Consider the following 115,343-nt stretch of genomic DNA (forward strand, 5'->3'; position numbering starts at 1 on the left):
CGATTTGAGGATTGGCTGAGTTCAAGGATGCGCATGGGAGACGCACGTCCCATCAGAAGATCGGACAAAGCCAGAAAATTGCCGTTCAGCCGGCCACGACGGTCGACTGCGCTATCATTGAGCAGGGCGCCGCGCGTGTTCGCCAGGATATTGCGGCCGATCTGCGCCATTGCACGGGGCCAAGACATGGTGCCCTTGCGCATCAGATGCACCGGATTTGCGACCTGCGAATAGCCGAGCCTTTTGCCGGGCTGGCGCCCGGACTTCACGCCGAGATGCACGCCGCAGGCGCCCGAAATACGCACCGACCGTCCGTAGCGGGCGATGGACCGGCTGAAATCGATGTCTTCCAGCCAGCCATAGAGCGGCAGTTCCTCGTCGAAGGCGAGTCCGTGGCCGACGATTGGCGCCAGTCGAACCGCCATGTTGCATCCATAGGCGTTGTAGACTTCAGTCACCTGCTCGCCTCTTTCGTCCGCGGTCTCGATCACATGTATGGCTTCGGACTGGGTCAGCCCCTTGCCGAGAATGCCGTCGGCAAGAACGTCGCCAGTCGCGATGACCACATCCGGATATTCGGCGAAAACGGCTGCCATGCGCGGAATGAAGCCAGGCGCGGGAATGAAGTCGTCGTCGAGGAAGATCAGCACATCCATGTCTTCGCTTGCGGCCTCGATGATCCGGTTGCGCTGGCAGGTCAGGCCGCGGGGGCCGACCATCAATTCCACGCTCTCGCGGTTAGCAAGTCCCAAAGCGTCATCCATCCCGGGGACGCAGACGATGATGCGCTCCGGATGGGGCTGAAGGTTCTCGATATAGGTTACCGTCTCCAGAAGCGTCGCCGGTCGGCCTGCCGAGGCAATGCCGACGGCGATCTTCAGTTTCGATGAATTGGGGGCCGGGGTCGTCATGTCCGCACACTCGATGGCGTGTTGTTGACGATTGCACCGAGGATTTCTGCACCGACGTTGCGCATGCTGTCGACGACGCGAACGGTCTCGTCAATCGAAGTGCGGCCGTAGGAGGTTACGACGAGAACGCCGTCCAGTTCCGGCGCAATCGCATTGGCGTCTGGGGATGAGGTAAAGGCGGAGATATCGACGAATATGGCGTCGAATTCCTTCTTCAGGTCGGCGAAATTGAGTTGGGTGCGGCGTGAGCTCAGGCGGACGGCGGGCGTGACGGCGCGGACCTTCCCAAGCGGCAGGAACTTCAGCGTTGGCGTCAGCGACAAGGTGGCGGTGCGGATCGCTTCGATATTGTCGAGCACATCGATGAGGCCGGCTGAACTGTTCGGCGCAATGGACTTGCTCAGGGAAGACTTTGTTGCTGCGGCATCGATCAGCAGGGTTCGCGAGCCTGATATCGCCGAGAGCACCGCCAGTTCACAGGCAATAGTGGATGCCCCGTTCCCCGGGTTGACGGCGACGATGCCGATCACGACGCGGCGTCTACGGCGGAAGCCGGTGACAGTCGCGCCAAGTTCGGCCATTCCGGGGATCAGCGGATAGGCGACACTGCCGCCCTCGTCGGCAGCAGGTAGCGCCGCTGCACGGCCAGTCCTCTTTGCGCGTCCCAGAGGCGTGACGAAAGACAGGCCCGCGGCCTGTGACAACTGTTGCGTGCGCATGATGCGCCTGTCGCTGACGTGGCGGATCATGGCAAGGCCAAGGCCGGAGCCGGCGCCGACGACCAGCGCGAAGGCGAGAATCAGCGAATTGTTGGGCTGCGCTTTGGCAAGCGGCGAGGTGGCCTGCGAGACGATGGTGGCATCGGAGACAGGATAGGAAATTCGCTGCTTGGCCTCAGTGTATTGCGTAAGGGTGTTTTCGAAGAGGGTGCGGCGGGCGTCCGTCGCACTCTGAAGTTCAGCGAGTTTGAACTGGTCGCGCGGATTTGCCTTGAAGGTGGCAAGTGCGTTTGCGGCGTCGGCGAGTCCGCGCTGCTGCTCGTTGACGAACTGTTCCAGCCATTGGCTGTACTGCTGGGCCGCCGCAGCCTTCATCTGGACATTCTTACGGATGTACTGCTGGGCAACCGCATCGGCGATCTCGACCGCTCTCTGCGGGTTGGAGGCGGATGCGGATATTTCGAGGATCGTCGACTGACCAATGCGACGCATTGCGACGATATTGCGCAGCCGGGCGATCGCCCGGTCGGTTCGCGCTGTTTCCTGGATTGCTGCAGCGGTCTGGGTATTATCCGAGGTCGCATCGCCTGATCCCGTCTCCGACTGCACCGTGCCAGTGCGGTTGCCCGTCAACCAGTCTTTGACCTTGTCCTGCAGGGAAAGGGCCTGATCGGCGAAGCCCGGATCGCTGGCGAGGTTCAGCGCGCCGACGGCGCCGCCAAGAACATCGCTCGACTTTGCTATTTCAAGCTGTGCATCGATGAAGGCGTCTTCGGCGAACGCTCTTTGGGCGTCCGAACCGTTTACCTGCGGGAAGACCATCAGCTGCGTACTGGCCACATAGGTCGGCTTGGCAATGAAGAGATAGGCGGCAGCGAAAGCCAGGAAGACCAGAGTGGTAAATACAATCCACGGCCAACGCATCCTGACGAAAAAGGACATATCCCGCAGTGTCAACGATGAACTACCGCTGTCGGTAGCCGGCAAGGATATCGGGGCGACGCTACTGAAGACGTGATTTGAGTTCATAGTGTCCTGATCCAAAGGGCAAGAGTATCTTCTTCATTGGCACCCAGCAGCTGCGCGCGGCCCTGTCGGGCCATACGGCTCCTGGACTAGTAGCAGCCGCGCTGCGAGAACAGGGCGGGAACGGTCTTCGCGATGATGATGAAATCGCGCGTGAGCGACCAATGACGGACATATTGGACGTCGAGCGCGACGCGATGTTCATAGCTCACGTCGTTGCGGCCGCTGGTCTGCCATTGTCCTGTCAGACCGGGCCTCGCGGCCATATAGCTCGCGACATGCTCGCCATAGCGAGCGAGTTCCTCCGCCGTCACCGGACGCGGGCCTACAATGCTCATTTCGCCGCGTAGGATATTGATGAGCTGCGGCAACTCATCGATGCTGGACTTCCTCAGGATTTCGCCGACGGTGGTGATACGCGGATCGTTCTTGAGCTTCCGTGTCGTTTCCCACTCGGCTCGCGCTGACGCATTGGTGCGCAGCAGTTCGGCGAGCCTGTCGGCGGCATCGGTCTTCATAGTGCGGAACTTGAGGCAGCCGAAAGCGGCACCTCCATAACCAATGCGTGTATGCGAATAGAAGACCGGCCCGCGGTCGCTCAACTTTACGATGAGTGCTGCGATCAGCATTAGAGGCGACAGCAAAACCAGAGCAGAGGTCGCCAGTACGATATCAACCGCTCGCTTGGATGCCCTGCCGAGCACATGAGGCTGCGATATTCTGCGAGGATTGTTATTCGGCCCGGACTGGTCAACGTTCGGCCAGGATTCACGAACTTCAATACTCTGTGCTTCCCAAGTCATCGACCGACTCCAAAAGTTTAGAACCTCGTGAAGTTTGGTGCAGCGCAATGTGCTTGTCTGTGACCGCGGTCATAATGATTAGCAAATTCTTTATGCTAATACTGCAATGCTACGGAGTTTTATACGAATTCGGCAGCTGGGGGGTTCTGCACCCTAATTTATTCGCATATTTAACTTACATGGCGTGTTCCACGTACGGATTGGATAGATGAAGCCGTACGCTGCAGATATTATTTGAACAATTTTGATCCTAATAGCCCCAAAAATGGGCAGTTTTCCGTAGAACTCCCCCGAATTCGAGGAATGCTAGAAAAAATATAATCTACATAACTGGTGGTGTCGTCACTATTATTTGAGATGCTCTTGTCATCTTCGATTGTTATTTGACTCTCAAGTTGGGACAATATAAATGATGCAGTGCAGCATCAGCTACGACCAATCTGTTTTGTTGGGGAGTTATGCGCATGGACGGAGCTACACAAACGAGAGACTATAGGGTCGCAATGGGTAAAGCGGCTATTAGCGTTGTTTCGGATACTTCTTTGAACAACCGTGTCTCAAGTGACGACGACTTTCCGTTCTGCCGCGCGACTGTACGCAACTTCCGTCGCGGCGAGCTTATTGCAGGCGCTGGAGTCTTTGTGGACATGTTCGCTCGCGTGCAGCGCGGGCTGGTTAGCGCCAGCACGATGTTGCCGGACGGCAGGGAGTTCATTGTCGAGATCATTCCGAGGGGCGGTTTGATCGGCGAACTCGAAGTATTACGTAAGCAGATGCTGAATTTGGAGTATAGAGCTAGTTCGGACTGCGAGCTATACTTCTTCGAAGGCCGTCTGCTGCGGGAAAGATACGCGACCGATCCGCAGTTTCAGGAGAAGGTCTTTTCGAGAACGCTAGCGCGCGTATCCGAGTTGGAACGCCGCATCATTTCGAACGCCGGATCGAACCTGCAATCGCGCTTGGCGGCAATGCTTCTGCGGCTATCTTCGGTCTACGGAAAGGACACGTCGGACAACCGGGACGTGCTGATCATCTCCCAGAACGATTTGGCGGCGACGCTTCCGGCTTCTCGTGAGAAGGTCAACCAGTGCTTGCGTCGCCTGCGCGAATGCAAGGTGATCGACGGAGCTCAAGGTAGGATCCGTATTCTCAACCGCAAGGCGTTGGAAGCCTATGCCGACGGTGCAGCGTCCGCAAGATAATGCGCTTCGTCACGATCCAGCCGCCATCTGCAGCCTGGTCGTGATCACTCTACCTGTCATAGACGGTGTTGGGGCCTAACCGTCAAAAAGCATCCATTGTGTCTGTCGTCGGAGAGCTTCTATGAACGACATCGGCCAACTGCGTCCTGATGAGACCGGATCTGCCGTTTCGGCCCTAAGATGGCCGGCTTCGGGACGCTATGCAAAACTATGGAGGGACGGTATCGCCGTACGCCCGGTTCTCGACCGCGTGGTCGTTATTGACGACTATTCCACGGCGAGGGGTGGGGCGACCGCGCTTGCGATCCTGTCGGCGAAGCTCTTTATCGGACTCGGCATTGCCGTGACTTATATCTGTGGCGACGATGGAACGAACGAGGAGCTTGCGTCTCTCGGTGTTTCAATCGTTAAGCTGAACAGTCGTGATCTCCTGAATTCCAGCCGGGCCAAGGCCTTCGCGACCGGGATCCACAATCCTGCAGCCGGCAGCATGATTTCTTCCTGGATGCGCGCCAACGATACGCCTCAGACGATCTATCATGTCCACGGCTGGCATCAGATCCTGTCGCCTGCCGTCTTTGACGCGCTTGCGCCTGTTGCCGATCGGTGCGTCGTCCATGCACATGACTTTTTCATCGGGTGCCCCAATGGGGCGTTTTTTGATTATCAGGCGCAAGAGATCTGCCAACGACATCCGCTCGGGGCGAGCTGTATTGCCACTTCCTGCGACAAGCGCAGCTATGCGCAGAAACTATGGCGGACGGCCCGTGGTGCCAATCTCTTTCGTGCGCTCAGAAACCGTCCCGCCTACGGCACGATCGTTCTGCTGCACGAGAAGATGGCTGATTTCCTCGTGGGCTCCGGCTACCAGCCGGGACGGCTCATCACCATCCGCAATCCGATCGCGCCGCTGACGGCCGAGCGTGTCGCAGCCGAGGAAAATGACGAGTTCGTCTTCATCGGCCGGCTGGATGAGGAAAAAGGCATCGAGGATGCGCTGGCCGCCGCACACAGGGCCGGAGCAAACCTTTGCGTGATCGGCGATGGGCCGCTGATGCCGAAGGTCGTGGCGGCTGGCGGTCATGTCCGGGCCATGGGCTGGCAGTCACATGCGGAGATCGGGCGGATCATCCGCAGCGCAAGCGCTCTCGTCATGCCGTCGCGCTATCCGGAGCCGTTCGGCCTCGTGGCGATCGAGGCGGCACGCAGCGGCCTTCCCGTCATCATGACCAAGGGCGCCTTCCTTGCCGAGGAGATGGAGAGGGCCGGAATGGCGATCTCCTGCAACACGATGGACGGGGAAGCCTTCGCCGCAACGCTGACGGCTTTCCGCAACATGCCGAAAGAGGATGTACGCCTGATGAGCGAGCGTGCCTTTCGGCTGTCGCCCACTCTGGCGACGACACACGAAGAATGGCGCGATGCCCTTCTCGCGCAATACCGCAATCTGACTTCGACACATGTGGTGCCCGAGCCGAGGGGTGGGGCGATCGTACAAGGAGCGTTCAAGTGACTGTCAAAGCAGCAAGCTCTCTCCCCGAAGCAGTGGCATTCCGGAGTGACGCGCCCGTCGTGACGAAAAACCGCGCCATCGGCGCCGGCAGCAGGGCCGATACGAAGCAGCCGCGCGTCGCTATCGTCCATTATTGGCTGGTATCGATGCGTGGCGGCGAAAAGGTGGTGGAGGAACTCTGCCGCATGTTCCCACAGGCAGACATTTTCACGCTGGTCTACGATCCCGATCGCATCAGTGATTTTCTGAATAGCCGCAATATCCATACGTCTTTTCTGCAGAAGATTCCGCGTTCGAAGCGTTATTATACGAAGATGCTGCCACTGATGCCCTTTGCGCTGGAGCATTTCGACCTGCAGGATTATGACCTTGTCATTTCGAGTGAATCCGGTCCGGCCAAGGGCATCATCACGCGGGCGGATGCACTTCATATCTGCTACTGCCATTCGCCCATGCGCTACATCTGGGATCAATTCCATGTGTATCGGCGCGGCGTTTCGCGGATCGGCAAAGCGCTGATGTCGCTGACCGCTCCGATGCTGCGTGCCTGGGATGTGACGACCGCTTCGCGTGTCGACACTTTCGTGGCGAATTCCAGCTATGTCGCGGGTCGTATCCGCCGCTTCTATGACCGCGATGCCGTCGTCATCTATCCGCCGGTTGCGACCGACGATTTCGCTATCGGGCAGGGCAAGGGCGAGTTCTATCTGTATGCGGGCCAGCTCACTGCCTACAAGCGGCCGGACATCGCCGTTAAGGCCTGCACCGAAATGGGCCGCAATCTGATCGTGATCGGCGAGGGCGAGCAGGAAGCCTATTTGAGATCAATCGCCGGACCGACGGTGCAGTTTCTCGGTCATCAGCCATTCCCCGTTCTTCGTGATCACCTGTCGCGCTGCCGCGCGCTGCTGTTTCCGGGCATCGAAGATTTCGGCATTCTGCCGGTAGAGGCGATGGCGTCCGGCCGGCCGGTTCTGGCCTTCGATGCGGGTGGCGCACGCGAGACCGTCTGCGCGCCGCATGTCGGCTTCCGTTTTGCGGAGCAAACCGCGGAAGCACTGATTGAAACGATGGCGGCCTTCGAAGCGGTCGAGGATACGCTCGATCCGACCGCGATCCGCAACCACGCCCTAAGATTCTCCGCAGCGGTTTTCCGCGACCGCCTCGGCTCTCTCATCGATGAACAGCTCGCCGAGCACGGATTTCAGGTTGCAGGCCCTATCCGAAAGAAAGCAAGCTGACACGCACAACCGGCCGAGAGGCCGGCAAAACCCGGACCAGACGAGGTTCGTTGCACGCGGCCAAGGAATAGATCGTGTCAAGTGTATCGCATAGAACGGCGACGGCAAGTATCTGGACAATCAGCGGAAAATTTCTGGCACGATTGCTCGATTTCGTGAGCCTGCTCATCCTCGCGAGGCTTCTGAGCCCGGCCGATTTCGGGGTCGTCGCCATTGCCACGTCGGTTCTCGTCATCGTAGAGGCGATCCTCGATCTGCCGCTCACCCAGGCGCTGGTGCGTGTTGCTTCGCCATCCGAGCAGATGTTTGCCACAGCCTTCACATTAAGTCTCATCAGAGGGACAGCGATCAGCCTGCTGATGATGATCATCGCCTGGCCTATGGCTCTCATCTACAACGATCCGCGGCTTTTTCCGCTGGTCGCGGTAATTTCGATCGCGCCCGCGATGCGGAGCGTGATCAGCCCGCGCATGATCATTTTCATGCAGCGGTTCGATTTCCGGCGCGAATTTGTGTTGGATCTCATCACCAAGGGGTCGACGTTGATCTTCGGCGTGGGCGTAGCGTTCGCGACCGGTAGCTATTGGGGGCTGGCGATAGGGGCTATCGCTGGTCCGATGGCGGCGACCATCGTCTCCTACATCTTCGCGCCGATACATCCGAAACTCAGCCTTTCGGAGTGGAAGCACTTCCAGGACATGATCGGCTGGAATACGGTTTCGCAAGTACTCAATTCGCTTAACTGGCAGATGGACCGGCTGCTGCTGCCACGTTTTATAAGTCTTTCCATCTATGGCGCCTTCAGTGTCGCGGATAATCTCGCCGGTATTCCGTATCAGACATTCGTCGGCCCACTGATGCGCCCTTTGATGGCCGCCTTCTCAAATGTCAGCGACCGGGGCAAGCAGATCACCGCCTATCTGAAGGCGACCAATGCAATCATGGTGGTGGCCGCGCCGATCCTGCTCGTCATCATCTTCCTTGCCGAGCCGATCCTGCGCATCGTCGTCGGCGAGAAATGGGCCTTTGCGGCGCCGATTATGCAATGGTTCTGTATCGTCAGCCTGATCGGTCTACCGACCACCATCATGCCGCCGCTCGTCATGGTTCTCGACAATACACGCTATGTAGCTCTGAGGATGTTCGCGGAATTTGTCGTGAGGGCGCCGGTTACCGTGCTCGGCGTGGTGATGTTCGGACTTGACGGTGCGCTGGCAGCACGTGTCATCGCCGCCGTCGTCGCCTATGTCGTCTGCCTCCTCATCACGCAGCGGCTGATTGGCGCTTCGATCGCTGCGCAGCTCTATGCATTTGTTCGGCCGCTTGCAGCCAGCCTGCCGATGATTGGCTTCCTGCTCTGGGTTCAGCCCGTTCTGATTGCCATGCCGCTCGGTGTCGAGCTTTTCGCCGGCGTCGGGCTCTGCGGCGGTACTGCACTTGTGGTCTTCTGGGTTTCCTCGCTTCTCATCTGGCAGGTAGTCGGGCGGCCGGACGGGCTGGAAGCCATCGTCATCAGGAAATTCGTGCCCTGGCGAAACGGGGTCGTTATTTCATGATCGGCTTGGAAAACGCTGCTTATGGAGGAAGAAGGATGCGTCACGCGAAATTTGCCGGAAGATTTGCGCTTCTGCTTGTCATCGGCCTTTTCGGCCCGCCAGGCCCCCGGCCCAGCGAGGCTGAGGAGCCGCTCAATCTCGACGATTTCCAGATGACCTTTGCCGAAGACTTCAACACGCTTGATGTTTCGGCTTGGGGCGAAAACGGATCTCGCTGGATCGCGCATACGCCGTGGAATGGCGATTTCGGCGATGCGCAGTTTACCGACCCGATGGACGGATTCCCTTTTACAGTCAGTGATGGCATCTTGCGGATCGAGGCCCGGAAGGATGCGGAAGGCAAATGGCGTTCCGGCCTACTCGCCTCGACCAATCCGAAGGGCGAAGGCTTCTCGCAGAAGTTCGGCTATTTCGAAGCACGCATGAAGCTGCCGCCGGGCAAGGGCGTCTGGCCGGCCTTCTGGCTGATCGGCCTCGATCGGTCCAAATTCACCTCGGAAATCGACGTGATTGAATATTACGGCCGCGCGCCCGGCGAGTTCAGCATGGGCTATCATGTCTGGCGCCCAAGTAACCAGCATACGACGGACGGCCATCTCACAAATGTGCCCGGAGGTTCGCTCAGCAGCGACTTTCATACGTTTGGTGTGGATATCGGCCCGCGGAAATCGACCTTCTATCTGGATCGCAAGCCGCTCTGGAGTTTCGACACGCCTCCGGAATTCCAGATGCCCTTCTACCCGCTGGTCAATCTGGCTCTTGGATCTGGCTGGCCAATCGATGAAACGCCGAACCCGTCCTATTTGCTGGTCGACTATATCCATGTCTATCAGCGAAAGAGCCTGGCTTCCGGCGAATAATGGGTAGGGCCGGATACCGGTCTGTGCGCGTTTGAGCGCAGCGAGCACGATGCCGGTCAGCCGGCGCGACGGGGAACTGCGTGGCCAGAGTAAACCGACCTCGCGCGGCGCTGGCTGCAGCCGATCGCCTGCGGTAGTGTTGCGGTTTTCCCTGGCGATGTCGTGGTCGCCGACAAGGATGGTGCAGTGCTGATCCCTGTGGCACTGCTTGATGCCGTGCTTGCCGAAGCGCCAGAACAGGAGCGCATGGAAGGCTGGATCATGAGCGAAATTGATCGAGGCGTACCGCTTCCCGGTCTCTATCCCATGAGTGCCGAAACGAAGGCACGCTATCAAGCGTGGAAGGAAGGCACGCTATCAAGCGTGGAAGGATGCACAATGAGCTTCGGAACTGACTCGAAGGGCGTCTATGCAATAGCAACCACGCCGTTCCTGCCCGATGGCGCCTTGGACACGCCATCGATCGACCGGCTGACCGATTTCTATCAGGATAGCGGCGTTACCGGAATGACGATCCTCGGCATCATGGGCGAAGCGCCGAAGCTGGAGCCTGTTGAATCGCGGGCGATCATCCGCCAGGTCGTCGGTCGCTCAAGGGTGCCTGTTGTCGTCGGCGTCTCGGCGCCTGGTTTTGCGGCGATGCGCTCGCTTGCCCGTGATGCGATGGACATGGGGGCTGCTGGCGTCATGATCGCGCCGACACCAGCGCTCCGCACTGACGAGCAAATCATCCAGTACTTTGCGCAGGCGGCCGAAGCCGTCGGCGCTGATGTTCCCTGGGTGCTGCAGGATTATCCGTTGACGCTGACGGTCGTGATGTCGGCGAGCGTGGTTGCCAGGATTATTTCCGATCACCCCTCCTGCGTGATGCTCAAGCACGAGGACTGGCCGGGACTGGAGAAGATCTCGAAGCTGCGCGCCATGCAGAAGGTGGGCGATCTTCGCCCCTTCTCGATCCTTTGTGGCAATGGCGGTATGTTCCTCGATTTCGAACCGGAGCGCGGTGCAGACGGCGCCATGACCGGGTACGGTTTCTCCGATATGCTGGTCGAATTGGTTGGGCTCTTTGCTGCCGGCAAACGCGACGAGGCGCATGATCTTTTCGACGCGCATCTGCCGCTGATCCGTTATGAGCAACAGTTGGGCGTCGGTCTTGCCGTCCGCAAGCATGTTCTCATGCGCCGGGGTGTCATCAGCTCGGATGCGCAGCGCAAGCCGGGAAGCGTGCTCAGCGCCAGGGCGCGCGCCGAGGTTGATTATCTGTTACGTCGCCTGGCGCGGCACGATCCGCGCGCTCCTGTCTGACGGATATGGCTCCTCCCGGCAAGGCGGAAGCATTGCTGTCCATAATGCCGGCTCGGCTTCTATCCCGCGTGGCGGCGGCTCCGGAGGACTGCAGTCTTTTGGATTCTTCCTTCCATCTTGTCCCTGGCGTTCCCGCATAGCAGCATTAAAAGGCATCCCAAGTCGCAAAGAGTGATCACTTCGATGTCACAATGACACTGCAGATATGCTTCGTGAAAAGACGAATCGAACAAGGATGAGAGCAGTGGCACAAGCCCAGCCGCATGAGCGAATTCAATATATCGTGGAAGGCGGCCATCGCCTTGCTGGCGAAATCCAGCCGAGCGGCAACAAGAATGCCGCACTGCCGATCATTGCTGCCTCGCTTCTGACCGACAAGCTCGTGCATCTGACCAATGTGCCGCGTATCCGCGATGTCGAAGCACTGGTCGAACTGATACAATCCGTTGGCGCCCAAGCGCGCTGGCTCGGCCGCAACGAACTCGAAATCGAAGCAAGCAATCTGAAACCCGCTGACCTCGATCCCGACCTCTGCGCCCGTATCCGCGCGTCCATCCTGCTCGCTGGCCCAATGCTGGCACGTTGCGGCGAGATCACGCTGCCACCGCCGGGCGGCGATATCATCGGCCGCCGCCGCGTCGATACGCATTTCCTCGCTCTGGAGCAGCTTGGCGCCGAGATTAATGTCAACGGTTCCTATAATTTTCGCGCCAAACAGCTTCGCGGTGCAGACGTTTTCCTCGACGAACCCTCGGTCACTGCGACCGAGAATGCACTTTGTGCGGCTGTCGCCGCGGAAGGTAAGACGATCCTGCGCAACTGCGCTTCCGAGCCTCATGTTCAGGATCTCGCGCGTTTCCTGATAGCATTGGGTGCGAAAATCGAAGGTATCGGCACCAACACGATGATAATCTACGGCGGCCAGCCACTAGCCGGCACGTCGCATCGTGTCGGACCTGACCACAACGAGGTCGGTTCACTGATCGGTCTTGCGGCCGTTACCGGTTCCGAGATCACGATCCGCCGTGCGGGCGTGGAGCACTTGCGTTCGACGCTGATGACATTCGAGCGCCTCGGCATCCGCTGCCGTATAGAAGGCGACGATCTTCTGGTGCCCGCAGGACAGGAGATGAAGATCCAGCCGGACTTCGGCGGGCACATTCCGAAGATCGAAGATCAGCCCTGGCCCGCATTTCCGGCAGATACGATGTCGATTGCCATCGTCACCGCCTCGCAATGCGATGGCGTCGTGCTGATGTTCGAGAAGATGTTCGAAAGCCGGATGTTTTTCGTCGACAAGCTCATCGCTATGGGCGCGCGCATCGTGCTTTGCGATCCGCATCGTGCGATCGTCGCCGGCCCCTCAAAGCTGCGTGCGGCCCAGGTGGAGAGTCCGGATATTCGTGCCGGCATGGCGATGCTAATCGCCGCCATGTGTGCGGAGGGCACCAGCGTCATCAACAATGCCCAGCAGATCGAACGAGGCTATGAGCGGATTGAAGAGCGTCTGAATGCGCTCGGTGCGCGCATTACCCGTGTGCCGCCCCGCCAAGCGTGAACGGTCTCGTCACCTTCAGACTTTGTTGTCTTGCGGCCTGCCAAGGCAAATTTTCGATCATTGGAACTCTGTCATATAGCTATGGCGAGAACGTGCTTTATCGAGCAGATTGAATAGGGAGCGTGCCATGATCGAAAACACTCAGCTCGACCGTATCAAGAATGAAATTGCCGACAGCTTCGATGAGGAGCTGGAAATGCAGATGGAGGAGGACCGGCTCGACGAGCTGGTTGCCGAAGGCATGTCCGGCGAAGCGGAGCAGACGCTCGACCGCAAGCTCTATTTCCGCGAACTCTTCCGCCTGCAGCATGAGCTCGTCCGTCTTCAGGACTGGGTTCAGTACAAGAAGCTCAAGGTCGTCGTCCTTTTCGAAGGCCGCGACTCCGCAGGCAAGGGCGGCGCGATCAAGCGCGTGACACAGCGTCTCAATCCGCGCGTCTGCCGCGTCGTGGCGCTTCCGGCACCAACCGAACGCGAGCGGAATCAGTGGTATTTCCAGCGCTATACGCCGCACCTGCCGTCGGCAGGAGAGATGGTTCTCTTCGACCGCAGCTGGTACAATCGCGCAGGGGTCGAGCGCGTCATGGGCTTCTGCACAAAGGACGAACTGGAAGAGTTCTTTCGCTCCGTACCGGAATTCGAGCGCATGCTGGTTCGTTCCGGCATCATCCTTATCAAGTACTGGTTCTCGATCACCGACGAGGAACAGGAATTCCGCTTCAACATGCGCATCCACGATCCACTGAAGCAATGGAAGCTCTCGCCGATGGACCTGCAGAGCCGTGTCCACTGGGAAGAGTATACCAAGGCCAAGGAAGAGATGCTGGACCGGACTCATATTCCGGAAGCGCCGTGGTGGGTCGTTCAGGCCGTGGACAAGAAACGTGCGCGCCTCAACTGCATCGCACATCTCCTGACCCAGGTTCCCTATGAGGACGTTCCGAAGGAAGCGATCGTGCTGCCCGAGCGCGTGCGTCACGACGATTATCATCGCGTCCCGGTTCCACCGGAAATGTATGTTCCTGAAGTTTATTGATTAAAGAGGGTGCTACCGGCTTCCGGCAGCAGCATCCCCGAGGAGCCCTCCCCGGTTCGGGGGCTCCTCAATGCGCCGATTGCTGTTTGGCGCGAGCGACGATCTGCGTCGGATTGACGAATTGCAGCGCGATGACGAGCCAGAAAAGTGTCGTCACCATGTAGACCACCGCCATCGCATCGATCGACTGGCCGGCGCGCACCCCTGATGCAAAGACCGCATAATAGAGCGAAACGACGAGTGTTTGCGTCTGCGGCCCGGATATCAGGAACGTAAGCTCGAACATCGCAAGTGTGCGCACCAGGACCAGCAGTAGGGCGGCCAGCATGCCGGGCAGCAGGAGCGGCAGCAGGATGCGGATGAAGAGGCTCGTCGTGCCGGCGCCGAAGACGCGGGCGGCGGCTTCGATGCGCGGATCGATTTGCTCGATGAAGGGGATCATGACGAGTACGACGAAGGGGAAGGACGGTACGAGATTGATCAGAACTACGCCCCAAAATGTGCCGCCAAGGCCGAGCTGATAGAGCACAGTCGCCAGCGGAATGCCGTAGGTGAGTGGCGGGATCAGCAGGGGCAGCAGGAAGAGCAGGATGATGGCGCGCTTGCCGGGAAAGTCACGCCGGGCGAGCGCGTAAGCGGTCATCACGCCGAGAATGCCTGAGATGATGACGACGACGAAGACCATTTCGAAGGTCACGATCAGCACATTGGAAAGCTGGAACTCGCTCCAAGCGCTGAAATACCATCGGTCGGTCCAGCCGCGCGGCAGCCATGTCCCGAGCCAGCGCGTTGCAAAGGAATTGAGGATAACGACCGCGATGACGGCGAGCAGATTGAGGACGAAAAGGCTGGCGAGCGCCCAGACAGCGAAGCGCCAGATCTTTGAGGTAAGGCCTTGGTCACGGATCATGGCTCAACCTTTCGTGCCGCCGGCAGGGCCGCGGTAGAAGAGTGAACGTGCGCCAAGAACGGCTACGACAACGATGAGTTCGACTCCGCCCATGACAAGGGCGATGGCCGTGCCGTAGGAATGGTCATATTGCTCGAAAGCGGCTTGATAGGCGGCGATCGAGATGACGCGCGTCGGGCCTGCAGGAGCGCCGAGCAGAACTGCCGAGGGGAAGACGGCGAAGGCCTGCACGAAGGACAAGCAGAACGTCACGGCAAGGCCTGGCACCAGGAGCGGCAGGAAAACGCGTGTGAAGCGCTGCCGTGCATTAGCGCCGAGTGTTGCTGCGGCCTGCTCGATCGCCGGATCGATGCCTGTGATGTAGGATAGCGTCAGCAGGAAGGCGAAGGGGAAGCCGGTGATCAGCAGTGAGGCGAAAACGCCCCAGTAGTTGTTGGTGAGCTTGAGCGGCGAATCCAGGATGCCGAAGAGGATGAGCGTCTGATTGAACCAGCCGCGCGGGCCGAGATAGGTCAAAAGGCCATCGGCGACGAAGACCGTGCCCAGCGTGATCGGCAGCACGAGGATCGTCGTCAGCAGCCGCTGCCGGCGCATCAGGCGGACGCGGAAGGCGACGGGGATTGCGAAGGCGAGGTTGACGATCGTCACCGGCAGAGCGAGCCACATTGTATTGGCGATCGTGCCATATTGGAACTGATCGGAGAAGAACTTCGCATAGTTCTCATACCAGAGCCCGCCATCCTTCGGCATCAGCGAATCCGCCACGCCATAGACGAAGGGATAGATGAACAGGGCGAGCATGAAGAACAGGCCCGGCAGGACGAGGAGCGTCGTTCCGTCGAGGCCTTGGGCGGCAAGCCGGGTTTTCAGCGACGGGCCGCTCATGAGGAAGCCCCTTTGAAGACCAGTGAACGGCCCGTGACCGGCTGCAGGCTGGCAGAGGAGCCGCGCGACAAGGCGTCATCGGCGCGGAAATAGAGCTCCGATCCATCCTTCGAGCGCGCCATGCCAAAGAAGGCGCGGCCGCGATATTCGGTGCTGGCGACGGTCACCGGGACCCCGGTGCCGTCCATGGTGGCGACAAGATCTTCCGGACGGACCGAGAGAACGGCGGCGTCGCCGACGGCAAGCTTATCGCGCATGGTACCGCTCAGCCGCGCACCGGCGGCTTCGATTTCGGCTTCGTTGCCGGAAACGGAAATGACGCGGCCGGGGATGCGGGTGCGGAAGCCCATGAAATCCGCCACCTCCAGATTGACCGGACGCTGGTAGAGATCCTGCGGTGTGCCAATCTGTTGAATGTGACCCTGGCTCATGACGACGATGCGGTCGGCAAGCGACAGGGCTTCATCCTGGTCGTGGGTGACATAAATGGTCGTCGAGCCGATCTGATCGTGGATGCCGCGGATTTCCGCGCGCATCTCCAGGCGCAGCTTGGCGTCCAGATTCGAGAGCGGTTCGTCCATCAGCACGATCGGCGGGCGGATGACGATAGCGCGGGCAATGGCGACGCGCTGCTGCTGGCCGCCGGAGAGCTGGCCGGGCAATTTGTCTGCTTGGCTTTCAAGCCGCACGAGCGCCAGTGCATCGATGATGCGCTTGTCGGCTTCTGCGCCGCGAATGCCCTGCATGGCAAGGCCGAAGCCGACATTCTTGCGTACGCTCATATGCGGAAAGAGGGCGTAGCTCTGAAAGACCATGCCGAAGCCGCGCTTTTCTGGCTCCAATTGGTCGATGCGATTGCCCCCGAGGCGGATTTCGCCGCCGGACAGACCGAGCAAGCCGGCAATGCAGTTCAGCGCCGTAGACTTGCCACAACCCGAAGGGCCGAGAAGCGCGATGAATTCGCCGGGTTCGATCGCGAGGTCGATGCCGTCGAGGGCATTATAGGCGCCGAAGGACCGCCTGATGCCATCGAGCTCAAGGCGCGCATTCTTCCGCGACGATGCTGCTGCGTTTTGAACCGGCAAAGTCAATGCAATCTCCATTTATCGGCGGTTATGGCCGCTAGAACTCCGGCGCTGGTAAGCCAGCGCCGGATTATTATGATCAATGGGGATCAGCCCTTCTTCGCGCCGATCTTTTCGTCCCAGATGCGGAAGGCCTGAACCAGCTGCTTCGGCTCAAGCGGCACTTCAAGCGGGCTGCCGGCGATCCAGTCGGCATATTCCGGCCGGCCAAATTCCTTGATGGTTTCCTGGCTCTCTGCGGGCGCCATTTCGAGGGTGACATCCTTCACTGCCGGGCCGGGATAGAAGTAACCGGCGTCATAGGCGATCGCCTGCTGCTGCGGCTGGTAGATGAAGTTCAGCACATCAAGCAGAACGCCGATCTTCTCGTCAGAGACACCCTTCGGGATGGCCGCATAATGTGCGTCAGTGACCCAATGGAAGCCCTCGAGCTTACCGACCTTGGCCTCCTCGGGGACGATGCCGAGCGCGCGCGGGTTAATATCCCAGCCCGTCGTTGTGGCGACGATGTCGCGAGTACCTTCGCCGAGTTCCTTGAAGACCACGGCGGTGCCGGTCGGGTAGTATTCGATGTTTTCGCCGAGGGCAGCCAGATATTCCCAGGTCTTGGCCCAGCCATTGACTGGATCGCGCGGGTTGCTGTCGCCGAGCAGATAGGGCAGCCCCATCAGTAGCGTGCGACCGGGGCCTGAGTTGGCGGGGCGGGCATAGAGGAACTTGTTTTTGTTCTGCTTCGTCCAGTCGAGCAGCTCCTGCGCGGTTTTCGGCGGGGTCGCTACTCTGTCCGGCATATATTCGATCAGCGGGCCGGACGGATAGTAGGTGATGACGACACCCTGGTCCTTGGCGAGCGCCTGCATCTTGAAGGCTTGCGGCTGCAAAATGCTCTCAAGGTTGGGAAGGATCGACTTCTTGCTGGACAGGTCGATCCAGAGACCCTGGTCGACGCCGGCAGAAAGTGCGTCCGTACCGGTCAGAACGAGGTCGATATCGACCTTGCCGGCAGCCTGCTGGGCCTGGATCTTTGCCGGCAGTTCTGGAGCAGGAGCCTTGGTGAAGGAGAAGCTGGCGACGAATTCCGGCTTCGCCTTGGCATAGTTTTCGAACATGCGCTGCGTCAGCGCCAGGTCACCGGCAACATCGACGATGGTTATCGTCACAGGGCTTGAAGGCGCCTTCGCCTGCGCGAAAGCGCGGAGCGGAAGCACTCCTGCCGCTGCGACGCCGGCAGCGCCGCCGACGAATGTTCTACGTGTGATTTTCATTCTATCCTCCTCTTTTGCGGCGGTACCGGCCTTTGCCTCGAGCCGCCCGTTTGGATCGCAATGCACGTCCCATACCTCGATGCGCCGGTTTTCCCAGCGGCATCAAATGCTCGCAGCTCGAAGCTTTTCCTCCGGGTGCAATGCCATGCCGGCGTTCTCCTCCGCGGCATGTCTTGGCAACAGACTTCAATTGATATACTAGTATGCACGAAAGTGTCAACGTCCCGAGACCACGCATGCGGCAGGCTTCTGACTCCGAAATCCTGGCCTTCCCGGCGCCGCGCGACACCGGCGGAAAAATCCGCCGCGTGACGACGGCGGCGGCTATTCATGAGCGTCTGCATGCCGATATCGTCTCGCTGAAGATCCCGCCGGGAACGGTGCTGCAGGAAAAGCGGATCGCTGAGGATTTTGGCGTTAGCCGCACACCCGTGCGCGAGGCGTTGCTGAGGCTTTCCGAAGGTGGTCTCGTCGATATCTATCCGCAATCGGGAACGGTGGTGTCGCGGGTGCCGGTCTCGGCCATTCCGGAAGCCGTCGTCGTGCGCAAAGCGCTCGAAGGCACGACGGTGGAAACGGCGGCAAATATCGCGACCGAGGCCGATATTGCGCGGCTCGACGCGATCATCGCCCGGCAGGAAACACATGCCGCACTTGGTAATGCTTCGAGCTTTCATGAAGAAGACGAAGCTTTTCACGAGGCGATCGCGCAGATTGCCGGCTATCCCGGCATCTGGACGATTCTGAAGACGGTCAAGGTGCAGATCGATCGGGCGCGGCGTCTGACGCTGCCAGTGCTCGGCCGCATGGACAACGTCGTGCGCGAGCATATGGAAATCCGCGACGCCATCGCAGCGCATGACATCGCATCGGCGCGAGAAGCCATGGTCCGTCACCTAAGCGCCGTCATACCCGACGTGGCGGAACTGCGCTCGCAGTTTCCTGACTATTTCTGCTGAGAAAACGAGAGACCAAGGGAGAGAGACGAAATGCGGCAAGGTTGGAGATGGTTCGGGCCGGAGGCGCCGGTGACCCTGGACGAGGTGCGCCAGACCGGTGCGACGAATATCGTTTCGTCGCTGCATCAGGTGCCGATCGGGCGCGCCTGGACCGAGGCGGAAGTGCGCGAGCGTCAGTCGCTGATCGAAACCACGCCAGCCGGCCGCTCGCAACTGACTTGGAGTGTCGTTGAGAGCATTCCGATCCCCGATGCCGTCAAGCGCAAGGGCGGACAGGCGAAGGCCGAGATCGAGGCCTGGATCGCCAGCCTTGAGGCTGTTGCCGCCTGCGGCATTCCGATCGTCTGCTACAACTTCATGCCTGTGGTGGACTGGACCCGCACTGATCTCGATTATGTGACGCCGACCGGCGCGACAGCCATGCGCTTCGACCACGAGCGTTTTGCAGCCTTCGAGCTGTTCGTTCTGCAACGTCCCGGTGCGGCCGAGGAATATTCCGAGGAAGACAAGTCACGAGCCAAGGCCGTTTATGAAAGCATGACGGAAGCGGAGGTTGCCGAGATCACCCGCATCATCACCTCGGCTCTGCCGGGCTCGACGACAGAACCGCTGACCATCCCCGCCTTCCGCGAAAAGCTCGTCGCCTATCAGGGCATCGATGCGAGGAAGCTTCGCCAGCACCTCATCGAATTCCTGGAAGCCGTCGTGCCGGTTGCGGAAGCGCGGGGCGTAAAACTGACGCTGCACCCAGATGATCCGCCGCGCTCGCTTTTCGGCCTGCCGCGCATCGCTTCGACTGCTGAGGATTATGCAGCGCTTTTCGATGCCGTGCCGGCAGCCGCCAACGGCATGTGCTATTGCACCGGCAGCCTCGGCGTGCGCGCAGACAACGACCTGCCCGCCATTGCGCGGCGCTTTGCCTCGCGCATCTATTTCGCCCATCTGCGCGCGACGACCCGCGAAGGCGATGGCCGTACTTTCCATGAAAGCGCGCATCTGGAAGGTGATGTGAACATGGTTGCAGTGCTGAAGGAGCTGGTTGCCGAGGATCGCCGCCGCAGCGCCGATCAGTCGATCGTCTTTCGCTCGGACCATGGCCACCGCATGCTCGACGACCTGCAGAAGAATGTCACGCCCGGCTATCCGGCGATTGGCCGTCTTCGCGGCCTCGCCGAACTGCGCGGTATCCTGCATGCGCTTGAAGCAGTGCCGACCTGATTTCTCTGTTTCCATGCAATTCCGGCAAAAACCGCGACATAGTTTTGCTGGAATTGCTTTGGCTTTTGTGGCCCGAAGCTTGGAGAGTCTTAGAGCCGGCCGCGCCGGTCATCGGCAGATGAAGAAGGATCAGGAATGCGCCCGGCTGATTTCGTGCGGGCGGTGTGCTGCAATGCGGACCGGCTCATATTCGTAGATCGGATTTTCCGATTTCAGGTGCAGAAGCGCGCAATAGAACTTGTAATTCGCACCGGTCACAATGTTGGAGAAGATCACATCCATTAAAATGTTTTTCCCGACGCTGATAAATATCGGGTGCTTGAGCTTTATCATGGCCTTCACCTCGTTTTTCTATCCATTGTATGGGATATTACGAGGTTCATTTTAGTCCTGGGTGCTTTCGTGCTAAATTATACATAGGTGTATAGTTCGAATTGATCTGTGGGCGAAGGCAATACCAATAATACGGGGCAACGGAGCTTTACGGCTTCAAAGCGATTTCCAGATAATTAATGAGGGAATCGAACTCTACCGGCTTTCCCAGAAAGGCCAGCGCGCCGCCTTCCATAGCGGCTGTGCGGGTTCGTTCGTCGCGATAGGAGGTCATGAAGATCATCGGCGGCTTTTCAGGTTCGCCGTTGAGGATTTCCTGCAGTTCGATGCCGCTGAGGCCAGGCATCTTGACGTCGACCAGCATGCAGTCGATCGCCGCTCTGTCGTCAAAGGCCAGAAACTCTTCAGCAGAGGCAAAAAGCTTGCTCTGGTAGCCGCAGGAGTGGATCAGATCGTCGAGCGCCTCCCGGATGGCCTGGTCGTCGTCGACGACCGCGATTGTGGATGTATGTGACACGAGATTAGTAGCCTTGCTTATTCTTGTATTACCTGAATATCATTATGAGGCTCGGTATTGTCTCGCGGTATCATACAAGGGTCTAGGTTCCGCTATCTGCCTTCCAGCATCTCGGACTTGCGCACCAGATCGGCAACCGAGCGGACCTGCATCTTGCGCATCACATTGCCGCGATGCAGCTTTACGGTGATCTCGCTGATGCCGAGATCGTAAGCGATCTGCTTGTTCATCAAGCCCTTGACGACGGCGGCCATCACTTCCCGCTCGCGAGGGGTCAGCGTATCGACCAGCGACGCGACGGCGTCGCTCGCGGCCATCTCTCTTCGGCGAGCCATGTCCTTTTCGATCGCGACACCAACGGCATCGAGAATGTCCTGATCGCGGAAGGGTTTCGTCAGGAAGTCGACGGCGCCGGCCTTCATGGCGCGCACGCTCATCGGAATATCGCCGAAGCCGGTCATGAAGACGATCGGCATCCTGCTGCCGATCCGTTCGAGATGAAGCTGGAAATCCAGCCCGCTGAGACCGGGCAGGCGCACATCGAGAAGGATACAGCCGGGCCGGTGCAGATCGGCCTTGTCGAGAAAAGCGGTCGTCGTGGCGAAGGAGGCGGCTTCCATCTGGATCGACCGAAAGAGATCGACCAGCGACTCCCTAATAGATTCGTCATCATCGACAACATAGACGATCGGCAATGCGGACTGAGCGTCTGCCTTCGATGCGGCACTAGTGTCGGTCATAGTCGTCCTCAATCGGTATGATCATTTCGAAGATGGCGCCGCCCTCTGGGTGGTTGCCGGCGGTGAGCTGGCCGCCGCGCGCCTCGAGCGTGCTGCGACAAATGGAAAGCCCCATCCCCATTCCGGCGGGCTTGGTCGTGAAGAAGGGCGTGAAGAGCTTCGTCATGGCCTCCTCGCTGATGCCGGGACCAAAATCCCTGACGGAAAGCGTCACGAACATATCATCCTTCCTGGCGAGCGAGATCAGAATCTTGCGCTGGTCGATTGCGGTTTCGCGCATGGCCTGTATGGCATTGGTGACAAGGTTGATGAGGACCTGCTGCAGTTCGATGCGGATCGCCTTCACCGCGGGTTGCATTTCGGCGGAAGCGACCTCGAAGGTCACCATGTCGCGCTGGAAATCGTGCTCCATCAACGTGCGCGTTTCTTCGATCAATGCTTCGAGATCGACATATTCGGGCGTGCGATCGGTCTGCGTCAGCATAGAGCGGGTATTGTGGATAATTTCGCTCGCCCGCTGGCTGTCGCGGATGATGCGTTCGGCAGAGCGGCGCACGGCATCGAGATCCGGCGGCTCGCGGTTCAGCCATCTAAGCAGCGTCTGGGCATTGACAACGATTGCGCCGAGCGGCTGGTTGAGCTCGTGGGCGAGCGAAGCGGAAAGCGTGCCGACGGTCGCTGCACGCGAAGCACGGGCAAGTTCGTCCTGAGCCTCGCGAATGGCCTTCTGCATCATTTCCCGCTGGGTGATATCGACCATGCCGACGACAACGCGGTTGAAGGCGGCAGGGTCTTCTGGAAAGCTCATGCTCATGATGACCAGCCGGGTCTCGCCGTTTTCGGCAATCAGATTGCCCTTGCCCTCGAAATGTCGTTCGCCGCGGAAGATGGCGTTCATCAGGTCCAGGAACGTGTCATCGTCGGGCGCGATGTAGCGGCGCATGTTGCGCGACGATGGCCCGTCGGCGACATGGCCGAGCAGCTCGAGGGCGGCATCATTGGAGGCAATGGTGCGGATGAGGCCTGTGCAGGTGGCGATGATGCCGGGATTGGTGCGGTAATATTCCCTGAGATCGGTCACGCCTTCTGATTTGAGGGACATCAGAAAGGTGCGGACCGCGGAGTAATCACGTTCCCATAGGGCGATACGACTATGCTCGAAGATGTAGCGGTAGCGGGTTTCGCTGTCGCGCAGATGCAGGTTGGCTTCGATCAGCCCGACCCGAGCGGTTTCGTTCCGGAGAATGAGGGCGCAGGTGATGGTGATGGCGGCAAGCGAAACGGCAAAACGCAGCTGCGCCGGAACATCCTCCCCCAGACCGTGAGAGTAGAAATAGGCAAAAAGTGTTAGAGCGGCGCAGATTATCGCAAGCAGCGTTGTACCGATCCTCGTCAACACTTCGGCAGCCAGCAGCAGCACGATGACATAGAGGACCGCGATGGCGCTTTGGATCTCGGTGAAGGCGTCGACGTAGAACACAGCGGCGCCGAGCACCAGTGCGATCAGGCCAAGCGTGATTTCGTGCGAGAGCGTTCCTCGTCGGCTGACCAACTTCAACAATACCGATGATCGCATGCCCCTCGCTATGGCTCCAGTGTCTATTACGCCGATGAATTGCAGCGTAGATTAATGCGGTGTCTGGCGGCGCAAAGCTATACAAAAGTGTTGGAAGTGAAGGGCAAATAAATTCGGCGATCCAAAAGGAAAGACCGTCCCGGGCGGCGGGACGGTCTCTGGCGGATGGGAGGATCCGCGGGCTTCGGCGGAGGGGAGCGCCTGCCCTTGAGGTGGCAAGGGGCGGTGCCACCAGCTTGAAACCTTGAATGGTCAGGTCGGTTCCGAGCTACGAACAGAAGGTAGATCGAAGAGCTCTGAGACATAACTATACTTAGGTTTCGGTCCGGCCATACGCTGCGACAGGTCAGTTTCCCCAGCGGACGGCTTCGAAACCTCTCCCGATGACTTCCGCGCCGCAATAATGACGCTGCGGCTGGAATGTAAACCGGTTAAAGCCCGGTGGATATGGTCACGACTTTTATGGTGTGCCAAGGTGTCGCGGGGATGATGAAGGCAGCGGGAATGGTTCGGGGAGGCGTGGGGATTATAGCCCTTGTCGTTCTTGGTGTTCTCAACGGCATCGTGGAGGTCTCGCAACTCGGCGTTTCGCTTCAAGCTCTTCGAGAACCGTTCTTGACGTTATCGATACTCGCCGCAGTTTACGGGCTTCTCGCAGTACTGCTGGACATCAGGTCCGCAGGGGAAAAGCGCCCGGCACAGGCTTCCGTAGGCGGTTGACTGCGCCATATCTCATTTGAGATGGGCGCAATAAACCTGTTCGTCACAATAGGTTCGCGAAACGGCGTGAGCGGGCTGCGCATCGTCGATGCCTTAATCTGCGGAACATCACGGCGGTAAATATTAATGCCCCAACGGTGATGGTGGCGGAAAAGGCAGCGGCGATGATCCTCGCCGCTGCCTGGGAGCTAGTGGCGGTGGATCGGATCGATCCACGGCACGTTTTCCGGCTTTTCGACCGGCTCAATATCGAGATTGACGACGACGGGTTCTTGGCCTGAACGCACCACTACACATTCGAGCGTCTCGTCGCGGCTGGCATTGATTTCCTGATGCGGCACGAAGGGCGGCACGTAGATAAAATCGCCCGGGCCGGCTTCCGCGGTGAATTCGAGCTTCTCGCCCCAGCGCATGCGGGCCTTGCCTTTCACCACATAGATGATGCTCTCAAGATCGCCGTGGTGATGGGCGCCGGTCTTGGCATTGGCGTGAATCGTCACCGTGCCCGCCCAGATTTTTTCCGCACCCGCACGCGCATTGTTGATGGCGGTCGCGCGATTCATGCCCGGCGTCTGGACGGTATTCGGATCGAGCGCATTGCCGGGGATGACCTTCACGCCATGGTCGCGCCAGTCGATGTGGTCGTGGTTATGATCGTCGCTCATGCCGCTCCTCCTGCTTTTGATGCCAATCTAGTTAAGGGGAGGCGAGCGGCCAAGAGCTGCTGGCTGGCTGCGATGAAAAAGGCCGGTGGTACCGGCTTCAGTGCCGTGGAAGTGGAAGCTTGCAAGTTTCCGATAGCGAAGATGTACGACTGTGCGCTATCACGCCATGACAGCTTGGAAAGCGCTCGAATATGACACAGAACAATGGCCGCGATGCCGCTCCGACGATTGCCGACGTTGCAAAGCTGGCCGGGGTGTCGCGGGCGGTCGCGAGCCGGGCGCTCTCCAACGAGCCGCGGCCGGTTTCGGCCGACAAGCGCGAACGGGTGGTCGAGGCCGCTGCCCGGCTCGGGTATAAGCCGAACCTTCTGGCGCAGAGCCTGACGACCAAGACGGTCAATCTTGTCGCCGTTGTCGTCAACCACATTCACGATCTCTCCGACCTCGATCTCTTCGACCGGCTGCTCGATCAGATCCAGTCGATCGGCAAGCAGGTCATCATGATCCGCATCGGTTCGGTCGCCCGCGTCGAGGAATTCCTGCGCAATGGCGTCGCCTATCATGTCGACGCGGCGCTCGTCTTTTCGGATTTCGCGGATGCAGCCACGGTGCGGCGCATGTTCCGTTCCGATCTCGTCGTCATGCTGAACGGGCTGCATGACGATCTCTCGCCTGTCGTCATGCCGGACGAGGGAAGCGGCATTGCCGAAGCTGTTGCTGATGCGGCGGCGAAGGGTGTGAAGCGCGTGGGGCTCGTCACCGGCCGTTCGTCCTCGCCGATGGAGCAGGCGCGCATCGAATTCTATCGACGGGCCTTCACCAAGAACGGCATAGAGTTGGTGCGCACGGTGCAAGGCGACTATTCCTATGCGAGTGGGCATGCGGCGGCCAAGGAACTAACCGACGCCGGTTGCCCCGATGCGATCTTCTGCACCTCTGATGCGATGGCCATGGGCATTCTCGATGTTTGCCGCCCCGATTTTCCCGGCAACCGGCCGACGCGTTTCCGGCTCTATGGTTTCGACAATCTCTCGCTCACCGATTTCGACGCCTATCCGATTTCCTCGATCGGTTACGACAAGGGCGTCTATGTCGAGCACATCGTGGATTTCATCGCAAACCCCGGTGATTTTCACCCCGGCCAGCCGCCGGTCATCGTGCCGACGACCTATTTTGCGCGCCTGACCTCTTGACTAGCGCTGGTCGTACAAGCCCGAAACCTGACCTGCGTCATCCTTCCTTTGTCTGATCGAAACCGGTTTCATCGAGTCGTTAGGACCTCCTAATTTCAAGAACATCTGATGTGAAACGCTGATATATCTGTGACGAAAAGTTCGTTTTTGCCGCCAGCGTTCAGGGGAATAATTTTCGTCAAAAGGCTGAAAAGCTGGATAAATATGGGCTGCACAATATCTCGCCACCTCGTTAGCCTTGTCGCACAAAGAAAGAGCAATCCGCATGAGCCAGCTTCCTCACATCGATTACGACGCCGCTTCCGAAGAGATTCGCGCAGCGCACGACGAGGAAGTGCGGGTTCGCGGCAACATGACCAACATGAAGCGGACGCTGCTGCATTCGCCTGAAGCGCATCGTATCTATGCCGAATGGTTCACGCTCAGGGCCGAACTGAACCCAGCTATCAGCGATCGCGAGATCTGGATTTTCTCGCATTCGATCTCCAAGGCGTTGAAGTCCGATATCGCCATCACCTTCTTTCGCCGGGCGCTGATCAAGAACGGGTTCAACCCCGATGCTCTCCAACTCACCGAGAGGGAATTGCTGCTTAAACGTTTTGGCACGGCAATCGTCGCCGATTCCAAGGCCGTTCCTGCCGATATCTGGGCCGAATTGAAGGCGCGCTACGACACGAAGGTGCTCGTCGATCTCGTCGCCTTTGCCGGCATCATGATTGCCACTGCCGTCTACATCAACGTTGTCGAGGTCGATTTCGACCCCGAGCTTGAAGCTTTTGCCGAAGGCGCCAACTGACATTTTCATTATCCGAGGGGAGTTTTCCATGTCCATCATTTCCCGCCGCGCCAAGCTGCTCGGCACCGTCTTCAGCCTGGCGCTCGCTTTCAGTGCGCCGGCCGTTCACGCCGAGACGCCGCCGAATGTGCTCGTCGTCGCCCAGTCGATCGACGATGCCGTCAGCTTCGACCCGGCCGAAGGCTTCGAGCTCACGACCGTCCAGTCCTTCAACAACATCTATCAGCGTCTCGTGCAGTCTAACCGCGATGACGGCACGAAGATCGAGGCAGCACTTGCCGCTTCCTGGGAAGCCGGCAGCGATGGCAAGAGCCTGACCTTTGCGCTTGCCGACGCGAAGTTTGCCTCCGGCGACCCGGTTCGCCCGGAGGACGTGATCTTTTCGCTGACGCGCGCTGTGAAGCTCAACAAGTCGCCGGCTTTCATCCTCAACGAACTCGGCTGGAAGGCCGACAATGTCGATTCTGCGATCACCAAGGTAGATGACAAGCACGTTAGGCTCACCTGGACGGCCGATGTCGGCTCCGGCTTTGCGCTTTCGATTCTGACGGCGCCGATCGCCTCCATCGTCGATGAACAGACGGTTTCGCCGCAGGCCAAGGACAATGATTTCGGCAACGCCTGGCTGAAGACCAATTCGGCCGGCAGCGGTGCCTATACAATCGCCACCTACACGCCGCATGAGGCGCTGGTGCTGCAGGCCAATGCCAATTCTTCCGACAAACCGACGCTCGAAAGCATCATCATCCGCAACGTGCCAGATGTCGGCGCCCGCCGCCTGCTCGTCGAGCAGGGCGATGCCGATATCGCTCGCGGCCTGTCTGCCGACCAGATCGAAGCGCTGAAGGACAAGAGCGGCATCAAGGTGCTCTCCGTTCCCTCCGCGCGTCAGGACTATATCCTGCTGAACAGCAAGGCGAACCCGACGCTCGGCAATCCGGCTTTCTGGGAAGCGGCGCGCTACCTCGTCGATTATGACGGCATCACCAAGAACTTGCTGCGCGGCCAGAGCAGCGTCCACCAGGCCTTCCTGCCGAACGGCTTTCCCGGCGCACTCAGCGACACCCCCTTCAAGCTCGATGTCGAGAAGGCAAAGAAGATCCTTGCTGATGCCGCTATCAAGACGCCGTTCAAGGTCGAATTCATCGTCTTCAACGACCAGCCGTTCCTGTCGATTGCCCAGTCGCTGCAGTCGACTTTCGCGCAGGCCGGCATCACGCTTGATATCCAGCCGGGTGTCGCGAGCGATATCTATGCCCGCGGCCGCGCCGGCAAATTCGAGATGACGCTGCGCTACTGGATCCCGGATTATTTCGACGCCCACTCCAACGCCAGCGCCTTTGCGATCAACAAAGACAACTCGGCCAATACCGTTGCCAAGCAGGCCGGCTGGGTCATCCCGGAACTGACCGACGAGACGCTCGCAGCCGTCAAGGAGCAGGATACCGCCAAACGCGCTGCGCTCTATCAGGACCTGCAGAAGAAGATCCAGGCAAGCTCGCCCTTCGTTTTCATGCTTCAAGGCAATGACCAGGTCGTGCTAAGCGACAAGGTGAAGAACTATGCCCAAGGTCTAAATGCAGACCAGGTCTATTATGACAAGGTAGCGAAATAAGTGCCGCAAACGGCAACAACTGATAATGCCGACATGACCAACTCCCGCCAGCGCAACAGCTGGCGGGAGTTGTCGTTCGTCTGGCCGCTTTCGAAGTGGCTGTGGTCCTTTGCGCTGACGCTCTTCGGGCTGGCGCTGGTGACCTTCGCGATGACGCGGCTGTCGCCGATCGATCCGGCGCTGCAACTCGTCGGCGATCATGCGAGCCAGTCGACTTATGCACAGACGCGCGTTGAGCTTGGTCTCGACCAGCCGCTGCCGGTGCAATTCTTCCGCTACATCGAGACGGCGCTTTCGGGCAACTTCGGCCAATCGATCTCGACCGGCCAGCCGGTGGCGAAGGATATTGCCCGCACTTTCCCGGCAACGATCGAGCTTGCAACGGCGGCAATCATCCTTGGGGCCGGCATCGGACTAGCGCTCGGCATCGCCGCTGCCATGCGGCAGGGCGCCTGGGTCGATGGCCTCGCTCGTTTCGTTTCCCTTTTCGGCTATTCCGTGCCGATCTTCTGGCTTGGCCTGTTGATGCTGCTGCTGTTTTATGCGCGCCTGCATTGGGCGCCAGGACCGGGCAGGGCCGATGTCGTCTTTCAATATACGGTCAAATCCGTCACCGGCTTTGCGCTGATTGATACCTGGGTATCGGGAAAAGCAGGCGCCTTTCGTGACGCATTGGCGCATCTGGCGCTGCCGGCGATCGTGCTTGCCTTCCACGCGCTTGCTGCGATTTCGCGGCTGACGCGCGCTGCGATCCTCACCGAGCTTGGCCAGGAATATGTGACGACGGCGCGGGCCAAGGGCGCAAGTCTCCGCCGCATCGTCTTCGTCCATATCCTGCCGAATGTCTCCGGAACGCTGCTGACGGTGATTGCCCTTTCCTATGCCAGCTTGCTGGAAGGTGCGGTGCTGACGGAGACCGTCTTTGCCTGGCCGGGCATCGGCCGTTACCTGACGACGGCGATGTTTGCCGGTGACATGCCGGCGATCCTTGGCGCGACGCTTGTGGTCGGCGCCTCCTTCGTGCTTCTCAACGCGCTGACCGATCTCGGCGTGGCGCGACTGGGATCGGGGAAGAAGCGATGAGCGCGATTGTTCAGGCGCCGCTCGGCGGTCCCTCCCTCCTGCGGCGCATGCTGCGCTCGCCTTCGGCAGCGACAGGCAGCGCGGTCGTGCTCTTCATTCTAGGGCTAGCGTTGCTGGCGCCGCTGATTGCGCCCTATGATCCCAACCTGCAGGAGACGGCCAATCGCCTGATGCACCCTGATACGGCGCACTGGCTCGGCACGGATGGTTTCGGCCGGGATATCCTGTCGCGCATCATTTACGGTGCGCGGCCGACACTGTTGTTGGTGCTCGTCGTTGTGCTGCTGATGGCGCCGCTCGGCATTCTCATCGGTATCCTCTCCGGTTTCTTCGGCGGCATCACCGAGCGGGTACTGATGCGGATCACCGATATCGTCATGTCCTTCCCACGGCTGCTGCTCGCCTTCGCCTTCGTTGCCATCATGGGGCCGGGGTTGATCAATGGCGCTTTGGCGCTGGCGCTGACGAGTTGGCCGGCCTATGCGCGCCAGGCCCGGGTCGAGACGGCGGCATTACGGCGCAGCGATTATCTCGCCGCCGCCGAAATGGTCGGTATCTGCGGGGTAAGATTGCTCTGGGGGCATATTTTGCCGCTGGTTCTGCCTTCGGCGATCATTCGACTGGCGCTTGATCTCTCGGGCATCATTCTTGCCGCGGCCGGCCTCGGCTTCCTCGGCCTCGGTGTTCGTCCGCCGACGGCGGAATGGGGTTCGATGGTCTCGGAGGGCACACAGGTGATCTTCGATCAATGGTGGGTGGCGGCCGTGCCGGGCTTTGCCATCCTGATCACCTCCTTCGCCTTCAACCTGCTGGCCGATGGCCTGCGTGATATCATGGATCCGCGCCATGACTGAGCCGCTGCTTTCCCTCGAGGATCTGTCGATCGCCTTTCCATCGGAGGCGGGGCCTGTGCGCGTCGTCGATGGTATGTCTTTCTCGGTCGGTCGTGAGGTCGTGGCGCTGGTAGGCGAATCCGGCTCCGGCAAATCGATGACGGGCCGGGCGATCATGGGCTTATTGCCGCGCCGGGCCGAGGTGCGAGCAAAGCGTCTTGCCTTCGATGGCCAGGAACTGACGAAGCTCTCTCCATCCGGCTGGAACAGGCTGCGCGGCAGCGGGCTCGGGCTGATCCTGCAGGATCCGAAATATTCGCTGAATCCGGCCCACAAGGTTGGCCGGCAAGTGGAAGAAGCACTGCTTCTGCACACGAAATTATCGGCTGGCGAGCGGCGCGAGCGGGCGCTCGACATGTTGGACAAGGTCGGTCTGCCCGATCCGCAGCGCGTCTATTCGAGCTATCCGGCTGCTCTCTCGGGCGGCATGGGACAGCGGGTGATGATCGCGGCCATGCTGATCAATCGGCCGAAACTCTTAATCGCCGACGAGCCGACTTCGGCGCTCGATCGCGGTCTGCAGGACCAGATCCTGACCTTGCTGCGGTCGCTGACCGAAGAGCTCGGCATGGGGCTGCTGCTCATCAGCCACGACCTGCAGCAGGTTTCGCGTTATGCTGATCGCGTCATGGTCATGCGCCACGGCAAGATCGAGGAGCAGATGGCGTCTGCCAATCTTGCCAATGCCAAATCAGATTATACGCGGGCGCTCTGGGCGGCGCGGCCTTCGGCTGCGACCTACGGGACACGGCTGCCGGTCTACGGGGGCGGGGCATGAGCGCTCTTTCCGTTTCCGATCTTTCCGTCACGTTCCAGGGTAGAGGCAAGGGTTTTACCGCCGTGCGCGGCGTGAGCTTCGAGGTCGCGCCGGGTGAGACATTCGGGCTGATCGGCCCGTCGGGCTGCGGCAAGACGACGGCGCTGCGTGCCGTTGCCGGGCTGAACACTCATTGGCAAGGCTCCATCACGGTCTTCGACGAGGCGCTACAACCGGGGCGAAAAATCACTGGGGCATTGCGGTCCAACATCCAGATGGTGTTTCAGGATCCCTATTCCTCGCTGCATCCGCGCCATCGCATCTCCCGCATTCTCGGTGAGCCACTGGCCTTGCGCGGCGTCCGTAATGTCGAGGATGAGGTGCGTATCGCGCTCGATCAGGTCGGCCTGCCGGCTGCTGCGGTCGGGCGTTATCCGCATCAGCTTTCCGGCGGGCAGCGGCAGCGCGTGGCGATTGCCCGCGCGTTGCTCCTGAAACCGAAGCTGCTGTTGCTCGACGAGCCTACCTCGGCGCTCGATGTCTCGGTGCAGGCAGAAATCCTGAATCTGTTGAACGACCTGAAGGCTTCGTATGGCATGACATTCGTGCTCGTCAGCCACGATCCCGGGGTCGTCGTGCATATGTGCGACCGGGCCGTGCTGATGCAGGCCGGCCGCATCGAAAGCGAACTCGACCGCGCCGCGCTTTCGCAAGGCGGCTGGGTCGAGCAGCTTGCCGCACGCTAGTACTCAAGCGGCAAGATCAGGACATCGCGAGCCGGCACTTCGATACGCTCGGCATCATAGGCGTGGTTTAGAGGCCATGCAGGCTTACCGCCTGAGAGTTTTCCGTCTGCGAGCGTCACCGTCGTCGTCTGAGCCTTGCGTGTCGGATTGACCAGCCAGAGGAAGCTGCCCTTCTCACCCTTGTGGATGCGGGCGAAGAGCGCGTCGTTGGACAGGCTCGCATGACGCGTCCTGCCGCTCCAATTCACCAGTTCGGCGAAGAAGGCGGCATTGGCCTTGCCGTCGGTGCGGTAGAAGGCGACGGAGGGATTGGTGCCGATCAGCAGGGTGCGACCCTTGCCGAAGCGGTTTTCGACGACGGCAAGACGGCCGCCATCGAAAGCGCCGCGCCCAGTGCCGTCGGTCAGGCGGTAGGACTGCAGGAGACCGCCGCCATCAACGGCCATATCATCGAACTTGAAGTGGATGCGATCGCCGATATCGGGCATGAATTCCACTTCTTCCTCGCGCGCACCGAAGACTTCGTCGAGCCCCATATTCGGCTGCACCTGGCCGACATGGCCGCGGTCGCCGAAATAGCCGGGGCAGGCTTCTGATATCAGCGTGCCGCCCTTCTCCACCCAGGCTTTCAGGCGGGCTGCCTGTTCGGCTGTAAACATGATCGGGTAGGGGAAATAGAGGAAATCGTAGGCGTCGATGTCATCGATATGCACCCAATCCGGTTGCAGGCCCTGGCCGAGGAAGGCGCGGTAGGCGCCCCACATGGCCTCGGGATAGGGCTTTTCCTTGCGGTCGTAATTCAGCAGGTAGTCCCATTCCTGCGTTTCGGGGACAACGAGAATGCCGACTTCACCACGGACGGGCTTTGCATCCCAGAGTGTCTTCTGTGCCGGATCGTTTGCCCATTTCGCCATGGCGCTCTGCATGTCGGAGCGCGGTGTGCGGCTGCCGTCCATGCCATAAGCGCCGAAGGCACCGAAGAGTGGGCCGTCGAGCAGCGGGCGCCAGCGCAGGTTCAGGACGCCGCGCGCTCCGCCGGCAAAGGAGGTCATGCTCCAGATGCGGATATCCTCGGGCTCGGCCACACGACCGTCTTCCTTGTCGCGGCCGATCACCTGCGGCTGCAGCCAGAGCGGGCCGCCCTGGCGTTCGGCATGCCAGAACGGCTTGCCGCGCGCAGCGGCGCGGTTGATATCGACACCGTACCAGGTTTTCCAGGGTTCGGTGCCTTTGCGGGCCTGGATCCAGGTGAAGCCGTAGATTTCCACCTTGGAGGCGGCGAGCCAGTCGTCGCAACCGTTGGCGGCCATGTTCGGGATTGCGCCGGAGATACCGTGTGCGGCAATGACGTTCTTCTGGTCGACGGCGCGGATCGTGTCGATGCGCCACTGCATTTGGTCATAGAAATTGTCGCGCTTGAACTGCAGCCAGTCGATGCATTCCGGATAGGGCGCCATGTGAACCGGTGGCTCGACATCGTCCCATTCGGCATAGCTGTAGCGGTGCCAGGCTTTGGCGAGCACTTTCAGACTGCCGTATTTCTTCTCCAGCCATTTGCGGAAGGCGGCCTTAGCATAGCTGCTGTAATCGACATCGGCGGAATAGTTCACCTCGTTCCAAACATCGTAGCCATAAATCGCCGGATGATCTTTGTAGCGGGTGGCAAGTGCGGTCAGGAACTTGCCGGCGGCTTCCTTCACCTCCGGGCAGTTGAGCGTCAGCGCGCCGGCGCCGCCGCCATTGTTGGAAAAGCCACCGGTCGCGGCAGAGACGCCCATGTAGGAGCCGAGCTTGGTGCCGTCGGCATTGACCTGCAGCGCATCGGCATATTTGCGGACCGCCCAGTCCGGTACGGCATGGATGAGTTCGGCGATGACGGTCTTGATGCCGTTCTTCGCGGCGAGATCGAGCTGGCGGTCATATTCTTCCCAGTCGTAGATGCCGGGCGCCACTTCGATGGCGCTCCACATGAACCAGTGGCGGAAGATGTTGAGACCGTCTTCGCCGGCGGTCGTGTAGTCACGCTCCCAATCGTCGCGCGGCGGATTGGACTTGCGGAAATAGACGGCGCCGAAAGGGAATTGGATATCGTTTCTAAGCATTGTCCTGTCCTTCTCTGTCGATGTCCGGACATGGCTTCGCCGTCCGGAGAAAAGGCTCCGGCAGGAGGCAATCGAAGATATCGTCCGGTGTTCTAGGTGATCCTGATCTAGCGCGGCCCTCCGGCGAGGAGCTCGAGCGTGCGAATAAGGGCGGAATGGTCGCGTTCACCGTCGCCATTGGCGATAGCGGCGTTCATGAGCTGCTGGGTGGCTGCCGTGTTCGGCAGCGACAGATCGAGCGCACGGGCGGCGTCGACGGCAAGCGTCATATCCTTGCGGTGCAGGCGGATGCGGAAGCCCGGATCGAAAGTTTCCTTGACCATGCGCTCGCCGTGCACTTCGAGAATGCGCGAGGCGGCAAAGCCTCCCATCAGGGCTGCGCGCACCTTGGCCGGATCGGCACCGGCGCGTTTGGCAAAAAGCAGCGCCTCGGAGACGGCCTCGATCGTCAGCCCAACGATGATCTGGTTGGCGACCTTGGCCGTCTGGCCGTCGCCGACGCCGCCGACCAGCGTGATGTTCTTGCCCATCTTCTCGAAGAGCGGGCGGGCCCGTTCGAAGGCTTGCTCCTTGCCGCCGACCATGATCGTCAGCGAGGCGGCCTTGGCGCCGACCTCGCCGCCGGAGACGGGTGCATCGAGATAATCGCAGTCAAACGCTTCGATGCGTTTGGCAAAGCTCTTGGTGGCGACAGGCGAGATCGAGCTCATGTCGATCACGAGCTTGCCGGCAGACAAGCCGGAGGCAACACCGTTTTCGCCGAAGAGTACGGCTTCGACATCAGGCGTATCCGGCAGCATCAGGATGATGATGTCGGAGGCTTCTGCGACGGCCCCGGCGCTATGGGCGGCCTTGCCGCCCTTGGTGACGAGGTGCTGCGAGGCTTCCTTCACGCGGCTTAAATGCAGCGTGTGGCCGGCATCGATCAGGTGTTCCGCCATCGGGCGGCCCATGACGCCCAGTCCGATAAAACCGATATTCATGTCACGCTCACTTCCGATAGGGTTTCATCCAGCCAAGGCCCTCGCTGGTGCCGGCCTTTGGCTTGTATTCGCAGCCGACCCAGCCTTCGTAGCCGAGGCGGTCGAGTTCGGAGAGGATGAAGCCGTAATTGATCTCGCCCGTGCCGGGTTCGTTGCGGCCGGGATTGTCGGCGATCTGCACATGGGCGATCCTGTCCTTCAGCCGGGTGAAGGTCGGGATCAGGTCGCCCTGCATGATCTGCATGTGGTAGAAATCGTATTGGATGTAGAGATTGTCGGAGGCGACCTTTTCAAGGATGCGCTCGGCATGATTGGTGCTCGATAGGAAGAAGCCGGGAATATCGCGCAGATTGATCGGCTCGATCAGCAGCTTCACGCCGGCGTCGGCCGCGCGCTCGGCGGCATATTTCAGGTTTTCGACCAGTATCTTTTCGAGGGTTTCGAGATCGGCGCCCTTTGGCACGAGACCAGAGATGACGTTGACCTGCGGGCAGGCGAGCGCTTTGGCATAGTCAAGCGCCAGCGTGATGCCATTGCGAAACTCCTCGATACGATCCGGCAGGCACGCGATGCCGCGCTCGCCGCCGGCCCAGTCACCCGAGGGGACGTTGAAGAGTGCCTGTTTCAGGCCGTTTGCCTGGAGGGCATCGGCGACCTTTTCCTTCGGTTCGGCATAGGGGCCGAGATATTCGAGCGCGCCGAAACCGTCCTTCGCGGCGGCGGCGAAACGATCGAGGAATGAAAGATCCTGATAGAGGAAGGAAAGATTGGCGGAAAATCTCGGCACTGGAACATCCTCAGGTATTTGCGGGAGCGACGAACCGATGCCGGTGGAGCATGCGTTTGTCGCGTGGGTCGGGATTGGGAACGGCTGAAATGAGGCTCTTCGTATAGGCTTCCTGCGGCGCGGTGCAGATCTGCTCGGCCTCGCCGAGTTCGACGATCTTGCCGCGACGCATGACTGCCACACGGTCGCAGAAGTAGCGTACCACGGAAATGTCGTGGGAGATGAAGATGAAGCTCAGGTTCAGCCGCTGGCGGATATCGAGCAGCAGGTCGAGGATTTGGCTGCGGATGGAAACGTCGAGCGCCGAGGTCGCTTCATCGGCGATGATGATGCGCGGATCGAGCGCAAGGGCGCGGGCAATACCGATGCGCTGGCGCTGGCCGCCGGAGAAGGCATGCGGGTAACGCTCCATGCCCATCGGATCGAGGCCGACGAGACGCATCAGTTCGGCGACGCGATCTTCCACCGCCTTGCCCTTGGCAAGGCCGTTGACGATGAGAGGATCAGCGATCACTTCCTTGACCGTCATGCGCGGGTTCAATGAGGCGAAAGGATCTTGGAAGACGAGGCGAACTTCGCGGTGGAAATTCCGGAGCTCCTTCTTGCCGAGCCTGGTGACATCGGTCTCGCTGCCATCCTTGCCGCGGTAGAGGACGGTGCCGCTCGTCGGCTCGACGGTGCGCAGGATCAGGCGTCCGAGTGTCGTCTTGCCGGAGCCGCTCTCGCCGACGATGCCAAGATTTTCGCCGGGATAGAGGTCGAAATTGGCGTCATCGACGGCACGCAGCGTGTTGGTATTGCCGTGCCAGCCGAAGGTCTTGCTGAGATTGCGCACCGACAGGATCGGCTTTGGCGCCTCGGACGAAAGGGCGATGGGCGGCCGTCTGCCTTCCACGTGATGGGTGAGCTTCACCGTCGAGGCCAGCAGCTGACGCGTATAGGGGTGGGTGGCGGCATGGTAGATCGCATCGACCGGGCCGCGCTCGACGATATGGCCGAAGCGCATGACGGCAACGTCATCGGCCACTTCGGCCACCACGCCCATATCATGAGTGATGAGCAGCATCGCCATGCCGCGATCGACCTGCAGACGCTTGATGAGGTCGAGGATTTCGGCCTGTGTCGTCACGTCGAGGGCGGTGGTGGGCTCGTCGGCGATCAGGATATCCGGATTGCCGGCAAGCGCCATGGCGATCATGGCGCGCTGGCGCATGCCGCCGGAAAATTCGAACGTGTAGCGGTCGGCCATCTTGTCCGGATTGGGGATCTCGACCTGGCGCAGCAAGTCGACCATCCGGGCACGTGCAGCCTTCTTGTCAAGATTGCTGTGCAGGCGGATCGCCTCGATGATCTGCGAGCCGATCGTGTGGACCGGAGACAGCGAGCTCATCGGCTCCTGGAATATGAGGCCGATGCGCCGCCCGCGGATTTCGCGCATGGCGCGGCTGCCGGGCTGAAGAGTGGCAATGTCGGTGACTTCGTTGCCATTGCGCAGCAGGATGCGTCCGCCGACGATGCTGCCGGGCTTGTCGACGATCTGCAGCAGCGAGCGGGCCGTGACACTCTTGCCTGAGCCGCTTTCGCCGACGAGGCAGAGCGTCTGGCCGCGCTTCAGTTGAAAGCTCACATCCTCGACAGCATGCAGGATATGCGTGCGCAGGCGGAAATCGATCGAGAGGTTTTCAACTGAGAGGACGACGTCATCGGGAAGATCGGTCATGGCAACCTCCTCAATTGTCATAGGGATCGGCTGCATCGCGCAGGCCGTCGCCGAAGAAGTTGAAGGACAGGACGGCAATAACGACCGCCAGAGACGGCCAGATCAGTAGCCAGGGCGCGCTCGCGACCGTGCGGATATTCTGGGCATCCTGCAGCAGCACGCCCCAGCTGACAACAGGCGGCTTGAGGCCGATGCCGAGGAAGGAGAGCGAGGTTTCGGCAACGATCATCGTCGGCACGGCGAGGGTGACGACGGCGAGGATGTGGCTCGTCAGCGATGGCAGGATATGGCGGAAGATCAGCCGTGCCTCGCTCGAGCCGTCGAGCTTCGCAGCGGTGACGAAATCCTCGCTGCGCAAGGCCAGGAAGCGTCCTCGTACCTCGCGAGCAAGGCTTGTCCATCCGAGCAGCGAGACGATGATGGTGATGACGAAATAGACGTTGACCGGTGACCAGGTGAGCGGGATCGCGGCCGCGAGGCCGAGCCAGAGCGGAATAGTCGGCATGGCGCTGACGACCTCGATGACGCGCTGGATCAGTGTATCCACCCAGCCGCCGTAGAAGCCGGAGATTGAGCCGAGTACCACGCCGAGCACCAGCGACATGGCGACGCCAACGAGGCCGATCGACATGGAAATGCGGGTGCCGTAGATCAGCCGGGTGAGAACGTCTCGACCGAGGCGATCGGCGCCGAGCAGATACATCGGGTCGTTGGGATTGATCGGGCCGAAGAAATGCGTGGTCATCGGGATCAGGCCCCAGAGATAATAGCCAGAACCTTTGACGAAGAAGCCGACGGGCACGACCTTGGTGTCGTCGACCACGAAAGTGCGTCTCAGCGCCACCTTGTCGATCTCGACCTTGTAGCCCTTCACATGGAAATTGAACTCGGAGCTGCCGTCCGGCTTGGTGACGAAGAAGCTGAGACCCTGCGGTGGCGCATAGGTATATTGCGGCTTCGAGGTCGCGGGCAAAGAGGGCGCCAGGAATTCGGCAAAGAGACCGATGAGATAGAGGAGGAGGATGATAACGCCAGCGACCATCGCCACCTTCTGGCGGATCAGCTTGCCGGCAATCAGCCGCCATGGGCCGATCGCTGCAGTCGACACGGTCTTGCCCTGTTTCAGCGGGCTGATCGAGGGGCCGTCGGCGACGACGTTCAGGGGGCCAGTATGGGTTCCGAATGTTTCGTGTGTCATCGGCGCCTCCTCAATTGAACCGGATGCGCGGATCGAGCAGCGCAAGCAGCAGGTCCGACAGGAGCATGCCGACGAGGGTCAGCGCCGACAGCAATAGGATGAAGCTGCCGGCGAGATACATGTCCTGCGAGACCAGCGCACGGAAGAGCAGCGGGCCGGCTGTCGGCAGGTTCAGGACGATGGCGGTGATTGTTACACCGGAGACGAGATGCGGCAGCACCCAGCCGATCGCCGAGACGAAGGGGTTTAGAGCGATGCGCACTGGATATTTCATGATCACCTTGTATTCCGGCAGCCCCTTGGCGCGAGCGGTGATGACATAGGGCTTATGCAACTCGTCCGTCAGGTTGGCACGCAGGATGCGGATGAGGGCGGCCGTGCCCGAAGCGCCGATGATGATGATGGGTATCCAGAGATGGGCGAGGAAATCGCCTGCTTTGGCGAGGCTCCAGGGCGCTTCGGCATATTCCGGCGAATTGAGGCCGCCGACGCTTTGGCCGAGATAGCGGTAGGCGATGTACATGAGCGTCAGGGCCAGGATGAAGTTCGGCACGGCAAGGCCGATGAAGCCGAAGAACGTGAAGACATGGTCGCTGATCGAATGGCGACGGACGGCCGAATAGATGCCGATCGGCAGCGCGACGATCCAGACGAAGAGAAGGCTCAAGAGCGAGATCACCAGCGTCGATCCCATACGCGCCCAGATGAGGCCGGAGACGGGCTGGTTCCATTCGAAGGACCAGCCGAAATCGCCGCGGCTGACGATGCCCCACATCCATTTGAGATACTGGATGTAGAAGGGATCGTCGAAGCCGTAGATCTCCTTCAGTCGCTCGATCTGCGCGGGATCGACAGCCTGGCCGCTGTCGCTCATCGTCGCGATCATCGAGGTCAGGTAGTCACCCGGCGGCAGCTGGATGATCAGGAACGAGATCAGCGACATGCCGAACAGGGTCGGAATCATGTAGAGCACGCGCTTGAAGATATAGCCAAGCATCGGAATGTTTCTCCTCCCGTTGAGAGCGCCCGGTCAGGCGCTTCCTTCGGATCTCCGCCCGCTTTCGGCCCCTTCAGGCCGAAAGCGCTTCCTTGTCTCGACACCTCATTTCCAGGTGAGGTGCAGAACCTCCAGCCGTTCGATACCAGGTACCTCCACCTGTGCGCGGCCATCCTTGACGCTGAAGTTCGCGGCGCGGTCGGTAACAACAAGCCATGCCTTGGCTATCGATTTGCCCGGAGGAATTTCGACCGAAACCGTCTGGGCCGCCAGAGGGTAATTTTCGCGTATCGGCCCCTTCATCATCATCGGGTTGGTAAGGTTGAAGAGGCTGAGCGCAATTCCCTCGGCGTTTTCGCGCAGTGCCATGTCGATGACGCCGGGGCCTTCCACGGTGACGCGCGGCGCCTTGCCGAGCGCCCAGCTGATAGCATTGGCAATCAGCTTGCCATGATCAACGGCAAAGACTTCCCAGAAGATTTCGCCGATGTTCCAGGGGATGTAGACGGTGCGGCCGCCCTTGCCGGTTTCGCGGGCGATGACGCCGGCGCCTTCCGGGGCCTTGCGCGGATAGACTTCTTCCATCGGAAGGTCCGGGAAATCGGGCACGTAGAGGAAGGGCGTCGTCGCATTGCCGATGGGGTCTGCGTGGATGAGACGCGTGCCGCCCATGATGCGTTCGGCACCATCATAGCCCTGATTGACAGGATGATCACCCGAGCGCGCCACATAGGTGTTCTTGACGATGCCGCGCGGGCCGGACACGAATTTGGCGCCTAGCACGCCAGAGAGGCCGAACTCACTGCGTTTCTTGCCGAATTCGTCGCGCAGCGAGGTTTCGTAGGAAGCGATGACGCTGCCGCCGCGCTCCACATAGGCGCGGATCGCCTCGTTCTGCGCATCCGAAAGGCAGGAGGCATTGGCAAGGATGATCACCTTGAAACGGTCGAGATTTTCCCTCGTCAGAACCTGATCCGAGAGAAGCTCAAAAGGCAGGCGGGCTTCGACGAGCGCATGATAGAAGCCGAGATCATGCTTCTCGGCGCTATGACGCTCTTCCGGCGCCCAGTGGCGGAGCGTCGTCGAGGGGTCGATGACGGCGATCTCGGCCGTCGGATGCATGCTCTCGAGAACCGGTTCGACAGCCGCCTGCAGCGCGAAAGCATCGGCGACCGGTTCGACCCAGCGCTTGTCGGGAACGACACCGTTGAATTTGGTGAACCAGGCATAGAGGCCGTGGGCCGTTCCGTCATTGATCCAGAGCTGCATTTCCTCGCCTGAGGTGACGGCATCCTTCCAGCGATATTCCTCTTCCGGGCCGATCGAGGTGATGAGCACGACCGGGCGGTCGGGGAAGGTGGCGCGGATGCGTTTGCCGTTACGGCCGGCCGACCAGCCGAGTTCCAGGCCCTTGCGGCCCTGATGATCGACGACGAGGAAGGGGCAATGTTTGGCGATCACCGAGAGATCGAATTCCATGAGCGAGGCGCCGCCCATGTTCGGGATGAAGCTCGCATGCGGGCGGATCGCTTTGACCGCATCATCCCATTGGGCGATCATGTCGGTCAGTACGCGGCGGCGCCATTGTACCCAGGCCTGCCAGGCCGGGTCGTCGGCATCCGGCTTCTTCGGCAGGGCGTGGCCGAACATATCCTTGAAGCGGCGGGCACTGTCTTCGCTGTAATCGACGCCATGGCCCTGCCAGCGATTGGCGAAGACCGCATCGATATCGTATTTGCGGACGATCTCCTTTACCACTTCCGGCATGAAGACGGTGTTGTAATCGCCACAGGCATTGGTGACCCAGACATCGGGATAGGCCCAGTGGCGGCGCGGTGTGCCATCGGCATTGATCATCACCCATTCGGGATGCGCCTTGGCGGCATCTTCGTGAATGGCGTGTGGATCGACGCGGGCCATGACATGCATGTCGAGCTTGCGGGCGGCATCGACGAGCCCGCCGAAAATATCCTTATCACCCAGATATTTGCTCACATAATGATAGGGAACTTCGCTCGGATAATAGGCGATATAGCCGCCAGCGCTCAGGCAGACCGCATTCGATTTCGTCCGCTTGAAGACGTCGATCCAGAAGGCCGGATCGTATTTTTCCGGGTCGTCCTCCACGAAGGTCAGCTGGGTCCAGCGCGTTGCGGTCTTGAACCAGTCCGGCGTGCGCAGCTTGTCGGTATTCTGTCTTCTGGCGTCGAGCATCGTCTTCATCCAATCATTGGCAAAAGGAGGGCCGCGGCGCCGGCCAGCGGGACCGGCGCCTGCAATGCATCAAGTTGTTTCAGGCCATCAGACCTTGTAGAACTGCTCCGGCATGGTGGGAGCGGGTGTCGGCCAGCCGAAAGAGTTCGGCATGGTCTTGGTGATGTTCTTCATGTTGTTCTTGACGATGCCGTAGCCATCCGGCGGCAGGGAAATACCGAAGACATAGAAGTTGTCGGCAGCCCCCTGCAGGATCTGTTTCATGATCTCCTGCTGCCCGGTTGGGTCGGAGGTCGATTTCAGCTTGTCGTAAAGCTCGAGTTGCTTCTTCGTTTCCTCCGGCGGCTCTTCCGCATTGGCATTGTTGCGGTCGAGATACCAGAGCTGCCAGGCCGGAGCATACATGGCGTTCGAATCCGTCGGCACGTAGTAACGCGGGTCAAGCATGGCAGCGACGCCGCCATTGGCACCGAACTGATGGGCCGTCGCATCGAAATCGCGACCTTGACGGACGCGTGTTTCCCAGAGCGAGCGGTCCATGGTGCGCATCTGCGCATCGATGCCAACAGCCTGGAACATCGGAATGACCAGCTGGAATAGATCAAGGAAAACCGCGCGCGCCTGGTCGATTTCGAAGATCACCGTGAGGCGGCGACCCTTTTCGTCCAGGCGGAAGTTCTGATCGTCGCGCTTCGGGATCAGCGTGTCGAGCATGGCATTCGCTTTCTCGACATCATAGCTCGTGAACTGCGTGGCAAGCTGCTCATTGTATAGGGGATCGCCCTGCTTGATCGACGGCTGCGCAGGCGCGCCCTGGCCAACGAGAACGGCATCGATCAGCGACTGGCGATCGAGCGCGATGGAGAGGGCCGCGCGGAAATCCTTGTTGCGGAAGAGCTTGCGCTTGGTCTCGTCATTGTGGTTCAGGTTGAAGATGAAATTCATCACGTTGGCTTCGGTAGACGTCAGCGTGTAGAAATCGTACTTGCCCTGCTCGCGCGCATCGTAGAGCACCGATTTGTTGTTCGGTGTGGCGATATACTGGTCCATCAGGTCGATTTCGCCCTGCATGACCTTCAGGAGCAGCACCTGGGGATCGGCGACCATCTGGTAGACAATGCGGTCCATATAGGGGAGCTGGTTACCCTCCGTATCGACCTTCCAGTAGAAAGGGTTGCGTTCGGCAATAGCGCGTTCGGTATTCTCGCCGGGCGCGGTCGTGAACATCCAGGCGTGCAGGCAGGGCTTCTTCGAAGAATTCAGGAAGAAGGCGTTGTCGTCCTGGAAACCGGAGGCGGACTGGAAGGCGGCGATCCAGCTTTCGAAACCGCGCTCCTTGGCAAGCTCATCGGCCTTCGGATTATAATCGATATGGAACTGCTCGAGGTAATGTTTGGGGCAACGGGTCGTGTGGTCGTTATTCGCCCAAGCAACCTGCAACGGGAACATACCGTTAGGTTTTGCGAAGATAACTTTAAACGTCTGTTCATCGACGATTTCGAGCTTCGCCGGCTTGCCTGCCGTCTTCCAATGGCCCTGGCCGTTCACGGCGACGCGTTTGTCGGTCAGGATCGTGTCGTACCAGAATTTCACGTCGGCGGTGGTATAGGGCTGGCCGTCCGACCACTTCATGCCCTTGCGCAGGCGGATGGTGTATTCGGTGGAATCTGCATTGCCATCGAAGGCTTCGGCCACGTTCAGCGTCACGCCAGACCAGTCAGGCGTATAGCGCAGCAGCGGCTCATAAGCTTGATAGCGGAACAGCATCGACAGCGAACCGCCGCCGACGAGCGCCATGTTCCAGTCGCCGCCATATTTGCCGACGCCTTCGACGGGCTTGATGACAAGCGGATTTTCCGGCAGTCGGTCCTTCAGGGCCGGCAGCGCGCCGCTTGAAACTTTCTCCTTCAGTATATCCGCTTCCCTAAAGTCGGCGGCGAAAACCGGCAAGGCCGGCAGGATCAGAACGGCCGAAGTCCCGGCCAGAAACGCACGACGTTTCAGCTTGATCATAGGGTTCTCCTCCAAAAATCCTCAACCCTTATCGTTATTTTTGCTCTCGGGCTTGGATAACAGAGAGAATACATTTGGATATTGTTAGGTAAAGCGTTATGTTTTGTTAGTGCAAGAATTTGCAATTTTGGCAGAGAGCGTGTAGCGAAGCGTTCCGAGTGAATATCGAGGTGGAAAGTGGGAAGCAGAGGGCGGGTTACCTTACACACGATCGCGCGGGAGGTCGGTCTCTCAAAATATGCCGTGTCGCGCTCGCTTGCCGGCAAGAGCGGCGTCAGTGAGGAAACACGCACGCTGATCCGAGCGACGGCAGAGCGGCTGGGTTACACGCGTCCTGCGGGCCAATCCCAGACGAACGATATCGCTGTCGTTTTCCACGATCTCGATGCCGTCAACAGCGAACTCTACATGCAGATCCAGAATGGCGTGCAGCGTGAGGCACACAGGCTGAGCATGGCGCTCCGCATCCGTTGGACACATAGCGCCGATCAGCTTGAGGAATTGGCCCGTTCCTGCGCCGGACTGCTGCTTGTCGGCCCGCATGACCGGGAGGCAATCGCCGCAGCAACGGCAATCGGGGTGCCGATCGTGCGCTTCGGCTGGGTTGATCCGCTGGAACAGGCTGACCAGATCACCGGCACGGACCATGAGGCAGGTCAGGCTGTGCTTCACTATCTGATCGGTCTTGGTCACCGGTCGATCTGCTATGTCAACGGCACGCCGGGTTTCCGGGGTCGGCGCGAGCGCTTCTATGGGGCACGGGAGATTGCCGAACGCTGCGAGGATGTTTCGCTGCATGTGTTGCGGTTCGACGAGCAGGTCGGCTTCGGTGAAGCCTTCCGCGACCTTAAGGCAAAGGGCATTCACCCGACGGCCTTCTTCTGTGCCCATGATGGACTGGCGCTGACGGTGGTTTCCGAACTGCTGGGCCAGGGCTACCGCATTCCCGATGACGTCTCGGTCGTCGGCTTCGGCGATTTCTCGCCGGCCACACAGATTTCGCCGCCATTGACGACGGTGAAAATGGAAGGACAGGAGGGTGGAGCTGTTGGTCTCCGGCTGCTTCTCGAGCGGATCGAAAATCCGCGCCTGCCCGGGATGCCGGCCCGCCGGGTCATGATCGCTTCGCGGATCGTCGAGCGCCGTTCAGCCGGTCCGTGCAAGGTCGCGGCAGCCACCGATCCAGCAAAGCAGCAATCGGAAATCGCTCAGAACAACGCGCTCGTTAAGTGATGGCGGCCAAGCTGCCGGTTGGCGGCAGAAGCTGAGTGTCAGCCCAAAGTCGCAATAGCCGCCTTTACCGCATCGACATCCGTCGTCGTCGGCTTGTATTCCAGGCCGACAGCGCCGGTATAGCCATTGGCGAAGATCCAGTTGAGGCGGTGAGCGAGATCGATCGTGCCGGTACCAGGTTCGTTGCGGCCGGGGTGATCGGCCACATGGACGTGAAACACGCGGTCCATGCGGCCAGCCAGAACATCTTCCGTGCGTTCGTCCATGACGGCGGAATGATAGATATCATAGACGATGCCGATTTCGGGACGTGCGACATCATCGACGATATGAAGACCCTCGCGGGTGGAATCGAGGAAATAACCGATATGGTCGATACGGACGTTGAGCGGCTCGACTCCGAGGCGCACGCCGCTGCCGTCAAGAATATCGGCGCCGGCGCGCAGAATTTCCGTCAGCGCCTTGCGTTGTTCGTCCCGCGCGAAGCCCGCGAGGTCATCGCCCGCCTGTGCGATCAGCACCGGTGCGCCGAGGCGCTTTGCTACGGCGACAGAATCGGCAAGACCCTTCAGCCATATCTCGCGATTTGAGGCATTGGTAAGAGCGATCATCGGCTCTGCCACGAGGCTCGTTACCTTGAGACCCGTTTCATTCACTGCGGCTTCGATCGCGCCGAGGTCCTTGTCGCTCCACCGCCAGAACTCGATGGCCTCCAGGCCCGCGGCATGGGCACGGCGGATCCGGTCCGCGAAGGTATCGCCTTCCTCGGCAAACAGCCATTCGATGCAAGCTGAATAAAGTCGCATGAAGACCCCTCCACTATCGCTGCAGGCATGCGACGGATCCCGGCCTGCGGCAAGAGGGATCGGCTCCCTGTGCTGATGATTTTTCGCCACGGCTTGACGGGCAGAGCTAATGCCGGAAGAGTTGGCGAATTGGCCGGACCGCCGGCCTGATTGGGAGGATTTCATGGATCTCGGATTGAAGGGTAAGACCGCCGTCATCACCGGCGGCTCGGTCGGCATCGGGCTTGCGATCGCCGAAGGGCTGGCAGCAGAAGGGGCCAACCTTATTTTGTCTGCGCGCGGACGCGAGCGACTGGATACGGAGGCGGTGCGCATCGCCGAAAAATACGGCGTCAGCGCTATTGCGGTCGAAAGCGATGTTGCGACCGTCGAAGGTACGGAGGCAATCATTGCTGCAGCTGCCGAGCGCGGCGGCGCGGACATTCTGATCAACAATGCCGGCACCGGGTCCAACGAGACGGTTATGGAAGCGCCCGATGAAAAATGGCAGGCCTATTTCGATCTGCATGTGATGGCAGCCGTGCGTCTTGCCCGTGGGATCGCCCCACAGATGAAGAGGCGCGGCGGCGGCGTGATCCTTCACAACGCCTCCATCTGCGCTGTGCAGCCGCTCTGGTACGAGCCGATCTACAACGTCACCAAGGCTGCGTTGATGATGTTTTCCAAGACGCTCTCGACGGAACTCGTGAAGGACAAGATTCGCGTCAACTGCGTCAATGCCGGCCTCATCCTAACGCCCGACTGGATCAAGACCGCCAAACAGCTGACGGCCGAGACCGGCGGTGACTGGGAGGGATACTTGCAGAGCGTGGCGGATGAGCATGCCTCTTCCAAGCGTTTCGGCACGCCGGAGGAGCTCGCAAATTTCTTCGTCTTCCTCTGCTCCGACCGCGCGAGTTACAGCATCGGCTCTACCTATTTCGTCGATGGCGGCATGCTGAAGACGGTATAGCTCGTGTTTCCGGTTTCGCTTAGGCGTGTCCCGGCGGGACCGGCTCATCAATCTTGGCAGGTACTAGGAGACTTGAAGGCGCGGTTTTACGGCAACATTGATAGTCGAAATAACCTATAAAAACGAGTTATTTTATTGTCTCTTCATGGTTTTGACTCTATTTCCCTGTTATTACGCAAGCATAATGCCGCAAAGTGCAGGGCGACCGAGATGTTGACGAAAAAAGGAAAATACGGATTGAAGGCGCTGGTTGATCTGGCGCGGCTGGCGCCGGGCGAAACCGCTTTCATCAACGATATCGCTTCGCGCAACAACATCCCGAAGAAGTTCCTCGACACGATCCTGCTCGAACTGCGCAATGTCGGCATCCTGCGGTCGAAGAAGGGGCCGGGGGGCGGTTATTCCCTTTCGCGGCCCGCATCGGAAATCCGCATCGGCCATGTCATCCGCACGCTGGACGGGCCTCTCGCGCCAATCCGCTGTGCCAGCCGCACGGCTTACGAGGCCTGCGACGACTGCGCCGATCCTGAGACCTGTCAGGTGCGGCGCTCGATGACCGAAGTCCGGGACGCGATCGCCGCCATTCTCGACAATATGACGCTCGAACAATTCGTTGCAGGCGGCGGCATCGAAACCATCGAGGAAAAGCTCCCGGTTTCGGCAGCAAGCTGATCGCTTCTTCGCTTTCACGCACTTCGGACGCAGAGAATCGCGGCGCGCTTTACTGAAATATTCTAGCTTTCTCTGATTTTCAGACTATGAGCGCCCGCTGCATTCAGCAGCGGCTCGCGATGAATGCTCATGTCATGGATGCGGGCGTTACGCCAGTGACGGTCGAGGTTGAGCGCAATGCTGCCGGTCGAGGCCCGCGCCAATTCGAAAAGAGCATTTGCCGTGTCCAGCGCCACCTCGGTTGCCGCAATGCAGGCAGACGAAGCGGAGAAATAGGCCTCCGCCATGGCTGCTCCAGCAGGGCTTACCTGGGCGATATCGAGCTTGCGGCCGGCTTGTTCGAGCGCTCCGGTTGCGGTTTCGATGCGAGTGGCACGCTCGCCAATTTTACCCAAGAGAGCAGAATGATCCTTCGCCTTGACGAGCAGGTCGGAAAAGGCAGCGCGGGCAATGCCGAGGCTGACAGCGGCCTGCAGCAGAAGACCCAAGGATTTTTCCGTGGTGTGATCGCCGGATAATGCGGCGGTGACGGTATCGGCATTCACATGCAGCTTGCCGGCAATCAGCGTTGCAGTGCCATTGGTGCGCAACCCGAAGGCATCCCAATCGTCTACGGCCTGCAGCTCGTCTCCGTCATGTCGAAGATAGAGGGTTACCCTGCGCCCGCCGGGATCAATCGCTGCTGCGGCGATCCAGTCGGAGAAAAGAATGGCGGCTGTCTGTTCCGACCGGCCCGTCAAGCGAAAGCCGGAGCCTTCGGCAACAAGGCTTGCCTGATCGGCGAAACGGGCGGCGGCGAAACGGTCGCCATCGAGTGCGCGGGTGAAGAGGGCGCTCTTCAGCTCTTCCGAAGATTGGTTGCGCAGCCCTTCCAGCACGCCGAAATGAGATGCCAGCACGCTGCCGATGGCAGCATCGCTTTCACCAATGATGGCAACGATCTCTGCAAGCAGGGCATTGGAAACATCAAGTCCGGCATATTCCGGAGGAACGGTAATCGCGATGAGGCCGGATTGCGAGAGCGCGTCGAGTTCGGCATTGGGCATGATGCGGTTGATGTCCCGTTCACTTGCCTGCTGTCGAAAAGCGGCCGCAAGTTCGCGGGCCGTGGAAACGGCTTCCTCCTCGGTCTCGATGCGGTGCGCTGGGGGGCGCGCGCTGTCATGTAACTGCGATACCGTTCCCATCTGCCACTCTTTCTAAGCGCTAAAACTGCGCAATTGCATCGGCCTGCGTAAGGGCGGTTTTTCTATAAATGCCGCGCCGGCCGAATTTTATTACCAGCTTGATCGCCTTGGCGTATGATCTACTTATGGCTATGGGACGGCCAGTTGATCAGGAATGATGATGAGCAATTCTCTTGCACGAAGCCGCGAGGGTTCGAAGGCTGGGCGTCAGTCGCGCCCGCGCATAGGCATGAATATAGCTGATATTCCGACCTATGCCATCGGCGACGTGCATGGGCGCCTCGATCTGCTGCAGAAAGCCGAAGAGGCGATCGTGCGCGATGCGGAGCGTCTGCCGGGTACCAAGCTCATTGTCATGCTGGGCGATTATATTGATCGCGGGCCGCAATCGGCGCATGTGCTCAGCCATCTCATGGACCCGGCGCCGGAGGGCTTCGAGCGCATCTGCCTTGCCGGCAACCACGAGATCGTCATGCTCGACTATATCGACGGCTGGGCATCCTATGATGACTGGATGACCATGGGTGCGGCCGAGCTTCTGAGATCCTACGGTCTCGATCCAGATCATCTGCCGCTGCTCTTCCGCTCCGGTGCGCAGCTCGACGCGTTCATCCGCCAGTCGCTGCCGCATACCCACATCGATTTCATTCGCGCCATGCCGATCATGCTCGATACGCCTGACATCGTCTTCGTGCATGCCGGCATCGACCCGCGCGTACCACTTGAAGAGCAAGCCGATGACGACCTAGCCTTCATCCGCCAGCGTTTCCTGGAAAGCTCATTGCCGCTGCCGAAACTGGTCGTGCATGGGCACACGCCGGGCGACCAGCCCGATGTGCAGCCGATGCGACTGAATCTCGATACCCGTGCCTTCAGAAGCGGGAAACTTTCCGTAGCCCGGTTCTGGCAGGGGCAGGTTCACCTCTTCTCCACCTGACGCAAAACTGATATGCGCTTTTTGCTGGACTTGCTTAGGCGGCATTCTCCTCAGCATCTGCTTGAGCCGGTGCCTCCGCCGGCTTTTTGCGCCAGCCGCGCAGCACGACATAGAAGACCGGCGTCAGGAACAGGCCGAAGAACGTTACGCCCAGCATACCGGAGAAGACGGCCGTGCCAAGCGATTGGCGCATTTCAGCACCGGGGCCGGTGGCGATGGCTAGCGGCAGAACGCCGAAGATGAAGGCGAAGGCCGTCATCAGGATCGGCCGCAGGCGAAGATGACTTGCCTCGATCGCGGCATCCACGGCGCTCTTGCCTTCTTCTTCTGCCTGTCTTGCGAACTCGACGATCAGAATGGCGTTCTTAGCCGCAAGGCCGATCAGGACGATCAGGCCGATTTGCGTCAGGACGTTATTGTCCATTCCTCTCAGCGACACACCGATCAGTGCCGCCAGTACTGCAAGCGGAACGATGAGAATGATCGCCAGAGGCAGGATCCAGCTTTCATATTGTGCCGCCAGCGCGAGGAAGACGAAGATCACCGACAGGGCGAAGATATAGATCGCCGTGTTGCCGGTGTGAGTTTCCTGATAGGCAAGCTCTGTCCATTCGAAGGACGTGCCCGGTGGCAGGATCTGCGCCGCCAGTGCTTCCATCTTCTTGATGGCGTCGCCGGTCGATGTGCCGGGTGTCGGGTTGCCCTGAAGCGGCACCGAGACATACATGTTGTAGCGCTGGACAAGTGCCGGACCGCTGGAATCCTGGATATCCATCAGGGTGCCAAGCGGGACCAACGCGCCGGTTGCCGATCGAACCTTCAACGCGAGAATGTCGTCCCTGTCCATGCGATATTGCCGATCAGCCTGGGCGCGAACCTGGTAGACACGCCCGAACGCATTGAAATCGTTCACATAGGCGACACCGAGATTGATAGACAAGGCGTTGAAGATGTTGGGGATCGGCACGTTCAGGAAACGGGCTTTGTCGCGGTCGATCGCAAGGAAATATTGCGGACTCGCATCCGAGAACGTCGTAAAGACGCCTGTCAGTCCCGGAGCCGTCGCCGCAGCGCCCATCATCTGACGGGCGAGGCCAAGGACACGCGTCATATCAGAGTTTTCAAGATCCAGGATCTGCATCTTGAAACCGCCGGAATTGCCAACGCCGCGCACGGATGGCGGCGGGATGGCAATGATGAAGGCTTCCTGGATGCTTTGCAGCTTGCCGTAAAGCTCGCCGATGATCTTGTTTGCGGTCTCGCCGCCTTCTTCACGTTCCGCAAAGGATTTGAACGGGACGAAGACGACGCCGGCATTCGAGGCATTGGTGAAGGTCGCACCGCTGAAGCCGGCAAATTGCACGGCATTGCCGACACCGGGCACCGTCCGGGCGATCTCGCCAACCTGTTTGACGACGGCATCGGTACGGGCAAGCGAAGCACCGTCAGGAAGCTGGATGACGACGATTGCGTAACCCTGGTCCATGGTCGGGATGAAGCCGGAGGGAACTCTCTGGCCCATATACCAGGTCGCTCCGAGCAGGCAGGCGAAGGCGACCAAGGAGCAGGTCAATCCCACCCAACCGCTGACCAGGTGCCGGACGATCCAAGAATAGCCTGAGCTCAGCCGATCGAACCCGTGGTTGAAGCCGTTTGCAAGGCCGCCTCCAAGCTGGGAGAAGATGTTCTTGCGCCTGGTCTCGTGATCATGGGATTTCAACAAGATCCCCGCCAGCGCAGGCGACAGTGTGAGCGAGTTCAATGCCGAAATGGCTGTCGTGACTGAGATCGTGACTGCGAACTGTCTGTAGAACTGTCCGGAGATGCCTGGAATGAAGGCCGTCGGCACGAATACCGCGATCAGCACCAGCGAGATGGCGACGACGGCAGTGCCGACTTCGTCCATGGTCACATGCGCAGCCTCCTTCGGCGTCATGCCCCGCGCCAGGTTTCGTTCGACATTTTCCACCACCACGATCGCGTCGTCGACGACAATACCAATCGCCAGCACGAGGCCGAACAAGGTGAGCATGTTGAGCGAGAAGCCGAAGGCGAGCAGAATTGCGAAGGTGCCGATCAGCGATACCGGGATGGCGATGATCGGAATGATCGCCGTTCGCCACGATTGCAGGAAGACGAGAACGACGATCGCCACGAGGATCGCCGCCTCAGCGATGGTCCTGTAGACTTCATAGATAGAGTCCGAGATGAATTCGGTCGTATCGTAGACGATGCGATATTCCAGACCCGGCGGGAAATTCTGCGACAGATCCTTCATGATGCCTTGGACCTGATGGGCCGTGTCCAGCGCGTTTGTTCCCGGACGGGCGAAGATGCCGAGAGCGACAGCGGGGTCGTTGTTGAGATAGCTGTTGGTAACGTAATCCTGCGCGCCAAGTTCGATACGTGCGACATCCTGCAGGGCCACGAGCCGGCCGCTGGCTGTCGATTTGACAATGACATAGCGGAACTGCCGCACGTCTGAGAAACGTCCGTCCGTTCGCACCGTGTATTCGAACGCATTCTTGCCTGTAACGGGCGGCGCGCCGATCTTGCCGCCCGACACCTGAACGTTCTGGTCCCTCAACGCGGCGACGACATCATCGGATGTCATTCCGTAGGCGGAGAGCTTTTCAGGGTCCAGCCAAATTCGCATCGAGTACTGGCGCTCACCAAACAGCTGCACGTCGCCCACGCCATCAAGGCGCACGAGAACGTCGCGGATGCGGTTACGGGCGTAGTTCGAGACGTAGAGCTGGTCGTATCGGTGCGACGGCGACAAGAGGTGAACCACCATCATCAGGTCCGGCGAGCTCTTGTCGGTGGTCACGCCGAGTCGCTGGACTTCGTCGGGAAGGCGGGGCAGCGCGATGGAAACGCGGTTCTGAACCAGAACCTGGACCTTGTCGAGATCGGTGCCGAGCTTGAAGGTGATCGTCAGCGACATAGCGCCGTCGGCGCTGGAATAGGAAGACATGTAGAGCATGTCTTCCACGCCGTTGATCTGCTGTTCGAGCGGGGTCGAGACCGTGTCGGCGATCGTCTGCGGGTCGGCACCTGGATAAGAGGTACGCACGACGATGGTCGGCGGCGCGATCTCGGGATATTGAGAGACCGGCAATTGCGTATAGGCGATGCTGCCGACCACGAGAAGAACGATCGAGATGACGGCCGCAAAGATCGGCCGGTCTACGAAGAAATGAGCAAATCTCATTGGCTGCTCTCCGCACCGGCAGCTTCCGGCGGAGCATCGGTTCGCTCCTTCGGCAGTTCGGCCATCTTGGGCGTGACCTTGGCGCCAGGTCGGGCGCGTATCAGGCCGTTGACGATGATCGTCTCGGTGCCATCGAGGCCTTCACGAATGACGCGGTAGCCGTAGAGCCGCGGACCAGGCCGCACAGGCTTGGTCGAAACGGTACCGTCGGCGCCGACGACGTAAACGACACGCTCGTTCTGATCCGAGCTGATTGCTTCGTCGGGGACAAGGATGGCCTGATAGGTGTTTGAGGCTGCGACCTGGATGCGACCGAAGAGGCCTGGCTGAAGCACGAGATCGGGGTTGGGAAAGCGGGCACGCAGACGAATGGTGCCGCTCTCATTGTCGATCCGGTTCTCAGCGAAATCAAGTTTTCCCATGAATGGCTTGGCATTGGGATCCGAGATCGTGACGGTGACGTCGAGCCCGCCGCCGCCCTGCTGGAGATCCTTGCCGAGTTTACGCGCCGTGTCGGCGAAATTCAGCAGCCGGCGCTCGTCGACATCGAAATAGAAGTCGATCGGGTCGAGGGAAACGATCGTTGTCAGCACGGTCTGGTCGGTCTGCACTAGGTTGCCGGCGGAAATCAGGCGGCGGTCGATGCGGCCGCTGAGCGGCGCAACGATCTCCGTATATTCCATGTCGAGAGCGGCGCGATCGGCTGCAGCTTGCGCGCCGCGGACATTGGCTTGGGCCGAATCGAATTCACGGCGGCGATCGTCAAGAGTCTGCGCCGACTGACTGCCACTCGAAGCAAGCGACTGGGCGCGTTTATACTGCGCGTCGGCAAAGACCAGTGCCGATTTCGACGCTTCGAGCGCGGCATTGGCCTGATTGAGGGCGGTTACGAACGGCCGCTGATCGATGACGAACAGGCGGTCCCCCTTCTTCACCAGGGCTCCATCGGTAAAGTCGATTTCTTGCAGGTAGCCACCGACACGCGAGCGGACGGAGACCTCGTCGACAGGCTCGAAGCGACCGATGAATTCGTCATTGTCGACTACGTCGCGTACGACGGGTTTGGCGACGGTGACAGGCGGGGGAGCAGATGCCTGCTGCGCCTCAGCGATAAGCGGCAGAAGGGCTGCAAAGCAGCTGAGCGCCAGTGTCTGTCGAAGCGAATAAGCCATTCCGGTCCCCCTTGCGGGCGGCCGAATGCAGCCGCCTGAACTCATGCCTGAAATAAGCTGTCCGTGCCTGCTGGAACGAAAGCATGAGCCTTCGTCCTAAGTCCGAATTCTACTCATGCGGGGCTACCGGGAAGATGACAGATACAAGGCTGCATCTTCAAATCAACCGGAGCGAGAAAATTCGCTTCTCCGTAACCCACTGAACGCAGACTATAAACGGGAGAATCCAAAAATTGCAAATGCCAATTGAGTGCACGGATGTGGAGTTTCTCAAACCCCTGCATTTCCGGTGAGATCCGCTTTATCACATTGGCGATACGCATTTTGCCCGCCACTCGAACTCTTAAAAAAGCGGGGTCGGAAGCTCCGCCTAATCGTGGGCTGCGGCATTTTGGCTGTAGGCGTGAAATCTTGTGTTGCGTCCTTGTGCATTTGACGTGCTCAATATATGTACCGACATCATAAGGATGCTTATTACTAGCCGGCGAAGGTGTATGACCCACAATCCAACACTTGGGTTTCTTCTGCACGATGTTGCCCGTCTGCTGCGCAAGCGGTTCGAGCAGCGCGCAAAAGACCTTGGGCTGACGCGGTCTCAGTGGCAGACGCTTGCCTACCTCGCCAATAACGAGGGCATTCATCAGAGCGGGCTTGCAGAAATCCTCGAAATCGAGCCGATCACGCTGGTCCGCATCCTCGACAAGCTTGCCGAGCGCGGCCTGATCGAACGCCGCCAGCATCCGACCGACCGGCGTATCTGGCTGCTTTATATGCGTGAAGCAGCCCATCCGATTCTCGCCGAAATGCGCAAAATCGGCGACGTGACCCGCGGCGAAGCTCTGGAAAGCATCACTCCGGACCAGCGCGACCAGCTTTTCGATACCTTATCCGTAATGAAGACGAACTTGGTGCAGGCGTGCCGGTCCCCGGTCGCCGAGAATGAGACGAATCATGGCTGACCAATCCCCTTTGCGCGTCGTGTCCGACGCCAATGCCAAAAAACCTGCCGAAGAAATTATCCAACAACCGGAAACGGTAGCTGAGGCGCCTTCATCCAATTCAGCGCCCGCGGCTGCCGCGGTGGCTGCGCCTGGCGGCAACAAGGTCCGCCGCCGGCGCAGCTTCACTCGCCCCGTTCTGTTTGCGTTTCTCCCCGTGGCGCTCGTCGTCGGCGGTTATTACTACGTCAATGGCGGTCAGATCATGTCGACCGACAATGCCTATATCCAGGCCGATATGGTGGGCATCACGACCGACGTTTCGGGTATCGTCGACAAGATCAACGTGCATGAGAACGAGCAGGTCAAGGCAGGGCAGGTGCTTTTCAGCCTGCAGCCGGATTCCTTCAGGATCGCGCTCGACGGCGCCAAGGCGCAGCTTGGCGCCCAGCGCAACCAGATCATGAACCTCAAGGCCAGCTATCAGCAGTCGCTCGCCGAGATCACGCAGGCCGAAGCCGATCTGCCCTATTACCAGGACCAGTTCGACCGGCAGCAGAATCTCGTGAACAACGGCAGCGCGACGCAGTCAGCCTATGACGAAGCCAAGCATAATCTCGAAGCGGCCCAGCAGAAGGTTTCGGTCGCCAAGGCGCAAGCTGCAACGACGCTTGCCCAGCTCGGCGGCAATGCGGACCAGCCGGTTGAGGAAAACCCGCTCTATCTGCAGGCCAAGTCACAGGTCGACAATGCCCAGCGCGAGCTTGATCACAGCGTCGTCAAGGCGCCTTTCGACGGCATCGTCACCAATGTGAATGCGTTGCAGGTCGGCTCCTATTTGCAGGCTTCGCAGCAGGCCTTCTCGCTGGTTTCGACCTCGCATCTGTGGATTGCCGCGAGCCCCAAGGAAACCGAGCTCACTTACGTCAAGCCCGGCCAGTCGGTCGATATCTATGTCGACACCTATCCGGGCGTCCTGTGGAGAGGCAAGGTCGAGAGCATTAGCCCGGCATCGGGTTCTTCCTTCTCGTTGCTGCCGGCACAGAATACGACCGGCAACTGGGTAAAGGTCGTACAGCGCATTCCAATGCGGGTCAGCATCGACGACTCTCAGGGCAAGCCGCCACTTCGCGTCGGCATGAGCACGGTCGTCGAGGTCGATACCGGCCATGCCCGCGGCCTGCCTGATTTCGTCAACAATCTTCTGGGCCACGGCAAGAGCCACGAGTAACGGCCATGAGCATTGCTCCTGCATCACCGGCAACCCCGGTTGCCAATCGCGGCGCGATCACGGCCTGCGTCATCTTGGCCGTCATCATGCAGGCGCTGGATACGACGATCGCCAACGTGGCGCTGCCCTATATCCAGGGCAGCGTTTCGGCGTCGGCCGACCAAATCAACTGGGTTCTGACGTCCTATATCGTCGCGGCCGCGATCATGACGCCGCCGTCGGGCTTCCTTGCCGCCAAGTTCGGCCGCAAGCGCGTGCTGCTGACGGCGATCGTCGGTTTCGTCGTTGCTTCCGTGCTTTGCGGTCTGGCGCAGTCGCTGCCGCAGATCGTTGCTTTCCGCCTGCTGCAGGGCCTGTTCGGCGCCTCGCTGGTTCCACTTTCCCAGGGCATCCTCCTTGACATCTATTCCGTCGAGGAGCGTGGCTCGGCCATGGCCCTATTCGGCGTCTCGGTCATGGTCGGGCCGGTCCTCGGCCCTGTCATCGGCGGCTGGCTGACGGATAATATCAGCTGGCGCTGGGTCTTTTACATCAACGTGCCGATCGGGGCTCTCGCCTTTGCCGGCATCGTCATCTTCGTTTCGGAAACGAAGAGGGATGCGCTCGCCAAGCTGGACTGGTTCGGCTTCGGGATGATGAGCCTGTTTATCGCCTCACTGCAGCTCTTCCTTGACCGTGGCGAGCAGCTCGACTGGTTTTCCTCCGGCGAAATCATGATCGAAGCGATCGTCTGTGCCGCCGCTTTCTATCTGCTTCTGGTGCATACGCTGACGGCGGAGAAATCCTTCGTCAATCCGCGACTGTTCCTCGACCAGAACTTTACTGTCAGCATGATCTTCATCTTCGTGATCGGCATCACCTATCTCGCCTCACTGGCGCTGATGACGCCCTATCTGCAGACACTGATGGGTTATCCGGTCATTACGGCAGGCATCGTCATGGGGCCACGTGGCTTGGGCACCATGCTATGCATGTTCATCGTCGGTCGACTGATCGGCAAGGTGGATACGCGCTGGCTGTTGCTGCTCGGCCTCGGCCTGACGGCCTGGGCGATGTATGACATGACCGGCTGGACGCCTGACGTGTCGCAGTGGACGATCGTGTCGGTTGGCTTCGTCCAGGGTGCGGGTCTCGGCTTCCTTTTCGTGCCGCTGACGACGATTGCTTTTGCAACGCTGCCGGCCCAGATGCGCGGCGATGGGACGGGCCTTTATAACCTGTCACGCAATATCGGCTCCTCGGTCGGCATCTCGATCGTCTCGGCACTGATCGTCGAGAACACGCAAAGCAATCACGAGTCGATTGCGGCCTATGTGACGCCGTTCAACAGAGCCTTCGATGCGACGGCAGCGCAGGGTCTCAGCCCGCTGACCGCAGTCGGCCGCGCGGCCCTCAATGAGGTCATCACGCTGCAGTCGACCATCATCGCCTATATGGATGACTTCAAGCTGCTGATGCTGATGTCACTGGCAGTGATGCCGCTGGTGCTGCTGCTGCGCAAGCCTAAGGCCGCCCCAGCCATGGACCACAGTGCCGTCATGGAATGACAGCCAAGACCCACTCAGCGAAACGGCTTACTTAGATATCGCGATCCCTGAATGCCGAAGCGCCACGGTGCTTCGGCATTTTTCGTGATGCCTATGCGCTTGCCCGAGACGATTGGCACGGGTGCAGACGGCGAGATCGCATAAGGCATTTGATCGAGCGCTCGATCATTGATGGAGATATCGATGCCGAGCGCCTGGCAAAGTTTGCCCGGGCCGCTGCAGAGCTGGGTCAGCACATCGGTGCCTCTTCGCTCCATCATGTCGGGCATCCCGATTTCCGGCTCCAGCGCACGGATTAGCACCGCCGAACCCGGCGTGCAGACAAAGTTCAGACACCAGTACATGCCGTAGATGCGGTAGATGTAGACATTGCCGGGACGGCCATACATGGCGCCGTTGCGCTTCGTCGGACCGCGGAAACTGTGGGAGGCTTCGTCGTCAGGGTTATAGGCTTCCGTCTCCGTGATCCGTCCGCCCGAACCGTTGACCGTCAGATGGTAACCGAGCAGATCGCGAGCGACTTCGATCGCATCGCGTTCGAAGAAATGGCGCAGGCTTTCCCCGGCGAGCGGGCCGGCGCCGATCGCGCCTTTGATCATCTCTATGCTCATGGAGATTGGCGATACCATTCCCATCGACCGTCTGTCACCCGAACAATGTATGGCTCGTTACTTCAACAGTATCATTTCGGCGCGGATCTAGTGGCCGGCGCTGGGGTCGCGCATCGGAATGGAAGATACGGTGACGGAGACCGGATCGCTTGCCGGGAAGGAATCTTCGAGGCCTTCGTTCAGTTCTTCCTCCAGTAAGGCGGCATCCTTGCTGCGGGCGCTGTCGCCGTGGACGGGTTCGAATGCCGAGCTCAAAAGCGCCTTGGCTTTGGCGATGGCATTGTCGTTCGTGAGGTCGGGGGCTTCGCGCAGGGTCACCGCAATCCGGTCCTCACCCTCTCCGCCAAATTCGACAACAAAGCCCACGTCGGTCTGGTAGACCATGATATCGCTGAGTGCCACGTCTGTTCCTCCGAAAGCGCTAATAGGAGTGAACCGTGTTTTCGGCATTTTGTCGAGCAAAGACCTTGACCAGCCAATCGATGAAGACGCGCACCCGCGGTGAAAGCTGGCGGTTTCGCGGATAGAGCAACGAAACCGGCGTTTGCGTGAGCGGAAAATCTGCAAGCACTTCGACGAGAGCGCCGGCAGCGAGATCCTGTTCGGCGTGATAACGTGGGATTTGGACTATGCCGAGACCCATGCGGGCGGCGGAAATATAGCTTTCAGCGGCGTTGACGGTTACGGTCGCCGGAATGGCGATGTTGCGGACGCTGCCGTCCACGATGAACTCGAGCGGCAGCGGACCTGTGCTGCCGGTTGCGCGGAAGCCGACCATGCGATGTGCCTTGAGCCTGTCGGGATGTTCAGGATTGCCGAAGGCGGCGATGTAGGACGGTGAGGCTAAGGTGACCTCGTCCAGCATCGCGACGCGGCGGGCGACCATGTCGCTGTCCTGCGGCACCCCGACCCGCAGCACGCAATCGATGCCTTCGCGCACCAGGTCCACCAGTCGGTCGCCTTCGCTCATGTAGAATTCGATATCGGGGTAGGTCTCCAAAAATGACGGCAGGCTCGGCAGTACGAAATGCCGGGCAAGCGTGCCATGTACGTCTACCCGCAGCAGCCCTTTCGGCTTGGCGCCGGCAAAGGCACCTTCGGCATCTTCGATGTCGGCGAGTATCGACAGGCAGCGCTGATAGTAGGCTTCGCCGTCGAGCGTCGGGCTGACATGGCGCGTCGTGCGCTGGAGCAGGCGCACGCCAAGGCGAGCTTCCAGTTGTTTGACGGCATCCGTCACAGTCGAACGCGGCAGGCCGGTATCTTCGGCTGCGAGCGTGAAGCTGCGGCGCTCCACGACGCGGGAAAAGACCCGCATGGCGTCAAATCTGTCCATATTATTTTGTTCGTGTTTCGCGGATAGTGATGTCGAATAATGACCGATTATCCGCCAAATGAAAAGGGACATCTTCTTCTCATCGAAAGGGCGCTGCGGTGCCGAACCAAAGGAGAAGAAAATGTCTGCCAATCAAAACAAGGTCGCTCTCGTCACCGGCGCTTCCCGTGGCATCGGTGCTTCGATTGCAGAGCGTCTCGCAAAGGACGGTTTCACCGTCGTCATCAACTATGCCGGCAACGCTGCGCTCGCCGAAGAGCTCGCCCAGAAGATCGAGAAAGCCGGCGGGAAGGCACTGACGGCACAGGGCGATGTCGCCGATACGGAGGCTGTGCGCCGCATGTTCGACGCGGCAGAGGCAGCCTTCGGCGGTGTCGACGTCCTCGTCAACAATGCCGGTATCATGTTGCTCTCGCGCCTTGCCGATGTCGATGACGCCACCTTCGATCGCCAGATCAGCGTCAACCTCAAGGGCACGTTCAATACGCTGCGTGAGGCTGCCAAGCGTCTACGTGACGGTGGCCGGGTCATCAACTTCTCAAGCTCGGTCGTCGGCCTGAAGCCGGAAACCTACAGCGTCTACGCCGCCACCAAGGCGGCCGTGGAGACGATGGGGGCCATCCTGTCCAAGGAAATGCGTGGCCGTCATATCACCGTCAATACGGTTGCTCCCGGCCCGACGGCCACCGACCTCTTCCTCACCGGTAAGAGCGACGAGCTGATCGAGCGCCTTGCCAAGGCCAACCCCCTCGAGCGCCTGGGTACGCCCGAGGATATTGCCGGCGTCGTTGCCTTCCTCGCCGGCCCTGACGGCGCCTGGGTTAACGGTCAGGTGCTGCGCGCCAACGGCGGCATGGTCTGACGCAAATGCGTGGCGGTGCCGCACCGCCACGCTCTTCCCTCGCATTCTTTCCGTCAACCCCATTCGAATAGCCAGCCCCCCGAATAGAAGGAATAGGATCATGAGCAAGCAAGTCATCGTCATCACCGGTGCTTCAAGCGGTTTCGGCGCTCTTGCAGCCCGCGCGCTCGCCAAGGAAGGCCACACCGTGTACGCATCGATGCGTGAGACCGAAGGCCGCAACCGGCCGCAGGTCGAGGCAGTCGAAGCCTTCTCCAAAGAAAACGGCGTCGAGCTGAAAGCCGTCGAACTGGATGTCGCGTCCGATGTCTCCGTCGAAGCCGGTATCGCCACGGTGATCGCCGCCGAAAGCCACATCGATACAATCATCCACAATGCCGGCCACATGTCCTTCGGCCCGGCCGAAGCATTTACGCCGGAGCAATATGCCGAACTTTTCGATATCAACGTGCTTTCCACCCAACGCGTGAATCGGGCAGTGCTGCCGCACCTGCGCAAACAGGGCAGGGGTCTCATTGTCTGGGTTTCCTCATCGAGCACCCGTGGCGGTACACCTCCCTACCTTGCTCCCTATTTCGCTGCCAAGGCTGCCATGGACTCGCTTGCCGTCTCCTATGCCAGTGAATTGACCCGTTGGGGTATCGAAACCGCAATCATCGTTCCCGGCGCCTTCACCAAGGGCACAAACCACTTCGCCCATTCCGGTTCACCGGCTGATACGGCGCGCGCTGCCGACTATAATGAAGGTCCTTACAAGGGCCTGTCGGAACAAGCGCTGAAGGGTCTTGCTTCGCTCGAACCTGAGGACGCAGATGCCTCCGCCGTCGCGACGGCCATCGCCGATGTGGTGAACATGCCCTTCGGCAAGCGGCCGTTCCGCACCCATATCGATCCGTCCGAAGATGGGGCTGAGATTGTCAACGGCGTTGCAGATCGTGTGCGTGCCGAACTCTTCCGCCGCATCGGCATCGAGGATCTGCTGAAGCCTGTTATCAACGGATAACCGTCTGTCGCAAAGTTGTGAACGGCAGCCCCTTACTATCCCGCCAAGCGCACCTATATCAGCATAGACGGAGGCGGACGGTTTTCCTGCTGTCGGTCTCCTGACCTCCACTCCAGGGCCTGCCGCGCCTTTTCCTGCGGCGCGACAGGCCTCAAGTTTCAGACATCAGATCAAGCCCGTGACGGTTATCCCTCCCATCACGGGCTGCTTCTTTTGTCAGCGCGCGTTGAGTTTGGCGTCTGCCAACAGTTTCACCAGCCAATCGACGAAGACGCGGACCTTGTTGCTGAGATGCCGGTTCGGCGGATAGACGACGTAAAGCGGCAGCGACTCGCGCGTCCATTCAGTCAATGTCTGAACCAGTTCCCCCTTTGCCAATGGCTCGCGCGCCATGAAGATCGGGATTTGGGCGAGGCCTAGGCCGGCGAGCGCCGCCGTCATGTAGGTGCGGCTATCGTTTACGGAGAGAATGTAGCGCGGCTTGACTTCGATGATCTCGTTGCCCTTGCGGAATTCGAACGGTACCGTGCGATTGTTCTGTGCACGGAAATAGTTGACCGAATAATGTTCGGTTTCAAGCTCTTCCGGCCGTTGCGGCAGGCCGAATTTCTCTACATAGAGGGGTGCGGCGCAAGTGATCATTTCGATTTCGGAAACGCGTCTTGCAATTAGGGACTGATCGGCCGGAGTGCCGGCACGCAACGCACAGTCGACGTTTTCCGCAAGATAGTCGACGGTGCGGTCGCCGACGCCGAGGTCGATGCGGATATCGGGATAACGTTGATAAAAGTCGCAGAGCGCCGGTACCAGGATGGAATCGGCAAAGGCACCGGCCATCTCGACGCGTAGTCTTCCCGTCGGCAGACTTTGCGAATTGGAAAGGCTGCCGTCCAGTTCTTCTAGCTCGGAAATGATCTGCGCGGCGCGTTCGTAATACAGGGCCCCGTCCGTCGTCACCATGACACGGCGTGTGGTACGGTTGAGAAGCTTGGTGCGCAGATGCGCTTCAAGCCCCTGGATGAGATTGGTCACCGTCGCCTTGGGCATGGCGAGCATGTCGGCGGCGCGGGTGAAATTGCCCGTCTCCACTACGCGGATGAAGACGCGCATTGCCGAGAGCTGATCCATCGGTTCAAGTCCGCAGTTTGCATTGCAACATTGTTCGGGATTTGGAATAGTGTAATCGCGATATCGCTTCTTATTCCCTGATTTGAATAACAATATCTTTTTATTGCAAAATGCAAGAGGCGGACGTTGTCCCTCGAATGCAAAAGTAGCGAAGAGATAGAGACGATGGTGCCCGAAATCAAAGACATGGTGCTGGAAAAGGTGGCCGCCGGCCCCGTTTCTGCGCGTGTCTATATGGGCGCCGATTTCGGCAAGGGTCCGCCGATCGTCCTCTATCTGCATGGAGGAGCGTTTCTGGACAACGATCCGAAGGCCGATCGTCCGATTGCAAACAGCCTCGCAAAAGCCGGTGCGATAGTGGTTTCCGCCGACTACAGTACGCTTTCGGGTAACGTCTTTCCGAAGGCGCTCGAAGTTTCCTACTCGATCTTTTCTTACCTTGCCCTCAAGAAGGCTGGTCTCGGCGACCGCAAGTCGCTGCTTTTCGTTGCCGGCGAAGAGGCAGGCGGTAACGTCGCCGCCGGTGTTGCGTTGAAAGCGCGTGACCAGATGCCGGATTCGCTCGACGGCCAGATCCTGCTTTCTCCTCTTCTCGACCCGTTCATGGGAACGTCTTCGATCCGCAAGGCGGACAAGATCGGCATGCGCCAACGCTGGACGGAAGGCTGGAGCCATTATCTGAGTGGTGGCGGCTGCCATCCCTATGCTGCGCCGTGTCTCTGTTCGCGCATATCAGGTGTTGCGCCGGCGCTAATTTTTACAGCGGAGGATGATCCGCTGCACGACGAAACTGTCGGTTACGCCGCTCGCCTGAAGAAGGCCGGCGTTGGCGTGCGCCAGCATGTTCTCCCCGCCGGGACAGGCTGGCCTTCAATTTATGGCGGAAAATCTGAGGGAACTTCGACCTGGCAGGACAACGTCAGCCGCCATTTTGGAGATTTCCTTCAGGACGTGAGCGTTCAGCCACAATTGCATTGACGACGAACTGATTTTTTACGGCCGTTTGGGCCGCAAGGAGAGTACCAATGACGTCCAAAAATAAGCGCTGGGCCCTTGTGGGCGCCGGCCTGGGCCTAGTTGCGTCCGTTTCGGCCGCAGCGATCTTTTTCGAACTGCCGATGAGCGCAACCGCTACGGCCGCCTCCGAGCCTGCGCAGCCTCCAGCTGTGCCGGTAACAGTTGCTGTCGTCGCTAGCCGCGACGTGACGAACTGGGAGAGCTTCTCCGGTCGACTGGAAGCTATCGACCGCGTGCAGGTCCGTCCTCGCGTTGGAGGCGCGATCCAGTCCGTGCATTTCCGCGAAGGCGCCTTGGTGAAACAGGGCGACCTGTTGTTTACCATCGATCCGGCTCCCTATCAGGCGGCCGTCTCGCAGGCACAGGGTCAGGTCGCTTCGGCCGAAGCCAAGGTCAGCCTGGCGCAGACCGAGCTCGATCGCGGCCGCCGTCTCTCGGACAACCGGACGATCTCGCAGAGCGATCTCGACCAGCGTCAGAGCACCCTGGCGGAAGCCCGGGCGAGCTTGCGCTCTGCGCAGGCGGCGCTCCAGTCCGCTCAACTCGATCTTGACTACACACAGGTACGTGCTCCGGTTTCCGGGCGTATTGGCAAGATCGAGGTCACGGTCGGCAACATTGTCGCGGCCGGTTCGGCTTCGCCCGAGTTGACGACCCTCGTCTCCGTCGATCCGATCTATGCGAGCTTCAATGCAAGCGAAGAGATGGTCACGAAGGCTCTCTCCGAGCTTCCGGCAACTAACGCGGCACTGCCGGCCGTCGAGCAGATTCCGGTTGAAATCGGCACGCTCGCCGATGAGGGGACGCCGATCAAGGGCAAGCTGCAGCTCGTCGACAACGAGGTTGACGCCGCCAGCGGCACCATTGCAGTGCGGGCAGTCTTCGACAATCCCGGTGGCAGGCTGATCCCCGGCCAGTTCGTGCGGGTGCGTATGGGTCAGCCGAAGGCCGAGAACAAGATCGTCATCAGTGACCGCGCGGTCGGCACCGACCAGGACAAGAAATTCGTCTTCGTCGTGGATGATCAGAACAAGGTCAACTACCGGCAGATCAAGCTCGGTGCGCTTTTCGATGGCCAGCGCGTGGTCGAAGGGGGCCTCGAAGTCGGAGACAAGATCGTCGTCAATGGCCTTCAGCGTATCCGTCCGGGTGCAGTCGTAGCGCCCCAGATGGAAGAGAAGGTCGCGACCGCTCAGTAGATTTGCGCCTCCTTCCCTCGGGGAGGCGGCCGTCGTCCCAGATAACATGACCTGCCGGTGCGGCTTGGAGCCACCGGCAAGGGACTTTGCATCCATGTTCACCCCGGAGAGGGCCTTGAAATGAACATATCCAGATTCTTTATCGACCGCCCGGTCTTTGCCGGTGTTCTTTCGGTCCTCACCGTGGTCGCCGGCCTCATCTGCCTCCGGGCGCTGCCGATCTCCGAATATCCCGAGGTCGTGCCGCCGTCCATCGTAGTCCATGCCACCTATCCCGGCGCAAACCCGTCCGTTATCGCCGAAACGGTAGCCACACCGCTGGAAGAACAGATCAACGGCGTTGAGGGCATGCTCTACATGGCGAGCCAGGCGACGTCTGATGGCGCCTTGAACGTCACCGTCACCTTCAAGCTCGGCACCGACCCGGACAAGGCGCAGCAGCTCGTCCAGAATCGCGTGTCGCAGGCCGAACCGCGCCTGCCGGCGGAAGTTCGCGCGCTTGGCATCACAACGGTCAAGAGTTCGCCTAATTTCATCGTGGTTGTGAACCTCGTCTCTGATGGAGACAGCCATGACATCACCTATCTGCGCAATTATGCGACACTGAACATCAAGGACCGGCTCGCCCGCATCGCCGGTGTCGGTCAGGTGCAGGTCTTTGGCGCCGGCGACTATTCGATGCGCGTGTGGATCGATCCGCAGAAGGCCGCCGAGCATAACCTTGCCGCCGGTGATATCAGCAACGCGATCAGCTCGCAGAACGTTCAGGCCGCTGCCGGCATCATTGGTGCCTCGCCAAGCCAGCCGGGCGTCGATCTTCAGCTCAACGTGAATGCCCAGGGTCGTCTGCGCACTCCTGAGGAATTTGGCAACATCATCGTCAAGACGGGCGCCAATGGCGAGATCACCCGTCTGCGCGACGTTGCGCGGATCGAACTCGGCGCTGCCGACTACACGTTGCGCTCGCTGCTCGACGGCAAGCCGGCTGTCGCGGTCGCCGTTCTTCAGGCGCCGGGTTCGAACGCCATCGAGATCGCCGACAACGTCCGCGCGACCATGGATCAGTTGCAGCTCGCCATGCCGTCAGGTGTGAAGTACGAGATTGTCTATGATACGACGAAGTTCGTTCGCTCCTCGATCGAAAAGGTCATCGATACGCTGCTCGAAGCCATCGCGCTCGTCGTTCTCGTCGTCATCCTGTTCCTGCAGACATGGCGCGCCTCGATCATCCCGCTGATTGCCGTTCCGGTATCCATCATCGGTACATTCGCGGTCATGTATATGTTCGGCTTCTCGATCAATGCGCTCAGCCTTTTCGGCCTCGTGCTGGCGATCGGTATCGTCGTCGACGATGCAATCGTCGTCGTCGAAAACGTCGAACGCAACATCGAGGCCGGACTCAGTCCGCGTCAGGCGACCTATAAGGCAATGAAGGAAGTCTCCGGCCCAATCATCGCGATCGCGCTGGTGCTTGTCGCGGTCTTCGTCCCGCTCGCCTTCATCTCCGGCCTGTCGGGTCAGTTCTATCGCCAGTTCGCGCTGACGATCGCGATCTCGACGGTCATTTCCGCCTTTAACTCGCTGACCCTGTCGCCGGCTCTCGCCGCCCTTCTCCTGAAAGGTCACCATGCGCCGAAGGACTGGTTGACGCGGTTCATGGACGCGATCTTCGGCTGGTTCTTCCGCGGCTTCAACCGCGCTTTCGGCGCCGGTTCGAATGCCTATGGCAAGAGCATTGGCGGTCTGGTATCGCGCAAGAGCATCGTCATGGTGATCTATCTTGCGCTTGTCGGTGCGACCTACAGCATCTTCAATACGGTTCCCGGCGGCTTCGTGCCGTCGCAGGACAAGCAGTATCTGATCGGCTTTGCCCAGCTGCCGGACGCCGCCAGTCTCGACCGCACTGAAGATGTCATCAAGCGCATGACCGACATCGCCTTGAAGCAGCCGGGCGTCGCCAATGCGATCGCCTTCCCGGGCCTGTCGATCAACGGCTTCACCAACTCGTCGAATGCCGGCATTGTCTTCGTGACGCTGAAGGATTTCGAGGAGCGCAAGACACCTGATCTTTCAGGCGGGGCAATTGCCATGGCCCTGAACCAGAAGTTCGGCGCCATACAAGATGCCTTCATCGCCATGTTCCCGCCGCCGCCCGTCAACGGCCTCGGTACGACGGGTGGTTTCAAGCTGCAGATCGAAGATCGTGCTGGTCTTGGCAACCAGGCGCTGGACGAAGCCACCAAGGCCGTGCTTGCCAAGGCCTATCAGACGCCTGAGCTGGCTGGCCTGTTCTCCAGCTTCCAGATCAACGTGCCGCAGCTCTACGCTGACCTCGACCGCGCCAAGGCCGAGCAGCTCGGGGTTTCCGTCACCGACGTCTTCCAGACGCTGCAGATCTATCTCGGTTCGCTCTACGTGAACGACTTCAACGCTTTCGGCCGCACCTACAGCGTCCGTGTGCAGGCTGATGCCAAGTTCCGTGCCCAACCGGAAGATATCGGCCAGTTGAAGGTTCGTTCGGCATCGGGCCAGATGATCCCGCTTGCAGCGCTCCTGAAGGTGAATGCCAGCACCGGCCCCGAGCGTGCGAACCGCTACAACGGCTTCCTCGCTGCCGACATCAATGGCGGTCCGGCGCCAGGCTTCTCGTCAGGTCAGGCTCAGGCGGCGATTGAGAAGATCCTGCATGAAACGCTGCCCTCGGGTATCGACTTCGAGTGGACGGACCTGACCTACCAGCAGATCCTTGCCGGTAATTCCAGCGTCGTCGTCTTTCCGCTGGCGCTGCTGCTCGTCTTCCTGGTGCTTGCTGCCCAGTATGAGAGCCTGACGCTACCGCTTGCGATCATCATGATCGTGCCGATGGGTGTCCTAGCCGCCTTGACCGGCGTCTGGCTCACCGGTGGAGACAACAACATCTTCACGCAGATCGGCCTGGTTGTCCTTGTCGGTCTATCGGCCAAGAACGCAATCCTGATCGTGGAATTTGCCCGCGAACTGGAGTTCGAAGGCAGGACGCCGCGTGAAGCCGCCATCGAGGCCAGCCGCCTGCGTCTGCGCCCGATCCTGATGACGTCGATGGCCTTTATCATGGGCGTCGTGCCGCTTGTCACCTCGACGGGTGCGGGTTCGGAAATGCGCGCCGCCATGGGTATCGCGGTCTTCTCGGGCATGATCGGCGTGACCTTCTTCGGCATCTTCATGACGCCGGTGTTCTACGTGCTCCTGCGCCGGATGACGGGCAACCGTCCGCTCATCCAGCACAACGACAATCATCCGCAGGATGAAGACGACCATATGAAGGTCGCTGCGGAGTAATCTCTCCTTTGTCGGGTAAATCGGGCGGGGACTTCGGTCCTCGCTCGTTTCGTTTTGACGCATACGACAAATATGCGTTACGTCCATCAAAACGGTTGCATGCTGAGGTGAGGGGGATATCAAGGGCAGGCAACAATTCGGGAGGGCTGGAATGCCCGACCGGGAGGAAAGAAATGGCCGATATCAAGACCGCAAAGCGCCGCCTGCGTTCGCAGGATTGGTTCGATAACCCCGATCATATCGACATGACGGCGCTCTATTTGGAGCGTTTCATGAACTACGGGGTGACACCGGAGGAGCTGCGGTCCGGCAAGCCGATCATCGGCATTGCCCAGAGTGGCAGCGATCTGACACCGTGCAATCGTGTCCATATCGAGCTCGCCAAGCGTGTGCGTGACGGCATTCGCGATGCAGGCGGCATTCCGATTGAATTTCCGACCCATCCAATTTTTGAGAATTGCAAGCGGCCGACGGCGGCACTCGACCGCAATCTCGCCTATCTCGGACTCGTCGAAATCCTCTACGGCTATCCACTCGATGGCGTCGTGTTGACGACCGGCTGCGACAAGACGACGCCTTCGGCGATCATGGCGGCCTCGACGGTCGACATCCCGGCGATCGTCCTCTCCGGCGGACCAATGCTCGATGGCTGGCATGAAGGAAAACTCGCGGGCTCGGGCATGGCGATCTGGCAGTCGCGCCGGAAGCTCGCAGCCGGCGAGATCGATGAAGAGGAATTCCTGCAGACAGCGCTCGATTCAGCGCCTTCCGTGGGGCATTGCAACACGATGGGCACGGCCTCGACTATGAATGCGCTGGCCGAAGCGCTCGGCCTGTCGCTGACCGGGTGCGGCAACATCCCCGCTGCCTATCGGGAGCGTGGCCAGATGGCTTATCGCACCGGCCGTCGCGCCGTCGAAATCGTATTCGAAGACCTGAAGCCGTCGGATATCCTGACACGAGAAGCCTTCCTCAATGCCATCAAGACCAATTCGGCAATCGGCGGATCGACCAATGCCCAGCCGCATCTTGCCGCCATGGCGAAACATGCAGGCGTCGAGCTATATCCCGACGATTGGCAGGTGCATGGCTTCGACATCCCGCTGCTGGCTAACGTACAGCCGGCAGGAGCCTATCTAGGCGAGAAGTTTCATCGCGCCGGCGGTACGCCCGCCGTCATGTGGGAACTGCTGCAGGCCGGCAAGCTCGACGGTGACTGTCGTACAGTCACCGGCAAGACCATGGCGGAGAATCTTCAAGGGCGGGAGGCGCGCGACCGCGATGTCATCAAGCCCTATAACGAGCCTTTGATGGAACGCGCCGGCTTCCTCGTTCTTAAGGGTAATCTCTTTGATTTCGCCATCATGAAGATGAGCGTCGTGTCCGAAGATTTCCGTAAGCGTTATCTGCAGGAGCCAGGACGTGAGGGAATCTTCGAAGGCAGGGCTGTCATCTTTGACGGTTCGGAGGATTACCACAAGCGCATCAACGATCCGGAGCTTGGCATAGACGAAAATACGATCCTCGTCATCCGCGGCGCCGGTCCGCTGGGTTGGCCGGGTTCTGCCGAAGTCGTCAACATGCAGCCGCCGGATCATCTTTTGAAGCGCGGCATCAGGAGCCTGCCGACGATCGGAGACGGGCGTCAGTCCGGCACTTCGGATAGTCCTTCGATTCTCAACGCCTCGCCGGAAAGTGCGGCAGGCGGTGGCTTGGCCTGGCTCAGGACCGGCGACATCATTCGCATCGATTTCAATCGGGGCCGTTGCGATATGCTGGTTGATGAGGCCGAAATCGAGCGGCGCAGGGGTGATGGAATCCCGCCGGTGCCGGCCGACGCAACACCGTGGCAGCGCATCTATCGCAGCACGGTGACTCAGCTTTCGGACGGTGCTGTCATCGAGGGGGCGGCTGACTTCCGTCAGATTGCCAAGAACCCACCGCGACACAATCACTAATTGAGAGAATTCTCCGGCTAAAACAATGCTGGTTAAAAAAGAGGCGATCGTAACGAATAGTTCACCTGGTAACTAGTTCGATACTTATGAAAGGGCTTCATTAATGGAGGCTTGCGACTATACTGTAAATTTCTACAGGTTTCGAAGGCTTAGACCAATTGCCCGAGACTAAACCAACGCGATCAGAGCGAGAGTTCCAGGATCTTCTACGGCGACTGGAGCTGGCGCTCGATGCTTCGCAAATTGGTGTGTGGGAACACAGCATCAACAGAGATTTTATTCTCTGGGACGCGCAAATGCACCGTCTGTATGATACCGGCCAGGTGGATCGGGCAGTGCCGACGCGGGTGTGGACGAATGCTCTGCATCCCGAAGACAGGGAACGGGCTGAACGGGACTTCGAGCGAGCGGTCGCCGCCCGAGGCGCCTATAATTCCCAATTTCGCATCATCCTGCCGAGCGGAGAGATCAGGCATTTAAGGTCGCGTGCGCATTTCTATGTCGATGAGGACGGCACTCCGTCCTTTATCGGTGCGGAATGGGACGTGACATCCGATGTGCTGCTCAACGCTGAACTCGGCAAGCAAAAGATGGTGGCCGAGGCCCGGGCGCTGGCGCTTGAGGAAAGCAATGCACGGATAGAGTATGTCGCGGACCACGACTATCTGACCGGCATGCCGAACCGGCGTCTGCTCGATAAGCGGCTTGCCGAGTTGACGATGGACAAGAGCGTGTCCTCGCTTGCCGTTCTGCATCTCGATCTCGACCAGCTCAAGCAGATCAACGACAGTCACGGCCACGCAGCTGGGGATGCCGTATTGCGGGCGGCGTCGCTGAGAATTGCCGCTGCTACTCCTGCGAATGGTATGGCTGCGCGTGTCGGCGGTGACGAATTCGTCATCGTACTGGTCAATTTCAATGGTTTCGACCAACTAAGGGCGATCGTCGAGGATGTGCAGCGGCGATTGCGAAAGAAGATCCGTTTCGGGCAGGAGATGCTGCAGTCCGGCGCCTCGATCGGCGTGTCCTGGAGCAACAACAGACGGGCGCGCAATCTGCTCGCGGAATCAGATCTGGCGCTTCACCAGGCGAAAAAGCTCAGCCGCAACCGCGTCGAGTATTTCAGCCGACAGCTTCAGGAAGAGCTGCGTGGCACACGCCGCCTCGCCGAGGAGCTCGCCGAGGCCCTCGAGCAAGGCCAGATCCTTCCCTATTACCAGGTTCAGCTCGATGCGCATACACGCGAGATCACGGGGCTGGAAGCGCTGGCGCGCTGGAACCATCCGGAAAGGGGCGTGCTTGCGCCAGGCGTCTTCTTCCGCATCGCCGACGAACATGGCCTCTCTGCAGAGATCGATGCCGTGGTCCTGCGGCGTGCGCTCGAAGATCGCGCGGCATGGCAGGCTACGGGCTGCAATGTGCCGCGCATTGCGGTGAATATCTCGCCTGCGCGTCTTGCCGATCCAACTCTGGCGGACAAGCTGCGTCGACTCGCCATCCCGCCGGGTGCCATCGTCTTCGAGTTGGTGGAAACGATCTTCCTCGACGATTGCGACGATAAATTCCTCGCTAATGTCGACCTGATCAAGCAGATGGGCATCGATATCGAGATCGATGACTTTGGCTCCGGCCACGCCTCGCTCATTGGCCTCGTGCGGCTGAAACCGAAGCGGTTGAAAATCGACCGCCAGCTCGTCGCCGATGTGGTGGAATCGGCTGAACAGAGGCGGGTGGTCGGGTCGATCGTCGAAATAGCAAAGGCACTTGATGTGGAAGTGATCGCCGAAGGGGTGGAAACCGAAGCTCATGCCGTGACGCTGTCGCGGCTCGGCTGCGACAGCTTGCAAGGCTTTGCGCTTGGCTATCCTTCTAGTGCCGTCGATATGGGACGCTTTCTTGCATTAGCCTCCCACGAGGGCAAATCGCAAAATGTAGCCGGATGAGGCGACGAGGAAAATATCAGGTCGATTGCGGGCAGTCTGTCGATGAGCACCTCAGGCTTAACTCTCAGTGCACCGATACGGCACGCCTTGGGTGCGTGCCGTATTCTTCAGGTGGTGCGGAAGCGGCCGCGGATCTGGCTCATATAGAAGTCGCCAGGAGAAGCTGCTGCGGTCAGTCCAACGACGATGCCTTCAGGGACATCTTCGTAATGCCGGCGTTGGCCGTTCGTCAAATAGAGCGTGAGGTGTCGAGTCTCGCGCTTATAATCAATCGCTTCAATAAGTTTGGACTGCAGTCTAGTTTCCATGCGGTACTCCCCGATGTGTTTCGCGCGAGAGAGGTGGCTGCTGGATCCGACGAGCGGTTCAAGACAGCTTCAAGCTAAGCCCTGCCCGATGCGAGTCAAGGATCGAAAAAGCTCGGCCGCACCTATTTTGAGTTAAATGCGTCTGAAGTTTGACGCGCTAAATTAGGTTGCGAGCGCTTCAAGGTGAAGCGCGCCGCACGTCGATCCGCCGGCGTGACGGTCAGGATTTCGCTGACCTGCGTGACCATGCATCCGGCGCGGCTTGTTGTCAGCGCCAGATTATCAGGCGCGTCGCCAGAAGATGAGTTCGGGCACTTGCGAGGAGGGATCTGGTGCTGGCAGCCAGGTCTTTGGGGAAAAGTAATCCTTCGTGCGGCGCTGCTGGCCAGACGTCTCCTGCAGCTGGAGTGTGAAGTTGAAACTGCCGTGACGCGAATATTCCTGGGTGAAATTGATAAGGGCACCGAAGCCTTCCTCCTTCGCATCCTTGAGATTGCGGATTGCCGAGAGTGCCTCATGAAAATCGAGCCAGGCCGGCTGTGTCAGCATGGTTTCGAACATGCGCATTATGCTCGCATCAAGCTGTCCATTGCCGTCTACTGCGGGACCGACAAGCTTCGCGCGCATGCTGGTAATCGTGCCTCTGCCGTTGCCGCGCACGACAAGGAAGAGTGAGCTGACGATATGCGCCTTCTCCTTCTTATAGATGTGTTCATAGGAGCATTCGAACGTATCGGAATTAAAGGCAGTCTCCGCCCATTCGCTCATCTCGATTCCGGCAGAGCGTAGCGCCTCGCACATAGCCGGGCCGGAAATACGCCAGGTCCGCAGGAAAGCGCTCTCGAGAGCCGGTTGCGGCTGTGCGAACATGCGCGGCGGGATATCGATGCTTAAAGGCTGGGTGCGGCGAAAGGTCTTCGGCGGTGGCGCAGGTGGAGGCGCCGGTGGCAGAAAAAGCTCCACGCGAAAATAATGGGCCAGTGATTTCAGATGGCGCATGTCATTGGACAGCAGCACTGTTGCAGCCACAATCGAAAAGGACAGAATGATCAGCAACCACATGACGGCGCGGCCCTTTCGCGGCCGCGGCGCCAGTTTCATGTTCTGATCGGACGATGACATCGTCAGTTCGCGAGACCTCGGACAATGGAAGTCATCATTTATAAGGCTCGCGGTGATGTGGCAATCGATCTCGACGGAGGATGGCTAAAGTCGCTCCGGTGAAGGTATCGAAGCGTCAGGCCGCGATGCGACGGTAACGTCTTCTGATCTGGTCGATATAATACTGGCCTGGCGAGGGTGCAGCTACCATGGTCTTGACGTCGTCGACCGGTACGCCTTCGAAGAGGCGCTCTTCGCCGTTACGGAAGCAGATGCGCAGGCGCCCGTCGTCCTGGCTGAAATAGACGTTCTGGATTATTCTGGATTTGACTGGAACTTCGTGCATTGTTTTCTGCCCCTGTTTTGTTTTGGAGCACCTTAGAAGTAAGGATGCGAAGATACCGTCAAGACGTATGGTAAAGATTGTTTTCTGCTTGAATAGTGGCAGTCTAAAAAATCGCGTTTCAATAAAATTTTACGGATCTGCTTAAAAAGCCTGCAAATGCCGGCGTGTAGAGTGCCCCTCATGAAAGCGGCCGGGCATGGACAGATGCTATCGGCGCTGCGGCCAGGCGAAAATCGTCGGCCGATTGAAAACGGGGAAGTTACGATGAGCAGATTTTTTCTCGTCGCCACGCTTGCAATCACCTTATCGGCGACAGGGCAGGCTTTTGCCTTCGGTCCGGGCGGCTTCGGTCGCGATCTGATGTACACCTCGGCCATCGGCCATCTGCCCGAGGAGCCGCTGACGACGAGCGCCGGCTTTGTTCGCCCGAATGTGCCTCTTGCGCTGCGCGCTCCGGCACAGGTCGAAAGCGAAGGATATGACCTGAAAGCCTATTCGCACCGGCTGACCATCGTCGTCGACTTTGTTTTCGGCAGCGTTTTCATCCAGGCTGCGCAGACCATCGGTGCTGCCGAAGCGCTGAGCCCGCTTCTGCGCTAAGGCCTGCATATTTGATGTTGTCGACTTTTGATTTGCGCTCGCCGCAAGCATCTTGCGGCCGCAGTAATTTTCTTGAGATTGCAATTACATTGTTTCATGGTAATGCGAAGTCGAAGTTCTTTTGCATTGCATTTCAAAACGACGACACGCATCGTTCAAGCCGTGAACGGGAGTTCATCATGGCCAGTCCGAGCGCATAAGGAATCGACTTGACGATTGCTTGGCGCAAGACGGAAGGGACTTGCGGGTTTCAATCTGGGAAGGTTGCATGAATTCGGAATTTGCCGTTCGTTCCATGCGGCCCGGCGAACTGGAGCTTGCGCTGGAATGGGCACGTCAGGAGGGCTGGAATCCCGGTCTCGATGATGCGATCGCATTCCATGAGGCCGATCCTTCCGGATTTTTTGTCGGCGTGATTGGTGAGGTGCCGGTCGGCTCCATCTCGGTCGTCAAATATGGCGACAACTTCGCCTTCCTCGGTCTCTACATCGTGCATCCCGATTTCCGTGGCCAGGGTTTCGGTAAGGCGATCTGGAATGCCGGCATCGCTTCAGCAGGAGATCGCACGATCGGTCTCGATGGTGTTGCCGCTCAGCAGGAAGCCTATCGTAAAGCTGGCTTCGAGGCGGCTTATACGACTATCCGTTATGGTGGCGTGCCGACATCGGTGCCGCAATCGTCGCTCGTCGCGCAGCCGGTTCTGGACACGCGTCTCGAAGGCCTGCTGCGCTACGATAGCGGAATTTTCCCGGAGTCTCGCGCGGCTTTCCTTGCTGCCTGGTGCACGGCGCGAAAGGGGCGCAGTTCGGTCGTTGTGCGCAAGAGCGGCAAGATCCGCGGTTACGGCACGATCCGCCGCTGTTACGATGGCTACAAGATCGGCCCGCTTTTTGCCAACGATACGGATAGCGCAGCTGCCCTTCTGGCAGGCCTCATTCCCCACGCACATGGCGCGTCGATCTATATCGATATCCCCGCCGTCAATGCCGAGGCGATTGCGCTTGCCGAAAGCGTAGGGCTCGAGCCGGTCATGGAAACCGCGCGCATGTATCGCGGCCCGCTGCCAGAAATCCCGCTGAAGAACGTCTATGGCGTGACGACCCTGGAGCTCGGTTAGTCGACTGGCGAAGCCGGTACGGTCGACGCGGCCGTTTTCGGGCGGCCCTTTTCGGCGATAGCGATGCCGCCGAGCGTCAGTACCAGCGCAATCACGTGGAAAAGCTGCAGAGTTTCGCCGAGCAGAGCGGCGGAGAGCAGCGTGCCGAAAACCGGGACGAGATTGATGAACAGGCCGGCGCGGTTGGCGCCTATTTCCTCGACACCCTTGATATAAAGTATCTGCGCGAGCAGCGAGGCGAAGATTGCCGTGTAGATGGCGATTGCCCAGCCTTCGCCGTCAGGCCACTGGACGCTGCCGCGCGAAGTCTCCCATACAAGGAGAGGCAGCGCGGTCAGGGCGGCGCCAAGAGCCGGGATCGCCATCAGCGTGCGCCAGTCGACGACGGGCTTCCATCTCAGGAAAATCGTGTAGACGGCATAAGCGGCGACGGCGATCAGCATCAACGCATCACCGCGGTTCAGACTGAGCTGCAGCAGAGTTTGGAGATCGCCGTGCGCTGCCGTCAGCGCCACGCCGACAAGCGTCATGCCGAAGCCGACGACTTGGGCCAGCGAAACGCCGGTGCGGAAAAAGACGAAATTCAGCAGGAAGATCAGCATGGGGATGCCCGCCTGCTCGATCGCGACATTGATCGCGGTCGTATACTGCACCGCCGAGTAGAGCATGGCATTGAAGGTCGTGTAGCCGATCACTCCGTAGAAGAAGAGGAGGGGCAGGTTCTTGCGCACCACCGGCCAGTCCTTCCGCAACTGCGGCAGCGAGACGGCGGCGATCAGCATGACAGCCAGGAACCAGCGCAGGAAGGTCAGCATCATCGGGCTGACATGGCCGAGCGCCAGCTTGCCCGCAACTGCATTGCCGCCCCAGCAGAGAGTTGCAATGACGAGGCAGATATAGGCTGTTGCTTGCAAGGAGGATATTCCCGTCTTGGTCGTCTTTGGCAGGCTTTTATGATTGGGCTTAGCCTGCTGGCGGCTGATTTGTCACGTAAAAAGCCGAATCTGCTGTGATAACAGGGTCGCTTTCCCAAAAACAAAGCTTTATAGATGCGCGGGTTTGAGCAGGTGTGCGGTTCTCCGCCGGTAACAGGAAGAGTTTGATGACGAACGTGGTCGTGGTCGGTTCGCAGTGGGGTGACGAAGGCAAGGGCAAGATTGTCGATTGGCTTTCGGAACGTGCTGACATCGTTGTGCGCTATCAAGGCGGACACAATGCCGGTCATACGCTCGTGATCGACGGCACGAGCTACAAGCTCTCGCTGCTGCCCTCCGGCGTCGTACGCCCCGGCAAGATGGCCGTCATCGGCAACGGTGTGGTCGTCGATCCGCATGCGCTGATCGCCGAGATCGGCCGGCTGGAAGCGCAGGGCGTGAAAGTTACGCCCGAGAATCTGCGCATCGCCGACAATGCCACGCTCATTCTTTCCCTGCACCGTGAGCTCGATGCCTATCGCGAAGATGCTGCCTCCAACAGCGGCACCAAGATCGGCACGACACGGCGCGGCATCGGCCCTGCCTATGAAGACAAGGTCGGCCGCCGGGCCATCCGCGTCATGGACCTCGCAGACCTCGAAGCCCTGCCGGGCAAGGTCGATCGCATCCTGACCCATCACAACGCGCTTCGCCGTGGTCTGGGCGTTGCCGAAGTCAGCCACCAGACGATCATGGACGAGCTGACCTCGATCGCCGACCGCGTGCTGCCCTTCCGCGATACGGTCTGGCTTTTCCTCGACAAGCAGCGCCGCAAGGGCGCCCGTATCCTCTTCGAGGGTGCGCAGGGCAGCCTCCTCGATATCGATCACGGCACCTATCCCTTCGTGACCTCCTCCAATACGGTAGCTGGGCAGGCGGCGGCAGGTTCGGGCATGGGTCCGGGTTCGCTCGGTTATATCCTCGGCATCACCAAAGCGTACACGACGCGCGTCGGTGAAGGGCCGTTCCCGACCGAGCTGACGGACGAGATCGGTCAGTTTCTCGGCGAAAAGGGCCATGAATTCGGTACGGTGACGGGCCGCAAGCGTCGTTGCGGCTGGTTCGACGCTGCACTCGTGCGCCAGTCCGTCGCCACCAACGGCATCAGCGGCATCGCACTCACCAAGCTCGACGTGCTCGATGGCCTTGATGAATTGAAGATATGCGTCGGCTATATGCTCGACGGCGAGCAGATCGATCATCTTCCGGCAAGCCAGGCGGCTCAGGCTCGCGTCGAGCCGATCTATGTCACCCTGGAGGGGTGGAAGGAATCGACGGTCGGCGCTCGCAGCTGGGCGGATCTGCCGGCGCAGGCGATCAAATATGTTCGCCAGGTCGAAGAGCTGATCGGCGCGCCCGTTGCGCTGCTTTCCACCAGCCCCGAGCGTGACGACACCATACTTGTGACCGATCCGTTTGAGGATTAATGTCGCGGGTCACTTAAGGCGACCGTTCGGGAGTATGCCGGACTTCTTGAGAAAGTACTGATGGCGGATTTTATTGCAGTTATTCGGCGGGCAGTCGACGGCCTGTCTGAGAATACCCCTGAGATGCGGGTGAAGGTCTACGAGCGCGCGCGCGGCGCTGTGCAGCGGCAGCTCGAGAACATGAAGCCGCGTCCGCCGGAAGCCATGCTGCAACGCCAGCTTGATAAGCTCGAAGCTGCAATCCGTGAAGTCGAGAGCGAGCATGCTGAAGCGGGTGATATCGAGGAATTGGTCGCAGGCGCTCCGGAGCCCGAAGTCCATCAAGAGCCTGCTCTGGAGCACGAGCCTGTCGCCGAGGCTCCCGTCTATGAGAACGGTGAGCAGCGGGGCCTAGAGCATCCCGTCCACGAGCCGCCTGCTGAGCCGCAGGAGGTTGTTCAGGCGGCCGCTCCCGCCGAAGAGGTGGGGTCGGAGCATGCTGAATGGCATCCGCCCCATGAGGAAGAGGCGCCTGCAGAGGAATGGCGCGGGCAGGAACATGCGGAGATTCACGCCGAGCCCGAGAGTCGTCATGAGCAGGTGGAGGAATATTATCCGGAAGAACCGCGGCCGGAGGAGGCCGCCGCCGCGCCGGCAGCCGAAACCGTCCACGAGATGGAAGAAGAGCTCCATCGCGAAGAGGTTCACCAGCCCCTCCCGGGTGGCATAGACCGTGCGTCCAACAGGCTCGTTGAGCCGATGGCCGATTTTGAGCCGCAATCGCAGACGCAAACCAGTGATTTCATCGAGCATACGCGCGAAGAGCCGGTTGCAGTAGATGCGGCGGCGCATTTCGATCGCATGTGGTCCGAGCCGGTTGCAGACACGCCGGCTCCCGTACCGGTGGAAGCCGAGACCGAATGGGCGCGCGAAGAACTCCACTCCTATGCCGAGTCCGCGCCTGCCGTTCCCGCCGATGCTTCAGCACGTGCTTTTGACGAGGTATCGACACTCGCAAACTCCGCTTCGCCGGCCGCCATGCCGGCTGCCAAGGAAAACTTCTCCTGGGAAGCGGCCGCTTTCGATGATCTGCCGCCGATCGAGGCCGGCACAGGCAAGAAGACACCGGCTTCGGCGCATTTCGACGACGTCGATATCTTTGCCGAAGTGCATGCCGGCAATGGCTCCGGCTCAGCGGCTCCCGCACCGGCCGCACCAAGCGAAGGCTGGCGCGAGGCGCGTGCGCTGCGCGGCTACGATCGCCGCAACGCTGTTGCTGACGATGATGACGACGGCAATCGGCCCATGGATCTGGACCAGATCGTCGCCTCGAAGTTGCAGGGCAAGAGTTTCCGTATGGAGCCGAAGCGCCGCCGCTTTGGCATAGGCACCATTCTGGCAATCCTCGTCACGCTCGGCATTATCGGCGGTGGCGCCTATGCCGGCTGGATGAACCGCGAGGCGGTGAAGGAGATGGTCGACGGCCTCGTCAGTTCCGCTGTGCGCAACGAGACGGCTACGCCGACAACGCCGCCGCCGGCGCAGCAGAATGGTACGTCAGTCACGACATCGCCGGCAAATCAGAATGCCGCAGCGGTGCCGGCGCGACCCAATCCGGAAGCCGCCTCTCTGGACGGCTCGGCTGCCAACGCCAAGTTCACCCAACGGTTGCTCGCCGATGGCACCGAAGTCGATAACGGCCCGGCAGCAGTACCGGGAACGCCAACGGCGGAAGGCAAGTCGGTTGCCGAGCAGAACGTCGCTGCAGCCGATACGAGCACCCCGAGCGCCCAGTCCGATGCTGCGCCTGCCGAAAACCTGACGCCGAATGGCCCTGCGGCCGCACCCGCGGCGCAGAACACGCCTGTCGGTGCTACGGAAAAGATGTTCCTCTACGAAGAGCGAATCGGTGAAAGCTCACCCACAGCAATCGAGGGATCAGTCGTTTGGACCGTGCAGCATGAGGCTGGACAGGACGGTCGCCAGGAAGCCACCGTGCAGGGCAACGTGACTGTACCGGAGCGTAATCTTTCGGCCCTCCTGACCTTCAAGCGCAACTCCGACCCGTCGCTGCCGGCAAGCCATCTGGTCGAGATTGTTTTCTCGGTTCCGCCGAATTTCGAGGGCGGCAGCATCGATAGCGTCCAACGCATCTCGATGAAGCGTACGGAGCAGGATCGCGGCGATCCGTTGATTGCGGTGCCGGCTAAAATCACCGACGATTTCCACATGATCGCGCTCAACGACTATCCTGATGCACGCAAGTCCAATCTGGACCTGCTTGGCAATCGCGACTGGATCGACATTCCGATCACCTACCGCAACGGCCGCCGGGCGCTGTTGACCATGCAGAAGGGCGCTACCGGAGGCAACGCCTTCAACACGGCGATCAAGGAATGGACCGCGCTCGGAGATCTCTCGACCAGCCAGTAAGGCCGGGTGCTTCTCGGAGTTCAAGAATCGCTTAGAGCCTTTCCTGGTCAGGATTGAAGCATTCTGCCGGAGCAGGGTTTCGTTAGGGCAGAAGCGATGGCGAAGGGCATACCTCAAGGTACGTCCGAGCGATCGCTTCTGATGCTGGTGGAAAGATGCCTGGCCCGCCGGCCGCACCGCTTCGCATGGCGAAGCGATAAGTGCGTCCGGCGATTTCATGTCTTGAAGATTTGTCCCCCCAAATCTGCGGGAGGGTTGGCTGAAACGGGCCGCCTGATTGACGGGCTGGCTTGGCCGTAGACCTGGGCTACGATGCGCGCCGGCCGGTCGATCATGCCAACAAACTGAGGAATATTTGCCGTGCCTGCCAAGGCACCGTGAAACAGTCGCCACCCGACAAGCTAACTGCACCCGGCTGCTACAAGTTCGATACCACGGATGGTTGCGACATTGGATATGCTGCCCTGCATGGACCCCTCTATAATTACATAACTGATAAGGATCAGCAGTTAGCCTGCGTGTGGGGTGAGGCAGCCTGACACCGGGTCACGCTATTTTGGTATCGTTGGTGGCGATCCAGCGAATGCAAAGAAGAAGTTATCGCGTTGACACCCCGCTAGGCATACAGAACCACATCCATCTATTTAGCTATCTGTCCGGACGGAGATATCTCCAAATCGTATATGGCATTGGTTTTAGATGATTATTTAAAGATTTGCAGCGGTGTGACGAACGCTTTCTGTGTATCTGAAAGGCTGGATCAGTCGCGGCTCTTCATCCACTCTTCGGGCCGGCGGTGCTTTCGCGTCTTAAGGAAATACCGATAGTCTTCTAGTCGCTCTTTCACTTCGTCGCTGATCAAATCCAGCGACGCAAGGAACTTCTCAAGTTCGTCAGGCGTGGGTTGATAGCCAATACCCTTCCGAACGTCCGGCGAATAGAATTCATTCCACGCTTTGAGCTTGTCTTCCTTAAGGCTACGGTTAAGGCCGCGGACAACATAAGTTGCATAGTCATGATCAATGTATGGGTATTCGACCGAAAGGACATGCTCTATTTTCGCTTCCGGCAGGCGAAGAGCCTTCAGGTTTGACACAACCGCGTCACGCATCTGGTTTTGGTCCCGCAAATTCAATCCGCTCCAACGACCGTGAGCTTCCATAGACCATAGGATCATCCGAGATTGCGTTTCCGCCACAGAATGCAATTGCTCTAGCGTGGCTTTCGCCTCGTCTATGACCTGCCTCATCTCGCCTTCTAGGCCGTCTTTCGAGAGCTTGAATTTCGCAAGGTCATCGAATCTTGCGGCTAGCAGACTGATGAACGTACCGAGCAACATAATCCACTGCCCGTCATGGTTGTTCAGAACCAGATAAATCAGGATACCAAACAGAATAACCGCGATGCAGTAGAACACATTGCGCCAAATTTTTCCGCTCATGGTATGCCTCGAATCGTGAAAACAATTCAGGATACATGCGCAGCCATACGAAAGAAAAGCTCGCCAGATTATCCGAGGTTCTTAACCTCCCATATCTGTCTATCTATCTATGAAGATATTCGAACTCTCCGCTCCTCTATCCGACTCCGTTTGAGAACAGAATGCTTCAATCTAACCGGGAAAGGCTCTATAACAAAAGGCGGGCCACAGGACCCGCCTTTTTCAAATCATACAGATACAAACCGGCTTATGCGGTGGCTTCGACCACGCGCACAGCCTTGGCACGCTCCAGCGCTTCCTTGCGGACCGCATCCTGCACCTTCTCAAAGGCACGGACTTCGATCTGGCGGACACGCTCGCGGCTGATGTCGAACTCGGCCGAAAGATCTTCCAGCGTCACCGGGTCTTCAGCGAGGCGGCGAGCCTCGAAGATGCGGCGTTCGCGGTCGTTCAGCACGCTCATGGCCTTCGACAGCATGCGGCGACGGGTATCGAGCTCATCCTGCTCGATCAACACGTCTTCCTGGCTGTCGTGGTCGTCCACGAGCCAATCCTGCCATTGGCCGCTGTCGCCTTCCGAGGCCTTGATGGGGGCATTCAGCGATGCGTCGCCGGAAAGGCGACGGTTCATCGAAACGACCTCCTCCTCGGAGACGTTCAGCTTTGTTGCGATCTCGGTCACATGCTCCGGCTTCAGGTCGCCGTCATCGATAGCCTGGATACGGCCCTTCAGGCGGCGCAGGTTGAAGAACAGGCGCTTCTGGTTCGCAGTCGTGCCCATCTTCACCAGAGACCACGAGCGCAGGATATATTCCTGGATCGAAGCCTTGATCCACCACATAGCGTAGGTAGCCAGACGGAAGCCGCGTTCCGGATCGAACTTCTTGACGGCCTGCATGAGGCCGACGTTACCTTCCGACACGACTTCACCGATCGGCAGGCCGTAGCCGCGATAGCCCATGGCGATCTTCGCAACGAGGCGAAGGTGGCTGGTGACGAGCCTGTGCGCGGCATCGCGGTCGCCGTGCTCGGAGTAACGCTTAGCGAGCATGTACTCTTCCTGCGGTTCCAGCATCGGGAATTTACGAATTTCATCGAGGTAACGATTGAGACCGGCTTCGCCGGCGGTAATGGACGGCAAGTTATTTCGGGCCATGATGCACCCTCCTTGTATGGATTCCGGTTCCCGATGGAACGCGCCCTCGCGTTAAAGGCAAACCGGGACATGCGGCTCTCTCCAAGCCCGCAATAAGTCTATGTACAGATAAGTATGGCGAAACCGGGATTCAAGGTTGCCCCGACGTTCACGACGGCGTTATCCGACCTGTGGCAGAGTCAACTGGAGGCATTGATTTTACTGGCTGCTGCCGCATTTTTCCAGTGGCGGGAGCATCCTCGCACACGCGTTTCATGGGGAAACCGATGATCAGACCAGTCCTTGCCGTAATCCTGCTGCTTTCGCTTTCGACCACTCTTTCATCCTGTGGGAATACCGCAAGAGGGCTGGCGCAGGACGGGCGCGACACCAGCCACGCCCTCGATAATGCCACGCATCGGGTCCTGAGCGCCGGCTCCAAGAAATAGCAGCGGCCGTCCCTCATCCGCGCAGGGCATCAGCCAGCTCCACCATGTCATTCGGCAGGGGGACTTCGAAATGCATCACTTCGCCGGTGCGGGGATGCTCGAATTGCAGCATGTAGGCATGCAGCGCCTGCCGATCGAACGCCTTGACGATTCTGCGGGCCTCGTCGGGCAGAAGATTGGCCTTGGTCCTGAATCCGGCGCCGTAGACGGCGTCGCCCAACAGCGGATGGCCGATATGAGCCATGTGGACTCGGATCTGATGCGTTCGGCCCGTCTCCAGGTGGCATTCGACGAGTGAGGCAAGTGCGCTCGCATCCGGGTTTTCATGGAAACGCTCCAGCACCTCGTAATGCGTGATCGCATCGTCGGCACGGTCACTATCCGGGCGCTTGACGGCGCGGCGGGTGCGGTCGCCGGTGGCGCGGCCGAGCGGTGCGTCGATCGTTCCCGAGAGTGCGCGCGGTCGACCCCAGACGATCGCATGATAGGCGCGTTCCAGCGGCATGGTGCGGCCGTGGTCGGCGAATTGCAGCGAGAGGTGGCGATGCGCCATATCGTTCTTGGCGACGACCATGACGCCTGTCGTATCCTTGTCGAGGCGGTGAACGATGCCCGGGCGGCGTACGCCCCCGATGCCCGAAAGGGTGTTGCCGCAATGGTGGATTAGTGCATTGACGAGCGTTCCCGTCCAGTTCCCGGGACCGGGGTGGACCACGAGGCCGGCCGGCTTGGAGATGACGATGACGTCTTCATCCTCATAGAGGATATCGAGCGGAATTTTCTCGCCCTTCGGCGTCGGGTCTTCCGGTTCAGGCAGGGTGATCTCGTAGCTGTCGCCGGCTCGCACCTTGCGTTGGGGATCGATAAGCGGCTCCCCCTTGAAAAAGACCTGTCCATCTTTGATTAGCGCCTTGATGCGGCTGCGGGAAAATTCCTCGCCGAGCTGCGCGGTCAGCCATGCGTCGAGACGACCTTCGGCCGTCTCGTCAGCGGTCAGGACTTTTCTATTGTCATCTGCTTGTTTAAAGGGGTCGCTCAAGACGCTTCTTCTCCGACGTATTTTTAGAACGGGACGCCATAGATGACGAAATTCGAGCCAGCCGAGGACGAGCAGGAAGAAAAGCCCCTTGACCCGGCTATGGAAAATGTCCGGCGCAAGATGGTTCGCCTGCAGATCGTCTCGGGCGCCATCATGTTCGTGAGCCTTATGGCGGTCTTCGGCGCCGTTGTCTACAAGGTGACGCGTGCCGAGCCCTCTCAGGCCGCTGTATCAGCAGGCTCGTCGGGTGTGCCGTCAGATGCACCGGTGACGGCGACAGCCTCGCTGCCGCTCGGATTCAAGATCGAGCAGACGTCGCTTTCGGGTGGACAGATCCTGTTCTATGGCACAGCCGTGGACGGCAAGCGCAAGGCGCTGGTTCTAGACATCAAGACCAGCCGCGTCGTGGCCGAGATCACGCTATCAGGCAATTGAGGCCGGCATGACCGAACGGATCTTCACGGTCGAAAGTGCTGACGATCCACGGATTGCCGAGTTTCGCGATATTCGCGAGCGGGACCTGACGGGCCGGCAGAACCGCTTCATTGCTGAAGGCACTGTCGTACTGCGCATGCTGGCGCAAGCGCATGCGGCGGGGAGGGGATTTTCTGCCGAGAAGATCTTGCTGCTCCGCAATCGGCTGGAGGGAACAACCGAGATCCTCAGCCGTTTTCCGAAAGATGTGCCCGTCTATATTGCGGACGCCGACATTCTTGATGGCATCGTCGGTTTCAACATGCATCGCGGCGTGCTCGCGCTCGGCCGACGGGAACAGGCGACGGAAGCCGCGCTTCTCGATACGTTGCCCGAGCGGGCTCTGGTCCTCGTCGGCTGCGGCATTTCCAACCACGACAATGCCGGATCGATGTTCCGCAATGCTGCTGCCTTCAAGGCAGATGCAATTCTCCTCGATGAGACCTGCTGTGATCCGCTCTATCGCAAGGCGCTGCGTGTTTCGGTCGGTTCAGTCCTGAGCACCCCCTATCATCGCGGCGGCGACGCGCTTGGTCTTCTGTCTGGTCTTGCAAAGCGCGGCTTTGCAATCTCGACGCTTTCGCCACGCGGCGAGACGGATATCCGCCGGATACCGGCTTCCGATCGAATGGCCCTTGTCGTCGGCACCGAGGGCAAGGGCTTGCCGGAGGCGGTCCTTTCCCGTTTCCGCAGTGCGCGCATCCCGCAGTCCGAAGGGCTCGATAGTCTCAACGTGGCAACGGCGACGGGCATTGCACTCTTTGCCATATCGTCGGCGATGGCGCGGATCTGAAGGGTTCAGGGGTATGGATCGGCGATGATCGCAGCTGCGCGGTCGGCGAGATTTACGCGGTCGTTCGGTCCCTTCTTGTCTTCGCCATCAGGCAGGAGGGACAGGATCGGAGAAGCCGGGCCCTCCCTGAGCGCAGTGAGTGCCACCATATTGGCGGCGATGGAGGTGATTTCCTCGCGAAGAGCGCCATCGCGGCTGGCGTTGTTTCTAGCCTTCTGCAGGTGGTCGGCGAGTGCTGTGCTGCGCTGGCGCACATTGTCGCTCATTTGCGCCGTGATGGCGGCGAGATCGAGTCCCGAGGTTTCTGCTTCGCCGGTCGCTTCGGCGGGCAGACCGGCAAGAGCCTTGGATAGGCCGGCATCGCGCAGCACCTTGGTAATCTTGCGCAGTTCCGCATTGGCAGCTTTCAGCTGATCCTTCAGCTTGGCGATTTCCTGTTGCCGGCGGCCGAGCAGAGCTTCCTTGTCGGCGGCGGAGGCCGCCTCACGGGCGGCCTTGTCTTCCAGGCGGATGACCATGTGCTGCTGCTGGCTGAGCTTCTGTTCGGCGTCCTTGGCGCGCTTCTGCAGCAAGGTCACGTCCTGGCGCATCGTATCGCGTTCGTCGCGCAGGGCATTGGCCCGGAATTTAAGGTTCTCGGCCTCGGTTTCGCGCGCGGCAAGGTCGATTTTCAGACTGTTGGCCTGTTCCGCCAGCGCAGAAAGCCGCGCACGCAGCGTTTCCAGTTCGCTGTCCTTGCTGGAGCCCGCCTGCTCGGCAATATGCAGGCTCGTCTTCAGCTGACTGATATAGTTCTCGTCCTTGCGCAGGCGGGAGCGTTGTTCGGCGGCTTCCACCTGCATCTCGCCGATCTGCGCGCGCGCCTCATTAAGTTCCGAGGCGAGTCTGCCGGCATCGACGGCAAGTGAATCATGACGAAGCTGAAGAGAGAGCGACTTTTCGCGTTCGCGCTGCAGGTCCTGCGCCGTGCGGGCATTTTCAGCGGCATAGAGAGCACGCACCATATCCTTCTGCGCCCGGACTTCCTGCGGGCTCAGCGGCATCGTCGCCTTGAGACGATTTTCCGTATACCAGACGATGCGGCGATGGACGGCAGGCGAGACCAGAAAGACAAGAAAGGCCGCGGTCAGGAAGCCCAATCCGAACAAAAGAGCGTATTCGATCACGGCGCGGCCATCGATTCGAAGGTTGATATAGGTCGGTCCTGCTGATTAAGCATGCAGAAATGGCATCGGCAAGGCTGCCGATGCCATCATGACCATATTCCCAATGATATTACTGCTGATCGCGGCGTTTCAGAAAGGGTTCCAGGTCGGGTTCGGCGTCACCTTCAGGTAGCCGACATTGATACCGAGACGGGCGCCGACGCCCGTGCGAATGGGCACGACCAGAACATTGTTGTTCTTAAGAAGGGTCATGCCAAAACCTGCAATGACATAGGCCGAGCCGCTGACGCCGCCGAAACGAGCATAGATGGAATCGATGGAGGGTAGGTCGTAAACCAGCATCATGACGCGGGAGCCCTGGCCGCCGTAGTCGAGACCGAGAGACGGACCCTGCCAGTAAAGCGGGTGCTCACCAGCATTCTTGGTGTTGAGCTGGCCTTCGCCGTAAGTAAGGCCGGCGATGAAGGCGCCGCCGCCCTCCTGGCCGAGGATATAGCCGTTTGGCAAGCCGTATTTCTGGAAGGCGCTTTCGATGACCTTAGCAAGGCCGCCGCTGGTCTCGCCGAAGAAAGAATGGCCGGCATCGACGATTTCCTGAACCGTGTATTGACCGTTATTCTGCTGCGCTGCGGCCTGTCCCGTAATCATCATCGACGAGACTATGATTGCGGTCAGCAACTTGCAGAAGCCGATATATCTTCCGAGAAATTGGAGGCGCATGATGTCATCCGTTCGTCACTGTCGAGGTAATGGCATTTGATGCATTTTGCGCCGATCGTCTTAACAATCGGTTTACCAAATATGGTGTCATTATGGCGATGAGTACGGTCGCAAACTTCGCGCAATTTTGATCAGGCACACTAGCGGGCGGAATGATACTGCCGCCCTCAGGAGACGATGATGTCCAAGAACCCGAATCTCACTCTGTCTGGTCCGGACCTGGCAGCACTTTTGTGCAGCCGTGTGTGCCATGACGTGATCTCGCCCGTCGGCGCGATCAACAACGGTCTGGAGCTTCTGGACGAAGGCGGAGCAGATTCCGACGCGATGGATCTCATCCGCACAAGCGCGCTCAATGCTTCGGTCCGTCTCAAATTCGCACGCCTTGCCTTCGGTGCATCTGGTTCCGTCGGCGCCTCGATCGATACCGGCGAAGCAGAGCGTGCAGCCAAGGATTTTGCTGCGGCCGAGAAGAAGACCGAAGTGAGCTGGACCGGCCCGCGCGCGATTGTCGCCAAGAACAGAGTTAAACTGCTCCTTAATCTTTTCCTCGTCGCATATTCTTCCATTCCGCGCGGCGGTAATCTGGACATCACACTGGAAAATCCGGAATTCGACGCCAGCTTCAAGCTCGTCGCCAAGGGCAAGCTGATGCGCATGCCGCCGAAATTCGTCGAAATTGCCACGGGCACTGTCGAGGAAGCGATCGATGCACACTCGATCCAGCCCTATTACACGGTGCTGTTGGCAGAAGAATGCGGCATGGTCCTGGATTACGCAGTCGGCGCAGAAGAGATCGTCTTTGTTGCCAAGGTTGCTGCGGCGTAAATCATTCGATCGCTGATTGCGGCGGTGTAGTAACGATTCCTTAGCCTGATCAACCTATGCTCGAAGGTTAGGAAGGCCCTCGACGGAGACAGCGCGAGGGATAAGGAGCCGCCATGCAGAGATTCATGATCACCGACAGCTCGGACATCGTTCGCAAGGTCGGCAAGCGAATCCTCTCCGAACTCGATTTTCTGGTCAGCGAAGCTTCAAATGCCGAAGAGGCGCTGCAGCGCTGCGAGGCCGAGCTTCCTGAATATCTGATCGTCGATTCGGGTATGGAAGGTGCGCTCGATCTTATCGCCAGCATCCGTGCTATGGACGGCGGTAAAGACGTCAAGATCTACTATTGCGTCATCGAGGCCGACCTGAAGAAGCTGATGGCCGGCAAGCGGGCAGGGGCGACTGACTTCCTGCTTAAGCCTTTCGACCGCAAGATCCTCACCGCCGTCTTCGGAAATCGTGCAATCGCCGCCTGAGCCGGCCGCGCAAATCGTTAAGGCGAGCCGTCCTTGGGGCGGCTTTTTCATTTCTGTACATTACCGACAAAATAAAAGTCCCGCCGGAGAGGCGGGACTTCCATTCGGTAAGGGGTGCAGCGGATCAGGCGGTTTCGGCGTATTCGGCACCATCGGGTTCGCGCAGCACATAGCCGCGGCCCCAAACGGTCTCGATGTAGTTGGCGCCGCCGGCAGCATTTGCGAGCTTCTTGCGCAACTTGCAGATGAAGACGTCGATGATCTTCAGTTCCGGCTCGTCCATGCCGCCATAGAGGTGGTTCAGGAACATTTCCTTGGTGAGCGTGGTGCCCTTGCGGAGCGAAAGAAGCTCCAGCATCTGGTATTCCTTGCCCGTCAGGTGAACGCGCTGGCCGCCGACTTCGACGGTCTTGGCGTCTAGGTTGACGATAAGCTCGCCCGTGACGATGACCGACTGGGCATGACCCTTGGAACGGCGGACGATGGCGTGGATGCGGGCGACGAGTTCGTCCTTGTGGAACGGCTTGGTCATGTAATCGTCGGCGCCGAAGCCAAGCCCGCGAACCTTATCTTCGATGCCCGCCATGCCCGAGAGAATGAGGATCGGAGTTTTGACCTTCGACAGGCGGAGAGTGCGCAGCACCTCATATCCGGACATGTCGGGAAGGTTCAGATCGAGAAGGATGATGTCGTAATCATACAACTTACCCAGATCCACGCCTTCTTCGCCGAGATCTGTCGTATAAACGTTGAAACTCTCAGATTTGAGCATCAGTTCGATGCTTTGCGCTGTAGCGCTGTCATCCTCGATGAGTAGTACCCGCATAATTATCCCCTTTACCGCCGCCGAAAGGTGGCATGGCCCCCTACGCGATACCGAATAAGCTACGTGATTTGGAAGCTGCCACGAAATGGTTAACAAATTCTAATTCACTCTGGCAAGGAATATCGAATTTATTAAATAATTTTTCCATTTCTCTGTTTTCCAATGGAAATCTCGAAACACAATTCTCAACTTTGACATTAAGAATCTGCGCTAAGTGATTCATCCGACTCGCTAATGAAAAGGTTCGGCTTCCTGTCCTGGTGTTTACCGAGCCTTAAATCATCGGGCCTATCATTAACGATGCCCGTAAACGAAAGGTTACCAGCGGTAGGTTTTTGTTAATATCGCAGGAAATTTTTCGGCAAACCGTGTCAAAGCGGCGCGCAAGGGCGGTTTCAAGTTGAGCCGGGGTCTCGCATCACGGGAGTAATGCGTATGAAGTCGCGAGAGAGCCTCGTTCGTCTGAAAGAGTTTCAGGTGAACGAAAAACGCCGTCAGCTGCAGCAATTGCAGATGATGATGTCCGAATTTGAACGGATGACGAAGGATCTGGAGAGCCAGATCGTCGTCGAGGAAAAGAAGTCCGGTATTTCCGACCCGAATCACTTCGCATATCCGACCTTTGCAAAAGCCGCGCGTCAGCGTGCCGACAACCTTCAGGTTTCGATCAAGGAACTTAAGGTTCAGGAGGAGGCACTGGAACTGGTGCTAGAGGAAATGCAGGCGGAATATGCCAGGGCGACGGCGCTCGAAGAGCGCGACGGCGCAGTTCGCGCCCGGGCCTGACGACGATTGCAGGCGCCGGTCCCGGCGTCTTGGGGATAACCACAGAAGCCATGCATAACGGGCGCAGTGTCCGTCATGCATGGCTTTTGGTGTTTCTATCGATGGCGTCTTCAGTTCACGACGTCGTTCCATTCGGGATGGCGCTGCGCTTGTGATTTGAAGAAGGGGCAGAGTGGGATGATCTTCCAGCCGCCCTGCCGGGCTGTTTTGACCGCATGGAGGGCGAGCGCCTGGCCAACGCCCTTGCCGCGCAAAGCGTCCGGCACTCCGGTATGATCGATGATGATGAGCTTTGGCGATGTGCGAGAATAGGTCATTTCCGCGTCATGACCTTCCATAGTCGCAACGTAGCGGCCGCCGGAGGTGCTTTCCTCATTCCTGATATCCATCACTGTCTCCTGATTTATGTGATCGGGAACGTGACATGATGATATCGGCATGCCAAGCCGCGGCCGCAGGAACAGTGTGTTCAAAGGGAGGCGCCGAGTTGAACAGGCTTTTGGCGAACCGGTCCGGTGTGGTTGGATCCTTTCTTCTGAGGCTCGGCCTTCTCGTGATGCTTGCAACACCCGTCGCGATCGTTACGATCGCAGCGTCATGCTGCATCTATCCAAGTGGTCTATGATGGACGTGGTGCTCGTTGCGATCGTGATTTCGGCGGTGAAGACAACGGGGGCTTGCGAATGCATTAACGCAGCGCGACCCGGCGGTGTTATGCGACCTCCGCAATAATTTCGGGCCTTCTTCATTCCCCTCGAGGGAATGTGCCCGGCCCGAAATAATAAAAATCGAATGGAGCGTAATTAGTGGCGATACTGCTGGATGCGTGTCGTACGCAGACCTGCCAGGCCATGGCTGTTGATGGAGGACTGCCAGGACAGGAATTCTTCGACAGTGAGCGTGTAACGCTCACAGGCTTCTTCCAAGCTCAAGAGGCCACCGCGAACGGCCGCGACAACCTCTGCCTTCCGGCGGATAACCCAGCGCCGTGTATTGGGCGGCGGAAGATCCGCAATCGTCAGGGGGCTGCCATCGGGGCCGATGACATATTTTACTCGGGGACGTATCATTTCGGTCATTGGACTCTCTACACAACGCAAGACCACGGGCGCCACTCTAACTTGCCACATTTAAAAATTGCCTAAGCGCATCGTAAGACTTTGATAATAAATTTAGACGCGCATCTAAAAGGCTGATTTGCAGGTTCCTGCCGTTACTTCAATTTGAGGCTGCTGCATGGGAGCCATGCGGAATAAATGCTGCATATTTTCCCTCGGCAGATTTATAAGCGCTGCAACATAATATGAGCGCAAAGACTTCGTCTCCGTTCTCCTCGCAGTATCAATGAAGATTGGCATTCAATGCTTCGTATCCCCAGAGATACGGGGCAATACCGTTTTTCTTGATCGTCCGGCGCGTTCCATCCGCAGCCGGTTGCGAGGCCGAGCCGAAGCGATGCCTGCGAAGGAACAAGAGAATGAAGAGACGTGAGCGCGCGGTCCGCGACTGTGCCGATGATGCCGTATTTTCTGCGCTCAGGGCCCGTTCCGTGGGCATTTCCGCGATCGACGGCGCAAACCGCCTGGACGAACTGGCGAAGGCTGCCGGGTTCGAATTCTACCTGTTTTCGATGTTTCCCCGCGGCGACCGAACAGCCTTTCTCGAAAACAAGTTGATGAGCAACTGGCCGCAGAGCCTCTTCGACTTTTACGAGGAGGCGGACCTCTTCCATTGCAGCAAGCTGGTCGCTGTCATGAAGCGCACCATCCTGCCTGTCTTCTGCGACGAAGGACCTTTCGGCGGCAATGCAGCAAATCAGGAAAACCGCCGCCTAAATACGATGTTTCAGATGCACGGGCTGAAGCATACCTTCGCATTCGCGTTGCACGACGCTGATCTAAAACAGTACATCTTCGCCTTCTCGGGCGCGCGTGCCACTCCCTCCCACGAGGAAGCGATGGCGCTGCTTTACGGCTGCATGGAGCTTCTGGACACGCTGCCGAGCGACGAGAAGCCGGAAGACCGGCCATCGGAAAGCCTTACCCGGCGAGAGATCGAATGCCTGCGCTGGTCGGCCGCGGGCAAAAGCAGCGACGAGATCGCAATCATTCTCGATCTCTCTTCGCATACTGTGGTCGGATATCTGAAGAGCGCGATGCGCAAACTGGATTCGGTCAACCGCATGCAGGCGGTTGCCCGAGCATTCAGGTATCGGCTGCTGTGACAGCCGATACGCTCTCTTTTTCAATCAGAAGCCTTTACCGCCGTTCAGTTCGGAAATCAGAGTTCCGAAGATGATGCGGATATCCATCAGCAGCGAGAAATTCTCAACATAGTGGAGATCGCTTGCGATACGGGCGCGCGCCTTTGCCGGACGATCCGTCGGACCGCGCAAGCCGCGCATCTGCGCAAGCCCGGTGATGCCCGGACGCATGGCGTGGCGATGATGATACTCTGGAACCAGCTCTTCATAGAGCATGCCGCCGGCACGCATGCCGATTGCATGGCAACGCGGGCCAACGACCGACATGTCACCCTTCAGCACATTGAGAAGCTGCGGCAGCTCATCGATGTTCGAACGGCGCAGAAAAGCACCGACGCGGGTAACGCGTGGGTCGTTCTTGACCGTCTGTGCGACGCCGGTGACGTCTTGCATATCCGTCCGCATGGAGCGGAACTTGTAGACCTTGATGGTGCGGCAGTTCTTGCCCCAGCGGGTTTGCTTGAAAAGCACTGGACCGGGACTGTCCATCTTGATCAGGGCGGCGACGACCAGAAGAAGCGGAGCAAGCACGACGAGTGCGCTGATCGATGCAAAAATATCGAAGGCCCGCTTCAGCGCCAACTGCATGGAGGCAGGTGGCGGAACGATGCTGTCTAGTGCGGCAATCGAAAACCTCGCGTTTGCCTGACGAACAGGCGTAACGCGAAAGCTCTCTTCAGAAATACTTTTGTTAAGGTCCATGACGCTCAAGGATCTACCCTTTGTATTTTGAAGCTTTCGGCGGTGTCGTTCAATGGCTTGGTTAGCGCCACAATAAGGCGCCACAATGTTAGGCGACGTTTAACCCTACTACATCCTAAATTTGCGACATTTATTTAACCGAGTCCAGAAAAATTTCGCATTGCAGCAAACTTCGCAGTTGCGTTAAGTTTATGCAAAATCAGGAGTTTTATTTTTCAACCGGAGTTTTTATTAGGAATTTTAGGGGTTTGCGGATTTGGTACAGAGACGACCGTGCTGTGACGGTTGGCGCCTGCACCGTGCCGAAACGCTCCATCTCCGACGAAATCAGGGTGCGCCTGCTCCGGTCGCGATCGAATTCAGCCTCTTTGTGCCGTAATGGGAATGGGAGCCGGTAGCTGGAGACAGCCTATCGGAGCCATGGTCCGACTGTCATAATTATGGAACTCTATTGCGGCGATGTTACTGAAGTCACATGGCGTGGCCAGCGATAATTGTGGCGACATTGTGTCATCGAAAGCGTGTAGTCGGAGGAGGAAGTCCGGGTCCGAATCAAACGATGGCGCACGATAAAGGCCATCGGTCCAATGAGCGCATATCGAAATTCGAAGGTAAGACTGCCTGGCGGGAATGTCGCTGCGGCAGGGCGGCGGACTTTCGTGCTATGCCTGCTCAAGCACAGGCGCGGTGCCGCCCCAGGAGACGAAGTTGGGGTTTGCGAAATCGAAATCGGCGGCCGCGCCGGTTTTACCGTAGATAAGTGGCTGGCCGTCCATCGTAACGGTCGATCCGCCAGCAGCGCGCAAGACTGCGTCACCGGCCGCCGTATCCCATTCCATGGTGCGGGTGAAGCGGGGGTAGACATCGGCCTTGCCTTCGGCCAGCAGGCAGAATTTTAGCGATGAGCCGATATTGCTGCATTTGGAGATGGCATGGCGCGTCAGAAAGAGGCCAGTCTCTGGACTGTCGTGACGAAAGCTCGCGAGCGCCAGGCTCTCGGCCGGTTGCTTGCGGACTCTGATCTGTTTTCTCTCGACGACTGCAAAATTCTCGTCGATTGCCAGTTTCTCTGCACTTCCGCGTTCGCCTGAAAAAGCGATACCGAGCGCCGGAGCATAGACGATGCCGGCAATAGGGATGCCGTTTTCCACATAAGCGATGTTGACGGTGAACTCCTGGCGCTTGTCGAGGAATTCGCGGGTGCCGTCGAGCGGATCCACAAGGAAGAAGGGCTTTCCGGCGACGTCAGGAACCTTGCCGGCGGCTACCGATTCCTCGGCGATGACAGGAATCTCGGGGAAGTCGCGCTCCAGGTGGGCAAGTATTATGCGCTCAGCCTCCTGGTCGGCAATCGTGACCGGACTCGCATCAGCCTTCATTTCTACCTGGCAGCCGTTGCAGAAGACCTCTATGATGGCCCTGCCGGCTTCGAGTGCTGCCTGTTCAAATGTCCTCAGCATATTCCTGTCGCTCGTCTGCGAGTTCGCCATGCGATCGCCACTCCATATATAGTGTCCGCTCAGCGTTGCCGCATCCCTTGCCGCGTTTTGAATAATACTATCAGTCTTGCGCATGCCCAGAAAGTGCGCCGTGAGTATTTGGCCGCGAAATGGCATTTGCAATTGACAGCATCTTCGAGTTTGTAATTTCGTCAACTTTCCTACTTGTGGAACAGTTTGCGCAACGCGAAGATTGCCGGTTCCATTCCGGCCAAAGGATTAATTGCCGAATTCCACTCTGGCTAAAAATTTGTCAGCCGATGCCGTTTTTGTGTGGAATTTGGTTTGAATTGCGCCATTTACCGCTGTTTGCCCAAGATTCTGGCGCGTTGAACCCTTTTTGTCTTCACATTTCCAGCGAAACCGCTATGCAATGCGAGCCAGTGGCTCATGTGAAAGCATGAGCGATAAAATCAATAAGAGATGCAACTTAAATTTGGTTCGCATCCAGGGGAAATGACATATGGAGTATTTCGTCCAGCAGCTCTTCAACGGGCTGACTCTCGGATCCATCTATGGTCTTGTGGCTATTGGCTATACGATGGTTTACGGCATTATCGGCATGATTAACTTCGCTCATGGCGACATTTTCATGCTTGGTGGTTTCGCTGCTCTTATCGTCTTTCTCGTCCTCACATCGATCTTCGCAGGTCTTCCGGTAGCCGTGCTGCTGCTGGCGATGCTTGTGATCGCGATGCTGATGACGAGTTTGTGGAATTGGACGATCGAGCGTGTCGCTTATCGCCCGCTGCGCGGTTCATTCCGCCTGGCGCCGCTGATCACGGCGATCGGCATGTCGATCGTGCTGTCCAACTTCATCCAGGTGACGCAGGGTCCGCGCAACAAGCCGATCCCGCCGCTCGTCGGCACGGTTTATAATGTCGGCGGCCTGTCGATCTCGCTGAAGCAGATCATTATCATCATTGTAACCGTCGTCCTGCTCGCCGCTTTCTGGTTTATCGTCAACAGGACGGCGCTGGGCCGCGCCCAGCGCGCGACGGAGCAGGATCGAAAGATGGCGGCTCTGCTCGGTGTCAACGTCGATCAGACGATCTCCATCACTTTCATCATGGGTGCGGCGCTCGCTGCCGTCGCCGGCACGATGTATCTGATGTACTATGGTGTTGCATCCTTCACGGACGGCTTCATTCCGGGCGTCAAGGCTTTTACCGCGGCCGTGCTCGGGGGCATCGGTTCGCTGCCCGGCGCCGTTCTTGGCGGGCTCATGATCGGTCTCATCGAATCTCTTTGGTCAGCCTATTTCACCATCGCGTATAAGGATGTCGCTACCTTCGCCATCCTCGCTTTCGTGCTGATCTTCAAGCCGACGGGTATTCTCGGGCGGCCGGAAGTCGAGAAGGTATAAGTCATGACAAACATTGACACGTCCTCTGGCAAGCTCGAGGCCGCGCTTGTCCAGAAGGGGCTTAAAGAAGCCTTCTTCACCGGCCTCATCGCGCTTGGCCTGTTCGTCCTCTATGTCGGTCTCGGCACGCAGCAGAACATCAACAACGAACTGATCATCGTCCAACGCTGGGGCCTGTTGGCAATCTTCGTGCTGATCGCAGCCGTCGGCCGATTCATCATGGTCGTTTTCATCAGGCCGCATCTTGATCAGCGCAAGCTCTCGAAGGCCCGTCATGGCGAGCTTGATATCTCGACGGAAAAGGGCTTCTTCCGGACGCATTTCCTAAAGATCGCACTCGCATTCCTTTTGATTTATCCGCTTGCGACGGCCTATTTCCTTGGCCCGCAGGGTGCGTTGAAATGGGTGGACAATTTCGGCATCCAGATCCTGATTTACGTCATGCTCGCATGGGGCCTGAATATCGTCGTCGGTCTCGCCGGCCTGCTCGACCTCGGCTATGTCGCCTTCTATGCGGTCGGCGCCTATTCCTACGCGCTGTTGTCGGCCCATTTCGGCTTGTCCTTCTGGCTGCTGCTGCCGCTCGCCGGCATCTTTGCAGCTCTCTGGGGCGTCATCCTCGGCTTTCCGGTGCTGCGCCTGCGCGGCGACTATCTGGCAATCGTGACCCTTGCCTTCGGTGAGATCATCCGTCTCGTCATCGTCAACTGGACTGAGGTGACCAAGGGCACCTTCGGTATCTCCGGCATCGCCAAGGCTTCGGTCTTCGGGATCTGGACATTCGATGTCGGCAAGGCGAACAATTTCGCCAAAGCCTTCGGTCTGCCGTCATCATCGGCCTATTACAAGATCTTCCTGTTCTACGTCATCCTGGCGCTCTGCATGCTGACGGCCTATGTGACGATCCGACTGCGCCGCATGCCGATCGGCCGTGCATGGGAAGCGCTTCGCGAGGACGAAATCGCCTGCCGTTCGCTTGGCATCAACACGGTAACGACGAAGCTGACGGCTTTCGCCACCGGTGCAATGTTCGGCGGCTTCGCTGGCTCCTTCTTCGCTGCCCGCCAGGGCTTCGTTTCGCCGGAATCCTTCGTGTTCCTCGAATCGGCAGTCATCCTCGCCATCGTCGTTCTCGGCGGCATGGGCTCGCTGACGGGTATCGCGATCGCTGCCGTCGTCATGGTCGGCGGCACGGAAGTACTGCGCGAAATGGACTTCCTTAAGGTCGTCTTCGGACCGGAGTTCACACCTGAACTCTACCGTATGCTGCTCTTCGGCCTCGCCATGGTTGTCGTCATGCTGTTCAAGCCGCGCGGTTTCGTCGGCTCGCGTGAACCGACTGCCTTCCTCAAGGAGCGCAAGGCGGTATCTGGAAGCTTTACCAAGGAGGGCCACGGTTGATGAGCCCTGTCGAGAACACGATGTCGAATGAGACTTTGCTCAAGGTCGAGCACCTGTCGATGAAGTTCGGCGGCCTGATGGCCATCAATGACTTCTCGTTCGAGGCCAAGCGCGGCGAAATTACCGCGCTGATCGGTCCGAACGGCGCAGGCAAGACGACCGTTTTCAACTGCATCACCGGCTTCTACAAGCCGACGATGGGCATGATCACGCTGACGCAAAAGAGCGGCAGGCAATACCTGCTCGAGCGTCTGCCGGACTTCCGCATCACCAAGGAAGCAAAGGTCGCTCGTACTTTCCAGAATATCCGCTTGTTTTCGGGCCTCACCGTCCTGGAAAACCTGCTCGTTGCACAGCACAACAAACTGATGAGAGCCTCGGGTTTCACCGTGCTCGGTCTGCTTGGTATCGGTCCCTATAAGCGGGAAGCGGCGGCTGCCATCGAGCTTGCGCGCCACTGGCTGGAGAAGGCTGATCTGATCGACCGAGCCGACGACCCTGCCGGCGATCTGCCGTACGGTGCCCAGCGCCGTCTGGAAATTGCGCGTGCCATGTGCACTGGGCCGGAGTTGCTCTGCCTCGACGAGCCCGCGGCTGGTCTCAATCCGCGTGAATCGGCAGCGCTCAATGCGCTGCTGCAAGGCATTCGCACTGAGACCGGCACGTCGATCCTGCTCATCGAGCACGATATGTCTGTCGTCATGGAAATCTCCGACCACGTCATCGTTCTGGAATATGGTCAAAAGATTTCGGACGGCACGCCAGATTATGTCAGGAACGACCCGAAGGTCATTGCGGCATATCTTGGTGTCGAGGATGAAGAAGTTGAAGAGGTCATTGCGACCGTAGAAGGGGGCGCAATCTGATGGCTGGAGAACAACTTCTCAAGGTTCAAGGCGTCGAAACCTATTACGGCAACATCCGCGCACTCGCCGGCATCGATGTCGAAGTGAAAAAGGGCGAGATCGTCAGCCTCATCGGCGCCAACGGCGCAGGCAAGTCGACGCTGATGATGACGATCTGCGGCAGCCCGCAGGCTCGCACCGGCTCGATCATCTTCGACGGCCAAGACATTACCAAGCTGCCGACGCATGAAATTGCGCGGCTGCGCATTGCACAGTCGCCGGAAGGTCGCCGCATTTTTCCACGCATGACCGTTCTGGAAAATCTCCAGATGGGCGCCGGCCTGGACAACCTTAAATATTTCGATGACGACGTGGAGAAGATCTTCGTGATGTTCCCGCGGCTCAAGGAGCGCCAATCGCAGCGCGGCGGCACCCTTTCAGGCGGTGAGCAACAGATGCTGTCAATTGGCCGTGCATTGATGGCACGTCCCAAGCTCCTGCTGCTCGACGAGCCCTCGCTCGGCCTTGCACCGCTGATCGTCAAGGGCATTTTCGAAGCCATCAAACTGCTGAACGAGAAGGAGGGGCTCACCGTCTTCCTCGTGGAGCAGAACGCATTCGCAGCGCTCAAACTGTCGCACCGCGCCTATGTGCTCGTGAACGGCAAGGTAACGATGAGCGGCAGCGGCAAGGAACTGCTTGCCAATCCCGAAGTCCGCGCCGCCTATCTCGAAGGCGGGCGGCATTGATCGCGCTAGAAGGGGGAATTTGACTATGCAAGGCCTTTTCTTCGAAAGCGATAACGGCGTAAAGATCGTCATCCGTGCGTTCGTGGTGCTCATCGGTTTCTGGACCGCGTGGCGTGCCGGCAGGGCTGTTGCGGACGGCTGGAATAAGTATCCTCTAGTCGTCGTCTATACCTTCCTGCTCGCCTGGGCGATGCAATTTCTGCATCATGCGCTGTTTGCCGGACCCATGCTCAGCGCCTTCTTCTACGTCATCGATTTCGTAACTCTGCTGATCTTCTCGACCGCCGGGTTCCGCTATCGCCGCACCAATCAAATGGTCAACAACTATTACTGGCTGTACGAAAAAACTTCCGCGTTTTCGTGGAAGGAGAAACATTGACAGCCCGTTGAAACTAGGCATGAATTGCCTTCAGAGTGGAACAGCTTTCCCGGCGTGGTCAATGGTGGGTAGTGCGCCGGGTCTTCAAACGAAACCCGCCCAAAAATTGGGAGTAACAATATGAAGAAGTCTCTCTTGTCAGCGGTGGCACTGACGGCGATCGTCGCGTTCGGCGGCGTCGCACGAGCTGACATCCTGATCGGCGTTGGCGGCCCGCTGACGGGTCCAAACGCTGCATTCGGCGCCCAGCTTCAGAAGGGTGCCGAGCAGGCAGCCGCCGACATCAACGCTGCTGGCGGCATCAACGGCGAGAAGATCAAGATCGAGCTCGGTGACGACGTTTCCGACCCGAAGCAGGGCATCTCCGTTGCCAACAAGTTCGTCGCCGACGGCGTGAAGTTTGTTATCGGCCACTTCAACTCGGGCGTTTCGATCCCGGCTTCTGAAGTTTACGCTGAAAACGGCATTCTCGAGATCACTCCGGCTGCTACCAACCCGGTCTTCACCGAGCGTGGCCTGTGGAACACGTTCCGCACCTGCGGTCGTGACGACCAGCAGGGCGCTATCGCCGGCAAATATCTTGCCGATCACTTCAAGGATGCCAAGATCGCCGTCGTTCACGACAAGACCCCATACGGTCAGGGCCTTGCCGACGAAACCAAGAAGGCTATGAACGCCGCTGGCCTCACCGAAGTCATGTACGAAGGCATCAACGTCGGCGACAAGGACTTCTCGGCCCTCATCGCCAAGATGAAGGAAGCCGGCGTGTCGATCATCTACTGGGGCGGTCTGCACACCGAAGCTGGTCTTATCATCCGCCAGGCTGCCGACCAGGGCCTGAAGGCAACGCTCGTTTCGGGTGATGGTATCGTTTCCAACGAACTGGCCTCGATCGCTGGCGACGCCGTCGCCGGTACGCTGAACACCTTCGGTCCCGATCCGACGCTGAATCCGGCCAACAAGGACCTCGTTGCGAAGTTCAAGGCTGCCGGTTTCAACCCGGAAGCCTACACGCTCTATTCCTACGCTGCGATGCAGGTGATCGCCGGTGCCGCCAAGGCCGCCGGTTCGACAGACGCGGAAGCCGTTGCCACGGCCATGAAGCAAAAGGGTCCGTTCCCGACGGTTCTCGGCGACATCTCGTACGACGAAAAGGGCGATCCGAAGATCCCCGGCTATATCATGTACGAATGGAAGAAGGGCGCGGACGGCAAGTACACCTACGTCCCGCAGGATGCAAAGTAAGGTTCTAGCCTTAATTTCTTCGTGGAGGCCCGGTCATCGACCGGGCCTCTTTCGTTCTGCCGACATGTTTTGAGATTGTCCGAAGTTTCGAAGGCCATTCCATTGGCGGCTTGATTGCCCTAAGCCAGAGACAAAGGATGGAGGAACCAGATTGATGCCCAGACCCCGCATTCTTGTCACCCGGCGTTGGCCTGCCGCCGTGGAAGCCGTGCTCGCCGAGCGCTTCGAAGTGACGCTCAACAGGGATGATATACCGCTCGGCGAAAACGAGCTGCGCCAGGCTCTGTCGGACTATGATGCGGTGTTGCCGACCGTTTCCGACAAGCTGCCGGCGGCCGTCTTTGCGGGAGATATCCGCACGAAGATGCTTGGCAATTTCGGAGTCGGCTTCAATCATATCGACATCGCCAGTGCGAAGGCGAAAGACATTACGGTGACGAATACGCCGGGCGTGCTCACCGATTGCACCGCCGATATCGCCATGCTGCTCTTACTGTCCGTCGCACGTCGCGGCGGAGAAGGCGAGCGGCAGGTGCGTGCCGGCGAATGGAAGGGCTGGTGCCCGACGCACATGATCGGCACGAAGGTGACTGGAAAGACGGTTGGCGTCATCGGTTTCGGGCGGATTGGCAGGGCCTTTGCGCAACGCTGCCATTTCGGTTTCGGCATGGATATCGTGTTCTACAACCGCTCTCAAGTCGATCCGGCAGAGGCCGCACGTTATGGCGCGCGCCAGCTTTCGACGGTGGAAGATGTACTGGCGGTTTCCGACTTCGTCTCGTTACATTGTCCCGGCGGGGCAGAAAATCGGTATTTGATGAATGCGGCGCGGTTTGCCGCGATGAAGCCAGGTGCCTTCCTCATCAATACAGCGCGCGGAGATGTGGTCGACGAGGCGGCGCTGATTGCAGCGCTTGCAAACGGAACGATCAGTGGCGTGGGGTTCGATGTCTACGAGCGGGAGCCGCAGGTCCCCGAAGCGCTGGTGCGGATGGAAAATGTCGTTCTGCTGCCGCATCTTGGCAGCGCGACCGAGGAAACGCGCACGGCGATGGGGATGAAGGTCGTAGAGAATGTGACGGCCTTTTTCGAAGGACGGGAGGTGCCGGATCGGGTGGCCTGAGGCGTTTTGATAGGCTCACATCTCATGCAGCACATGCGCCGCCTTCACCGCGGCAGATGCCCTGTTCTCGACGCCAAGCTTCACATAGATCTGTTCGAGGTGTTTGTTCACCGTGCGCGCGGAGAGGCCGAGGATTTCGCCGATATCGCGGTTAGCCTTGCCCTTGGCAATCCACATCAGCACCTCAGATTCGCGCTGCGTCAGCGCAAAATGCTGACGCAGCACTTCGTCGTCATTGCGCTTGTTGGCAGCCGTCAGACGGAACAGATATTCCTCGGGGCCGATCGCGCCGAGGAAGGCGAGCTGCAGGGCACCCTGTCCGGCATGGGCGATGGAAATGAGGCCGTCGCGGGCGGCTGCGGCGCGTTCCTTCATCCAGTTGCCGATGGTGCGGGAGACGACTTCCATGCCGTCGTCGCTCCCAATGGCAGCGTTGACGAGGCGCGTTGCCTGCGGCGTCGACCAGTGGATTGCACCGTTGCCTTTTACGGCCAGCAGGTGGCGGCCTGCGGCATCGAGCGCCACACGTGCGCTCTGCGCCGACCGGGCGTTGCTCAGGTGGACGCGGATGCGGGCGCGCAACTCATCGATATTGATCGGCTTTGACAGGTAATCGACACCGCCGGACTCGAGCGCGTGCACGACGTGCTCGGTTTCGGTGAGCCCGGTCATGAAGATGACGGGCACCTGGGCGACAGCGGCATTGGCCTTCAGCCGGCGGCAGGTCTCAAAACCGTCCATTGAGGGCATTACTGCATCAAGCAGGATCAGATCGGGTGTGATGCGCTCGACAATGTTGAGCGCGGCCGAGCCCGACGTGGCGATCAGCACGGAATAGCCCGACTGTTCCAACGCGTCGGTCAGGAAGCCGAGTGCCTCAGGCGAATCGTCGACCAGCAGAACGATATCGCGGGGAAGCTCAGCCAACGGTTTCACCCTTTTCTTCAAATTTGCGCAGGAAATCCATGAAGCCGGCGAGATCGAAGGCGGCGACATAGGAGCGGAGTTCTTCCGTGAATGGCTGATTTGCCTCCACCTTGGCAAGGTCGTTCAGCTTGGCTTCTATACCTCTGACGTAACCGATCTCGCCGAGACGCAGCAGTTCCTCCACATGCGCGGCTCCGGGATTTTTCAGCGGCATGGCGGCGGTTGCCGGTGCCGGCGTCTGATCATCGGCATAGAGCCATTTTAAGCCGAGATGCAGGGCAAGCTTGTCGCGTAACTGTTTGATATCGACCGGCTTGCCGATTGCGTCATTGTGGCTGTCGTCGCTGCCGTCATGGGCGGCGGCATCACCGATATTGGCTGACAGCATCAAGATCGGTGATGCGCGTCCTGTTTCGCGCAGCCGGGAGACGAGCTGCCAGCCGTTCATGCCGGGCATGGAAATATCGACAAGGAAGAGATCCGGCTCGATGCCTTCGACCAGAGTCAGACAGTCAGGACCGCTCGCTGCCGTCAGCACGATGAAATCGAGCGGGACCAGGATTTCACGCATCATCTCACGATGATCCTCGTTGTCGTCGACGACGACGATGGTGCGGCGCGGACCGTCATAGCTGACGATCTTTTTCTCCTGCGGTGGGGCAGCAGGGCGCACGACCGCCGACAGCATGAGGCGCACGCGGAAGGTGGAGCCCTTGTCCTTTTCGCTCGCGACAGAGATTTCGCCGCCGAGCGTATTGGTGAGCAACCGCGTGATGGTCAGGCCAAGTCCTAGACCGGGCATGGGCCGCACGCTTTCGGCCTCGCCACGCTGGAAGGGCTCGTAGATGCGCGTCAGATCCTTCTCGGCGATGCCGCGACCAGTGTCGGAAACCGTGAAGGTTGCGACCTGGCTGCGGTAGCCTACGTCGAAGCTGACGCTGCCTTCGTCGGTGAACTTGATGGCATTGGAAAGCAGGTTGACGAGGATCTGGCGCAGCCGCTTTTCGTCGGTGCGTACGAACTGCGGCAGAGCTTGTGACCGTTCGTGGATGAAGGTCAGCCCCTTCGCCTGCGCTTGCGGCCGGAACATGTCGACGATCTGGTCGAGGAAGTCCTGAATGTTGATCTCGTTTGAATAGACCTGCAGGCGGCCGGCTTCGATCTTCGAAATATCCAGAAGGCCGTCAATGAGACCCGAGAGATGCTCGGCACTGCGGCGGATGACCTTGATGGAGGACTGGCGCGGCGGGGGGATCGTATCGTCGCGCTCGAGGATCTGCGCGTAGCCGAGAACAGCATTCAGTGGCGTGCGCAGTTCGTGGCTGAGGCCAACGACATAGCGACTTTTGGCGCGGTTGGCGGCTTCCGCCGTCTCCTTGGCGGTTTGAAGCGCGGCATCAGTTTTCTTATGGGCAGCGATTTCCTTGAGGAGCAGCGTGTTCTGCCGCGAAGATTCCTCTTCTGCTACCACGCGGCTGTCATGGGCGAGCACATAGAACCAGCAGGCGATGCCTGCGATGACCGAAAAGACGAAGAAGACGATCAGGATGGTGCGGTTGACGACTTCGGCCGTTTCTGGCGAAGCCGAGGCCATCTGATGGGCGATCATGGCGAGGATTGCGCCCACGGCAGTCAACGCGAGCACAACGGCAATGCCGTAGCGGCCGAGGCGGGTTGTCAGTTTCTGGACAATTGTTTCTGGCAGCAGCGTCTTTGCGACGGCGCCGACCTGCGCGTTGAAGCGGGCCCTTGGCTTGCACATGTCGTGGCAGCGGCTGTCGAGCGAGCAGCAAAGGGAGCAGATCGGCGCGGCATAGGCCGGGCACCATGCCATGTCTTCAGGTTCGAACGGATGCTCGCAGACGGAGCAGGTGATGGTGGTCAGGTTCTTCCAGGCGTGACGCGGCTTGCGGGCGAGGTAATACTTGCCCTTCGTTATCAAGGCGAGAGCAGGCGAGGTGATCAACGCAATCACCAGCGTGATGTAAGGGGCAAGTGAGGCGGCGAGCGAGCCGAAAATGCCGAAATGGGCGACGAGCGCAATGCCGGCAGATAGCGTCATGGCGCCGAGGCCGACCGGATTGATGTCATAGAGATGGGCGCGCTTGAATTCGATGCCGGGAGGTGCAAGGCCGAGGGGCTTGTTGATGAAGAGGTCGGCCGAGATGGTGCAGAGCCAAGCCATGGCAATGATCGAGAATATGCCGAGCGTTTCCTCGAGCAGCCGGTAGATGCCGAGTTCCATCAGGAGCAGCGCGATCGCCACGTTGAAGACCAGCCAGATGACGCGGCCGGGATGACTGTGCGTCAGGCGCGAGAAGAAGTTCGACCAGGCGAGTGAGCCGGCATAGGCATTCATCACGTTGATCTTCAACTGAGAGACCACCACGAAGGCGGCCATCAGCAGCAGGGCGGCATTATGCCAGGGGATCATATAGCCGAAGGCGGTCAGGTACATTTGCGCGGGATCGGCGGCGCGGTCGACCGGCACGCCTGATGTGAAGGTCAGCACCACGAGGAAGGAGCCGGCGAGTAGCTTCGGCGCGCCGATGATGACCCAGCCCGGACCGGCGAGGAAGACGGCGAGGCGGTGGCGCCATTTGCGCTGCGGGTCCGGCGGCAGGAAGCGCAGGAAGTCAGCCTGTTCGCCGATCTGCGACATAAGCGCCAGGATGACGGCGGAAGCCGCGCCGAATTCGACGAGGTTGAAATCAGCGACGGTGCCGGGCGGACCGGACGCATGGCGAATGCCGGCAAAGGCGCGCCAGACATCGAATTGGCCCCAGTCCATAAAGGCGATGAAGATGAAGGGCAGGATGTTCAGGACGATCCAGAACGGCTGGGTCATCAGCTGGAATTTGCTGATCAGGCGCACTCCGTGGGTGACGAGCGGGATCACCATGACGGCGCTGATGATGTAGCCGATCCATAAGGGAATGCCGAGCGTGAGTTCCAGCGCGCCCGACATGATCGAGGCCTCGATCGCAAAGAGCATGAAGGTGAAGCTCGCATAGATCAGCGAGGTGATGGTCGAGCCGATATAGCCGAAGCTCGCGCCGCGCGTCAGCAGGTCGATGTCGACGCCATGACGGATCGCATAGCGGCTGATCGGCAGGCCGATCGCCAGCATGGCGATGGAGGCGACGATAATGGCGAAGAAGGCATTGGTCGTGCCGTAAGAGAGCGTAATGGCGCCGCCGATCGCCTCCAGCGCCAGGAAAGAGATCGCGCCGATCGCTGTCTGCGAGATGCGCTGTGACGAGAAACGCCGGGCGCTCTTTGCGGTAAAGCGCAGCGCGTAATCTTCCAGCGTCTGGTTGGCGACCCAGCGATTATATTCGCGTCTCACCGGAATGATGCGTTGGCGCGCTGTCATGCCTTCTTTCTGGCATCCTGGTTGGGATCATCGTCTCCTTGGCACTTTTGGCGGGACGAGCAGGAAAGGCAAGAGGCCGCGTTCCGGCGGATTCACATAACGGCAATATTTTTGAAACCGTTCCGTCACATAAGGGCTCTAACTCTCCTGCCATTCGTTCAACCATTCGGTATTGCCCATGTCTGTTTTCAGCCTTTGCCGCCTGAGCACCGCTCTCGTCTGTCTTCTTTCGACCGTGCCGTCGCTTGCTGCCGCTGAGCAGACGACGGTGACGAAAGCGCCCTACGTAGAGGCCGGAAACACCAATAAGCGTGGTGATGCCTGCTTCTCGACGGCAGACACCAATGCTGCCGTTCATCTCCTCTCCGGCTTCCTCGAAGTCTGGACGCCGCGCACGCCCTTCGTCGACGCTGGTGTTGAGGCTCCGGCCAAGGACAATTGTCCCGCGGTCGTCAAGACGGATTGGGACGGCATTCCCTTCAGCAAGACCGATGGCCAGATCGTCAACAAACTCGTCCATGACGCCAATATCGCCTATGTCGTCAAAGCGACCAAGGCGCGGACGGCCGAACAGGCGGTCGCCGCCTATCTCGACGATCGCCGCGGCAAGAATGCCAGCATCGTGGATGGCCTTGGCCCGTTGACGGATGCCTGGAAGGCCGGCTCCAAGCAGACCACCACGATCACCGAAGTCGCAGCCGATGCGACGACCGTCAAATATGACGACAAGGGCAACAATCGCGGCGCCGGCAGCAGACCGGACACGGAGAACAAGACCGACGCCAATGCGGACATGGGTCTTGCCATCGACTTCATCAATGCCGCAAGCGGTGACGGCTCGACAGAGCCCGCCAAGCGTTATTTCAAATATGGCCGTCCCTACCGCTGGAGCCAGGAGGTGTCAGTGGTGCCGGCGCTCGAGCCCGCCAAGAGCGGCAAGCCAGTCGAGGACGGCGGCTTTCCGAGCGGGCATACGGCGGAAGCCTGGCGGGACGCGCTCGCCATGGCCTATCTCGTGCCGCAGCGCTTTCAGGAGATGATCACGCGCGCCAGCGAACTGGGCGAAAGCCGTATTCTGGCGGGTATGCATTCTCCGCTCGACGTCATGGGTGGCCGCATGCTCGGCACCGCCACGGTCGTCTATAACCTGAACAAGGCCGACAATGCCGCTTTGAAGAGTGATGCTTACGCTCAGGCGCAATCATGGCTGATTGCCAAATCGGGCGTTGCGGATGCGGCTGCGCTCGAAGTTGCAGCCCATGCAGCGCCGCTCGCAGCAGACCGTTTCGCCAATCATGACGCCAATCGCAGCTACGTGCTGCAGCGCCTGAGCTACGGCCTGCCCACGATCCATCCGACCGGTGAGCCGGCCCGCGTGCCCCAGGGCGCCGAGGTGCTTCTTGAAACGCGTCTGCCCTATCTCGACGTCGAACAGCGTCGCAACGTGCTCGGCACGACGGAGATCGCCTCGGGCTATCCACTCATCGACGACGCCGAAGGCTACGGCCGCCTCAACCTGTTTGCCGCCGCTGACGGTTACGGCGCCTTCGAACAGGATGTGACCGTGACGATGGATGCGGCGAAGGGCGGCTTCAATGCGATCGACACCTGGCGCAACGACATCGGCGGCAAGGGCAGGCTCGTCAAGCGCGGCAGCGGTGTCCTCCGGCTCGCAGGCGACAACACTTATGCCGGCGGCACGGTGCTGGAAGACGGCGTCTTGGTGGCAGGATCGCCATCGGCCTTCGGCATCGGGGGGCTGACGCTTAATGGCGGTTTTCTCGTTCTGGCGGCCGACAAGCCGTTGGCCGTGGGCGGCGATTATCAGCAACTCACCAGTGCAACGGTAAAGCCAACGCTTGGCACAGACGGCGCCGGCGTGCTTGTCGTCGAAGGCACGGCGGCGCTTGCCGGCGATCTCGACGTCACGCTTGTCGATGGCTTTGTCCCGGCGCCCGGTACGAAGATCGAAATCCTGAAGGCCAAGGCTGTCACCGGTATCTTCGAAAAGTTCACCATCTCCGGCCATAGGGCGAGCCTGTCCTATGGTCCGACATCGGTTACTTTGACGATCGAGGGATAATATCAAACGGGCAGGGACATCCTCTTCCTGAGCATGTCCCTGCCGGGCCCGTCCGTTCGCCCCATGCGCCTACGTCATTTTGCGTATGTGTTTTCGCGCTGCAGCACCCGATAGTCCCCTCAGCAACAGTCATTTCCGTTTCCGGCCTGTTGCGGAACAAAAAGAGGGGAGTTCAACCAGATGAATCTCAAATCAACTATTACGGGCGCTGCGCTCGGCGCCGTGATGGCAGCATCGGCCGCCTTCCACGGTGCGCTTGCTGCCGACGACACGATCAAGGTTGGCGTGCTGCACTCGCTTTCCGGCACGATGGCGATTTCCGAAACCACGCTGAAAGACGCCATGCTGATGCTCATCGACGAGCAGAACAAGAAGGGCGGTCTCCTCGGCAAGAAGCTCGAAGCTGTCGTCGTCGACCCGGCTTCCGACTGGCCGCTGTTTGCCGAAAAGGCACGCGAACTGATCGAAAAGGACAAGGTTGCGGCTGTTTTCGGTTGCTGGACCTCCTCTTCGCGCAAGTCGGTGCTGCCGGTTTTCGAAGAGCTGAATTCGCTGCTCTTCTACCCGGTTCAGTACGAGGGTGAAGAATCCTCGCGCAACATCTTCTACACGGGTGCTGCCCCGAACCAGCAGGCGATCCCGGCCGTCGATTACCTGATGAAGAATGAAGGCGTGAAGCGCTTCGTGCTCGAAGGTACCGACTATGTCTATCCGCGCACGACCAACAAGATCCTGGAAGCCTATCTCGAATCCAAGGGCATTCCGAAGGAAGACATCCTGATCAATTACACGCCGTTCGGGTTCTCCGACTGGCAGACGGAAGTCTCCAAGATCAAGGAATTCGGTTCGGCCGGCAAAAAGACCGCCGTCGTCTCTACGATCAACGGTGACGCCAACGTTCCCTTCTACAAAGAACTCGGCAACCAGGGCATCAAGGCAACCGACATCCCCGTCGTGGCCTTTTCGGTCGGCGAAGAAGAACTTGCCGGTCTCGACACCAAGCCGCTGGTTGGCCACCTGGCCGCCTGGAACTACTTCGAATCGGTCGATACGCCGATCAACAAGAAGTTCATCAAAGAATGGCACGCCTTCACCAAGAACGACAAGCGCGTAACCAACGACCCGATGGAAGCTGCCTATATCGGCTTCAATGCCTGGGTTAAGGCCGTTCAGGCTGCCGGCACGACCGATACGGATGCGGTTCTCGACCATATCATCGGTGTCTCCGTTCCGAACCTCTCCGGCGGCACCGCGACCGTCATGCCGAACCACCACATTACTAAGCCGGTGCTGATCGGTGAAATCCAGGCCAATGGCCAGTTCGAAATCGTCCAGCAGACCCCCGAGGTCGTCGGTGACGAATGGTCCGACTTCCTGCCGGACTCCAAGGATCTGATCTCCGATTGGCGCAAGCCGATGAACTGCGGCAACTTCAACGTTGCCACAGGCAAGTGCGGCGGCAAGGGTTCCTGAGTTAGCCGGTCCGACATGAGCCACAAGACTTCCGTCCGGATTTCAAGTCCGGGCGGAAGCTTCGTCCCCAGCGGTATTGCCAAATAGGCCAACGACTTAGGCGGGAAAGCCGATGTATCGCGCCATCAAGATCTTTCTTTTGACCATCTGCTTGACACTGACCGGGCTGACGACCGGCCTCAATGCCCAGGACGACGTCCACGCTCTTGTGGATGCGCTCGGCGTCGGCGGATTTCCGGAGCGTGAAGCGGCCATCAAGGCGCTAGGCGCTTCCAAGGATGCGCATGTCAGCCAGATATTGCAGCAACTGAGCGACGGCCTGCTCTATGTGAACTCCGATGAAGGCGGTCCTGTTCTCGTTCAGGGCGGTACGGATGACGAGCCGACCTATTCCGATCCGCTCACCGGTGAAGCCGTTGCCGACATCGATCCCGACACGATGTCGAAGGTGAAGATCAACAATTCGCTGCGCACGCTCATCGGCACCATGACGAGCCAGATGACGCTGCTGAGTCCCGATCGCGGCGCCCGTCTCGCGGCTGCCCAGGGGCTATTGAAGGATGCCGATCCGGCCAATCTCGATCTGCTGAATTCCGCACTGGCAGACGAAAAGGACGCCGAGATCAAGAGCACGATGGAAGCGGCCCGCGCCGTCATGGTGCTGAAGAGCGATGTCAGCGCCGACGAGAAGAGGCAGGCTATCGATACGGTTGCCGCACGTGGCGGCCGCGATGCGCTGACTATCCTGACCACGGCACTGGCAACGGCGCCTGATGATCTCAAACCTGCTATTCAGGCACATATCAGCAACATCAACCGCAGCCTGGCCCTCTGGAACATCGTCCAGAACGTCTGGTACGGGCTGTCCCTCGGCTCGGTGCTGCTGCTTGCGGCCATTGGCCTCGCCATCACCTTCGGCGTCATGGGCGTCATCAACATGGCGCATGGTGAGATGGTGATGATTGGCGCCTACACGACCTATGTCGTCCAGGAATATATCACTGCGAATTTTCCCGGCATGGCGGATTATTCGCTGGCTTTCTCCGTGCCTGCCGCTTTCATCTTCACCGGCTTCGTCGGCCTTGTCATCGAGCGCGTGGTGATCCGCTATCTCTACGGCCGGCCGCTGGAAACGCTGCTGGCCACCTGGGGCGTATCGCTGATCCTGCAGCAGGCTGTGCGCACGGTCTTCGGCCCGACCAATCGTGAGGTGCGCAATCCGAGCTGGATGTCGGGCGCTTTCGAATTTGGTGGTCTGTCGATCACCTGGAACCGCCTGTGGATCATCGTCTTCTCGATGGCGGTCTTCGTGGCGCTCCTGATGCTGCTGAAGCGTTCCGCCTTCGGCCTGCAGATGCGTGCCGTCACCCAGAACCGGCGCATGGCCTCGTCCATGGGTATCCGCACCGGCTGGGTCGATGCCTTCACCTTCGCGCTTGGCTCCGGCATTGCCGGCATGGCGGGTGTGGCGCTCTCGCAGATCGACAACGTCTCGCCGAACCTCGGCCAGAGCTACATCATCGACAGCTTCATGGTCGTGGTGTTCGGCGGTGTCGGCAATCTCTGGGGCACGTTGGTCGGCGCATTATCGCTCGGTGTCGTCAACAAGTTCCTCGAGCCCTTTGCAGGGGCCGTGCTCGGCAAGATCCTGGTGCTCGTCCTCATCATTCTCTTCATCCAGAAGCGTCCGCGCGGACTCTTCGCACTCAAAGGAAGGGCGGTGGAAGCATGATTACGGCCTTCCTTCTCCGGTCTCTCGACCGCCGGATCTCCATTGCCATCGCCATCCTGCTGATGATCGCGGTCCTCGTGCCGGTGCTCAATCTGGCGACCTCGGCTGACAATCCGCTGCATGTGCCGACCTATATCATGGCGCTGTTCGGCAAGTATCTGACCTATGCGCTCTTGGCGCTGGCGCTTGATCTCGTCTGGGGCTTCTGCGGCATTCTCTCGCTCGGCCACGGCGCCTTCTTCGCACTCGGCGGTTATGCGATGGGCATGTATCTGATGCGCCAGATCGGTTCGCGTGGTGTCTACGGCGATCCCATCCTGCCGGATTTCATGGTTTTCCTGAACTGGAAGGAACTGCCCTGGTTCTGGCACGGCTTTGATCAGTTCTGGTTTGCTGCACTGATGGTGCTGCTGGTGCCGGGCCTGCTTGCCTTCGTCTTCGGCTGGTTCGCCTTCCGCAGCAGAGTCAACGGCGTCTATCTCTCGATCATCACGCAGGCCATGACCTATGCGCTGCTGCTTGCCTTCTTCCGCAACGACATGGGCTTCGGCGGCAATAACGGCATGACCGATTTCAAGGATATCCTCGGCTTCAATGTGCAGGCGGACGGCACGCGTGCGGCGCTCTTTGCTGCCACGGCGATCTTCCTGGCGCTGTCACTGATGATTGCCTCGGCCATCGTGCGCTCGAAATTCGGCAAGGTGCTGGTCGGCGTGCGCGATGCGGAAAGCCGCACGCGCTTCCTCGGCTACCGCGTCGAGCATTTCAAGCTCTTCACCTTCGTCGTCTCGGCGATGATGGCCGGCATTGCCGGCGCGCTCTATGTGCCGCAGGTCGGGATCATCAATCCCGGCGAATTCGCTCCGGCCAACTCCATCGAGGTCGTCATCTGGACGGCTGTCGGCGGGCGGGCGACGCTGATCGGGCCGATCATCGGCGCTATCCTCGTCAACGGCGGCAAGACGATTTTTACCGGCCTTTTCCCCGATTACTGGCTGTTTGCGCTCGGCGGTCTCTTCGTGCTCGTGACGCTGTTCCTGCCCAAAGGCATTGTCGGCACGATTGCCCAGTATCTTGGCAAGCGGAAGCCACTCTCGAATGGCGTGCCGCCCGCGGCGGCCGAAGAGGGCGTCGAGGCAAAAATCCAGGCTGCGGAGTAGAACCATGATCCCCGACGTCAAACCCAACAGCGTGCTCTACCTCAGCGGTGTCTCGGTTTCTTTCGATGGCTTCAAGGCGCTCAACTCGCTTTCCATCGTCATAGAGCCCGGCGAACTCCGGGCGATCATCGGCCCGAACGGCGCCGGCAAAACGACGATGATGGACATCATCACCGGTAAGACCCGGCCCGACGAAGGCGAGGTCTTCTTTAACGGCACGATCGATCTCACCAAGAAGGACGAGGCCGATATCGCACAGCTCGGCATTGGCCGGAAATTCCAGAAGCCGACTGTCTTCGAAAGCCATACGGTCTGGGACAATCTGGAACTGGCATTGAACCGTCGGCGCACGGTGTTTTCGACGCTCTTCTATCGCCTTTCCGGTGAGGACAAGGATCGTATCGATGAGATCCTGGAGACGGTGCGCCTGACGCATCGCCGTGATGAGTTTGCAGCCAACCTGTCGCACGGTCAGAAGCAGTGGCTGGAGATCGGCATGCTGCTTGCGCAGGAGCCGAAGCTTCTGCTCGTGGATGAGCCGGTGGCCGGCATGACCGATGCCGAGACGGCGGAAACGGCGATCCTGCTCAAGGATATCGCCAAGACGCGGTCTGTCGTTGTCGTCGAGCACGATATGGGCTTCATCCGCGATCTTGGTGTGAAGGTAACGTGTCTTGCGGAAGGTTCGGTGCTGGCGGAAGGATCCATTGATTTCGTCAGCAACGATCCGAAGGTGATCGAGAACTATCTGGGGCGCTGAGATGCTGACAGTCGAAAACGCAAATCTTCACTATGGCGCAGCCCAGGCGCTGCGCGGTATCTCGATCAAGGCCGAGATGGGCAAGATCACCTGCGTGCTCGGCCGCAATGGCGTGGGCAAGAGCTCGCTGTTGCGCGCCGTCACCGGCCAGCATCCGCTGTCTGCCGGCACGATCACCTTCAACGATGCGAAGCTCAACGGCCTGCCACCCTTCGCTCGCGCCAAACAGGGCGTCGGCTATGTGCCGCAGGGACGCGAAATCTTTCCGCTGCTGACGGTGAAGGAGAATCTCGAAACCGGCTTTGCTCCGCTTGGCCGCCGCGACCGCAACATCCCGGACGATATCTTCAGTCTCTTCCCGGTGCTGAAGTCGATGTTATCGCGTCGCGGCGGCGATCTGTCGGGCGGGCAGCAGCAGCAGCTGGCGATTGGACGCGCCATGGTCACGCGGCCGAAAATCCTCGTGCTCGACGAGCCGACCGAAGGCATCCAGCCGTCGATCATCAAGGATATCGGCCGAGCGATACGGTATCTTCGCGATTCCACCGGCATGGCGATCCTGCTCGTCGAGCAATACCTCGATTTCTGCCGGGAGCTTGCCGATTATGTCTACATCATGGACCGCGGCGAGATCGTGCACGAGGGCCTTGCCGAAACGCTGGATACGCCGGAAGCGCGCCGCCATCTGACTGTATGATCTCCTTGGCCAACGCGTTGGCATCTGCCGCAAAATGCGGCAAATGCATTCCGCGCTATCCAAATGTCCCGTGGGGCGTGGGCGTTTCGGAACGCGGCACGGGACTTGCTTTCTTGCAATTACGAGACACATTCAACGCAAAACGCCGGACAGGGCGGCATCTGCACGGGGGTGGCATGACAGGCGCGGTGGCGGGTACCACGAGACCGCAGAGAGCGGAAGGACGCGGGCGCCTTGCTGCCAAGGTGCAGGACGGACGTACGCGAATTCGCGAGCTTTATCAGGAAGGTGCTGCAAAGATTCGCCTGCCGGATACGTTCGATGCCTCGATGGAGGCTGTCATCATCAATACGGCTGGCGGGCTGACGGGCGGCGATCGGATGAACTGGAGCGTGTCTGCTGGAGCCGGCACCCGCATCGATGTGACGACGCAGGCCTGCGAGAAGATTTACAAGGCTTCAGCCGGCACGGCCGAGGTGACGACACAGATCGAGGTCGGACCGGGCGCCCGCGTCGATTGGCTGCCGCAGGAGACCATTCTTTTCGATCGCGCCTCGCTATTTCGCCGTTTGGACGTCGATCTCGATGACAGCGCCGAATTCCTGGCCGTCGAGGCCATCCTGCTCGGCCGCACGGCGATGGGCGAAATGATGGAGACGGGGCTCTTTCGCGATCGCTGGCGCATCCGCCGGTCGGGCCGTTTGATCCACGCGGAAGAGCTCCGCTTGTCCGATGCGGTGGCGCTGCTTGCGGCAGAGCAGGCGGTGCTTGGCGGGCAAGTGGCCTTTGCGACGGTTCTCTATGCCGGACCGATGTCGGAAGCCTATCTCGCCAAGGTGCGTCCGCTGGTAGAGGGACATATGGGCGGGGCGAGCGCCTGGAGCGACAAGATCGTCGTGCGTCTTGCAGCAGCCGATGGCTTTGCGCTGAGAAAAATCCTGATCCCGGTGATTTCCGCCTTGCGCAATGGAGCGCCTGTGCCGAAAGTCTGGAATCTATGAGTTCAACTAGCAGGTAGACGATGAACCTCACTCCGAGAGAAAAAGACAAGCTGTTGATTTCCATGGCCGCGATGGTGGCGCGTAGGCGGCTGGAGCGCGGCGTCAAGCTGAACCATCCGGAAGCGATCGCCCTCATTACCGATTTCGTCGTCGAAGGCGCGCGTGATGGCCGCCCGGTCG

General features: G+C 59.5%; 102 protein-coding genes and 1 pseudogene (2 of these 103 cut by a window edge). 59 read left to right on the top strand and 44 right to left on the bottom strand.

The features are described 5' to 3' along the window. The 3 genes from FHX15_RS00280 to FHX15_RS00290 form a co-directional block, all read right to left on the bottom strand. On the bottom strand, positions 1-911 hold the 5' portion of the coding sequence (locus tag FHX15_RS00280; RefSeq protein ID WP_184392653.1) for a glycosyltransferase family 2 protein. Its footprint begins 40 nt before the window's first position; only the first 911 of its 951 coding nucleotides appear in the window; its start codon is at positions 909-911; its stop codon lies beyond the left edge, outside the window. Beyond that, the gene (locus FHX15_RS00285; RefSeq protein ID WP_184392654.1) at positions 908-2,659 is read right to left on the bottom strand and encodes a GumC family protein; all 1,752 of its coding nucleotides are present in this window, start codon (positions 2,657-2,659) and stop codon (positions 908-910) included. The genes FHX15_RS00280 and FHX15_RS00285 overlap by 4 nt, the downstream gene beginning before the upstream one ends. Before the next feature lie 86 nt (positions 2,660-2,745). After that, complete coding sequence (locus FHX15_RS00290; RefSeq protein WP_184392655.1) at positions 2,746-3,459, bottom strand: sugar transferase; 714 nt, start codon at positions 3,457-3,459, stop codon at positions 2,746-2,748. Positions 3,460-3,923: 464 nt separating this feature from the next. On the opposite strand from FHX15_RS00290, the gene FHX15_RS00295 reads away from it, so the two are divergent. The 8 genes from FHX15_RS00295 (at position 3,924) to ppk2 (ending at position 13,730) form a co-directional block, all read left to right on the top strand. After that, entirely contained in the window at positions 3,924-4,661 is a 738-nt protein-coding gene (locus tag FHX15_RS00295; RefSeq protein WP_409526989.1) for a Crp/Fnr family transcriptional regulator, read from the top strand. A 121-nt stretch (positions 4,662-4,782) separates the two neighbouring features. Further along, positions 4,783-6,174 carry a glycosyltransferase family 4 protein gene (locus FHX15_RS00300; protein WP_184392657.1) on the top strand — a complete coding sequence of 464 codons (1,392 nt, stop codon included), beginning with the start codon at positions 4,783-4,785 and terminating at the stop codon, positions 6,172-6,174. Beyond that, positions 6,171-7,415 (top strand): glycosyltransferase family 4 protein, encoded by a 1,245-nt coding sequence (locus FHX15_RS00305; protein ID WP_184392658.1) that lies wholly within the window; start codon positions 6,171-6,173, stop codon positions 7,413-7,415. The genes FHX15_RS00300 and FHX15_RS00305 overlap by 4 nt, the downstream gene beginning before the upstream one ends. 74 nt (positions 7,416-7,489) lie before the next feature. Further along, positions 7,490-8,971: a lipopolysaccharide biosynthesis protein gene (locus FHX15_RS00310; RefSeq protein WP_184392659.1), complete on the top strand. Its 1,482-nt coding sequence runs from the start codon at positions 7,490-7,492 to the stop codon at positions 8,969-8,971. Positions 8,972-9,006: 35 nt separating this feature from the next. Then, a complete protein-coding gene (locus tag FHX15_RS00315; protein ID WP_184392661.1) occupies positions 9,007-9,831 on the top strand; it encodes a glycoside hydrolase family 16 protein in 825 nt (274 codons plus the stop codon). Between the two features lie 378 nt (positions 9,832-10,209). Continuing rightward, positions 10,210-11,136 carry a dihydrodipicolinate synthase family protein gene (locus tag FHX15_RS00320; protein ID WP_184393966.1) on the top strand — a complete coding sequence of 309 codons (927 nt, stop codon included), beginning with the start codon at positions 10,210-10,212 and terminating at the stop codon, positions 11,134-11,136. 235 nt (positions 11,137-11,371) lie between these two features. Continuing rightward, positions 11,372-12,694, top strand: coding sequence for a UDP-N-acetylglucosamine 1-carboxyvinyltransferase (gene murA / locus FHX15_RS00325; protein ID WP_184392663.1), 1,323 nt, complete (start codon positions 11,372-11,374; stop codon positions 12,692-12,694). A gap of 127 nt (positions 12,695-12,821) precedes the next feature. Then, a complete protein-coding gene (gene ppk2 / locus FHX15_RS00330) occupies positions 12,822-13,730 on the top strand; it encodes a polyphosphate kinase 2 (protein ID WP_184392664.1) in 909 nt (302 codons plus the stop codon). A gap of 67 nt (positions 13,731-13,797) precedes the next feature. On the opposite strand, the gene FHX15_RS00335 is transcribed toward ppk2, so the two are convergent. The 4 genes from FHX15_RS00335 to FHX15_RS00350 form a co-directional block, all read right to left on the bottom strand. Continuing rightward, the gene (locus tag FHX15_RS00335; RefSeq protein ID WP_184392666.1) at positions 13,798-14,640 is read right to left on the bottom strand and encodes an ABC transporter permease; all 843 of its coding nucleotides are present in this window, start codon (positions 14,638-14,640) and stop codon (positions 13,798-13,800) included. A gap of 3 nt (positions 14,641-14,643) precedes the next feature. Further along, positions 14,644-15,525, bottom strand: a complete 882-nt coding sequence (locus tag FHX15_RS00340; protein ID WP_184392668.1) for an ABC transporter permease — start codon at positions 15,523-15,525, stop codon at positions 14,644-14,646. Then, a complete protein-coding gene (locus FHX15_RS00345) occupies positions 15,522-16,628 on the bottom strand; it encodes an ABC transporter ATP-binding protein (protein ID WP_184392669.1) in 1,107 nt (368 codons plus the stop codon). The genes FHX15_RS00340 and FHX15_RS00345 overlap by 4 nt, the downstream gene beginning before the upstream one ends. A 71-nt stretch (positions 16,629-16,699) precedes the next feature. Then, positions 16,700-17,875 (bottom strand): extracellular solute-binding protein, encoded by a 1,176-nt coding sequence (locus tag FHX15_RS00350; RefSeq protein WP_184392671.1) that lies wholly within the window; start codon positions 17,873-17,875, stop codon positions 16,700-16,702. Between the two features lie 236 nt (positions 17,876-18,111). On the opposite strand from FHX15_RS00350, the gene FHX15_RS00355 reads away from it, so the two are divergent. Both FHX15_RS00355 and uxuA read left to right on the top strand, forming a co-directional pair. After that, a complete protein-coding gene (locus FHX15_RS00355; protein WP_184392673.1) occupies positions 18,112-18,834 on the top strand; it encodes a GntR family transcriptional regulator in 723 nt (240 codons plus the stop codon). A 30-nt stretch (positions 18,835-18,864) separates the two neighbouring features. Further along, complete coding sequence (gene uxuA / locus FHX15_RS00360) at positions 18,865-20,052, top strand: mannonate dehydratase (RefSeq protein ID WP_184392675.1); 1,188 nt, start codon at positions 18,865-18,867, stop codon at positions 20,050-20,052. 129 nt (positions 20,053-20,181) lie between these two features. Here the strand turns inward: uxuA and FHX15_RS00365 are convergent, their stop codons facing one another. The 4 genes from FHX15_RS00365 to FHX15_RS00380 all read right to left on the bottom strand — a co-directional run bounded on the left by FHX15_RS00365 (position 20,182) and on the right by FHX15_RS00380 (position 23,218). Continuing rightward, entirely contained in the window at positions 20,182-20,385 is a 204-nt protein-coding gene (locus FHX15_RS00365) for a hypothetical protein (RefSeq protein WP_184392677.1), read from the bottom strand. Between the two features lie 148 nt (positions 20,386-20,533). Then, positions 20,534-20,902 carry a response regulator transcription factor gene (locus FHX15_RS00370; RefSeq protein WP_184392679.1) on the bottom strand — a complete coding sequence of 123 codons (369 nt, stop codon included), beginning with the start codon at positions 20,900-20,902 and terminating at the stop codon, positions 20,534-20,536. A 92-nt stretch (positions 20,903-20,994) separates the two neighbouring features. Further along, the gene (locus FHX15_RS00375) at positions 20,995-21,642 is read right to left on the bottom strand and encodes a response regulator transcription factor (protein WP_184392681.1); all 648 of its coding nucleotides are present in this window, start codon (positions 21,640-21,642) and stop codon (positions 20,995-20,997) included. After that, positions 21,629-23,218, bottom strand: a complete 1,590-nt coding sequence (locus FHX15_RS00380; RefSeq protein ID WP_184392683.1) for an ATP-binding protein — start codon at positions 23,216-23,218, stop codon at positions 21,629-21,631. Before FHX15_RS00380 ends, FHX15_RS00375 begins: the two co-directional genes overlap by 14 nt. A 486-nt stretch (positions 23,219-23,704) precedes the next feature. On the opposite strand from FHX15_RS00380, the gene FHX15_RS00385 reads away from it, so the two are divergent. Continuing rightward, the gene (locus FHX15_RS00385; RefSeq protein ID WP_184392685.1) at positions 23,705-23,938 is read left to right on the top strand and encodes a hypothetical protein; all 234 of its coding nucleotides are present in this window, start codon (positions 23,705-23,707) and stop codon (positions 23,936-23,938) included. A 188-nt stretch (positions 23,939-24,126) separates the two neighbouring features. Here the strand turns inward: FHX15_RS00385 and FHX15_RS00390 are convergent, their stop codons facing one another. Further along, positions 24,127-24,603 (bottom strand): cupin domain-containing protein, encoded by a 477-nt coding sequence (locus FHX15_RS00390; RefSeq protein ID WP_184392687.1) that lies wholly within the window; start codon positions 24,601-24,603, stop codon positions 24,127-24,129. Between the two features lie 191 nt (positions 24,604-24,794). On the opposite strand from FHX15_RS00390, the gene FHX15_RS00395 reads away from it, so the two are divergent. The 7 genes from FHX15_RS00395 to FHX15_RS00425 all read left to right on the top strand — a co-directional run bounded on the left by FHX15_RS00395 (position 24,795) and on the right by FHX15_RS00425 (position 31,686). Further along, complete coding sequence (locus tag FHX15_RS00395) at positions 24,795-25,796, top strand: LacI family DNA-binding transcriptional regulator (RefSeq protein WP_184392689.1); 1,002 nt, start codon at positions 24,795-24,797, stop codon at positions 25,794-25,796. A gap of 265 nt (positions 25,797-26,061) precedes the next feature. After that, on the top strand, positions 26,062-26,592 hold the full coding sequence (locus FHX15_RS00400) for a hypothetical protein (protein ID WP_184392690.1): 531 nt from the start codon (positions 26,062-26,064) through the stop codon (positions 26,590-26,592). A gap of 28 nt (positions 26,593-26,620) precedes the next feature. After that, entirely contained in the window at positions 26,621-28,207 is a 1,587-nt protein-coding gene (locus FHX15_RS00405; RefSeq protein WP_184392691.1) for an ABC transporter substrate-binding protein, read from the top strand. Next, entirely contained in the window at positions 28,208-29,290 is a 1,083-nt protein-coding gene (locus tag FHX15_RS00410; protein ID WP_184392692.1) for an ABC transporter permease, read from the top strand. Then, a complete protein-coding gene (locus FHX15_RS00415) occupies positions 29,287-30,144 on the top strand; it encodes an ABC transporter permease (RefSeq protein ID WP_184392693.1) in 858 nt (285 codons plus the stop codon). The genes FHX15_RS00410 and FHX15_RS00415 overlap by 4 nt, the downstream gene beginning before the upstream one ends. Then, positions 30,137-30,961, top strand: coding sequence for an ATP-binding cassette domain-containing protein (locus FHX15_RS00420; protein WP_184392695.1), 825 nt, complete (start codon positions 30,137-30,139; stop codon positions 30,959-30,961). The genes FHX15_RS00415 and FHX15_RS00420 overlap by 8 nt, the downstream gene beginning before the upstream one ends. After that, positions 30,958-31,686 (top strand): ABC transporter ATP-binding protein, encoded by a 729-nt coding sequence (locus tag FHX15_RS00425; protein ID WP_184392697.1) that lies wholly within the window; start codon positions 30,958-30,960, stop codon positions 31,684-31,686. The genes FHX15_RS00420 and FHX15_RS00425 overlap by 4 nt, the downstream gene beginning before the upstream one ends. Here the strand turns inward: FHX15_RS00425 and FHX15_RS00430 are convergent. The 8 genes from FHX15_RS00430 to FHX15_RS00465 form a co-directional block, all read right to left on the bottom strand. Next, the gene (locus FHX15_RS00430; RefSeq protein WP_184392699.1) at positions 31,683-33,788 is read right to left on the bottom strand and encodes a beta-galactosidase; all 2,106 of its coding nucleotides are present in this window, start codon (positions 33,786-33,788) and stop codon (positions 31,683-31,685) included. The genes FHX15_RS00425 and FHX15_RS00430 overlap by 4 nt on opposite strands. A gap of 107 nt (positions 33,789-33,895) precedes the next feature. Beyond that, on the bottom strand, positions 33,896-34,771 hold the full coding sequence (locus FHX15_RS00435) for a 2-hydroxy-3-oxopropionate reductase (RefSeq protein WP_184392701.1): 876 nt from the start codon (positions 34,769-34,771) through the stop codon (positions 33,896-33,898). A 7-nt stretch (positions 34,772-34,778) separates the two neighbouring features. After that, positions 34,779-35,558, bottom strand: coding sequence for a 2-oxo-tetronate isomerase (gene otnI / locus FHX15_RS00440; protein WP_184392702.1), 780 nt, complete (start codon positions 35,556-35,558; stop codon positions 34,779-34,781). Between the two features lie 10 nt (positions 35,559-35,568). Continuing rightward, the gene (locus FHX15_RS00445; RefSeq protein ID WP_184392704.1) at positions 35,569-37,278 is read right to left on the bottom strand and encodes an ABC transporter ATP-binding protein; all 1,710 of its coding nucleotides are present in this window, start codon (positions 37,276-37,278) and stop codon (positions 35,569-35,571) included. A gap of 10 nt (positions 37,279-37,288) precedes the next feature. Further along, on the bottom strand, positions 37,289-38,476 hold the full coding sequence (locus tag FHX15_RS00450) for an ABC transporter permease (RefSeq protein ID WP_184392706.1): 1,188 nt from the start codon (positions 38,474-38,476) through the stop codon (positions 37,289-37,291). 10 nt (positions 38,477-38,486) lie between these two features. Beyond that, positions 38,487-39,473, bottom strand: a complete 987-nt coding sequence (locus tag FHX15_RS00455; RefSeq protein ID WP_184392707.1) for an ABC transporter permease — start codon at positions 39,471-39,473, stop codon at positions 38,487-38,489. Positions 39,474-39,578: 105 nt separating this feature from the next. Then, entirely contained in the window at positions 39,579-41,687 is a 2,109-nt protein-coding gene (locus tag FHX15_RS00460) for a family 10 glycosylhydrolase (RefSeq protein WP_184392709.1), read from the bottom strand. An 87-nt stretch (positions 41,688-41,774) separates the two neighbouring features. Next, positions 41,775-43,700 (bottom strand): ABC transporter substrate-binding protein, encoded by a 1,926-nt coding sequence (locus tag FHX15_RS00465; RefSeq protein ID WP_184392710.1) that lies wholly within the window; start codon positions 43,698-43,700, stop codon positions 41,775-41,777. A gap of 177 nt (positions 43,701-43,877) precedes the next feature. Here FHX15_RS00465 and FHX15_RS00470 point away from each other — a divergent pair, with 177 nt between their 5' ends. After that, positions 43,878-44,933 carry a LacI family DNA-binding transcriptional regulator gene (locus FHX15_RS00470; protein WP_184392712.1) on the top strand — a complete coding sequence of 352 codons (1,056 nt, stop codon included), beginning with the start codon at positions 43,878-43,880 and terminating at the stop codon, positions 44,931-44,933. A 38-nt stretch (positions 44,934-44,971) separates the two neighbouring features. On the opposite strand, the gene FHX15_RS00475 is transcribed toward FHX15_RS00470, so the two are convergent. Continuing rightward, on the bottom strand, positions 44,972-45,739 hold the full coding sequence (locus FHX15_RS00475; protein WP_184392714.1) for a TIM barrel protein: 768 nt from the start codon (positions 45,737-45,739) through the stop codon (positions 44,972-44,974). A gap of 163 nt (positions 45,740-45,902) precedes the next feature. Between FHX15_RS00475 and FHX15_RS00480 the strand changes: the two genes are divergently transcribed. Next, positions 45,903-46,691 carry an SDR family NAD(P)-dependent oxidoreductase gene (locus FHX15_RS00480; protein ID WP_184392715.1) on the top strand — a complete coding sequence of 263 codons (789 nt, stop codon included), beginning with the start codon at positions 45,903-45,905 and terminating at the stop codon, positions 46,689-46,691. Between the two features lie 210 nt (positions 46,692-46,901). Further along, the gene (locus FHX15_RS00485) at positions 46,902-47,363 is read left to right on the top strand and encodes an RrF2 family transcriptional regulator (protein WP_184392717.1); all 462 of its coding nucleotides are present in this window, start codon (positions 46,902-46,904) and stop codon (positions 47,361-47,363) included. A 62-nt stretch (positions 47,364-47,425) separates the two neighbouring features. Here FHX15_RS00485 and FHX15_RS00490 read toward each other — a convergent pair whose 3' ends face one another. Beyond that, entirely contained in the window at positions 47,426-48,550 is a 1,125-nt protein-coding gene (locus FHX15_RS00490) for an acyl-CoA dehydrogenase family protein (RefSeq protein ID WP_184392719.1), read from the bottom strand. A gap of 160 nt (positions 48,551-48,710) precedes the next feature. Between FHX15_RS00490 and FHX15_RS00495 the strand changes: the two genes are divergently transcribed. Continuing rightward, the gene (locus FHX15_RS00495) at positions 48,711-49,487 is read left to right on the top strand and encodes a metallophosphoesterase (protein ID WP_184392721.1); all 777 of its coding nucleotides are present in this window, start codon (positions 48,711-48,713) and stop codon (positions 49,485-49,487) included. A gap of 34 nt (positions 49,488-49,521) precedes the next feature. Here FHX15_RS00495 and FHX15_RS00500 read toward each other — a convergent pair whose 3' ends face one another. After that, positions 49,522-52,701, bottom strand: a complete 3,180-nt coding sequence (locus FHX15_RS00500; RefSeq protein WP_184392723.1) for an efflux RND transporter permease subunit — start codon at positions 52,699-52,701, stop codon at positions 49,522-49,524. Further along, on the bottom strand, positions 52,698-53,873 hold the full coding sequence (locus FHX15_RS00505; RefSeq protein ID WP_184392725.1) for an efflux RND transporter periplasmic adaptor subunit: 1,176 nt from the start codon (positions 53,871-53,873) through the stop codon (positions 52,698-52,700). Before FHX15_RS00505 ends, FHX15_RS00500 begins: the two co-directional genes overlap by 4 nt. 494 nt (positions 53,874-54,367) lie before the next feature. Between FHX15_RS00505 and FHX15_RS00510 the strand changes: the two genes are divergently transcribed. From FHX15_RS00510 to FHX15_RS00520, 3 genes are read left to right on the top strand one after another with little or no spacing between them, the layout of a single operon-like run. Further along, positions 54,368-54,832: a MarR family winged helix-turn-helix transcriptional regulator gene (locus FHX15_RS00510; RefSeq protein ID WP_184392726.1), complete on the top strand. Its 465-nt coding sequence runs from the start codon at positions 54,368-54,370 to the stop codon at positions 54,830-54,832. Then, a complete protein-coding gene (locus tag FHX15_RS00515) occupies positions 54,825-56,042 on the top strand; it encodes an HlyD family secretion protein (RefSeq protein WP_184392728.1) in 1,218 nt (405 codons plus the stop codon). Before FHX15_RS00510 ends, FHX15_RS00515 begins: the two co-directional genes overlap by 8 nt. Positions 56,043-56,047: 5 nt before the next feature. Beyond that, a complete protein-coding gene (locus FHX15_RS00520) occupies positions 56,048-57,589 on the top strand; it encodes a DHA2 family efflux MFS transporter permease subunit (RefSeq protein WP_184392730.1) in 1,542 nt (513 codons plus the stop codon). Positions 57,590-57,603: 14 nt separating this feature from the next. Here the strand turns inward: FHX15_RS00520 and FHX15_RS00525 are convergent, their stop codons facing one another. The 3 genes from FHX15_RS00525 to FHX15_RS00535 form a co-directional block, all read right to left on the bottom strand. Next, positions 57,604-58,188, bottom strand: coding sequence for a DNA-3-methyladenine glycosylase (locus FHX15_RS00525; protein WP_246778840.1), 585 nt, complete (start codon positions 58,186-58,188; stop codon positions 57,604-57,606). A gap of 99 nt (positions 58,189-58,287) precedes the next feature. Continuing rightward, a complete protein-coding gene (locus FHX15_RS00530; RefSeq protein WP_184392735.1) occupies positions 58,288-58,602 on the bottom strand; it encodes a hypothetical protein in 315 nt (104 codons plus the stop codon). Positions 58,603-58,621: 19 nt separating this feature from the next. Beyond that, positions 58,622-59,536 carry a LysR family transcriptional regulator gene (locus FHX15_RS00535; RefSeq protein ID WP_184392737.1) on the bottom strand — a complete coding sequence of 305 codons (915 nt, stop codon included), beginning with the start codon at positions 59,534-59,536 and terminating at the stop codon, positions 58,622-58,624. A gap of 121 nt (positions 59,537-59,657) precedes the next feature. Here FHX15_RS00535 and FHX15_RS00540 point away from each other — a divergent pair, with 121 nt between their 5' ends. Then, the gene (locus FHX15_RS00540) at positions 59,658-60,398 is read left to right on the top strand and encodes an SDR family oxidoreductase (RefSeq protein ID WP_184392739.1); all 741 of its coding nucleotides are present in this window, start codon (positions 59,658-59,660) and stop codon (positions 60,396-60,398) included. 100 nt (positions 60,399-60,498) lie between these two features. Continuing rightward, positions 60,499-61,401, top strand: coding sequence for an SDR family oxidoreductase (locus tag FHX15_RS00545; protein WP_184392741.1), 903 nt, complete (start codon positions 60,499-60,501; stop codon positions 61,399-61,401). A gap of 216 nt (positions 61,402-61,617) precedes the next feature. Here FHX15_RS00545 and FHX15_RS00550 read toward each other — a convergent pair whose 3' ends face one another. Continuing rightward, positions 61,618-62,529: a LysR family transcriptional regulator gene (locus tag FHX15_RS00550; protein WP_184392742.1), complete on the bottom strand. Its 912-nt coding sequence runs from the start codon at positions 62,527-62,529 to the stop codon at positions 61,618-61,620. A 165-nt stretch (positions 62,530-62,694) separates the two neighbouring features. Between FHX15_RS00550 and FHX15_RS00555 the strand changes: the two genes are divergently transcribed. The 5 genes from FHX15_RS00555 to FHX15_RS00575 all read left to right on the top strand — a co-directional run bounded on the left by FHX15_RS00555 (position 62,695) and on the right by FHX15_RS00575 (position 71,964). Beyond that, a complete protein-coding gene (locus FHX15_RS00555; RefSeq protein WP_184392744.1) occupies positions 62,695-63,507 on the top strand; it encodes an alpha/beta hydrolase fold domain-containing protein in 813 nt (270 codons plus the stop codon). Positions 63,508-63,554: 47 nt separating this feature from the next. Beyond that, a complete protein-coding gene (locus FHX15_RS00560; RefSeq protein ID WP_184392746.1) occupies positions 63,555-64,745 on the top strand; it encodes an efflux RND transporter periplasmic adaptor subunit in 1,191 nt (396 codons plus the stop codon). A gap of 120 nt (positions 64,746-64,865) precedes the next feature. Continuing rightward, the gene (locus FHX15_RS00565; RefSeq protein WP_184392748.1) at positions 64,866-68,063 is read left to right on the top strand and encodes an efflux RND transporter permease subunit; all 3,198 of its coding nucleotides are present in this window, start codon (positions 64,866-64,868) and stop codon (positions 68,061-68,063) included. Between the two features lie 173 nt (positions 68,064-68,236). Further along, the gene (locus tag FHX15_RS00570) at positions 68,237-70,021 is read left to right on the top strand and encodes an IlvD/Edd family dehydratase (RefSeq protein ID WP_184392750.1); all 1,785 of its coding nucleotides are present in this window, start codon (positions 68,237-68,239) and stop codon (positions 70,019-70,021) included. Between the two features lie 158 nt (positions 70,022-70,179). Then, on the top strand, positions 70,180-71,964 hold the full coding sequence (locus FHX15_RS00575; protein WP_184392752.1) for a putative bifunctional diguanylate cyclase/phosphodiesterase: 1,785 nt from the start codon (positions 70,180-70,182) through the stop codon (positions 71,962-71,964). Between the two features lie 107 nt (positions 71,965-72,071). Here the strand turns inward: FHX15_RS00575 and FHX15_RS00580 are convergent, their stop codons facing one another. From FHX15_RS00580 to FHX15_RS00590, 3 genes are all read right to left on the bottom strand, one after another. Continuing rightward, a complete protein-coding gene (locus tag FHX15_RS00580) occupies positions 72,072-72,272 on the bottom strand; it encodes a KTSC domain-containing protein (RefSeq protein ID WP_051942244.1) in 201 nt (66 codons plus the stop codon). 282 nt (positions 72,273-72,554) lie between these two features. Then, complete coding sequence (locus tag FHX15_RS00585) at positions 72,555-73,394, bottom strand: DUF6030 family protein (protein ID WP_184392754.1); 840 nt, start codon at positions 73,392-73,394, stop codon at positions 72,555-72,557. A gap of 115 nt (positions 73,395-73,509) precedes the next feature. Further along, on the bottom strand, positions 73,510-73,719 hold the full coding sequence (locus tag FHX15_RS00590; protein ID WP_184392756.1) for a KTSC domain-containing protein: 210 nt from the start codon (positions 73,717-73,719) through the stop codon (positions 73,510-73,512). Between the two features lie 264 nt (positions 73,720-73,983). Here FHX15_RS00590 and FHX15_RS00595 point away from each other — a divergent pair, with 264 nt between their 5' ends. Both FHX15_RS00595 and FHX15_RS00600 read left to right on the top strand, forming a co-directional pair. Then, positions 73,984-74,319, top strand: a complete 336-nt coding sequence (locus FHX15_RS00595; protein ID WP_184392758.1) for a hypothetical protein — start codon at positions 73,984-73,986, stop codon at positions 74,317-74,319. A 268-nt stretch (positions 74,320-74,587) separates the two neighbouring features. After that, on the top strand, positions 74,588-75,436 hold the full coding sequence (locus FHX15_RS00600) for a GNAT family N-acetyltransferase (RefSeq protein WP_184392760.1): 849 nt from the start codon (positions 74,588-74,590) through the stop codon (positions 75,434-75,436). Here FHX15_RS00600 and FHX15_RS00605 read toward each other — a convergent pair. Next, positions 75,433-76,350: a DMT family transporter gene (locus tag FHX15_RS00605; RefSeq protein WP_184392762.1), complete on the bottom strand. Its 918-nt coding sequence runs from the start codon at positions 76,348-76,350 to the stop codon at positions 75,433-75,435. The genes FHX15_RS00600 and FHX15_RS00605 overlap by 4 nt on opposite strands. A gap of 188 nt (positions 76,351-76,538) precedes the next feature. Between FHX15_RS00605 and FHX15_RS00610 the strand changes: the two genes are divergently transcribed. Beyond that, positions 76,539-77,837 (top strand): adenylosuccinate synthase, encoded by a 1,299-nt coding sequence (locus tag FHX15_RS00610; protein WP_007815162.1) that lies wholly within the window; start codon positions 76,539-76,541, stop codon positions 77,835-77,837. Between the two features lie 60 nt (positions 77,838-77,897). Further along, positions 77,898-80,249 (top strand): hypothetical protein, encoded by a 2,352-nt coding sequence (locus tag FHX15_RS00615; RefSeq protein WP_184392764.1) that lies wholly within the window; start codon positions 77,898-77,900, stop codon positions 80,247-80,249. Positions 80,250-81,009: 760 nt separating this feature from the next. On the opposite strand, the gene FHX15_RS00620 is transcribed toward FHX15_RS00615, so the two are convergent. Further along, positions 81,010-81,690 carry a hypothetical protein gene (locus FHX15_RS00620; RefSeq protein ID WP_184392765.1) on the bottom strand — a complete coding sequence of 227 codons (681 nt, stop codon included), beginning with the start codon at positions 81,688-81,690 and terminating at the stop codon, positions 81,010-81,012. Between the two features lie 247 nt (positions 81,691-81,937). Next, complete coding sequence (gene rpoH, locus FHX15_RS00625) at positions 81,938-82,846, bottom strand: RNA polymerase sigma factor RpoH (protein WP_037104500.1); 909 nt, start codon at positions 82,844-82,846, stop codon at positions 81,938-81,940. A 266-nt stretch (positions 82,847-83,112) separates the two neighbouring features. Here rpoH and FHX15_RS00630 point away from each other — a divergent pair, with 266 nt between their 5' ends. After that, positions 83,113-83,274 (top strand): entericidin, encoded by a 162-nt coding sequence (locus tag FHX15_RS00630; RefSeq protein WP_184392767.1) that lies wholly within the window; start codon positions 83,113-83,115, stop codon positions 83,272-83,274. A 13-nt stretch (positions 83,275-83,287) separates the two neighbouring features. Here FHX15_RS00630 and FHX15_RS00635 read toward each other — a convergent pair whose 3' ends face one another. Continuing rightward, complete coding sequence (locus FHX15_RS00635) at positions 83,288-84,313, bottom strand: RluA family pseudouridine synthase (protein ID WP_184392768.1); 1,026 nt, start codon at positions 84,311-84,313, stop codon at positions 83,288-83,290. A gap of 42 nt (positions 84,314-84,355) precedes the next feature. Here FHX15_RS00635 and FHX15_RS00640 point away from each other — a divergent pair, with 42 nt between their 5' ends. Together FHX15_RS00640 and FHX15_RS00645 are read left to right on the top strand one after the other, a co-directional pair. Next, entirely contained in the window at positions 84,356-84,748 is a 393-nt protein-coding gene (locus tag FHX15_RS00640) for a hypothetical protein (protein ID WP_184392770.1), read from the top strand. Between the two features lie 7 nt (positions 84,749-84,755). Continuing rightward, positions 84,756-85,580, top strand: a complete 825-nt coding sequence (locus tag FHX15_RS00645) for an RNA methyltransferase (protein ID WP_184392772.1) — start codon at positions 84,756-84,758, stop codon at positions 85,578-85,580. Positions 85,581-85,585: 5 nt separating this feature from the next. On the opposite strand, the gene FHX15_RS00650 is transcribed toward FHX15_RS00645, so the two are convergent. Together FHX15_RS00650 and FHX15_RS00655 are read right to left on the bottom strand one after the other, a co-directional pair. Further along, on the bottom strand, positions 85,586-86,746 hold the full coding sequence (locus tag FHX15_RS00650) for a hypothetical protein (protein ID WP_184392774.1): 1,161 nt from the start codon (positions 86,744-86,746) through the stop codon (positions 85,586-85,588). Positions 86,747-86,875: 129 nt separating this feature from the next. Next, on the bottom strand, positions 86,876-87,466 hold the full coding sequence (locus FHX15_RS00655; protein ID WP_184392776.1) for a DUF1134 domain-containing protein: 591 nt from the start codon (positions 87,464-87,466) through the stop codon (positions 86,876-86,878). Between the two features lie 180 nt (positions 87,467-87,646). On the opposite strand from FHX15_RS00655, the gene chpT reads away from it, so the two are divergent. Both chpT and FHX15_RS00665 read left to right on the top strand, forming a co-directional pair. After that, positions 87,647-88,294 (top strand): histidine phosphotransferase ChpT, encoded by a 648-nt coding sequence (gene chpT, locus FHX15_RS00660; RefSeq protein ID WP_246778841.1) that lies wholly within the window; start codon positions 87,647-87,649, stop codon positions 88,292-88,294. A 113-nt stretch (positions 88,295-88,407) separates the two neighbouring features. Beyond that, a complete protein-coding gene (locus FHX15_RS00665; RefSeq protein WP_184392780.1) occupies positions 88,408-88,770 on the top strand; it encodes a response regulator in 363 nt (120 codons plus the stop codon). A 124-nt stretch (positions 88,771-88,894) separates the two neighbouring features. Here the strand turns inward: FHX15_RS00665 and ctrA are convergent, their stop codons facing one another. Next, entirely contained in the window at positions 88,895-89,596 is a 702-nt protein-coding gene (gene ctrA / locus FHX15_RS00670; RefSeq protein WP_112562832.1) for a response regulator transcription factor CtrA, read from the bottom strand. Positions 89,597-90,031: 435 nt separating this feature from the next. Here ctrA and FHX15_RS00675 point away from each other — a divergent pair, with 435 nt between their 5' ends. Then, on the top strand, positions 90,032-90,382 hold the full coding sequence (locus FHX15_RS00675) for a flagellar export protein FliJ (RefSeq protein WP_132653380.1): 351 nt from the start codon (positions 90,032-90,034) through the stop codon (positions 90,380-90,382). A 110-nt stretch (positions 90,383-90,492) separates the two neighbouring features. Here FHX15_RS00675 and FHX15_RS00680 read toward each other — a convergent pair whose 3' ends face one another. Further along, positions 90,493-90,771, bottom strand: a complete 279-nt coding sequence (locus tag FHX15_RS00680) for a GNAT family N-acetyltransferase (protein ID WP_184392782.1) — start codon at positions 90,769-90,771, stop codon at positions 90,493-90,495. Between the two features lie 199 nt (positions 90,772-90,970). On the opposite strand from FHX15_RS00680, the pseudogene FHX15_RS30835 reads away from it, so the two are divergent. Beyond that, positions 90,971-91,164 (top strand): annotated as a pseudogene (locus FHX15_RS30835) (paraquat-inducible protein A); the annotation flags it as partial. Between the two features lie 21 nt (positions 91,165-91,185). Here the strand turns inward: FHX15_RS30835 and FHX15_RS00690 are convergent. Next, complete coding sequence (locus tag FHX15_RS00690) at positions 91,186-91,461, bottom strand: DUF1153 domain-containing protein (RefSeq protein WP_007533628.1); 276 nt, start codon at positions 91,459-91,461, stop codon at positions 91,186-91,188. Between the two features lie 398 nt (positions 91,462-91,859). Here FHX15_RS00690 and FHX15_RS00695 point away from each other — a divergent pair, with 398 nt between their 5' ends. Next, positions 91,860-92,606 (top strand): LuxR C-terminal-related transcriptional regulator, encoded by a 747-nt coding sequence (locus tag FHX15_RS00695; RefSeq protein WP_184392784.1) that lies wholly within the window; start codon positions 91,860-91,862, stop codon positions 92,604-92,606. A 24-nt stretch (positions 92,607-92,630) separates the two neighbouring features. Here FHX15_RS00695 and FHX15_RS00700 read toward each other — a convergent pair whose 3' ends face one another. After that, on the bottom strand, positions 92,631-93,347 hold the full coding sequence (locus tag FHX15_RS00700) for a sugar transferase (protein WP_409526994.1): 717 nt from the start codon (positions 93,345-93,347) through the stop codon (positions 92,631-92,633). 662 nt (positions 93,348-94,009) lie between these two features. Then, positions 94,010-94,807: a 3'(2'),5'-bisphosphate nucleotidase CysQ gene (cysQ, locus tag FHX15_RS00705; RefSeq protein WP_184393968.1), complete on the bottom strand. Its 798-nt coding sequence runs from the start codon at positions 94,805-94,807 to the stop codon at positions 94,010-94,012. Positions 94,808-95,309: 502 nt separating this feature from the next. On the opposite strand from cysQ, the gene FHX15_RS00710 reads away from it, so the two are divergent. The 7 genes from FHX15_RS00710 (at position 95,310) to FHX15_RS00740 (ending at position 101,954) form a co-directional block, all read left to right on the top strand. After that, a complete protein-coding gene (locus FHX15_RS00710) occupies positions 95,310-96,212 on the top strand; it encodes a branched-chain amino acid ABC transporter permease (protein ID WP_184392788.1) in 903 nt (300 codons plus the stop codon). 3 nt (positions 96,213-96,215) lie between these two features. Beyond that, positions 96,216-97,613, top strand: coding sequence for a high-affinity branched-chain amino acid ABC transporter permease LivM (livM, locus tag FHX15_RS00715; RefSeq protein WP_184392790.1), 1,398 nt, complete (start codon positions 96,216-96,218; stop codon positions 97,611-97,613). Continuing rightward, positions 97,613-98,479, top strand: a complete 867-nt coding sequence (locus FHX15_RS00720) for an ABC transporter ATP-binding protein (protein ID WP_184392792.1) — start codon at positions 97,613-97,615, stop codon at positions 98,477-98,479. Before livM ends, FHX15_RS00720 begins: the two co-directional genes overlap by 1 nt. Then, positions 98,479-99,207, top strand: a complete 729-nt coding sequence (locus FHX15_RS00725) for an ABC transporter ATP-binding protein (RefSeq protein ID WP_184392794.1) — start codon at positions 98,479-98,481, stop codon at positions 99,205-99,207. Before FHX15_RS00720 ends, FHX15_RS00725 begins: the two co-directional genes overlap by 1 nt. Positions 99,208-99,232: 25 nt before the next feature. Next, the gene (locus tag FHX15_RS00730; RefSeq protein WP_184392795.1) at positions 99,233-99,586 is read left to right on the top strand and encodes a DUF6867 family protein; all 354 of its coding nucleotides are present in this window, start codon (positions 99,233-99,235) and stop codon (positions 99,584-99,586) included. Between the two features lie 120 nt (positions 99,587-99,706). Further along, complete coding sequence (locus tag FHX15_RS00735) at positions 99,707-100,831, top strand: branched-chain amino acid ABC transporter substrate-binding protein (RefSeq protein WP_184392797.1); 1,125 nt, start codon at positions 99,707-99,709, stop codon at positions 100,829-100,831. A gap of 154 nt (positions 100,832-100,985) precedes the next feature. Then, the gene (locus FHX15_RS00740; protein WP_184392799.1) at positions 100,986-101,954 is read left to right on the top strand and encodes a D-glycerate dehydrogenase; all 969 of its coding nucleotides are present in this window, start codon (positions 100,986-100,988) and stop codon (positions 101,952-101,954) included. Between the two features lie 15 nt (positions 101,955-101,969). Here FHX15_RS00740 and FHX15_RS00745 read toward each other — a convergent pair whose 3' ends face one another. Together FHX15_RS00745 and FHX15_RS00750 are read right to left on the bottom strand one after the other, a co-directional pair. Continuing rightward, on the bottom strand, positions 101,970-102,881 hold the full coding sequence (locus FHX15_RS00745) for a response regulator transcription factor (RefSeq protein ID WP_184392801.1): 912 nt from the start codon (positions 102,879-102,881) through the stop codon (positions 101,970-101,972). Then, entirely contained in the window at positions 102,874-106,257 is a 3,384-nt protein-coding gene (locus FHX15_RS00750) for an ATP-binding protein (RefSeq protein ID WP_184392803.1), read from the bottom strand. The genes FHX15_RS00745 and FHX15_RS00750 overlap by 8 nt, the downstream gene beginning before the upstream one ends. 178 nt (positions 106,258-106,435) lie before the next feature. Between FHX15_RS00750 and FHX15_RS00755 the strand changes: the two genes are divergently transcribed. The 8 genes from FHX15_RS00755 to FHX15_RS00790 form a co-directional block, all read left to right on the top strand. Further along, positions 106,436-108,340, top strand: coding sequence for a phosphatase PAP2 family protein (locus FHX15_RS00755; RefSeq protein ID WP_184392805.1), 1,905 nt, complete (start codon positions 106,436-106,438; stop codon positions 108,338-108,340). A 180-nt stretch (positions 108,341-108,520) separates the two neighbouring features. Then, positions 108,521-109,813: an urea ABC transporter substrate-binding protein gene (gene urtA / locus FHX15_RS00760; RefSeq protein WP_184392807.1), complete on the top strand. Its 1,293-nt coding sequence runs from the start codon at positions 108,521-108,523 to the stop codon at positions 109,811-109,813. A 112-nt stretch (positions 109,814-109,925) separates the two neighbouring features. Further along, entirely contained in the window at positions 109,926-111,545 is a 1,620-nt protein-coding gene (gene urtB, locus FHX15_RS00765; RefSeq protein ID WP_184392809.1) for an urea ABC transporter permease subunit UrtB, read from the top strand. Beyond that, on the top strand, positions 111,542-112,705 hold the full coding sequence (urtC, locus tag FHX15_RS00770) for an urea ABC transporter permease subunit UrtC (protein WP_184392811.1): 1,164 nt from the start codon (positions 111,542-111,544) through the stop codon (positions 112,703-112,705). Before urtB ends, urtC begins: the two co-directional genes overlap by 4 nt. Positions 112,706-112,709: 4 nt before the next feature. Beyond that, on the top strand, positions 112,710-113,465 hold the full coding sequence (gene urtD, locus FHX15_RS00775) for an urea ABC transporter ATP-binding protein UrtD (protein WP_184392813.1): 756 nt from the start codon (positions 112,710-112,712) through the stop codon (positions 113,463-113,465). Between the two features lies 1 nt (position 113,466). Further along, complete coding sequence (gene urtE / locus FHX15_RS00780; protein WP_184392814.1) at positions 113,467-114,162, top strand: urea ABC transporter ATP-binding subunit UrtE; 696 nt, start codon at positions 113,467-113,469, stop codon at positions 114,160-114,162. 176 nt (positions 114,163-114,338) lie between these two features. Further along, the gene (locus tag FHX15_RS00785) at positions 114,339-115,163 is read left to right on the top strand and encodes an urease accessory protein UreD (RefSeq protein WP_184392815.1); all 825 of its coding nucleotides are present in this window, start codon (positions 114,339-114,341) and stop codon (positions 115,161-115,163) included. 20 nt (positions 115,164-115,183) lie between these two features. Next, positions 115,184-115,343, top strand: partial view of an urease subunit gamma gene (locus tag FHX15_RS00790; RefSeq protein WP_184392816.1) — the 5' portion only. Its footprint extends 143 nt past the window's final position; the window shows 160 of its 303 coding nt (coding positions 1-160); it begins with the start codon at positions 115,184-115,186; the stop codon falls past the right edge of the window.

Source organism: Rhizobium sp. BK650 (assembly GCF_014195325.1).
Lineage (GTDB): Bacteria > Pseudomonadota > Alphaproteobacteria > Rhizobiales > Rhizobiaceae > Rhizobium.

Bases quoted from the DNA above. Each gene is read 5' to 3' on its own strand.
- FHX15_RS00285 (WP_184392654.1), bottom strand. From the start codon at position 2,659: ATGAACTCAAATCACGTCTTCAGTAGCGTCGCCCCGATATCCTTGCCG.
- FHX15_RS00290 (WP_184392655.1), bottom strand. From the start codon at position 3,459: ATGACTTGGGAAGCACAGAGTATTGAAGTTCGTGAATCCTGGCCGAAC.
- FHX15_RS00295 (WP_409526989.1), top strand. From the start codon at position 3,924: ATGGACGGAGCTACACAAACGAGAGACTATAGGGTCGCAATGGGTAAA.
- FHX15_RS00300 (WP_184392657.1), top strand. From the start codon at position 4,783: ATGAACGACATCGGCCAACTGCGTCCTGATGAGACCGGATCTGCCGTT.
- FHX15_RS00315 (WP_184392661.1), top strand. From the start codon at position 9,007: ATGCGTCACGCGAAATTTGCCGGAAGATTTGCGCTTCTGCTTGTCATC.
- FHX15_RS00320 (WP_184393966.1), top strand. From the start codon at position 10,210: ATGAGCTTCGGAACTGACTCGAAGGGCGTCTATGCAATAGCAACCACG.
- murA (WP_184392663.1), top strand. From the start codon at position 11,372: ATGAGAGCAGTGGCACAAGCCCAGCCGCATGAGCGAATTCAATATATC.
- ppk2 (WP_184392664.1), top strand. From the start codon at position 12,822: ATGATCGAAAACACTCAGCTCGACCGTATCAAGAATGAAATTGCCGAC.
- FHX15_RS00335 (WP_184392666.1), bottom strand. From the start codon at position 14,640: ATGATCCGTGACCAAGGCCTTACCTCAAAGATCTGGCGCTTCGCTGTC.
- FHX15_RS00340 (WP_184392668.1), bottom strand. From the start codon at position 15,525: ATGAGCGGCCCGTCGCTGAAAACCCGGCTTGCCGCCCAAGGCCTCGAC.
- FHX15_RS00345 (WP_184392669.1), bottom strand. From the start codon at position 16,628: ATGGAGATTGCATTGACTTTGCCGGTTCAAAACGCAGCAGCATCGTCG.
- FHX15_RS00350 (WP_184392671.1), bottom strand. From the start codon at position 17,875: ATGAAAATCACACGTAGAACATTCGTCGGCGGCGCTGCCGGCGTCGCA.
- FHX15_RS00355 (WP_184392673.1), top strand. From the start codon at position 18,112: ATGCGGCAGGCTTCTGACTCCGAAATCCTGGCCTTCCCGGCGCCGCGC.
- uxuA (WP_184392675.1), top strand. From the start codon at position 18,865: ATGCGGCAAGGTTGGAGATGGTTCGGGCCGGAGGCGCCGGTGACCCTG.
- FHX15_RS00365 (WP_184392677.1), bottom strand. From the start codon at position 20,385: ATGATAAAGCTCAAGCACCCGATATTTATCAGCGTCGGGAAAAACATT.
- FHX15_RS00375 (WP_184392681.1), bottom strand. From the start codon at position 21,642: ATGACCGACACTAGTGCCGCATCGAAGGCAGACGCTCAGTCCGCATTG.
- FHX15_RS00380 (WP_184392683.1), bottom strand. From the start codon at position 23,218: ATGCGATCATCGGTATTGTTGAAGTTGGTCAGCCGACGAGGAACGCTC.
- FHX15_RS00385 (WP_184392685.1), top strand. From the start codon at position 23,705: ATGATGAAGGCAGCGGGAATGGTTCGGGGAGGCGTGGGGATTATAGCC.
- FHX15_RS00390 (WP_184392687.1), bottom strand. From the start codon at position 24,603: ATGAGCGACGATCATAACCACGACCACATCGACTGGCGCGACCATGGC.
- FHX15_RS00395 (WP_184392689.1), top strand. From the start codon at position 24,795: ATGACACAGAACAATGGCCGCGATGCCGCTCCGACGATTGCCGACGTT.
- FHX15_RS00400 (WP_184392690.1), top strand. From the start codon at position 26,062: ATGAGCCAGCTTCCTCACATCGATTACGACGCCGCTTCCGAAGAGATT.
- FHX15_RS00405 (WP_184392691.1), top strand. From the start codon at position 26,621: ATGTCCATCATTTCCCGCCGCGCCAAGCTGCTCGGCACCGTCTTCAGC.
- FHX15_RS00415 (WP_184392693.1), top strand. From the start codon at position 29,287: ATGAGCGCGATTGTTCAGGCGCCGCTCGGCGGTCCCTCCCTCCTGCGG.
- FHX15_RS00420 (WP_184392695.1), top strand. From the start codon at position 30,137: ATGACTGAGCCGCTGCTTTCCCTCGAGGATCTGTCGATCGCCTTTCCA.
- FHX15_RS00425 (WP_184392697.1), top strand. From the start codon at position 30,958: ATGAGCGCTCTTTCCGTTTCCGATCTTTCCGTCACGTTCCAGGGTAGA.
- FHX15_RS00430 (WP_184392699.1), bottom strand. From the start codon at position 33,788: ATGCTTAGAAACGATATCCAATTCCCTTTCGGCGCCGTCTATTTCCGC.
- FHX15_RS00435 (WP_184392701.1), bottom strand. From the start codon at position 34,771: ATGAATATCGGTTTTATCGGACTGGGCGTCATGGGCCGCCCGATGGCG.
- FHX15_RS00445 (WP_184392704.1), bottom strand. From the start codon at position 37,278: ATGACCGATCTTCCCGATGACGTCGTCCTCTCAGTTGAAAACCTCTCG.
- FHX15_RS00450 (WP_184392706.1), bottom strand. From the start codon at position 38,476: ATGACACACGAAACATTCGGAACCCATACTGGCCCCCTGAACGTCGTC.
- FHX15_RS00455 (WP_184392707.1), bottom strand. From the start codon at position 39,473: ATGCTTGGCTATATCTTCAAGCGCGTGCTCTACATGATTCCGACCCTG.
- FHX15_RS00460 (WP_184392709.1), bottom strand. From the start codon at position 41,687: ATGCTCGACGCCAGAAGACAGAATACCGACAAGCTGCGCACGCCGGAC.
- FHX15_RS00465 (WP_184392710.1), bottom strand. From the start codon at position 43,700: ATGATCAAGCTGAAACGTCGTGCGTTTCTGGCCGGGACTTCGGCCGTT.
- FHX15_RS00475 (WP_184392714.1), bottom strand. From the start codon at position 45,739: ATGCGACTTTATTCAGCTTGCATCGAATGGCTGTTTGCCGAGGAAGGC.
- FHX15_RS00480 (WP_184392715.1), top strand. From the start codon at position 45,903: ATGGATCTCGGATTGAAGGGTAAGACCGCCGTCATCACCGGCGGCTCG.
- FHX15_RS00485 (WP_184392717.1), top strand. From the start codon at position 46,902: ATGTTGACGAAAAAAGGAAAATACGGATTGAAGGCGCTGGTTGATCTG.
- FHX15_RS00490 (WP_184392719.1), bottom strand. From the start codon at position 48,550: ATGGGAACGGTATCGCAGTTACATGACAGCGCGCGCCCCCCAGCGCAC.
- FHX15_RS00495 (WP_184392721.1), top strand. From the start codon at position 48,711: ATGAGCAATTCTCTTGCACGAAGCCGCGAGGGTTCGAAGGCTGGGCGT.
- FHX15_RS00500 (WP_184392723.1), bottom strand. From the start codon at position 52,701: ATGAGATTTGCTCATTTCTTCGTAGACCGGCCGATCTTTGCGGCCGTC.
- FHX15_RS00505 (WP_184392725.1), bottom strand. From the start codon at position 53,873: ATGGCTTATTCGCTTCGACAGACACTGGCGCTCAGCTGCTTTGCAGCC.
- FHX15_RS00510 (WP_184392726.1), top strand. From the start codon at position 54,368: ATGACCCACAATCCAACACTTGGGTTTCTTCTGCACGATGTTGCCCGT.
- FHX15_RS00515 (WP_184392728.1), top strand. From the start codon at position 54,825: ATGGCTGACCAATCCCCTTTGCGCGTCGTGTCCGACGCCAATGCCAAA.
- FHX15_RS00520 (WP_184392730.1), top strand. From the start codon at position 56,048: ATGAGCATTGCTCCTGCATCACCGGCAACCCCGGTTGCCAATCGCGGC.
- FHX15_RS00525 (WP_246778840.1), bottom strand. From the start codon at position 58,188: ATGATCAAAGGCGCGATCGGCGCCGGCCCGCTCGCCGGGGAAAGCCTG.
- FHX15_RS00535 (WP_184392737.1), bottom strand. From the start codon at position 59,536: ATGGACAGATTTGACGCCATGCGGGTCTTTTCCCGCGTCGTGGAGCGC.
- FHX15_RS00540 (WP_184392739.1), top strand. From the start codon at position 59,658: ATGTCTGCCAATCAAAACAAGGTCGCTCTCGTCACCGGCGCTTCCCGT.
- FHX15_RS00545 (WP_184392741.1), top strand. From the start codon at position 60,499: ATGAGCAAGCAAGTCATCGTCATCACCGGTGCTTCAAGCGGTTTCGGC.
- FHX15_RS00550 (WP_184392742.1), bottom strand. From the start codon at position 62,529: ATGGATCAGCTCTCGGCAATGCGCGTCTTCATCCGCGTAGTGGAGACG.
- FHX15_RS00555 (WP_184392744.1), top strand. From the start codon at position 62,695: ATGGTGCCCGAAATCAAAGACATGGTGCTGGAAAAGGTGGCCGCCGGC.
- FHX15_RS00560 (WP_184392746.1), top strand. From the start codon at position 63,555: ATGACGTCCAAAAATAAGCGCTGGGCCCTTGTGGGCGCCGGCCTGGGC.
- FHX15_RS00565 (WP_184392748.1), top strand. From the start codon at position 64,866: ATGAACATATCCAGATTCTTTATCGACCGCCCGGTCTTTGCCGGTGTT.
- FHX15_RS00570 (WP_184392750.1), top strand. From the start codon at position 68,237: ATGGCCGATATCAAGACCGCAAAGCGCCGCCTGCGTTCGCAGGATTGG.
- FHX15_RS00580 (WP_051942244.1), bottom strand. From the start codon at position 72,272: ATGGAAACTAGACTGCAGTCCAAACTTATTGAAGCGATTGATTATAAG.
- FHX15_RS00585 (WP_184392754.1), bottom strand. From the start codon at position 73,394: ATGTCATCGTCCGATCAGAACATGAAACTGGCGCCGCGGCCGCGAAAG.
- FHX15_RS00590 (WP_184392756.1), bottom strand. From the start codon at position 73,719: ATGCACGAAGTTCCAGTCAAATCCAGAATAATCCAGAACGTCTATTTC.
- FHX15_RS00595 (WP_184392758.1), top strand. From the start codon at position 73,984: ATGAGCAGATTTTTTCTCGTCGCCACGCTTGCAATCACCTTATCGGCG.
- FHX15_RS00600 (WP_184392760.1), top strand. From the start codon at position 74,588: ATGAATTCGGAATTTGCCGTTCGTTCCATGCGGCCCGGCGAACTGGAG.
- FHX15_RS00610 (WP_007815162.1), top strand. From the start codon at position 76,539: ATGACGAACGTGGTCGTGGTCGGTTCGCAGTGGGGTGACGAAGGCAAG.
- FHX15_RS00615 (WP_184392764.1), top strand. From the start codon at position 77,898: ATGGCGGATTTTATTGCAGTTATTCGGCGGGCAGTCGACGGCCTGTCT.
- FHX15_RS00620 (WP_184392765.1), bottom strand. From the start codon at position 81,690: ATGAGCGGAAAAATTTGGCGCAATGTGTTCTACTGCATCGCGGTTATT.
- rpoH (WP_037104500.1), bottom strand. From the start codon at position 82,846: ATGGCCCGAAATAACTTGCCGTCCATTACCGCCGGCGAAGCCGGTCTC.
- FHX15_RS00630 (WP_184392767.1), top strand. From the start codon at position 83,113: ATGATCAGACCAGTCCTTGCCGTAATCCTGCTGCTTTCGCTTTCGACC.
- FHX15_RS00640 (WP_184392770.1), top strand. From the start codon at position 84,356: ATGACGAAATTCGAGCCAGCCGAGGACGAGCAGGAAGAAAAGCCCCTT.
- FHX15_RS00645 (WP_184392772.1), top strand. From the start codon at position 84,756: ATGACCGAACGGATCTTCACGGTCGAAAGTGCTGACGATCCACGGATT.
- FHX15_RS00655 (WP_184392776.1), bottom strand. From the start codon at position 87,466: ATGCGCCTCCAATTTCTCGGAAGATATATCGGCTTCTGCAAGTTGCTG.
- chpT (WP_246778841.1), top strand. From the start codon at position 87,647: ATGTCCAAGAACCCGAATCTCACTCTGTCTGGTCCGGACCTGGCAGCA.
- FHX15_RS00665 (WP_184392780.1), top strand. From the start codon at position 88,408: ATGCAGAGATTCATGATCACCGACAGCTCGGACATCGTTCGCAAGGTC.
- ctrA (WP_112562832.1), bottom strand. From the start codon at position 89,596: ATGCGGGTACTACTCATCGAGGATGACAGCGCTACAGCGCAAAGCATC.
- FHX15_RS00675 (WP_132653380.1), top strand. From the start codon at position 90,032: ATGAAGTCGCGAGAGAGCCTCGTTCGTCTGAAAGAGTTTCAGGTGAAC.
- FHX15_RS00680 (WP_184392782.1), bottom strand. From the start codon at position 90,771: ATGGATATCAGGAATGAGGAAAGCACCTCCGGCGGCCGCTACGTTGCG.
- FHX15_RS00690 (WP_007533628.1), bottom strand. From the start codon at position 91,461: ATGACCGAAATGATACGTCCCCGAGTAAAATATGTCATCGGCCCCGAT.
- FHX15_RS00695 (WP_184392784.1), top strand. From the start codon at position 91,860: ATGAAGAGACGTGAGCGCGCGGTCCGCGACTGTGCCGATGATGCCGTA.
- FHX15_RS00700 (WP_409526994.1), bottom strand. From the start codon at position 93,347: ATGGACCTTAACAAAAGTATTTCTGAAGAGAGCTTTCGCGTTACGCCT.
- cysQ (WP_184393968.1), bottom strand. From the start codon at position 94,807: ATGCTGAGGACATTTGAACAGGCAGCACTCGAAGCCGGCAGGGCCATC.
- FHX15_RS00710 (WP_184392788.1), top strand. From the start codon at position 95,310: ATGGAGTATTTCGTCCAGCAGCTCTTCAACGGGCTGACTCTCGGATCC.
- livM (WP_184392790.1), top strand. From the start codon at position 96,216: ATGACAAACATTGACACGTCCTCTGGCAAGCTCGAGGCCGCGCTTGTC.
- FHX15_RS00720 (WP_184392792.1), top strand. From the start codon at position 97,613: ATGAGCCCTGTCGAGAACACGATGTCGAATGAGACTTTGCTCAAGGTC.
- FHX15_RS00725 (WP_184392794.1), top strand. From the start codon at position 98,479: ATGGCTGGAGAACAACTTCTCAAGGTTCAAGGCGTCGAAACCTATTAC.
- FHX15_RS00730 (WP_184392795.1), top strand. From the start codon at position 99,233: ATGCAAGGCCTTTTCTTCGAAAGCGATAACGGCGTAAAGATCGTCATC.
- FHX15_RS00735 (WP_184392797.1), top strand. From the start codon at position 99,707: ATGAAGAAGTCTCTCTTGTCAGCGGTGGCACTGACGGCGATCGTCGCG.
- FHX15_RS00740 (WP_184392799.1), top strand. From the start codon at position 100,986: ATGCCCAGACCCCGCATTCTTGTCACCCGGCGTTGGCCTGCCGCCGTG.
- FHX15_RS00750 (WP_184392803.1), bottom strand. From the start codon at position 106,257: ATGACAGCGCGCCAACGCATCATTCCGGTGAGACGCGAATATAATCGC.
- FHX15_RS00755 (WP_184392805.1), top strand. From the start codon at position 106,436: ATGTCTGTTTTCAGCCTTTGCCGCCTGAGCACCGCTCTCGTCTGTCTT.
- urtA (WP_184392807.1), top strand. From the start codon at position 108,521: ATGAATCTCAAATCAACTATTACGGGCGCTGCGCTCGGCGCCGTGATG.
- urtB (WP_184392809.1), top strand. From the start codon at position 109,926: ATGTATCGCGCCATCAAGATCTTTCTTTTGACCATCTGCTTGACACTG.
- urtC (WP_184392811.1), top strand. From the start codon at position 111,542: ATGATTACGGCCTTCCTTCTCCGGTCTCTCGACCGCCGGATCTCCATT.
- urtD (WP_184392813.1), top strand. From the start codon at position 112,710: ATGATCCCCGACGTCAAACCCAACAGCGTGCTCTACCTCAGCGGTGTC.
- urtE (WP_184392814.1), top strand. From the start codon at position 113,467: ATGCTGACAGTCGAAAACGCAAATCTTCACTATGGCGCAGCCCAGGCG.
- FHX15_RS00785 (WP_184392815.1), top strand. From the start codon at position 114,339: ATGACAGGCGCGGTGGCGGGTACCACGAGACCGCAGAGAGCGGAAGGA.